Source organism: Roseobacter sp. GAI101, from assembly GCF_000156335.1.
Lineage (GTDB): Bacteria > Pseudomonadota > Alphaproteobacteria > Rhodobacterales > Rhodobacteraceae > Sulfitobacter.
In genome coordinates, this window is record NZ_DS999213.1 from 1,761,762 (window position 1) to 1,862,809 (window position 101,048).

Annotated in this window: 88 protein-coding genes and 4 pseudogenes; 38 read left to right on the forward strand and 54 right to left on the reverse strand. The window is 59.8% G+C overall.

Annotated elements, in window-relative coordinates; genetic code table 11:
* A pseudogene (locus RGAI101_RS22240) lies at nucleotides 1-236 on the forward strand (sensor histidine kinase); the annotation flags it as partial.
* 102 nt (nucleotides 237-338) lie between these two features.
* Here RGAI101_RS22240 and RGAI101_RS08260 read toward each other — a convergent pair.
* Both RGAI101_RS08260 and RGAI101_RS08265 read right to left on the reverse strand, forming a co-directional pair.
* Nucleotides 339-1,160, reverse strand: coding sequence for a hypothetical protein (locus tag RGAI101_RS08260; RefSeq protein WP_008228441.1), 822 nt, complete (start codon nucleotides 1,158-1,160; stop codon nucleotides 339-341).
* A gap of 36 nt (nucleotides 1,161-1,196) precedes the next feature.
* Nucleotides 1,197-3,080, reverse strand: a complete 1,884-nt coding sequence (locus RGAI101_RS08265; protein WP_198133685.1) for an AMP-dependent synthetase/ligase — start codon at nucleotides 3,078-3,080, stop codon at nucleotides 1,197-1,199.
* Nucleotides 3,081-3,363: 283 nt separating this feature from the next.
* On the opposite strand from RGAI101_RS08265, the gene RGAI101_RS08270 reads away from it, so the two are divergent.
* Nucleotides 3,364-3,945 carry a class I SAM-dependent methyltransferase gene (locus RGAI101_RS08270; protein WP_008228532.1) on the forward strand — a complete coding sequence of 194 codons (582 nt, stop codon included), beginning with the start codon at nucleotides 3,364-3,366 and terminating at the stop codon, nucleotides 3,943-3,945.
* A 67-nt stretch (nucleotides 3,946-4,012) separates the two neighbouring features.
* Here RGAI101_RS08270 and RGAI101_RS08275 read toward each other — a convergent pair whose 3' ends face one another.
* The 6 genes from RGAI101_RS08275 to RGAI101_RS08295 all read right to left on the reverse strand — a co-directional run bounded on the left by RGAI101_RS08275 (nucleotide 4,013) and on the right by RGAI101_RS08295 (nucleotide 10,752).
* A complete protein-coding gene (locus RGAI101_RS08275; RefSeq protein ID WP_037227760.1) occupies nucleotides 4,013-5,548 on the reverse strand; it encodes an alkaline phosphatase D family protein in 1,536 nt (511 codons plus the stop codon).
* A gap of 162 nt (nucleotides 5,549-5,710) precedes the next feature.
* Nucleotides 5,711-6,103, reverse strand: a complete 393-nt coding sequence (locus tag RGAI101_RS21245) for an adenylate cyclase Cya3 (RefSeq protein WP_008226926.1) — start codon at nucleotides 6,101-6,103, stop codon at nucleotides 5,711-5,713.
* Between the two features lie 113 nt (nucleotides 6,104-6,216).
* Nucleotides 6,217-7,464 carry an adenylate/guanylate cyclase domain-containing protein gene (locus RGAI101_RS08280; RefSeq protein WP_008227933.1) on the reverse strand — a complete coding sequence of 416 codons (1,248 nt, stop codon included), beginning with the start codon at nucleotides 7,462-7,464 and terminating at the stop codon, nucleotides 6,217-6,219.
* Nucleotides 7,465-7,485: 21 nt separating this feature from the next.
* The gene (locus RGAI101_RS08285) at nucleotides 7,486-8,838 is read right to left on the reverse strand and encodes a pyridoxal phosphate-dependent decarboxylase family protein (RefSeq protein ID WP_198133686.1); all 1,353 of its coding nucleotides are present in this window, start codon (nucleotides 8,836-8,838) and stop codon (nucleotides 7,486-7,488) included.
* A 77-nt stretch (nucleotides 8,839-8,915) separates the two neighbouring features.
* The gene (locus RGAI101_RS08290) at nucleotides 8,916-9,998 is read right to left on the reverse strand and encodes a PLP-dependent cysteine synthase family protein (protein WP_008225789.1); all 1,083 of its coding nucleotides are present in this window, start codon (nucleotides 9,996-9,998) and stop codon (nucleotides 8,916-8,918) included.
* Nucleotides 9,999-10,167: 169 nt separating this feature from the next.
* On the reverse strand, nucleotides 10,168-10,752 hold the full coding sequence (locus RGAI101_RS08295; protein ID WP_157044658.1) for a hypothetical protein: 585 nt from the start codon (nucleotides 10,750-10,752) through the stop codon (nucleotides 10,168-10,170).
* 120 nt (nucleotides 10,753-10,872) lie between these two features.
* Between RGAI101_RS08295 and RGAI101_RS08300 the strand changes: the two genes are divergently transcribed.
* On the forward strand, nucleotides 10,873-12,438 hold the full coding sequence (locus RGAI101_RS08300) for a winged helix-turn-helix domain-containing protein (protein ID WP_008225440.1): 1,566 nt from the start codon (nucleotides 10,873-10,875) through the stop codon (nucleotides 12,436-12,438).
* 333 nt (nucleotides 12,439-12,771) lie between these two features.
* Nucleotides 12,772-14,496, forward strand: coding sequence for a bifunctional DedA family/phosphatase PAP2 family protein (locus RGAI101_RS08305; RefSeq protein ID WP_008227471.1), 1,725 nt, complete (start codon nucleotides 12,772-12,774; stop codon nucleotides 14,494-14,496).
* A gap of 30 nt (nucleotides 14,497-14,526) precedes the next feature.
* Here the strand turns inward: RGAI101_RS08305 and RGAI101_RS08310 are convergent, their stop codons facing one another.
* Genes RGAI101_RS08310 through atpD form a run of 9 tightly spaced genes read right to left on the reverse strand, consistent with a single transcriptional unit; the run spans nucleotide 14,527 to nucleotide 21,073 of the window.
* Nucleotides 14,527-15,423 (reverse strand): F0F1 ATP synthase subunit gamma, encoded by an 897-nt coding sequence (locus RGAI101_RS08310; RefSeq protein ID WP_008227521.1) that lies wholly within the window; start codon nucleotides 15,421-15,423, stop codon nucleotides 14,527-14,529.
* A complete protein-coding gene (locus RGAI101_RS08315) occupies nucleotides 15,407-16,945 on the reverse strand; it encodes a F0F1 ATP synthase subunit alpha (protein WP_008225475.1) in 1,539 nt (512 codons plus the stop codon). The genes RGAI101_RS08310 and RGAI101_RS08315 overlap by 17 nt, the downstream gene beginning before the upstream one ends.
* Complete coding sequence (locus RGAI101_RS08320; protein WP_037227762.1) at nucleotides 16,942-17,706, reverse strand: F0F1 ATP synthase subunit B family protein; 765 nt, start codon at nucleotides 17,704-17,706, stop codon at nucleotides 16,942-16,944. Before RGAI101_RS08320 ends, RGAI101_RS08315 begins: the two co-directional genes overlap by 4 nt.
* A gap of 3 nt (nucleotides 17,707-17,709) precedes the next feature.
* A complete protein-coding gene (locus tag RGAI101_RS08325) occupies nucleotides 17,710-17,997 on the reverse strand; it encodes a F0F1 ATP synthase subunit C (RefSeq protein ID WP_008228765.1) in 288 nt (95 codons plus the stop codon).
* A complete protein-coding gene (locus tag RGAI101_RS08330) occupies nucleotides 17,994-18,692 on the reverse strand; it encodes a F0F1 ATP synthase subunit A (protein WP_008228426.1) in 699 nt (232 codons plus the stop codon). The genes RGAI101_RS08325 and RGAI101_RS08330 overlap by 4 nt, the downstream gene beginning before the upstream one ends.
* Nucleotides 18,689-18,988 (reverse strand): hypothetical protein, encoded by a 300-nt coding sequence (locus RGAI101_RS08335; protein ID WP_037227764.1) that lies wholly within the window; start codon nucleotides 18,986-18,988, stop codon nucleotides 18,689-18,691. Before RGAI101_RS08335 ends, RGAI101_RS08330 begins: the two co-directional genes overlap by 4 nt.
* Complete coding sequence (locus tag RGAI101_RS08340; RefSeq protein ID WP_008228279.1) at nucleotides 18,985-19,272, reverse strand: AtpZ/AtpI family protein; 288 nt, start codon at nucleotides 19,270-19,272, stop codon at nucleotides 18,985-18,987. The genes RGAI101_RS08335 and RGAI101_RS08340 overlap by 4 nt, the downstream gene beginning before the upstream one ends.
* Nucleotides 19,269-19,679, reverse strand: coding sequence for an ATPase (locus RGAI101_RS08345; RefSeq protein WP_037227766.1), 411 nt, complete (start codon nucleotides 19,677-19,679; stop codon nucleotides 19,269-19,271). Before RGAI101_RS08345 ends, RGAI101_RS08340 begins: the two co-directional genes overlap by 4 nt.
* Complete coding sequence (atpD, locus tag RGAI101_RS08350) at nucleotides 19,676-21,073, reverse strand: F0F1 ATP synthase subunit beta (RefSeq protein ID WP_008228719.1); 1,398 nt, start codon at nucleotides 21,071-21,073, stop codon at nucleotides 19,676-19,678. Before atpD ends, RGAI101_RS08345 begins: the two co-directional genes overlap by 4 nt.
* A 601-nt stretch (nucleotides 21,074-21,674) precedes the next feature.
* Between atpD and RGAI101_RS08355 the strand changes: the two genes are divergently transcribed.
* Nucleotides 21,675-23,048, forward strand: coding sequence for an aspartate aminotransferase family protein (locus RGAI101_RS08355; protein WP_008226149.1), 1,374 nt, complete (start codon nucleotides 21,675-21,677; stop codon nucleotides 23,046-23,048).
* Nucleotides 23,049-23,291: 243 nt separating this feature from the next.
* On the opposite strand, the gene RGAI101_RS22560 is transcribed toward RGAI101_RS08355, so the two are convergent.
* On the reverse strand, nucleotides 23,292-26,492 hold the full coding sequence (locus RGAI101_RS22560) for a M10 family metallopeptidase C-terminal domain-containing protein (RefSeq protein ID WP_198133687.1): 3,201 nt from the start codon (nucleotides 26,490-26,492) through the stop codon (nucleotides 23,292-23,294).
* A 190-nt stretch (nucleotides 26,493-26,682) separates the two neighbouring features.
* On the opposite strand from RGAI101_RS22560, the gene RGAI101_RS08365 reads away from it, so the two are divergent.
* Both RGAI101_RS08365 and RGAI101_RS08370 read left to right on the forward strand, forming a co-directional pair.
* Nucleotides 26,683-26,916: a hypothetical protein gene (locus tag RGAI101_RS08365; RefSeq protein ID WP_198133688.1), complete on the forward strand. Its 234-nt coding sequence runs from the start codon at nucleotides 26,683-26,685 to the stop codon at nucleotides 26,914-26,916.
* A 263-nt stretch (nucleotides 26,917-27,179) separates the two neighbouring features.
* Nucleotides 27,180-28,082: a DMT family transporter gene (locus RGAI101_RS08370; protein WP_008228113.1), complete on the forward strand. Its 903-nt coding sequence runs from the start codon at nucleotides 27,180-27,182 to the stop codon at nucleotides 28,080-28,082.
* A gap of 260 nt (nucleotides 28,083-28,342) precedes the next feature.
* On the opposite strand, the gene RGAI101_RS08375 is transcribed toward RGAI101_RS08370, so the two are convergent.
* The 4 genes and pseudogenes from RGAI101_RS08375 to RGAI101_RS22695 form a co-directional block, all read right to left on the reverse strand.
* Complete coding sequence (locus tag RGAI101_RS08375) at nucleotides 28,343-29,419, reverse strand: sensor histidine kinase (RefSeq protein WP_008229090.1); 1,077 nt, start codon at nucleotides 29,417-29,419, stop codon at nucleotides 28,343-28,345.
* Nucleotides 29,420-29,426: 7 nt separating this feature from the next.
* On the reverse strand, nucleotides 29,427-29,876 hold the full coding sequence (locus RGAI101_RS08380) for a response regulator (protein ID WP_008228599.1): 450 nt from the start codon (nucleotides 29,874-29,876) through the stop codon (nucleotides 29,427-29,429).
* Nucleotides 29,869-30,873 (reverse strand): sensor histidine kinase, encoded by a 1,005-nt coding sequence (locus RGAI101_RS08385; RefSeq protein WP_008226967.1) that lies wholly within the window; start codon nucleotides 30,871-30,873, stop codon nucleotides 29,869-29,871. The genes RGAI101_RS08380 and RGAI101_RS08385 overlap by 8 nt, the downstream gene beginning before the upstream one ends.
* A 19-nt stretch (nucleotides 30,874-30,892) precedes the next feature.
* Nucleotides 30,893-31,063 (reverse strand): annotated as a pseudogene (locus tag RGAI101_RS22695) (sensor histidine kinase); the annotation flags it as partial.
* Between the two features lie 461 nt (nucleotides 31,064-31,524).
* On the opposite strand from RGAI101_RS22695, the gene RGAI101_RS08395 reads away from it, so the two are divergent.
* From RGAI101_RS08395 to RGAI101_RS08420, 6 genes and pseudogenes are all read left to right on the forward strand, one after another.
* Complete coding sequence (locus RGAI101_RS08395) at nucleotides 31,525-33,141, forward strand: glucan biosynthesis protein (protein ID WP_008228428.1); 1,617 nt, start codon at nucleotides 31,525-31,527, stop codon at nucleotides 33,139-33,141.
* A complete protein-coding gene (locus RGAI101_RS08400) occupies nucleotides 33,129-33,317 on the forward strand; it encodes a hypothetical protein (protein WP_037227774.1) in 189 nt (62 codons plus the stop codon). The genes RGAI101_RS08395 and RGAI101_RS08400 overlap by 13 nt, the downstream gene beginning before the upstream one ends.
* A gap of 19 nt (nucleotides 33,318-33,336) precedes the next feature.
* Entirely contained in the window at nucleotides 33,337-35,133 is a 1,797-nt protein-coding gene (mdoH, locus tag RGAI101_RS08405) for a glucans biosynthesis glucosyltransferase MdoH (protein WP_037227777.1), read from the forward strand.
* A 73-nt stretch (nucleotides 35,134-35,206) separates the two neighbouring features.
* Nucleotides 35,207-36,196: pseudogene (locus RGAI101_RS08410) on the forward strand (OpgC family protein); the annotation flags it as partial.
* 386 nt (nucleotides 36,197-36,582) lie between these two features.
* Nucleotides 36,583-37,419 carry a glycosyltransferase family 2 protein gene (locus RGAI101_RS08415; RefSeq protein ID WP_008227323.1) on the forward strand — a complete coding sequence of 279 codons (837 nt, stop codon included), beginning with the start codon at nucleotides 36,583-36,585 and terminating at the stop codon, nucleotides 37,417-37,419.
* Nucleotides 37,420-37,438: 19 nt separating this feature from the next.
* Complete coding sequence (locus RGAI101_RS08420; RefSeq protein ID WP_008226654.1) at nucleotides 37,439-38,410, forward strand: UDP-glucuronic acid decarboxylase family protein; 972 nt, start codon at nucleotides 37,439-37,441, stop codon at nucleotides 38,408-38,410.
* 80 nt (nucleotides 38,411-38,490) lie between these two features.
* Here RGAI101_RS08420 and RGAI101_RS08425 read toward each other — a convergent pair whose 3' ends face one another.
* Entirely contained in the window at nucleotides 38,491-38,700 is a 210-nt protein-coding gene (locus tag RGAI101_RS08425; RefSeq protein ID WP_157044661.1) for a hypothetical protein, read from the reverse strand.
* A gap of 443 nt (nucleotides 38,701-39,143) precedes the next feature.
* Between RGAI101_RS08425 and RGAI101_RS08430 the strand changes: the two genes are divergently transcribed.
* Complete coding sequence (locus RGAI101_RS08430; protein ID WP_008227455.1) at nucleotides 39,144-41,537, forward strand: mechanosensitive ion channel domain-containing protein; 2,394 nt, start codon at nucleotides 39,144-39,146, stop codon at nucleotides 41,535-41,537.
* A gap of 74 nt (nucleotides 41,538-41,611) precedes the next feature.
* Here the strand turns inward: RGAI101_RS08430 and RGAI101_RS08435 are convergent, their stop codons facing one another.
* The 4 genes from RGAI101_RS08435 to RGAI101_RS08450 all read right to left on the reverse strand — a co-directional run bounded on the left by RGAI101_RS08435 (nucleotide 41,612) and on the right by RGAI101_RS08450 (nucleotide 47,539).
* Complete coding sequence (locus RGAI101_RS08435) at nucleotides 41,612-43,183, reverse strand: acetolactate synthase large subunit (protein ID WP_157044663.1); 1,572 nt, start codon at nucleotides 43,181-43,183, stop codon at nucleotides 41,612-41,614.
* 16 nt (nucleotides 43,184-43,199) lie between these two features.
* A complete protein-coding gene (locus RGAI101_RS08440) occupies nucleotides 43,200-44,768 on the reverse strand; it encodes a class I adenylate-forming enzyme family protein (protein ID WP_037229303.1) in 1,569 nt (522 codons plus the stop codon).
* A 104-nt stretch (nucleotides 44,769-44,872) separates the two neighbouring features.
* Nucleotides 44,873-46,594 (reverse strand): SulP family inorganic anion transporter, encoded by a 1,722-nt coding sequence (locus tag RGAI101_RS08445; RefSeq protein ID WP_008227421.1) that lies wholly within the window; start codon nucleotides 46,592-46,594, stop codon nucleotides 44,873-44,875.
* Nucleotides 46,595-46,654: 60 nt separating this feature from the next.
* The gene (locus RGAI101_RS08450; RefSeq protein WP_085980072.1) at nucleotides 46,655-47,539 is read right to left on the reverse strand and encodes an MBL fold metallo-hydrolase; all 885 of its coding nucleotides are present in this window, start codon (nucleotides 47,537-47,539) and stop codon (nucleotides 46,655-46,657) included.
* Nucleotides 47,540-47,648: 109 nt separating this feature from the next.
* Between RGAI101_RS08450 and RGAI101_RS08455 the strand changes: the two genes are divergently transcribed.
* Nucleotides 47,649-48,560 carry an MBL fold metallo-hydrolase gene (locus tag RGAI101_RS08455; RefSeq protein WP_008228604.1) on the forward strand — a complete coding sequence of 304 codons (912 nt, stop codon included), beginning with the start codon at nucleotides 47,649-47,651 and terminating at the stop codon, nucleotides 48,558-48,560.
* Nucleotides 48,561-48,563: 3 nt separating this feature from the next.
* Nucleotides 48,564-49,517, forward strand: a complete 954-nt coding sequence (locus RGAI101_RS08460; RefSeq protein WP_008227484.1) for an MBL fold metallo-hydrolase — start codon at nucleotides 48,564-48,566, stop codon at nucleotides 49,515-49,517.
* Between the two features lie 3 nt (nucleotides 49,518-49,520).
* On the opposite strand, the gene RGAI101_RS08465 is transcribed toward RGAI101_RS08460, so the two are convergent.
* The 10 genes from RGAI101_RS08465 to RGAI101_RS08510 all read right to left on the reverse strand — a co-directional run bounded on the left by RGAI101_RS08465 (nucleotide 49,521) and on the right by RGAI101_RS08510 (nucleotide 57,988).
* The gene (locus RGAI101_RS08465; RefSeq protein WP_037227782.1) at nucleotides 49,521-49,958 is read right to left on the reverse strand and encodes a DUF302 domain-containing protein; all 438 of its coding nucleotides are present in this window, start codon (nucleotides 49,956-49,958) and stop codon (nucleotides 49,521-49,523) included.
* 256 nt (nucleotides 49,959-50,214) lie between these two features.
* Complete coding sequence (locus RGAI101_RS08470; RefSeq protein WP_008225845.1) at nucleotides 50,215-51,288, reverse strand: c-type cytochrome; 1,074 nt, start codon at nucleotides 51,286-51,288, stop codon at nucleotides 50,215-50,217.
* Complete coding sequence (gene soxC / locus RGAI101_RS08475; protein ID WP_008229355.1) at nucleotides 51,272-52,543, reverse strand: sulfite dehydrogenase; 1,272 nt, start codon at nucleotides 52,541-52,543, stop codon at nucleotides 51,272-51,274. The genes RGAI101_RS08470 and soxC overlap by 17 nt, the downstream gene beginning before the upstream one ends.
* Before the next feature lie 33 nt (nucleotides 52,544-52,576).
* The gene (soxB, locus tag RGAI101_RS08480; RefSeq protein ID WP_037227785.1) at nucleotides 52,577-54,280 is read right to left on the reverse strand and encodes a thiosulfohydrolase SoxB; all 1,704 of its coding nucleotides are present in this window, start codon (nucleotides 54,278-54,280) and stop codon (nucleotides 52,577-52,579) included.
* 98 nt (nucleotides 54,281-54,378) lie between these two features.
* Complete coding sequence (soxA, locus tag RGAI101_RS08485) at nucleotides 54,379-55,233, reverse strand: sulfur oxidation c-type cytochrome SoxA (protein WP_008225067.1); 855 nt, start codon at nucleotides 55,231-55,233, stop codon at nucleotides 54,379-54,381.
* A gap of 28 nt (nucleotides 55,234-55,261) precedes the next feature.
* On the reverse strand, nucleotides 55,262-55,591 hold the full coding sequence (gene soxZ, locus RGAI101_RS08490; RefSeq protein WP_008228567.1) for a thiosulfate oxidation carrier complex protein SoxZ: 330 nt from the start codon (nucleotides 55,589-55,591) through the stop codon (nucleotides 55,262-55,264).
* A gap of 22 nt (nucleotides 55,592-55,613) precedes the next feature.
* On the reverse strand, nucleotides 55,614-56,033 hold the full coding sequence (gene soxY, locus RGAI101_RS08495) for a thiosulfate oxidation carrier protein SoxY (RefSeq protein WP_008228162.1): 420 nt from the start codon (nucleotides 56,031-56,033) through the stop codon (nucleotides 55,614-55,616).
* A 36-nt stretch (nucleotides 56,034-56,069) separates the two neighbouring features.
* Nucleotides 56,070-56,543, reverse strand: a complete 474-nt coding sequence (soxX, locus tag RGAI101_RS08500; RefSeq protein ID WP_008225264.1) for a sulfur oxidation c-type cytochrome SoxX — start codon at nucleotides 56,541-56,543, stop codon at nucleotides 56,070-56,072.
* Between the two features lie 122 nt (nucleotides 56,544-56,665).
* On the reverse strand, nucleotides 56,666-57,232 hold the full coding sequence (locus tag RGAI101_RS08505; RefSeq protein ID WP_008228494.1) for a SoxW family protein: 567 nt from the start codon (nucleotides 57,230-57,232) through the stop codon (nucleotides 56,666-56,668).
* 15 nt (nucleotides 57,233-57,247) lie between these two features.
* Nucleotides 57,248-57,988, reverse strand: a complete 741-nt coding sequence (locus RGAI101_RS08510; RefSeq protein WP_008228252.1) for a cytochrome c biogenesis CcdA family protein — start codon at nucleotides 57,986-57,988, stop codon at nucleotides 57,248-57,250.
* 68 nt (nucleotides 57,989-58,056) lie between these two features.
* Between RGAI101_RS08510 and RGAI101_RS08515 the strand changes: the two genes are divergently transcribed.
* The 3 genes from RGAI101_RS08515 to RGAI101_RS08525 all read left to right on the forward strand — a co-directional run bounded on the left by RGAI101_RS08515 (nucleotide 58,057) and on the right by RGAI101_RS08525 (nucleotide 59,922).
* Nucleotides 58,057-58,437 (forward strand): hypothetical protein, encoded by a 381-nt coding sequence (locus RGAI101_RS08515; RefSeq protein ID WP_037227788.1) that lies wholly within the window; start codon nucleotides 58,057-58,059, stop codon nucleotides 58,435-58,437.
* 66 nt (nucleotides 58,438-58,503) lie between these two features.
* Nucleotides 58,504-58,839, forward strand: a complete 336-nt coding sequence (locus RGAI101_RS08520; RefSeq protein ID WP_085980058.1) for an ArsR/SmtB family transcription factor — start codon at nucleotides 58,504-58,506, stop codon at nucleotides 58,837-58,839.
* Nucleotides 58,840-58,845: 6 nt separating this feature from the next.
* Entirely contained in the window at nucleotides 58,846-59,922 is a 1,077-nt protein-coding gene (locus tag RGAI101_RS08525) for a YeeE/YedE family protein (protein WP_008226631.1), read from the forward strand.
* Between the two features lie 10 nt (nucleotides 59,923-59,932).
* On the opposite strand, the gene RGAI101_RS08530 is transcribed toward RGAI101_RS08525, so the two are convergent.
* Nucleotides 59,933-61,129: an ROK family transcriptional regulator gene (locus RGAI101_RS08530; RefSeq protein WP_008226611.1), complete on the reverse strand. Its 1,197-nt coding sequence runs from the start codon at nucleotides 61,127-61,129 to the stop codon at nucleotides 59,933-59,935.
* A gap of 174 nt (nucleotides 61,130-61,303) precedes the next feature.
* Between RGAI101_RS08530 and RGAI101_RS08535 the strand changes: the two genes are divergently transcribed.
* The 4 genes from RGAI101_RS08535 to RGAI101_RS08550 all read left to right on the forward strand — a co-directional run bounded on the left by RGAI101_RS08535 (nucleotide 61,304) and on the right by RGAI101_RS08550 (nucleotide 64,885).
* Entirely contained in the window at nucleotides 61,304-62,323 is a 1,020-nt protein-coding gene (locus RGAI101_RS08535; protein WP_008227991.1) for a sugar ABC transporter substrate-binding protein, read from the forward strand.
* 95 nt (nucleotides 62,324-62,418) lie between these two features.
* Complete coding sequence (locus RGAI101_RS08540; RefSeq protein WP_008227054.1) at nucleotides 62,419-63,480, forward strand: ABC transporter permease; 1,062 nt, start codon at nucleotides 62,419-62,421, stop codon at nucleotides 63,478-63,480.
* Nucleotides 63,480-64,256: an ATP-binding cassette domain-containing protein gene (locus tag RGAI101_RS08545; RefSeq protein WP_008226171.1), complete on the forward strand. Its 777-nt coding sequence runs from the start codon at nucleotides 63,480-63,482 to the stop codon at nucleotides 64,254-64,256. Before RGAI101_RS08540 ends, RGAI101_RS08545 begins: the two co-directional genes overlap by 1 nt.
* Nucleotides 64,253-64,885, forward strand: a complete 633-nt coding sequence (locus RGAI101_RS08550) for a nucleoside/nucleotide kinase family protein (protein ID WP_008226622.1) — start codon at nucleotides 64,253-64,255, stop codon at nucleotides 64,883-64,885. Before RGAI101_RS08545 ends, RGAI101_RS08550 begins: the two co-directional genes overlap by 4 nt.
* Here RGAI101_RS08550 and RGAI101_RS08555 read toward each other — a convergent pair.
* From RGAI101_RS08555 to RGAI101_RS08575, 5 genes are all read right to left on the reverse strand, one after another.
* Nucleotides 64,882-65,847 carry a DNA topoisomerase IB gene (locus RGAI101_RS08555; RefSeq protein ID WP_008226801.1) on the reverse strand — a complete coding sequence of 322 codons (966 nt, stop codon included), beginning with the start codon at nucleotides 65,845-65,847 and terminating at the stop codon, nucleotides 64,882-64,884. The genes RGAI101_RS08550 and RGAI101_RS08555 overlap by 4 nt on opposite strands.
* A gap of 3 nt (nucleotides 65,848-65,850) precedes the next feature.
* Nucleotides 65,851-66,066, reverse strand: a complete 216-nt coding sequence (locus tag RGAI101_RS08560; protein ID WP_008225694.1) for a DUF2945 domain-containing protein — start codon at nucleotides 66,064-66,066, stop codon at nucleotides 65,851-65,853.
* Between the two features lie 66 nt (nucleotides 66,067-66,132).
* Nucleotides 66,133-66,927: an ABC transporter permease gene (locus RGAI101_RS08565; RefSeq protein ID WP_008226422.1), complete on the reverse strand. Its 795-nt coding sequence runs from the start codon at nucleotides 66,925-66,927 to the stop codon at nucleotides 66,133-66,135.
* On the reverse strand, nucleotides 66,920-67,687 hold the full coding sequence (locus RGAI101_RS08570) for an ABC transporter ATP-binding protein (protein ID WP_008227148.1): 768 nt from the start codon (nucleotides 67,685-67,687) through the stop codon (nucleotides 66,920-66,922). Before RGAI101_RS08570 ends, RGAI101_RS08565 begins: the two co-directional genes overlap by 8 nt.
* Before the next feature lie 63 nt (nucleotides 67,688-67,750).
* Nucleotides 67,751-68,770 carry an ABC transporter substrate-binding protein gene (locus RGAI101_RS08575; protein ID WP_008226147.1) on the reverse strand — a complete coding sequence of 340 codons (1,020 nt, stop codon included), beginning with the start codon at nucleotides 68,768-68,770 and terminating at the stop codon, nucleotides 67,751-67,753.
* A gap of 125 nt (nucleotides 68,771-68,895) precedes the next feature.
* Here RGAI101_RS08575 and RGAI101_RS08580 point away from each other — a divergent pair, with 125 nt between their 5' ends.
* From RGAI101_RS08580 to rpe, 3 genes are all read left to right on the forward strand, one after another.
* Complete coding sequence (locus RGAI101_RS08580) at nucleotides 68,896-72,099, forward strand: 4Fe-4S dicluster domain-containing protein (RefSeq protein ID WP_008225416.1); 3,204 nt, start codon at nucleotides 68,896-68,898, stop codon at nucleotides 72,097-72,099.
* Nucleotides 72,096-73,097: an NAD-dependent epimerase/dehydratase family protein gene (locus tag RGAI101_RS08585; RefSeq protein ID WP_008225680.1), complete on the forward strand. Its 1,002-nt coding sequence runs from the start codon at nucleotides 72,096-72,098 to the stop codon at nucleotides 73,095-73,097. Before RGAI101_RS08580 ends, RGAI101_RS08585 begins: the two co-directional genes overlap by 4 nt.
* A gap of 108 nt (nucleotides 73,098-73,205) precedes the next feature.
* Nucleotides 73,206-73,895, forward strand: a complete 690-nt coding sequence (rpe, locus tag RGAI101_RS08590) for a ribulose-phosphate 3-epimerase (RefSeq protein ID WP_008228463.1) — start codon at nucleotides 73,206-73,208, stop codon at nucleotides 73,893-73,895.
* Nucleotides 73,896-73,974: 79 nt separating this feature from the next.
* Here the strand turns inward: rpe and RGAI101_RS08595 are convergent, their stop codons facing one another.
* The 8 genes from RGAI101_RS08595 to RGAI101_RS08630 form a co-directional block, all read right to left on the reverse strand.
* On the reverse strand, nucleotides 73,975-75,468 hold the full coding sequence (locus RGAI101_RS08595) for a class I adenylate-forming enzyme family protein (protein ID WP_008225524.1): 1,494 nt from the start codon (nucleotides 75,466-75,468) through the stop codon (nucleotides 73,975-73,977).
* 78 nt (nucleotides 75,469-75,546) lie between these two features.
* The gene (locus RGAI101_RS08600) at nucleotides 75,547-76,320 is read right to left on the reverse strand and encodes an oxepin-CoA hydrolase, alternative type (RefSeq protein ID WP_008227630.1); all 774 of its coding nucleotides are present in this window, start codon (nucleotides 76,318-76,320) and stop codon (nucleotides 75,547-75,549) included.
* Nucleotides 76,317-76,745 (reverse strand): PaaI family thioesterase, encoded by a 429-nt coding sequence (locus RGAI101_RS08605; protein WP_037227793.1) that lies wholly within the window; start codon nucleotides 76,743-76,745, stop codon nucleotides 76,317-76,319. Before RGAI101_RS08605 ends, RGAI101_RS08600 begins: the two co-directional genes overlap by 4 nt.
* Nucleotides 76,726-77,859: an acyl-CoA dehydrogenase family protein gene (locus RGAI101_RS08610; protein ID WP_008228093.1), complete on the reverse strand. Its 1,134-nt coding sequence runs from the start codon at nucleotides 77,857-77,859 to the stop codon at nucleotides 76,726-76,728. Before RGAI101_RS08610 ends, RGAI101_RS08605 begins: the two co-directional genes overlap by 20 nt.
* Complete coding sequence (locus tag RGAI101_RS08615) at nucleotides 77,856-79,061, reverse strand: acyl-CoA dehydrogenase family protein (protein WP_008227268.1); 1,206 nt, start codon at nucleotides 79,059-79,061, stop codon at nucleotides 77,856-77,858. Before RGAI101_RS08615 ends, RGAI101_RS08610 begins: the two co-directional genes overlap by 4 nt.
* A 48-nt stretch (nucleotides 79,062-79,109) precedes the next feature.
* Nucleotides 79,110-81,206 carry an FAD-dependent oxidoreductase gene (locus RGAI101_RS08620; protein ID WP_008226753.1) on the reverse strand — a complete coding sequence of 699 codons (2,097 nt, stop codon included), beginning with the start codon at nucleotides 81,204-81,206 and terminating at the stop codon, nucleotides 79,110-79,112.
* 23 nt (nucleotides 81,207-81,229) lie between these two features.
* The gene (locus RGAI101_RS08625) at nucleotides 81,230-82,006 is read right to left on the reverse strand and encodes an IclR family transcriptional regulator (protein WP_008226954.1); all 777 of its coding nucleotides are present in this window, start codon (nucleotides 82,004-82,006) and stop codon (nucleotides 81,230-81,232) included.
* A gap of 168 nt (nucleotides 82,007-82,174) precedes the next feature.
* On the reverse strand, nucleotides 82,175-82,663 hold the full coding sequence (locus RGAI101_RS08630; RefSeq protein ID WP_008228173.1) for a class I SAM-dependent methyltransferase: 489 nt from the start codon (nucleotides 82,661-82,663) through the stop codon (nucleotides 82,175-82,177).
* A 152-nt stretch (nucleotides 82,664-82,815) separates the two neighbouring features.
* On the opposite strand from RGAI101_RS08630, the gene RGAI101_RS08635 reads away from it, so the two are divergent.
* The 4 genes from RGAI101_RS08635 to RGAI101_RS08650 are packed head-to-tail and all read left to right on the forward strand — an operon-like array spanning nucleotide 82,816 to nucleotide 88,697.
* The gene (locus RGAI101_RS08635; RefSeq protein ID WP_008229296.1) at nucleotides 82,816-84,609 is read left to right on the forward strand and encodes an ABC transporter ATP-binding protein; all 1,794 of its coding nucleotides are present in this window, start codon (nucleotides 82,816-82,818) and stop codon (nucleotides 84,607-84,609) included.
* Entirely contained in the window at nucleotides 84,602-86,521 is a 1,920-nt protein-coding gene (locus RGAI101_RS08640; protein WP_008227743.1) for an ABC transporter substrate-binding protein, read from the forward strand. Before RGAI101_RS08635 ends, RGAI101_RS08640 begins: the two co-directional genes overlap by 8 nt.
* Complete coding sequence (locus RGAI101_RS08645; RefSeq protein ID WP_008225714.1) at nucleotides 86,518-87,543, forward strand: ABC transporter permease; 1,026 nt, start codon at nucleotides 86,518-86,520, stop codon at nucleotides 87,541-87,543. The genes RGAI101_RS08640 and RGAI101_RS08645 overlap by 4 nt, the downstream gene beginning before the upstream one ends.
* A complete protein-coding gene (locus RGAI101_RS08650; RefSeq protein WP_008225101.1) occupies nucleotides 87,543-88,697 on the forward strand; it encodes an ABC transporter permease in 1,155 nt (384 codons plus the stop codon). The genes RGAI101_RS08645 and RGAI101_RS08650 overlap by 1 nt, the downstream gene beginning before the upstream one ends.
* Before the next feature lie 103 nt (nucleotides 88,698-88,800).
* Here RGAI101_RS08650 and RGAI101_RS08655 read toward each other — a convergent pair whose 3' ends face one another.
* Both RGAI101_RS08655 and RGAI101_RS08660 read right to left on the reverse strand, forming a co-directional pair.
* Nucleotides 88,801-89,571: an MBL fold metallo-hydrolase gene (locus RGAI101_RS08655; protein WP_037227796.1), complete on the reverse strand. Its 771-nt coding sequence runs from the start codon at nucleotides 89,569-89,571 to the stop codon at nucleotides 88,801-88,803.
* Nucleotides 89,572-89,645: 74 nt separating this feature from the next.
* Entirely contained in the window at nucleotides 89,646-92,063 is a 2,418-nt protein-coding gene (locus RGAI101_RS08660) for a mechanosensitive ion channel family protein (protein WP_008225362.1), read from the reverse strand.
* A 195-nt stretch (nucleotides 92,064-92,258) separates the two neighbouring features.
* Here RGAI101_RS08660 and RGAI101_RS08665 point away from each other — a divergent pair, with 195 nt between their 5' ends.
* The 7 genes from RGAI101_RS08665 to RGAI101_RS08695 are packed head-to-tail and all read left to right on the forward strand — an operon-like array spanning nucleotide 92,259 to nucleotide 99,561.
* Nucleotides 92,259-93,539, forward strand: a complete 1,281-nt coding sequence (locus RGAI101_RS08665; RefSeq protein WP_037229313.1) for a nucleotide sugar dehydrogenase — start codon at nucleotides 92,259-92,261, stop codon at nucleotides 93,537-93,539.
* Between the two features lie 27 nt (nucleotides 93,540-93,566).
* Nucleotides 93,567-94,772, forward strand: coding sequence for a glycosyltransferase family protein (locus RGAI101_RS08670; protein WP_008225713.1), 1,206 nt, complete (start codon nucleotides 93,567-93,569; stop codon nucleotides 94,770-94,772).
* Entirely contained in the window at nucleotides 94,769-96,010 is a 1,242-nt protein-coding gene (locus RGAI101_RS08675) for a glycosyltransferase family 4 protein (protein ID WP_008225240.1), read from the forward strand. The genes RGAI101_RS08670 and RGAI101_RS08675 overlap by 4 nt, the downstream gene beginning before the upstream one ends.
* The gene (locus tag RGAI101_RS08680; protein ID WP_008225961.1) at nucleotides 96,010-97,086 is read left to right on the forward strand and encodes a glycosyltransferase family 4 protein; all 1,077 of its coding nucleotides are present in this window, start codon (nucleotides 96,010-96,012) and stop codon (nucleotides 97,084-97,086) included. Before RGAI101_RS08675 ends, RGAI101_RS08680 begins: the two co-directional genes overlap by 1 nt.
* Nucleotides 97,083-97,664 carry a histidine phosphatase family protein gene (locus tag RGAI101_RS08685; RefSeq protein ID WP_008225631.1) on the forward strand — a complete coding sequence of 194 codons (582 nt, stop codon included), beginning with the start codon at nucleotides 97,083-97,085 and terminating at the stop codon, nucleotides 97,662-97,664. The genes RGAI101_RS08680 and RGAI101_RS08685 overlap by 4 nt, the downstream gene beginning before the upstream one ends.
* On the forward strand, nucleotides 97,661-98,815 hold the full coding sequence (locus RGAI101_RS08690) for a glycosyltransferase family protein (protein WP_008229287.1): 1,155 nt from the start codon (nucleotides 97,661-97,663) through the stop codon (nucleotides 98,813-98,815). Before RGAI101_RS08685 ends, RGAI101_RS08690 begins: the two co-directional genes overlap by 4 nt.
* On the forward strand, nucleotides 98,812-99,561 hold the full coding sequence (locus RGAI101_RS08695; protein ID WP_037227798.1) for a polysaccharide deacetylase family protein: 750 nt from the start codon (nucleotides 98,812-98,814) through the stop codon (nucleotides 99,559-99,561). Before RGAI101_RS08690 ends, RGAI101_RS08695 begins: the two co-directional genes overlap by 4 nt.
* Here the strand turns inward: RGAI101_RS08695 and RGAI101_RS08700 are convergent.
* Nucleotides 99,558-100,055 (reverse strand): alkylphosphonate utilization protein, encoded by a 498-nt coding sequence (locus tag RGAI101_RS08700; RefSeq protein WP_037227801.1) that lies wholly within the window; start codon nucleotides 100,053-100,055, stop codon nucleotides 99,558-99,560. The genes RGAI101_RS08695 and RGAI101_RS08700 overlap by 4 nt on opposite strands.
* 342 nt (nucleotides 100,056-100,397) lie before the next feature.
* Here RGAI101_RS08700 and RGAI101_RS08705 point away from each other — a divergent pair.
* Nucleotides 100,398-101,048, forward strand: a pseudogene (locus RGAI101_RS08705) (DNA-directed RNA polymerase subunit beta); the annotation flags it as partial.

Here is a 101,048-nt window from a genome sequence, read left to right on the forward strand (position 1 = left end):
AATATGGGGCATTTTCAGTCGAAGGCGGAAGCGTCAGTATCTGCTGGTCGCGTGCGGAAGACGGACAATTCACGCTTGATTGGCAGGAACGTGATGGGCCGCTGGTCACGCCCCCATCCGAACGGGGCTTTGGCTCCCAACTTCTATCGCGGGTCGGGCCCGGCTATTTTAATGGCACAGGCCGCACCGATTACCAGCCAGAGGGCGTGTCTTATCGCCTTCTCGGCGTCGTATAGACCAGCAGGGCAAACAGGTATTGTAGCTCTGCCTTACGCACGCACGGCCTTGCGTCTGCCGCCGTTATGGAAAGCCGTCGTTCGGCCATTAAGCAACGCACTCTACGGCTGGTTAAGGTGGCGGACCCGAAGCGGACGGCCCAAAGCGCTGAGAACCCGTTCGGTCAGCCGTGAAACGAGGGCGGTGATCAGGTTTCCGGCGGTCATCGGTACGACGACGACCAGTCCATGCCCCTTGGTGTAGCCGGGATTGCGCGCCTTGAAGAACTGAACGTCGGCCCGCCCGTTCAGCGTCCTTTCCTGCGGTGTCTCGATGGTCACCCAGCCCACATCACGCACGAAGGGATCGGAGGCAGACACAGGCGGGTCGGGAAAGCTGTTGATGAGTTCGCTGGCGATATCCCTTATGCGAGCGGGCGTTTCGTGGACGGGATGTGGAAATATCCGCGTGAAATATTTGCAAAAAAGGTGATAGCTTGATGGATGGACAAGCGTTCCGAGGTAGTAGATCGGCGTGAACGGATGCCGTATCTTTTCGACAGCCGCGCAGATCATCCCAAAGCCGTATGCGGCTCTGCGTCCGCGGTATTCGGGCAGAAGCCCGGCCTCGGCCCGCAGCACGATCACGTCACGTCCCTGCGCCTTGCGCCTGAAGCAGTGGCACGCACAATAGCCTACGATCCGACCGTCACCAGCAAGGTAAAGCTGGATGCGCGTCATCTCAGCAGGTGAATCCACAACATGGCGGCGGAATTCCTCTGGGGAAACACCCGAAAATATTTGTTGATGAACATCGTACATCTGACGCGACAGGTCAGAACGTCCGGACACGGACAGTCGTCCCGGAATGACGATCCGTCGGCCGGCCACCTTGGGCGCATCGTGCAGTTTATCGGACGTTTCCTTCATCGGATCGACTTTCATCTTGCGGCGTTCTGCCAGGTGCTCTTTTCGGGGCGTTCAACTATTGGTTTGGCGGTGCCGCGCTTGGCGCGCGTAAAGCTGTTCAATCACTGTCTGATAGCGGTGTTCGATGACCTGTCGCCTGACTTTCAGCGTTGGTGTCAGGCTGCCGTCCTCAACCGTCCAGGGCAGCAACACGGCATGAACGGCGCGTATCTGGGCAAAGGGCGGCGGGTCGCGCATTGCCTCTGTGACCCGGGTCAGCAACGCCGCTGCTGCCGTCGGCATATTGGGGTCCGCCGGGTCCAGATGGTGCTGTTTTGCAAAAACCTCCCACCGATCTTGGCAAAGAACGACAATGGCGACGATGCAGGACCGGTTGTCACCAATGACACAGCACTGTTCAAAGAGTGGATCGGCCACAACCGCCGCTTCGACAGTGGCAGAGACGACTTTCTTGCCGGTCGACAGCACGATCAAGTCCTTCAGGCGTCCGGTTATGAAAAGGCGACCCGCATGAAATTCAGCGATGTCACCCGTGTGTAGCCAGCCATCCTGATCAATAGCGGCAGCGCTGCGTTCGGGATCATGCCAGTAGCCCGACATCAGCGACGGGGACTTAACCAATAACTCCCCGTCGCTGCCAAGCCGGATTTCGATCCCCCGCAACGGCCGCCCCGCAGAGCCGGGGTTGCAGTCCTTCAATGTGGTCGCCGTGACGACCGGTGCCGCTTCGGTCAACCCGTAGCCTTCGACAAGAGGCAGCCCCAGACCGATCAGAAAATGGCTCGCTTCCAGCGACAAAGGCGCGCCACCGCTGACTGCGACCCGCACGTTGCCTCCGAAGGCCCGCAAGACAGGTCGGGCCACCAGCCGTTCAAGCATTGGCCACACCAGCAAGCGTGTGATCGCTCCGGGTGGCTTTGCCCTGCCCTGGCGTGCCTCGAAATGCTGCCAGCCGATTGTGGCCGCCTGCCCAAGCAGCCTACGCGTGATCGGGCTATGCGCGGCCTTGCTTTGGACGGCCTCGCAGATCCGCTCGTACAGCCGTGGCACTGCAACGAGGATCGTCGGCCGCACCTCAAGGAGGTCCTGCCGCAAGGTGTCGATCGACCGTGCGAAAACCACCCGAGAGCCGCCCATCATGGCCATGTGATATGTCGCCGTGCGCTCGAATGAATGAGCAAGCGGGAGGAGCGAAAGAAAAATATCGCTGGTCAGCGGCGGGATGAATTCCGTGACCGCTTCGGCATTCCAAAGCAGCGCATGATGCGACAGCATCGCGCCTTTCGGCTGACCGGTGGTGCCCGAGGTATGGATCACCGTCGCGATATCCTGCGCCGCACAGCGCAACGGCCCCGGATCGCCTTCGGCAACGCTCAGGACATCGGACAGACAGCGAATGTCGGTTCCATGCACGTTTCGCGGTGCCTGGTCGCCGCTGCGCGTCCAGACCTCTCGCAAGGAAACGTCGCGCTCAAGATCGGCGGCCAGCGTATTCCAGCGCCCCGCGTTATCGACAAGGCACAGTCGAGCACCCGAATGTGCCAGAATGAACCGGATGTTGGCCGCGCTGTCGTGCGGATAAAGTGGCACGGTTATCAGGCCGTTTGCCATTGCTGCAATATCGAACGCGATCCAGTCGATGCAATTGGCCAGCAAGACGGCAACCCGGTCACCGCGGACCAACCCTGCAAACTGCAGCGCGGTGCGATAACGGGCGACGATCTGCGCCATCTCTTGCCAGGTGACGGCGCGCCATGCGCCACCGTGGAATTCCGAATATGCCACGGCATTCGGCGAACGTCCGACCCGATGCAACATCAACCCGGGGATCGTCCCGGCGACGTTGCAACCGATGATGTCAATATCAGGTGACGCTGAGAGGACCATGACTTTACTGGTGACACTCCCGCGCTCGGGGACGTTGATCTTTGTCAATTTCCCCCAGGCGGCGCGGGTTCGTTCAAAGCGTTTCTTCGTTCCGTAGGGATCCAGGCGATCGGATGGCATAATGCTTCAAAGGACCCGTTATTCACCCCCTGAAACCGACCGGCCACTCGCACGCCCTGCCCTGCAGTTCGCCCGTGCTTGGTTTCGGCTTTTGAATTCTGGGGCTGTGGTCGCTGGCGGAAAGCAGCTAAAGACTGATGGACATGGACATTGGAGCGTTTATGGCGACGAAAGTGAGCGGAGTTTGAAGAAAGTTCCCCCGGAATTACGCGTGGATTTTGTAAACGGAGCCGTGGCGCACCGGCTGCGGTTTGGTGGCGGACGCGGGCAAGACATCGCCAAGGCCATGGGTCTGCGTGGGGGAAAAACACCGAACATCATTGATGCGACAGCGGGCTTGGGCCGGGATTCATTCCTTTTGGCGTCGCTGGGCGCGCAGGTCACAATGATTGAACGGTCCGAGAAAATGCATGCGCTGTTGGTTCAGGGCATGGAACGCGCCGCGGCAGAGGGAGGCGAGTTGCGCGAGATTATCGGTCGCATGACGCTTTTGAAGGGAGACGCCAAGGACCTGCTGCCTGAAGTGTCGGGCGAGGCAATATTGATCGATCCGATGCATCCCCCCCGCAAAAGTTCCGCGCTGGTGAAGCTGGAATTGCGCCAAGTCCGCGAGATCGTCGGAAATGACGATGACGCGGCTGATCTGGTGCGTCTGGCGCTTAGGCACGCGCTGAACCGTGTGGTTCTAAAGTGGCCTGCCAAGGCTGATCCGATACAGGGGATCAGGCCATGCACGCATCAAATCCTTGGAAAAACAACGCGGTATGATGTTTTCATGACTGGACAAGGATAGCGCTGAAAACCCACTTTCGACACGAATGAAAGGGCGGCCCGAAAAGACCGCCCTGCCATGTGATCGTTCAGACGGCTTTGGGTTCCAGATCCACCGACCAAAGCTCCACATCTGCACTATCCATCAACCTGACGGTCATAACGCCGGTATCTGCTGCGATATCGACCTTGCCGAAAAACTGCATACCGTCGCTGGGGGGCAGGTTCGCCTGCCCCTCTTCGGGATGCTTTGCAAAGCGCACTTCGGGCCCGAAAGTGTTGTCGTAAGCAGACGGACCGAAGGTGCCGGCATGCAGCGGACCGGACACGAATTCCCAAAACGGATCAAACTCCTGAAAGACAGCGCGATCCGGCGAATAATGATGCGCTGCGGTATAGTGCACGTCCGCCGTCAGCCAGACCGTGTTCGCGATTTCGGCCGCTTTGATGAAGGACAAGACTGCCGCGATGTCCTGCTCGCGCCCAAGAACCGGACCGTCCCCATTCGCTCCGTTTTCCATGTTGGTCTCGCCGTCACGCACCATCATCCCGATGGGCATGTCCGATGCGATCACCTTCCATGTTGCGGTGGAATTCACCATCTCGCGCTTTAGCCAGGCCAGCTGGTCTGCGCCAAGGAATGGCGTGCCCTCTGCTTCGGTGTTGGCGGTGTTGTCGCCACGGTAGGTGCGCATGTCGATCACGAAGATATCCAGAAGCGGACCATAGGAAACCTTGCGGTACACCCGCATCGGTTCAGCCAGATTTTGCCGCGTTGGCATCATCTCGTGAAAGGCGTGGGCCGCGCGCGCCGAAAGCACCTGCATCGACTTGACCGCATACCGGTCGTCACTGGCAAGCATCTCGTTGGGGTACCAGTTGTTCGTCACCTCGTGGTCGTCCCATTGCGCAATGATCGGCACCGCTGCGTTGAACGCCTGAACATTCCGGTCCATGTAGTTGTACAGATGCTGCCCCCGGAATTCGTCGAGGGTTTCGGCAACCTTGCTTTTGGCGGGCGTGACGATGTTCTTCCAGATTGTCCCGTCGTCCAGCGCGACCTCTTCCTTGAGCGGGCCGTCGGCATAGACTGTATCGCCTGAATGCAGGAAAAAGTCGGGCGTATGGCCCAGCATGGTGGCATAGGTGGTCATGCCGCCGCGATCTTCGTCGATCCCCCAACCTTGTCCTGCGGTGTCACCAGACCAGACAAAGCTGACATCGCGGCGGCCCATCGGGGCGGTGCGAAACTTGCCGACTGTCGGCTCGGACGTGGTGCCATCCGCCAGATCGGTCATCGTCACCCGATAAAAGATGTCCTGATCGCTGGGAAGCCCGGTCAAAGCCATCTTGCCAGTGTAATCCGTCGGGGTGCCGACGGCCAGGGCAGGCACGGCCTGCGCGTTCGACATGCTCTCGGACGTCGCCCATTCCACCATCATCTTGGCCTCGCGGTCGGCGCGGCTCCAGATCATCGCGCCGTCGTGCGCGACATCGCCGGACATCACGCCATGTGTAATGAGAGGACGCGACCCCGCACGTGAAAGTGACGGCATGGCCAATGAAGCGCCAAGAGCCGCTGAGCCCAACAGAGCCTGACGGCGGGTAAAGGAAATACGTGGCATAATCACTGCCTCCTGAATGTTTTCTACAGGCCGGACCATCCATGCTTAGAGTTTCACTAGGTCGACAGTTTTATGACTCTTTGATGAAACCTGATGGCCCCACCAGACGGTCCGGTGGGGCGCGCCAAAGGCAGCGTCGGCTTCGCCGCCTTGCGCCGCATGTCATTCTTCGGGAATTCCCAGCTTGCGCAGGTAAACCGAAAACCCCTCCAACGCCTGTGGCGAGAATACCATCGCTTCTTTGTAGCGTCTGATGGTCATATCCGGATAGGCCTTCAGCAACGCAGCTTTCGATACCTCTGCCTCGTCAATCCGGCCCGCCGCCAACAGTGCCGGGGCAAGATTGCGGTGGATCCAAAAAGCGCTTGGGCGTTCCATCAGGGCCCGCAGAAACAAATCGGCAGAGGCACCGTATCCGCCGGAAATCTGATGGGCGGAGGCCATGCCCACAAGGTTGTTGAAATTCATCGGGTCAAGCGGGCTCAGACGCATCGCATGTTCGAAATGGCCGAACGCCTCGGCAGGACGGTCAGCGTAGACCTCGAGCCAACCCAACCTGCTAAGCGCCCAAGCCGAATTTGGGTCGAGGGTAATGGCCCGCTCCAGCAGGATGCGTGCGGTACCATAGTTGCGTGCAAACGTATGTACGACCCCCAGAACCGACAGGATCAGCGGGTCATCCCCCGAAAGCCCCGCGGCTTTTCTGCCATCTGCAGGGCGCGGGCCTTGACCGCCACGATATCATCGGACCAGTTGTAGACGGAATGCTGCGACCAGCACCAAGCCGAAAGCGCCAGTGCAAGAGGATATTCAGGGTCGATCTGGAGGGCCTTTTCCAGCAACACCAACGCCTTGGCGGATTCCTCTTTTTCTTGCATCCAGACATGTCGCATCGCCCGCATGGCGTAGTCATACGCCCCCATGTCATGCGGGCGCTTTCGTGTGGAACGGTCGATTTCCGCTTTCTGGATCGACGGCTGCAACGCGCCGGCGACCTGCTCCGTGATGCGGTCTTGCAGATCGAACAGCTCGCTATCCGCGCCATCATATTTTTCGGCCCATAAATGGGCACCTGTCGTCGTCTCGACCAGCTGGACAGTGATCCGCAGCTTGCCGCCCGCGCGCTGGACCGATCCCTCGAGCGCATAGCCGACCCCCAGCTCACGGCCAATGTCGATCACGTTCAAGTGCCTGCCCTTGTAGGCAAAGGCAGAATTACGGGCGATGACAAAGAACGATCCGATCCGCGAAAGCGCTGCGGTCAGTCCTTCGACGACGCCATCGGCAAAATACTCCTGATCGGGGTCGCTGGACATATTGTCGAACGGCAGCACCGCGATGGAAGGCTTGTCCGGCAAGGCCAGCCTTTGCGGCGCGTCGCGGGCTTGGGTATCGGGCCACCGGAAGACACGGACCTTGCGCGCAATGTTTTTCAACACCCGTTCACCGACATCGGCGAATTCGGCATCGACCTTCCCGGTCACGTGCTCAAAGGCTGTCGCGCTTAGCGCCACGCCGCCGGGGGTACACACCTCCTGGATGCGGGCGGCGACGTTGACGCCGTCGCCGAAGATATCCGTCCCCTCAAGGATCACATCCCCAAGATTGATGCCGATGCGTAGTGCCACTGTTTTTTCCGGCGGAATCTCTTCATTGAAATGGTGCATTTCCTGCTGGATCGCGATGGCAGCTGCCACGGCATCGACGACGCTGGCAAAAATGATGATCGCACCATCCCCCATCAACTTGGCGATGCGCCCCCGGTGCCGGACGATCTGAGGCGAAACGATGGTCTTTAGCAGACGCTTGAGCATGGCCAGGGTGCCGTCTTCATCTGCCCCCATCAGCCGGGAAAACCCCACGACGTCAACCGAGATGATTGCCGCGAGTTGCCGTTGGGTGCGCCGAGCGGACATCAGATTTATCCTTGTTCCTGATCATCCAGCGGCATCATCGCGCTGGATTGCGGAGACATGTGACCAAGCAGATCGAATGGCGTTTGTCGTGATATAGGCATCCTCGGTGGAAATCGGCCCCGATATCACCGATATCCGCATAACCCACTCGCCGCGCCAAGCGCCGCCTGCAACAAAAATATGTCCGTCCTCAATGACCCTGTCAATGACCGCTTCAGCCAGCACCTTGCGCCACTCGGCACCATCGCTTTGCTTTCCGAAGCGTAGAATGACCTGATTGAGCACCACGTCATTCATCACCAGAATGCCGGGCACCTGCGCCAGTTCTGCGGCGATCTGACGGGCAAGGCGACAGTGCCGACTGACCATTTCAATCACGCCGCTGCGCCCCAAAGACTTGAGCGCCGCCCAGGTCGGCACGCCGCGCCCGCGTCGCGACAATTCGGGGACAAGCTGGGATGGGGACCTGTGGTTCGCCTTCTTGGCAGGCAGATAGCTGGCGGTAATGGCCATGCTTCGCTCAAGCGCTTCGGGATCGCGGACAATTGCATAGCCCGTGTCGAACGGCACCTGCAGCCATTTGTGCCCGTCGACGACCCAGGAATCCGCCAGCTCGATCCCTTTGGTCAGAGGGTGCAAATCCGGGGCGACGCGCGCCCAAAGGCCAAAGGCCGCATCGACGTGAAGCCACGCATCATTTGCCCGTGCAACCTGCGCCACTTGGTCAAAGGGGTCAAATGCGCCGGTGTTGATCTGGCCGGCCTGCGCGATGATCAGCTTTGGGCCGTCGCAAGCGGCACATCGGCGCGCCAGATCATCCGCCGACATGCGCCCTTGGTCATCGGTGTCCACGCGGATCACGCGGCGTTCGCCAAACCCCAGATACCGAAGTGCCGAAAGGACGGATGCATGCACATCATCGCTGACGAAGACATGTACCTGCGGCGCACCGAAAAGCCCGTCAGCCTCGCAGTCCCATCCGACGCGCCGCAGAAGGGAACCACGGGCGGCAGAAAGCGCCACAAAGCTCCCCAAGGTTGCGCCGGTGACAAACCCGACGGCAGCCTCCCGCGGCAGATCGAAAATCTCGAGCAACCAGCGGGCAGCGGTTTCCTCCACCGCGGCGGCTGTTGGCGAGGCCGAATGCATCGCAGCATTTTGGCCCCACGCGGCCACCATCCAGTCGGCAGCCACGCTGACCGGTGCGGAGGCCCCCATCACCCACCCGAAGAACCGGGGGTGCGTGACGGGCATCAGCCCCGCTTCGCCAAGATCGGCGAGTTCGTCGATCACGTCGCAATCCGGCATGCCTGCTTCGGGCAGCGGCACACCGAAACGCGCCAGCATCTGAAGATAGTCAAGCTGTGGCTTCACCGGTTTTCCGGCAACTTCGGACCTGTATGCCGATGCTCTGCGACACGCAGTTTCAAAAACATCCATGATAGCCGGGCTCACCCCATTTGCGCGTCTGGTGTGGACTGGGATATGGCAATCTCGTCCGCATCCATATCTTCGGCGATGTTCTCGAACATTGGCGTGCTCATGTAGCGTTCGCCGGTATCGGGCAGCATGCACAGAATGACAGACCCTTTGGGCGCTTTTTCGGCAACGGCCAAAGCGACGGCAAAGGTCGCCCCGCCAGAGATGCCCGTAAAAATACCCTCTTTCCGGGCAAGGTCCTGGGCGCATTTGATCCCGTCAGGCCCTGCGATCGGGATCAGCTCGTCGTAATACCCGCCCTCGACCGCTTCTTCCAGCACAGCGGGGATAAAGTCGGGTGTCCAGCCCTGGATGGGGTGCGGTTCAAACGCCGGATGGCTGACCGCCGGGGCACCGTTTGCCTCGCGTTCCTGTGCATGTTTGCTGCCCAGAAGCTGCGCATTGGCAGGCTCCGTCAGGATGATCCTGGTATCGGGGCGCTTTTGGCGCAGCACCCTTCCGATCCCGGAAACCGTACCGCCCGAGCCATAGCCGGTGACGAAATAGTCCAGTTTCGACCCGTCGAAATCCGCCAGAATCTCTTGCGCCGTGGTGGCTTCGTGAATGTCGGCATTTGCCTTGGTCTCGAACTGGGCGGCCAGAAACCAGCCGTGTTTCTCGGCCAGGGCTGCGGCCTTTTTGTACATGCCCATGCCCTTTGCCGCGCGCGGCGTCAGAACAACCTTCGCCCCCAGCATCCGCATGAGGCGGCGACGCTCGATCGAGAAGCTATCGGCCATTGTGACGACTAACGGATAGCCCTTTTGCGCGCACACCATTGCAAGCCCGATACCGGTATTGCCGCTGGTGGCTTCAACGACCGTCTGACCGGGCTTCAGGGCCCCGGAACGCTCCGCCGCTTCGATGATGTTGACCGCGAGCCGGTCCTTGACCGATCCGCCGGGATTGAAGGCTTCGGCCTTTACATAGATCGTGGACCCGTGGGTCGGGATGTTGTTGACCCGGATCACCGGCGTATCGCCGATGGTGTCCAGGACAGTGTCATACAAGCGGCCACGGCCCTTGGTGGTTCTGATGGATGCATTGACAGGCATTTGACGTTCCTTTTTGAAAGTGGATCTTACCCGATCGTTGCGACTGGCGCAGTATCCGGGTGTCAGGCGGGCCCCGCATGCACCTGATCGCGCTGGCATCTTTGGACCGCGCGATCAGATGGCTGTAAGTTAAAGGTTAACAGATTTCGGCCCTTCTGTCGCCAAATGGCTACTTGGGGGCCTGCTTGGCTTCCATGGGCAACATGACATGCGCCAAGGGGGTTTCGCCCCACATAACATAGGGCCCACCGGCAAAAGGCGTGCGCGGCAGATCGGCGACAACCTTCAAATCCGGAAACAGGATCATGACATGCGGTCCTTCCTGAACCCATACGCCGCCATCGCCCGGATCGGTGGCCATGGGGTTGTCGTTGTTGACCAACGCATCACCGGCAAGCATGTAGGACACGCCGACGACATCCGTGGAAAACGCAGACCCCGATGCGGCGGCTGCCATCCATTTCATCCAGACGGCATCATTGCACATCGGATGCTGGTCGCCGGGGATAAGGCCGATACCGGGCAAGCAGACCCAGCCATTGCTACCGGCACGCAGGACGGTGCCGTCGACGTCCATGATCGTGGCATCATCCGTGATGTCCGAAGGGGCAGCGGTCAGGGACCGCTTGATCTTGTCCTCGACTGTTTCGGCCGGGGATGCGGTGGCCAGACAGGCAATGACCAAAGACCCGGCGGTAAGAGCAAGGAGAGCGGGGATGGAACGGCCATTCTTGTGGCTTGAAGTGTTCAACATTTTCGTTTGTCCTTTGCGAGATTGCAGAATGATCAACGTCTGCCAGATCGCGCGGAGCGCCGCTTGAGGGGAACTTGAGTTTTTCGTGGCGTTTTTCATGGTTGCGGCTAATGATTGAACATGCGCTACCGATTTGACCACTTCACGCTGGACATCGACCGCGGCATCTTGCTCGAGGGTGGACGCGATGCGCCAATCGAACCGCGGGCCTTCAAGTTACTGGCGCTGCTGGTCACGCACCATGACCGGATCGTGACAAAAGACGAGATTGTCGAAAATGTCTGGGATGGCCGGATCGTATCCGATGCGGCCATTGCCACGGTGATCAAAACAACGCGCAAGGTTTTAAGCGACGATGGCGTGGGGCAAAAATACCTTCGCACGATACGGGGGCGCGGCGTGCGGTTTGTGGGGACACTTATGCCAAGTCTGGCTGCCGAAGCGCGCAAACCCGAAACAGATCAAGCGCAGCCAGCGCCAGTCCAAACCGCGTCCCGCCCCACCATCGCCATCCTGCCTTTCCAGATGGTCGGATATTCGGAAACCTTCAGCGCCATCGCCGATGCAATCCCCGCCGAATTGATTTCTTGCCTGTCGCGCTTGCGCTGGCTTGCAGTGGTGTCGCGCGGGTCCACGTTTCGGTTCCGCGAAACCGAACCCGATCTGGCGACGATCCACGCGGCGCTTGGGGCCAAATACTGCCTGACGGGGCTGGTCGAAATCTTCGGATCTGTCATTGCGGTATCGGTCGAACTGTCAGACACCCGCAGCCAGGATGTCGTCTGGAGCGAACGGTTTTCAGGCACCATCAGCGACATCAACGAAACCAGAAATGACATTGTGACCCATGTTATTTCGGCGCTGGAACTTCATGTGCCGCTGAACGAGGCCAAGCGCGCGCGCCTGCGTCCGCCTGAAAATCTGGACGCCTGGAGCATCTACCATCTGGGCCTGCAGCACATGTACCGGTTCAACAAGACGGATAATCTGATCGCGGCCAGCCATTTCGAAAAGGCCACGATCCTGGATCCGGAGTTTGCCCGTGCCCATGCCGCAAGGTCCTTTACCAGCTTTCAAAGCGCTTTTCTCAAATACAGCACCGATGCGGCGGAAGAGGCCTCCAACACACGCCGGTTCGCTGAAAAAGCTGTAGAACTGGACCCGATAGACCCTTTCGCAAACTTTACGCTTGGCCGGGCGCACTGGCTTATCAGCGATCCCGAGGCGGGGATGCCCTGGATTGATCGTGCGATAGAACTCAGTCCGAATTTTGCACAAGGTTTCTATGCGCATGGCTGGGGCGATGTGATGGCCGGCCGTGGCGTCGAAGCCTTGCAGCAGTTGCAAACTGCCATTTCCCTTAGCCCGCTTGACCCATTCCTTTACGCAATGCAAAGCGCCTGCGGATTGGCCTATCTGCAAATGGAAGACTATGAAAATGCTGTGCTATGGGCCGAAAAAGGGGCCCGCGCGCCGGGGTCGCATTTTCTGATTGGTGCCATTGCTGCGATGATCTGCAAGATCAGCGGCGATGAAGAAAAAGCCAGACGTTGGGCAAAGACGACGAAAGACCGGCGGCCGGACGCCTCTGTTGAAATGTTCTTTGCAGCCTTTCCCTTTGAAAATCAGGAAATACGGGCGCTGATTGGCTCGGCACTGATCTCCATCGGGTTTCAAGCCCGCTGAACGTATTTTCCGGCCGCGACCTGTTATGCTGCCCCAAGAACAGGCGGCACCCTCCCTTCTGATCAAAGCCTATCAATCCACGGAACCCATGCGATCAACAAAGATCCAGCCGCGTTCCTGCATCAAACCCCGACAGCTCTGATCTGATAATTCGCGAGACAGGTTTGGAAAGCTGCCCGCCGTGAGTTTCCAGTCGGCGCAAAGCGCTGTCACAGCCCAGGGGGCATCCTTTCAGCCAAAGCCACATAAAGTTTACCCATGCGGGCGGGGCCGTCTTAGACTGGCACGGCGTGACCTGACCGCAGTTTTTCAGCAATAAGGGAGGACATGCCAATGGCGTTCGACCAGATCCTGCCATCGCTGGAGTCTCTCGGCTTGTGGTCCTACTGGATCATCGGCCTCGCGGCGATGCTGGAGGCATTCTTTGTCACTGGCGTCTTCGTCCCCGGCACCCTGTTCGTAGACGCGGGTGGCATCTTGGTGCAGCAAGGTGCGATCGACTATTTTGATCTGGTCTGGTTCGTCGCGATCGGATCGATACTCGGCGGTGAGGCGGGCTACTGGACCGGGCGGATTGCGCGCCGCGGCCTCTCGACGCGCTGGCATTTGGAGCGATCGGAGTACTTCCAGAGGGCCGTTCGCCTGTTCGAGCGTCACGGGGGCTTTGCACTGGTCATCGGTCGGTTCCTCGGCCCCGTGTCGGGGTTGGTTCCACTTGCAGCCTCGGTTGCCGGCATGGATCGGCGCAAGTTCGTGCTTTGGAACATCCTCAGCGGGTTTCCCTACGCGCTCGGCCATATTGCCTTCGGCTACTTCCTCGGAGAGGCTGCGTCCAGTCTTGGACCGCTGATCACCCGTCTGGGTCTGCTTGCCATAGCAGTGCTTGTCTTGCTGGCTGCCCTTTGGTGGGGCGTCGCCCGTGTCATCCGCCTCATGCCGCTCGCAATATCCATCCTCGCCTCGATGGGGCGAGCTGTCATCAATCATCCCGATGTTCAGGGCTGGATTCAAAAATACCCTCGAACGTCGGCCTTCATCACCCGCAGGTTCGAGCGCACCAGCTTCTGGGGCCTGACCGCCACGCTCCTGCTCGGGGCGGCGCTTTATATCTTTGTGATTTGGATCGGCACGATCTTCGACTTCCTCATGCTGGACCCCATCGTGCTGGCCGATACGCACATAGCGCAGCTTGTCGACGCGTTCTGGACACGGGGTCTTTTGAAGGTATCTGCCCATATCACCAGCTTGGGAGACTGGAGAGTCGTGCTCCCCCTCGCCATCGCCGCAACCGCAGGATTGCTGGCGTGGCGGCGTTATGACCTTTTGCTCGGGCTTGGCGTTGCTCTGGTTGGCCAACTTGCGTCGGTCACGTTGCTCAAGCAGATATTCCACCGTCCACGGCCCGATCTTGGCTATTTCCTCGAGACGTCGGGCAGCTTTCCGTCCGATCATGCCGCCGTTTCGATAGCCTTCTACGGCTTTATCTTCTTCATCCTATGGCGCGTGAAAATCCTCAAGTCGCTGCCTGCTACCACCGCGACCGTGACGCTGGGATTTCTGGTTGGTCTCAGTCAGATCTACCTGATCGAACATTACCTGACCGACGTCATAAATGGCTGGCTGGTTGGGGCGCTGTGGCTGGTTATCGGGATCGCCGTTGCGCAATGGCGACAAGAATATCGCATGGCCAGACATCCGGACGCTGCCCCGCGACCGGCCCGGATGGCGGCAGTCGCGCTCATGGTACTGTTGGTTCTGGGTGCCATCTGGCAGATCATCACCTACGATCATGCCAGAAACGTCACCAGTCCGTCTGCCGCACGGTCCGTCTGGACCAACCAGCCCGCCGATTCCGGGACCGTCACCGGCTCGATCCCCCTGCGGCGATCAAGATCGGGACCGGGTCAAACGTTGGCAAGCGCCCCTTGGTCCTCTGATGGGAGGGCGCGGATTTTCGCTTTTCACGAAGCAGGGCACGGATCGAAAGCCCCTCCCGCGCCGATCCGAACGATCAGGCCCGCTTCTGGCCAGACCATTCCCTTTCCGACTAGGAAATGACGACGTCGCAGCCTGCATCTTTGGGCGGCTTCAGGGCAGTTTCACCTTACCTTCCTTCAATGCCTCGAAGCCGATGATCACATCCAGAAGCTCGGTTGTGATTTCGTCTTGGCGCACTCTGCGCGTTTCCGACATTAGGTCTTCCAATCGCGCGTCAACCGACTTTTCAGCCTGCTGCATCAACGCCAGACGGGCAGCATTCTCGGTCATCAGGGCCTCGGCAATGGCGCGGAACAGGGTGGCGAACAGGTGGCTTCGGACCAACGCCATGAAAAGAGCGTTGGCGGGCATCGAAAAGGACGGCCGGCTTCGCGACACCCAGGGCTTTGTCTGAAGGTCCGACAGCAACACGTCGTCAATCGGAAGAAGCGATGTGACGGCAGGGCTTTGCTTTTGCCGACCGTCTTGCGTGACATAGGCCAATGACACGGCAATTTCACGCGCCTGAGCCGTATTTCGAAGATGCTCAAGACGGCGTGTAAGAAGGTTTGCAAGCCGTCCTATCCCGTCGACAGATGCTGCGGGGAACAAGGTCTGGTCGACTGTGATGCGTTGATCGGCCAATGCGTCCGCCATCTGCGCCCCGACACACAAGACTCGTGGATGCGTCGCAGGGGTGCCGTTGATCTGATCCGAAACATGCCGGGCCAGCGCCTCGTTATAGTTACCGCACAACCCGTGATCCGATCCAAAAACAATCAGAATCTGCGGCGCCTTGCTTGGCGGCCTTTCCGGTATCGGGCCGAACGACGTCAGGAACGCGTGCAAGCCCTCCAGCACGGTTTCATGATACAGCTCGATTGCCCGGGCCGCGCGTTCATAGGGGGCCGCGTTGATGACCGACAAGGTTTTCATCGTGTGAACGACGCTGCGTATCCCGCGCATGCTGCCGGTCTGGCGGGCCAGCTTTTCAAGGGTTTGCGTCATCCGCCCCTCCGATGGTTTCGCGGGCTTTCTTGCCAAGGGCCACCATCCTGGCGCGATCCTCCTCCGCAAGGGGCGCATTTGCTGCAATCTGCTTGGCGATGTCACCCAGATCGCGGGCAGCGGCCTGTCGAAGCCGGGCCATCACTGACACGGTATCGCTGTCGTCCAACCCGTCGAATTGTCCTTCCATCGCAGCCACCAGAACGGCAAGCTGTTCCACAGCCGGGATGGGGTCGCGTTCCGGTTGCCGCAAGGACGCCCGCACCGCCGCCCCGCGTTTCAGGCGCGCGCGCGTGGCATCGTCAAGCCGCGTGCCAAAGCGGGCGAAATCCTCAAGCTCTTCGAATTGCGCCAAGGTTACGCGCAAGTTGCCCGACACGGCGCGGAATGCCTCGCTTTGCGCCTTGCCCCCGACACGGGACACCGAAACGCCAAGGTCGACCGCAGGGAACTGGTTCTTGCGCACAAGGCGTGGCGACAGATAGATTTGCCCGTCGGTGATCGAGATCAGATTGGTCGGAATGTACGCCGACAGGTTTTCAGCCTGCGTCTCGACAACCGGCAGAACCGTTATCGACCCGCCGCCCGCAGCATGGGTAAACTGCCCTGCCCGCTCCAGCAGCCTTGCGTGGATGTAGAAGATGTCTCCGGGAAACGCCTCGCGTCCGGGGGGGCGGCGCAGCAGCAACGACAGCTCGCGATAGGAGCGCGCATGATGGGTCAGATCGTCCAGCACGATCAGAACGTCCCTGGCCTGTGCCGCAAAGTATTCGGCCATGGTCATCGCCGCATAGGGGGCAACATAGGCCAGACCGGCCGCGTCTTCGTCCCCTGCGGACATGATGATGCTGCGTGCCATCATGCCACCGTCGCGAATGGCCCCGATCACCTTGGCCACCGCATCGCCACGTTGCCCGATGGCACAGTAGATGCAGATCACCTGGGTCGACTTCTGGTTCAGGATCGCATCCACGGCGATAGACGTCTTGCCGGTCTGACGATCGCCGATGATCAGCTCCCGCTGGCCCAGTCCCACTGGCACTGCCGCATCAACCACCTTGATCCCGGTGGCGAGTGGACGGGAAATTGCCCGTCTGTCGAGGATTTTCGGCGCTTCCGCCTCAACCGGGCGCAGAAAATCGGTCTGGATCACGCCTGCGCCATCTCGTGCATTTCCCAAGGCATCCACGACACGGCCCAGAAGGGCCGGCCCGACCTTGGCGCTGACGACCCTGTGGGTTCGGGTGACACTTTCGCCGACAGTCACTGCATCAGAAGCGCCCAGCAGCACAACGCCCAACCTGCCCGGTTCCAGGTCAAGGACAATGCCCTGCACACCGCTGGTGAAGTGCAGCAACTCGTCCGACAGTGCACGCTCCAGCCCTGAAACGACGACGATGCCGTCCGCCACTTCGACCACCTTGCCGATTTCGCTCAGGCGTGGTGCCGGGGATGGGGCAGCCAAGAGAGCGTCAATCAATGCCTTGGGGTGTGCGGTCGGATGAGGCGCTGCATCGGTCATTGGGCCGCCTCCTTCACATCAGCCTCTGCGGTCAGTTGCGCCGCCATCAGATCGGCCAGACTGTCGATGTACGCGTCCACGGTCCAATCAAGCTGTGCGCCGCCGACGCGCAGAATGATGCCGGGGGGTTGTTCGGCGTTCGTTTCGAACCGGACGACGACATCCGGAAACACCGCCTGCACGACGGTGGACAGATCATCCCTGGCAGGTTGTGGCAGCGCGTCGCGACTGGTGATCACAGCCGCCTTGCCGTCACCGGCAGCACTGCGCAGTTCATTGGTCATCGGTTCGATCCGCTTGGTAAGGTGATGCGCGATACGGCTTTCCAGCGTCTCGTCCGCCAGATCGGTCAACGCCTTGCGGGTCAGGGATAACAAGGCCTTGCCGCCCGCGCTTTGCAGTTTCGCGGTGTATTTCCGCGTCTCTTCGTCAAGATGCGCGTGCCAGGTCTCCCGCTCCTGCGCCATCCGTTTATGGGCCTCGACCAAAAGCGCGTCGCGCTGTTTCTCGGCCTCAAGGCGAACGGCATCCGCCATGTCCGATTGCCTGGTCTTCAACGTCTTGAGCTGTTCGCGGAATTCATTCTCGACCGCTTCCGCCTTCTCCTTCGCACGCCCGGCTTCTTGCATTCTCTGGGTGATCTCTGCTTCGCGCGCGTCGATCCCGTCCAGAATGGGACGGTACAAAAACCGCCGCAAAAGCCAGACAAGCACCAGGAAATTGGCGATCTGGGCCGCAACAGTGATCCAGTCGATCGACATGCGTCAGCTTCCTGTCGCCTTTGCGGCAGCGATGGCCGCGTTCCAGAACGGATTGGCAAACAGCAGGATCATCGCAACGACAAAGCAATAGATCGCCGTGGATTCGATCATGGCAAGGCTGACGAACAGGGTCCTTGAAATGCTGGACGCCGCGTCAGGCTGCTGTGCAATCGCGGTCAGCGCGGCAGAGGCTGTGCGCCCTTCCCCAAGGGCAGGCCCGATTGCCCCGAAACAGACCGTCAATCCGGCGGTAAGGATCGAGATGGCCGCGATAATGGCAAGGTCCGTCATGATATGTCCTCTTGAGGTTCGAGTTGGGGAGAAGGCGGTGCCGTCGCGCTGGAAATGTAGACAGTCGCCAAAACCGCAAAGATATAGGCCTGGATCATCCCGGTCAGCAGGCCCAGCACATCCATCACCACCGGAAAGAAAAATGGCGCGACACTCAGCAGGATTGCGGCGATCACCGCCCCGCTCATGATGTTGCCGTAAAGGCGGATCGCCAGGGAAATGCCGCGCGAAAACTCAGAGATGATGTTGAACGGCAGCATGATGAAAGATGGCTCGAGGTAGGTCTTGAGGTAGCCGCCGATCCCACGACTTGTTATCCCGAAAATCGGCACGGCGATCAGTACCGACAGCGCGAGCGCCGTGGTCGTGGAGAGCGACGCCGTCGGCGGCTGGAATCCCGGGACGACCAGCAGCAGGTTCGACATCGCGACAAAAAGGAACAGCGTGCCGGCGTAATACAGAAGATACCGGGACGGACCTTGCGCGATTTCTTCAATCTGGCCCTGTATGCGCTGCACGATGACCTCGAGCATGGTCCGCCAACGGTTTGGGGGCACATCCGGGCGCAGATTGCGGGTGATCAGGAAAGACGCCAAACCGAGTATGCCCATGACGATCCAAGTAAAGAACACGGTCGCATTTATCGCGATGCCCCACGCCGCGAAGATAATCGTCTGATCGGGTGAAAGGTTCATGGCTTTGGCCCTTCAACAGCGCCGGGTCGGGCAAATGTCGTGGCGATCGTTCGCGCAGAGAAAAAGGCAAGGGCAAAGCCTGCCAGCGCGAAGGGCCCACCGACCGCCACGGTGCCCCACCCAACCCCAAGCAGGGCGGCGATCCGCACCAAAGCGCTTAGCATCAGGACCCTGACCGGTCGGTCTGTCAGCAGGGCAAACCGCATACCTAGGGCAAGGCCCATGAAAAACACGGTGCTGGCGACGGTCCCGACGCAGAACCCCAGCAGACCTGCACTCCAATCCACACCCGTCATTTGTCATCCCCTTCCTTCTTGATCCACGACGCCGCGATAAAGGCCCCAAGCACGACGCCCACCAACATCAGGGCGATCGTCCAGGAAAAGCTTTGCGGGGCCACCCGGTCGAGCCAGAGCCCCAAAAACGCGCCGCCCACGGTCGGGACGGCAATCGACCAGCCGATCATGCCAAAGGTACCAATGCCCCGCAGCGGACTGGGCCCCGGATTGTCGCGTGCGGATTTCTTGCGCTGCGCATGGCGTGCGATGTCTTCCGCCGATTTGTCGGATTTGCGCGTCATGGGTGTGGCTTTCGCAATTCGGCAAACCGTCGGACCACGTCCGCCTCAAGCCGGGAAAAAGCCGAACGGGCCTGACGTTCGTCTTCGTCCATCTCGACGAATTTGGTCCGGACGGCGTCGTGCAATGTGCCAAGGTCGTCCCCCCGCACACCGCGCATGACCGCCGCGACCACCCGGTGGCCCTTCTTTACCAGCAGACCTTCGTCGATCCCGAAGATCGCCTCGGACCCGTCAGCCATCTGCAGCGTCATCACGGACGGCACCAGCGCGGTGACAAAATCAATGTGGTTCGGCAGAATGCCGATGGCTCCGTCCTGGGCCACGGCCGTCATGCGGGTCGCACGGCCTTCGAACAACGCACCCGTGGGAAGCCGTAGCGCAACGCTCATATCCAAGGCCATGCTCATGGTGCTGCCTCCTTGAGGTCGTCCAGCGCCCCGATCATGTAATAGGCGCTTTCGGGCAAATCGAACCGCGTTTGACCCAGGATCGCCTCGCAACCCGCCAGCGTGTCGGCAATCGGCACCAGTTTGCCAGACATTCCCGAGAAAGATTCTGTCGTGAAGAAAGGCTGTGTCAGGAACCTTTCCAGCCGTCGCGCGCGGGCCACGGTGGCCCGGTCCGCAGACGACAATTCCTCCAACCCCAACATCGCGATGATGTCGCGCAGTTCCTCGTATTCCGACAAGGTGCGGCGCACCGCACGCGCGATGTCATAGTGCCGCTGCCCCACAACGGCGGGCGTCAGCATCACTGACGCCGATGCCAGCGGATCGACCGACGGGTATAGCCCTTCGCTGGCGCGTTTTCGGGACAGGACAACCGACGCTGACAGGTGCGAGAAAATATGCGCCGCTGCCGGATCGGTGAAATCATCCGCCGGCACATAGACCGCCTGGATCGATGTGATGGCAGCCTGACTGGTCGAGGTGATCCGCTCCTCCAAGGCTGCCAGTTCCGTGGCCAGCGTAGGCTGATACCCGACGCGCGAAGGCATCCGGCCCATCAGGCCAGACACCTCGGACCCGGCTTGCACGAACCGAAAGATGTTGTCGATCAACAGCAACACGTCCTGCCCCAAATCGTCGCGAAAATACTCGGCCATCGTCAGGGCTGTATTACCGACAAGAAAGCGGACGCCCGGTGCTTCGTTCATCTGGCCGAACAGCATGACTGTCTTGTCGCGCACGCCAGCGTCACCGATTTCGCGGTACAGTTCTTCTGCCTCGCGCGAGCGTTCGCCTATCCCGCAAAACAGGCTGACACCTTTGTAGTGCTGGACCGTGTTGTTGATCAGTTCGGTGATCAGCACGGTTTTCCCGACCCCTGCCCCGCCGAAAAGCCCGGTCTTGCCGCCGCGTTCGATAGGCGACAAAAGATCGATTGCCTTAATCCCGGTTTCAAGGATTTGCGCGTGCAGCACCCGGTCGCTCAGCTGGGGCGGCGCTTGATGAATGGACCGCCGTTCGACGGCCTGCGGTGACGGTCGCCCGTCCATGGGCGCGCCGAACACATCCAGCATCCGGCCCAGAACGGCCTCTCCGACCGGGACCATGATCGGGCTGCCCGTCGCCCTGACCGCCATGCCAAGCCCGAGACCGCGCACCGGGGCCATCGCAATGGCCCGCACAAGACCTTCTCCGACGAGAGCGGCAACTTCGAGTGCGACGGTCCCCGCGAACAAAAGGTCGTGGATCTGCGGCACCGGTCCGTCGAAGGCAACATCGACCACGCCGCCGCGAATGGCCGCGATACGCCCGTCGGTCTTCGGCTTTGCGACAGCGATGGCATCCGCGGTCATGTCGCACCTGTTGCGCTGTTGGAGACGCATGCGCCATCGCCGAGACAATCCCCCAGACCGTAAGCGGCACCTTGCCGAACTCTGCCGGTTTCACGCTGAACCCCCAACATGTCGACTTGTCCCATGTCTTCCGATCCCTTGATGACGGGCTGCGTTACGGGGCACCGATCGCAAACAAACTGGCCACGAGGCCCCTCTGACGTTCGTCGTCTTGCGGCCCACATGGTCCTTTCGCGAAGGAGGACCTGCACCCAAGTGAGTACTGACAGGATATCCAATCGCCGGGTTGACCTGCGTCAATCGCCTCATGTGCCACGAGGGATGTAGGCTATTCCGGCAGCGCAGGGCATGCAGACGCCCTGCCTCGGGACCAATGATATTTAGATCGGGATCGCAAATCGGGATGGAAAAATTCAGTTGGTTTTAGCGGCCAATCATGCTTAAACCCCAGCATTACCTTGGCAATAAAGGCATTGCGCGCTGCTGCTTGGGTGAGCGGAGCCAATCTGCTCACAGGTCGGGTCTTGTTTGACCCAAAGCGTGCAACTGGCTCCATTCATATGTCATCAGGCGGCGCGCCGCCAAATCCGAAGGGTAAGCCATGCTACACAATGATAAACTTGAACAATGGGACCGCGAGAACTTCTTTCACCCCTCAACCCATCTTGCCGAATTCGCGCGGGGCAATATCCCGCAGCGGGTGATCAAGACCGCCTCGGGCGTCCACATCGAAGACCGTGACGGCAACCGGATGCTGGATGCTTTCGCCGGGCTGTATTGCGTGAACGTCGGCTATGGCCGCACCGAGATTGCAGAAGCCATCGCCGATCAGGCCAAGGAACTGGCCTATTACCATTCCTACGTCGGCCATGGCACCGAAGCGTCGATCACGCTTGCAAAGATGGTTCTGGACCGTGCGCCCGACCATATGTCCAAGGTGTATTTCGGTCTTTCAGGATCGGATGCAAACGAAACCAACATCAAGCTGATCTGGTACTACAACAACATCTTGGGCCGTCCCCAGAAGAAAAAGATCATCTCGCGCTGGCGGGGGTATCACGGGTCCGGCCTGATGACAGGATCGCTGACCGGGCTGGATCTTTTCCACAAGAAATTCGACCTGCCCTTGGCACAGGTCATCCACACCGAAGCGCCGTTCTATTTCCAGCGTAAAAATCTGGATCAAAGCGAAAGCGAATTCGTCGCCCATTGTGTGGCCGAGCTTGAGGCGATGATTCACGCCGAAGGGGCCGACACCATTGCCGCCTTTATCGGTGAACCCGTGCTGGGCACCGGTGGCATCGTGCCGCCGCCCGCAGGCTATTGGCCCGCCATCCAAGAGGTTCTGGACCGCCATGACATCCTCCTGGTCGCAGACGAGGTCGTAACCGGGTTTGGCCGCCTGGGCACGATGTTCGGATCTGATCACTATGGGATGCGCCCCGATCTGATCACCATCGCGAAGGGTTTGACATCGGCTTACGCGCCGCTTTCCGGGTCCATCGTATCCGAAAAAATGTGGGCGGTCCTGGAAAAGGGCACCGATGAAAACGGGCCAATCGGCCACGGTTGGACATATTCCGCGCACCCCATCGGTGCGGCTGCGGGCGTGGCAAATCTGGAATTGATCGACAAACTGGGGCTGGTGGAAAATGCGGGGACCGTTGGCGGCTATCTGAACACCCAGATGCGCGCAGCCCTTGCCGACCACCCTCATGTGGGCGACGTCCGTGGCGAAGGCATGCTTTGCGCGGTCGAATTCGTGGCAGATAAGGACAGCCGGACGTTCTATGACGCAAGCGACAAGATCGGACCGCAGGTTGCCGCCAAACTGCTTGAGCAAAACAACGTTATTGCGCGTGCCATGCCTCAAGGTGATATTCTGGGGTTCGCACCGCCGTTCTGCCTGTCCAAGCAAGAGGCCGACGAAGTTGTCGCCGCAACCCATCAGGCCGTGACGTCCGTTCTGGGCTGAATTCGATAGACCAAAGGCGATGGCCACGCAGCGCTGTATCTGAAATTTCGGACGATGCAGCGCCGCGTGGCTAAGCCGACATAAAGCTAGAATCTATCAGGAAGGCGGCCGGAGACAGGCCGTCTTTTGCCCCTCCGACTGTCGGGTTCAGAAAGTGTTGACCGCTCCGTTTTCGGATGAGCGGCACTGATGCCCTTCTCCTCTCCCCCCGGTTATGTGCCTTCTCCGTCGGCCCTCAATCACTCAGATCAACCACGCTTCTGTCAGTTCTGTCGTCGCCGCGATGCCTTGCAGATAGGCCAGTTCGACAGGGTCATTCGCACCCAGCCCGTCTGTATCGAACATCAGCCAGGAATCCCGGCTCGTGATCGCCTCAAGTCCCACAATGCCCTGCGCAATCGCCGCTGACACGCTAAAGCCGAAATCATCCAACATGTTCGACACCTCGATCATATCGCCCTGACGCAGCTTCATATCGCTAATGGTGTCGCCCGCATCATCCAGCGTATTGAAGACGAATACATCCGCACCGGACCCACCCAGCAGCATGTCCGCGCCCATCCCGCCAATCAGCCGGTCATTACCCGACCCAGCATTGAGAATGTCATCGCCCGCACCGCCATCAAGCAGGTCATCGCCGCTGTCGCCGTAAACCCTGTCATTCCCGGCATCGCCGGAAAGTACGTCATCACCGGTGGCCCCGCTGATATAGTCGTCTCCGTCGCCGCCAGTCACCGTGTCGTGCCCGGTTTCGGCATAAATCCTGTCAGTGCCGGCCCCGCCATCAATCTGATCTTCGCCCGCGCCGCCTTTGATGTAATCAGCCCCGTCGCCGCCGCTGACCGTATCATTTCCGCTGTCGGCGTAGATCCTGTCGGTGCCAGCCCCGCCATCGACCAGATCGTCACCCGAGCCCCCTGCGATGTAATCGTCGCCCTCGCCCCCCGCGACCGTATCGTTCCCGCTTTCCGCATAAATCTTGTCATTGTCGGCCCCGCCATCAATCTGATCGTCGCCAGCATCCCCTTTCAGGTAGTCATTGCCGCTGCCGCCCAGGATCGTGTCATCGCCGCTGTCGCCATAGATATTGTCGTTGCCCGCGTCCCCGCTGACCAGATCATTGTCCCTGCCCGCCTGGATATAGTCGTTGCCGTTCCCCCCCGAGATCACATCATTGCCAGCGTCGCCAAATATCTTGTCGTTGCCATCGCCGCCAAGGATACCGTCAGCGCCGCCATCACCGTCCAGATAATCATCGCCAGTGCCGCCGTCGATCATGTCATTGCCGTCACCCGCGCCGACGCGGTCGTTCCCGTCACCGCCGGAAATGATATCGCTGCCGCTGCGGGTCGTAATCTTGTCATTACCGCTGCCCCCGTCGACCGTGTTATCACCGTCGCCGCCATCCAGGATGTCATCGTCAGCCCCGCCATCAAGACTATCATTCCCCTCGCGGCCAAATAGCCGGTCCCGGCCATCGTTCCCGCGCAGGTCATCATCGCCAAGGTCGCCATAGACGATGTCATTGCCGTCACCGCCCGCAATCGTGTCATCGCCGTCCTGACCATATAGCGTATCGTTGCGGGCACCACCGTCCATCTGGTCATCACCGGCTTCACCACGCATCTGGTCGTTGCCGGCACCGCCCGCCAGCGTGTCATTGCCGGTACCACCGTACAGGCGGTCATTACCGTCATCGCCTTGGAGGATGTCGTCGCCATCGCCCCCATACAGCATGTCGATCCCGGTGCCGCCGATCAGCGCATCATTCCCCGCCATGCCATACAGGCGATCATTGCCGCCCATCCCGTAGATCAGATTATCCGACCCGTTGCCGGTGCCACGGTCGTTCTTGCTGCCAAGGATCAGGTTTTCGATGATTGTCCCGGCATCAATGATCAGCTTGTTGCTGCCGATACGCCCGGTCACGCCGCTGTTCAGATCTATGGTCGCTGCGTAGGTGACCAAGCTGAGATCCAGCACATCCGTGCCGCCATCGGTGTCGATGATGAACCCACCATCCCGGCTCCAGGTGGTCATCGTGGTGTTCGAAATCGTATAATTCGTGTCGACCGATCCGTTGGGGATCGGGCCGGTGCCTGGGCCCGTCGGCGCACCGCTGGCGTCGATGATGTCATAGACCGAACTTGTCGCCGCAACGCCGGAAAGAAAGGCAACCTGCACCGCCGACCCCGACCCGGCCCCATCGCTGTCAACCGACAGATAGGACCCGCCAGAAGTCGCCACCAGTGCCACGATCCCGTCGGCCACCGCATCCGTGCCCGTGTACCCGATAGAGGTCAGCAGATCGCGCAAATCAATCCGATCGCTTTGCGCCAATGAGAAATCGGTGACGGTATCGCCAGCCTCGTCCAGGGCGGCATAGACGAAACGGTCCGCCCCCACGCCGCCGGACAATATATCGCTGCCCTGACCGCCTATCAGGACATCATCCCCGCCATTGCCAAGAATGGTATCGTTGCCAGCGCCGCTTGAAATCCGGTTACCCGCGTCATTGCCGAAGATATAATCGTGGCCGCTGCCCGTCGTTGCGTTCTCGATCACGGTATTGCGCCCGATCGACAGGTTTCCGGTTCGGCCGTTGATGTTCGAATAGGTTTCGGCGCGCAGATCGAGCATCTGGTTGTGGGTGCGCGAGGTCAGGTTGATGACATCGGTGCCGCCATTATCGACGATTGCCACCGACCAGTTTGTTCCCAACTCCATGCCCCATTGGCCAGTGTTCGCGCTGTCGCCATAAATGCTGTCACCGGTCGCAACAGAGGTGGGTGCCCCGTAAAGCTTTTGGATCGCCGCAATATCGCCCAATTGCGCCGAGGCCAGAAACAACCTTGTGGCATTGGTGTTCGGATTTTCGTTCTGGTCAAAATAGGACATCACCGTGGTCTGCCAACTGTCATTGGCAAAATGGGCGTCGCTCGCAAAACTGGCGCTGCCATTATACATCCCGGAATGCCCCAAACCCAACGCATGGCCGATCTCGTGAATGAAGGTTTGCAGGTAATAGTCACCATAGCCCTGCCAACTGTCCGAGATATTGACCCGCGACTCGATGATCCTGGTCCCCATCGTGGTGGAACTGTTATAGGCACCTGAATTTGCAGAACTGAAAACGATGTCGGCGCTGCTGCCTTGCACGAACTTCAGACCGCTGACCGCAGTCCAGGCGTCCAGCGCGCGCAGCGCCGTCGTCTCGGCCACGGTACCCAGCGCGCGCAGATCAACCGTCAACGTATCGCCGGTCTGCACGTCAAAAGACCGCTGCGACATGTTGTTATCCTGCCAGAAACCGACCGTCAGATAATCCGCAATCTGATCAATGGAGTAAACCGGCAGCGTGGCATTGATCTGCGTCGTGGTTCCGGACGTGACGCTGGCCATCGTATCCAGACTGCGGATCCCATGGGTGTCATATGTTGTCAAATTCGGCTTCAGGGTTTGGCACATCATACACATAATCAGGTCACTTTTATTAAATTCGGGTCATGCTGACCGTTGAAATCACTGCAGCCATGCAGCGTCGCCGTGCGACTGCTTCACGGGAATGGGGATAAGGTGCGCCGCACAGGATGGATCATGCGCCCGAAATATGGCGCATGTTTCGGGGCCGGGAATGGACCTTGGCATTGCAGTTGTGATCGCATCCACCAGATCGCGAAATTTGTCATTCGACATCAAAGTCAAACAACACCAAGCCAAGGAGGGGGATTTGAAAACCATCAGAACACCAGCAATCGAGTTTCCGGATTTTCCGGTTCAAGACGCAGGTCATTCTGACGCGATCCCCATGCAATCTCCGATCATCAAGGAATTAGCTTGGCCAAAATGTGTCAAATTAAAGACCTGATTTCCGGAGGGCCCGGCCATGGGCAATTGATCAAGCACCCCAGCTTTTCGTTCAAAATGGCTTTGCATTGCCAGCGATGATCGGCAAATATGTGACAAGCCCGCAGAACTGCTGCGGCATGTGCATGTCTTTTTGGCCGGCCCTTCCGAAATAACCCCCACCCCTCGGAGAGAAGGTGCCGATATCTTGATCATAAACAGCCGGTTAGCGTTGCTTTCCTTCCAGCATTCAGATCACAGGAATGCACGCTTGGGGTTTGCCGCATGACCCAGCAAAGCCGTGCAATCCTACTGATGTTGGGCGCGATTTTCTGCTTTTCAATCATGGACGCCACCGTCAAGGCCGTGGCCCCCAGCGTTGGCGTTCTTCCGGCACTTTGGGCCCGCTATGCAGGACAGATGCTTTTGGTCTTCATCCTTGTGCTCCCGCGTCTGAAACACGTGGTCCGCACACGGTATCCGGGGCTGCAGTTTCTGCGCTCCATCCTGTTGATGAGCGCGACCGCCTTCTTTTTCACGGGGTTAACCCTGATCCCGCTGACCGATGCTGCGGCACTGATGTCCACCAACCCCGTTCTGATCACCCTGGGTGCCGCGCTCTTTCTTGGCGAAGCCCTTGGCGTACGGCGCGTTACGGGCATTGCTGTGGCGCTGGTTGGCGCGATGATCGTGATACGTCCCGGCAGTGACGTGTTCAGCCTGTCCGCGCTGCTGCCACTGGCTGCGGCCGCCTGTTATTCCGGCTACGCGTTGCTGACCCGCCATGTCGGTGCCGACGAAGACATCTGGACGTCGCTTTTCTATACCGGATTGGTTGGGACCGTAATTTTGAGTCTGGCGGTTCCCTTCAGGTGGCAATCACCGGACATGGCCAGCGTTGGCCTGATGATCGTCATCGCGCTGGCGGGAACCCTTGGGCAGCTCGCCTTGATCAGGGCATTTTCACAAGGCGAGGCCGCGATATTGGCCCCCTATTCTTATGCCGGGCTGGCTTTCGCAGCATTTTGGGGGCTGGTATTCTTTGGCGAAACACCGGATTTCTGGACTGTCTTCGGCAGCCTCGTGATCGCGGGGGCCGGTCTTTATGTCTGGCACCGTGAAACCTACGCCAAGCGCGCGTATTCCCCTTCGTCATCAAAGGTTGAAATGCCGACCTTCAAACGATGACTTTTTGCCGCCACCAAGCCGCGTCACTTTCGGTAGTGGACGTTGCGATCTCCCAAATCGGTACCACGCGGCTTCTTCTGTTCTTTCGTTCGTTGTGATCCATTTAACCGAACTTTCTTGTCGGAAAATTCAGCAGTTCAGTGTCGATGTTTCTCAGGTTTTTCCGGTCAGGTTCCTCGCCTGCTTGCCGATTGGTGGGCTTTCAATGCGCCGCCGTCCAGGGCACCTCGGCGATCTGCAGGCAAGCGCAAGCAAACCCTCTATTTACTCGGGAACTCCAAGATGAATGTTGTTCCTTCATTGAACTTGGACTGACACCATATTTTGCCGCCATGGCGATCCATGATCTTCTTGCAAGTTGCCAACCCCAAGCCCGTGCCGTTGAACTCTTCATCGCGGTGCAAGCGTCTGAAAGGCTCAAAAATTCGTTTCAGGTATTTTTCTTCAATCCCGATACCGTTGTCTTCGATGCGTATCTGACGACTACTCCCCGCTGTCACAGAGGTGATCCTAACCCGCGGAAGGTCAGATCGATTGTATTTGATTCCATTTCCCACAATGTTTTGAAGTATCTGCATCATCTGCGGCGGACTTCCGTGTATTACTGGCAATGACCCGTCACTGAATATCTGCGCGCCGGCAGCCCTTAAATCGGAGGACAAATTCAGCCGGGCCGCATCAAGTTGCACGTTAAGGTCAACCGCCTCGAATACCGGGTGCGCGCTACTTTGCTCTGTATATGACTTGAGTGACATGATCAGCCGATCCATCCGGTCCGCACCCTGCGCAATGAAACTGAGCACCCTGTGATGCTCGATCGCTACTTTCGGTGGCAGATCTTCCTTCAGCATCTCAATCGCGTTGGTGACAGATTGAAGCGGAGCACGCAGATCATGGACAAGGACATTTGCAAATATCGTCAACTCATCTTGTTGTTCCTGAATCTTTTTTCGCATCGAAGCGCGCTCAGTCGCGTTCGTTATGGCGCGTTGCAGGCTATCGGGATTGATCTTTTCTTTGGGCAGATATTCCTGCGCCCCTATTTTCATCGCTTCAACGGCAATGTGTTCATCGCCATTTCCGGTAACCATAACCACCGCAATCATAGGCTCGATTTCGAGTATCTCTCTCAATACCGCCAGTCCATCGGCACCCGGCAATGAATAATCCAGGGTCACACAGTCGATCTGTTGGCCGCTCGCAATATGTGCGATGCATGATTTCCCGTCCACAGCTTCTAGAAATGGAAGAGCAAATCCATCCATAGCATTAAGGTTTCGGGTAATCACTTCCCGGTCATCCGGGTTATCATCTACGACCAGGATATGTTTTTTCATTTCAAAATCACTTCGGCAAAACTGCGATCTGGAACCAGTAATCATGAAGCCGTAATATGGCCTCTACAAAATCGTTCCAGTAAATTGGTTTGTGAACATAAGTGTTTGCACCTGCACGATAACTCGCGTCGATGTCTTCTTGGGCCGTTGATGTCGTCATGACCACCACGGGGATTTTGCAAAGCGCATCGTCTTGCTTGATCCGTTTAAGAACCTGTCGCCCATCAAGCCCGGGCATGTTGAGATCGAGCAAGATCAAGCTGGGGGGGCCGTGTTCATCCCGCGACGCATACTGGCCGTCCCGGTTCAAATAATCCAATGCATCCTGCCCATCGCGACACCGGACAATAGGATTTGAAAGGTTCTTTTTTCTAAATAGTGCACGTTCGGTTGCTTCGAAATCATCGTCATTATCTTCGACGATCAGAATGGTTTGGCTCATGTTCAGATCAAGCATTCTGTGCGCGCCCCAGTGCAAGGTCAGAAGAGGTTTCATGTACCTCTTCAGGTTTGGAAAATGAAAAATAGAAAGTGGTTCCATGCCCGGGTGTCGATGACAGTTTGATCGCCCCCCCATTGCTTTCGATCACCTTCTTCACAAAGGCGAGCCCGGCCCCGGAGCCGCCCTTATATGCTTCTGGCTGGTTCAGGCGTTTGAACATCCTGAAGACGTCATCATGAAATTCGGCGTCAATGCCTATCCCGTTGTCGCGAACATAAAACACATTCTGCAGTCTCACCAAATCTACGGTTTTTTCATCCATGTAGCCGACCCAGACCCTTTTATCGGTCGCTTCATTATAGGTCAGTCCGTTGACGATCAGATTCTGGAAAACAGTCTGTAAATCGGATGGATCAGCAGAAATCTCGGGCAAAGCCGTCTCAACGGTAACATCCGCGTTCTGCTCGGCAATGAACTCCTTCAAGGTTGAAACGATCGTGTTGACCATCTCGGCGGGATCTACGTTCTTATGCGCCTCCGACCTTCCGATCCTCGAATACTTCAGCAACGTCGTAATCAGCATTTCCAGGTGACCGCACAAATCCTGCATCCGGTTCAACCGGCGGCGCGCGTCAGGTTCAATCGCGTCCCCGTGGTCCTCGATCAGAAATCTGGCCTGATTGGCAATGCCGCGCAGCGGGGCCTTGAGGTCATGCGACGCGATGAAGGCAAATTCACTTAACTTGTCCCTCGCCTCCTTTGCCTCTCTGGCTTTTTCCTGCTCGATTGCGACCTGAGCGACCTTGCTGGCCAGATCATTGCGACTTGGCATGGTCAGATACACGGGAAGCAGCCGCGCAAGCTGCACTGCCGTATAAATCGACACAGCCGCCGTCGCCATTTTGATGACGCCCTGTACCCCATAGGCAGGCACCCAAAGCGTGACCAATCCGCTCAAGTGGCTCAGGGCACAGGGCACAGGCAGTGATGAATGCTGCGAAAAGCCGGGCAACCCCCGGGTCCATCAGGTCAGGCCTGCGTTTCACCGCCTTGATGATGATAACAGGGATCGTGAAATACGAAGCCGAGATCAACAGATCCGACACACCGTGCATGATCAGAAGGTCGGGACGCCACAAAAGGCACACAGCATGTGGCACGAATTGTGCGGCCCCGAACAAGTCGAGAATATAATCGAGCATGAAAAACTTACTCCGCCCTCAAAATTCACTCTAGCAATCCCGCAAAGCTAGGCTCCTTTAGTAAAGCGACGATTAACTTTCGCTTCCTCCGTTTGCTCGCGCCCATGTTAATTTTGAATTCGTAGCTATTTGGCAGAGATCTCGACAACCTCCCCCTCTGCAAGGCTTAATCAATATCCACTCTTGGGCGGCCCGTGAAAACATCTGCGCGCGCGATTGCATCCACCTATCTTGATGGAATCAGGCCAAAATCACCTGACACGCTCCCCCTTTTTGGGAACTGTATTTGTGAAAAAAATGATGTCACAGACTAACTTGGCGAATTTTAAGCAACGCACCGCCGATTTGCCCCCTAACAGGCAGAAAAATGCGTCAGGTTTTACGACCTTTCTATTGAACTTTCTGCACCGCAGCGCAAAAAAGCGTTTAAAGTGACACGTCAATCAGTCGGAGAGATTCCGTTGCCCCATCCAAATAACCTTACCAGCCTGCCGGTTACGCGCCGCCATGCGCTTGTGGGCCTCTTGTCCTCCGTTGCGGTGACGGCTTTGACATTCCCAAAGGCGATATCCGCCCAGCAAACGGACGAGACGCCTGAAAATTCAGGCTCCGATCAGACGCCATTCAGCTTCGATGTCCTGACCGAAAAAATGCGCGCTGCAGCGCTTGAGGCACCGAAACCCGCAGAAGAAGTTGATGGGTTTCTGGCTGAATTTGACTATGACGACTATCAGCGCGTGCGCTTCAACCGCGACCGGAACCGCTGGGCCGATACCGAAAACGCCCGTTTCCAATTGAACGCCTTTCACCTCGGCTGGCTTTTCAATGAGCCGGTTCATCTTAATTCGGTCGTCGACGGTGTTGCGACGCCAATGGCGTTTTCGACGGCAGATTTCGACTATTCCGATGTGCAGGTCGCCATCCCCCCTAATTTCGAGATGCCCGGCGTTGCGGGTTTCCGGATTATGACTCCGCTCAACCGGGCGGATCATCAGGATGAACTGGCGGCTTTTCTGGGGGCCAGCTATTTCCGCGCCCTTGGGCGTGGCAACCGCTATGGGCTGTCCGCCCGTGGCCTTGCGATCAATACCGGCACATCCGACGGCGAGGAATTCCCACGCTTCAACGACTACTGGATCGAACCCCCTTCAGCCAATTCCGAGAAGGTGACGCTTTATGCGGCACTGCAATCCGCTTCCGTCACGGGGGCCTATCGTTTTGACATCACCCCTGGAGAAACCACGGTGATGGAGGTCACTGCACGGCTGTTCATGCGCAAGGACGTGCAGCAGATCGGCATCGCCCCGCTGACCTCAATGTATCTGTTCGGCGGCGCAGACCCCGGCACGTACAATGATTTTCGCCCGGCCGTGCATGACAGCGATCACCTTGTTCTGAACGCCCGGAACGGCGACACCTTTGTGCGCCCGCTGACCAACCACACGCGGCTTGGGAATTCCTATCTGGCCGCGCAAAACCCCGCGTCTTTCGGGCTGATCCAGCGCATGCGCGACTTTGACGGCTATCTGGATGCGCAGGCACATTACGAATTGCGGCCCTCGTTGATGGTGGAACCGGTCGGGGACTGGGGCCAGGGCACTGTCCGGTTGATGGAAATTCCGTCAGATCTGGAGAGCAACGACAACATCGTGGCATATTGGGTTCCCGATGTGGCCCCCGCTAAAGGTGAAAGCCTCGAGGTCTCGTACCGTCTGCACTGGGGGCTGTCGCCACGCGGTGACAGATCCGTCGACCGCGCCCGGATCGTGCGCACACGTATTGGCAAGGGTGGCTTTGCAGGCGTCGACGAAAAGACGGACCGGATCAAGTTTGTCGTCGATTTCGAAGGCGGGCTGCTGTCGGGCCTCTCTGCCGACGCGGCCATCACGGCGCGGGTGTCCGTCACGCGCGGGGAACTCGCGCAGACGACATTGTCACCGATTGAGGGAACACCTATGTGGCGATTGGTGATCGAAGCCGTACCGGACAAGCCGGAGGCGGCGATGGAATTACAAGCCGTACTGAACGGCTATGGACAAGATTTGAGCGAGATATGGCTGTACCAATGGGAAGTCTGAATGTCGAAATGAAGGACCGGGGCGAAACCGGTTCTGGGCTGCTTTGCGATGATCCCGCGACTTGGGGACCACCCGAGGCACCGCTTGATATGCCCTACCAACAGCTAGAGCGCAGTCCGCGCCGCTTCGATATCCTGATGCAGCTTCGACTTCTGTTCACGGGTCAGCGCATCTGACCCCAAAGTGAGATTTGATGTGACGGCGAAACCCGACCTTTCACCTGACACCGCCACAGTTCAGATACGGACTGTGGCGGTCGTCTTTGCCTGCGCCTGCGCTGTCGGGGCCTGTATTCTGGTGGCTGACGCCGATCTGCAGGATGGGTTTCAGGTCTGGGACATCTTCCGCGCCGTCTTGATCCTGCTCACAACGGGGTGGCTGGCATGGGGTGCCGCACTGGGGCTGACAGGGCTATGGCCCAAGCGCCGATCCGTGCCCCCGCACGCGGCCAGTTCAACCGCATCCACGGTTGTGCTTGTGCCGATCTGCAACGAAGACCCGGTTGCCACATTCGCACGGATCGCCGCGATGGACCGTTCCATCCACGAGGCAGCATTACACCTTGATATCGTCATCCTGTCCGACACGCGGTCTGCTGAAAACCAAGCCGCCGAACAGGCTGCATTCCGGATGCTGATCACCGAGACAAACGGCGCAGGTCACATCTTTTACCGAAATCGGCTGGAAAATCATGGCCGCAAGGCCGGCAATGTCGAGGATTTCATCCGCAAGTCCGGCGGTGCCTATGACTATGCGGTAACGCTGGATGCCGACAGCCTGATGTCGGGTGCAGCGCTTGGTGAGATGATCCGCCAGATGGACGCAGACCCGAAACTCGGGCTGCTTCAGACCTTGCCGCAGATCACCGGTGCCCAAAGCTTCTTTGGCCGCGCCATGCAATTCGCCGCGTCCTTTCACGGCCCGATCTTCACCCGGGGGCTGGAAAGAATGCAGGGGTCCGTCGGCCCTTATTGGGGCCATAATGCTATCATCCGCATCCCTGCGTTTGCGCAATCGTGCAAGCTGCCTGAACTGTCCGGCAAGCCGCCGTTCGGGGGCCATATCCTGTCGCATGATTACGTCGAAGCGGCGCTTCTTGCGCGCAACGGCTGGCGTGTCATTGCCGACAGCAGCATCGACGGTTCTTTCGAGGAAGGCCCGGAAAACGTCCTGTCCTATGCCAAGCGGGATCGCCGCTGGTGTCAGGGGAACCTCCAGCATATGCGCCTACTGCTGGCACCGGGCCTTGCGGGTTGGAGCAGGTTTGTCTTTGTTCAGGGTATTTTCGCCTATCTCGTGTCGGTCTTCTGGGCGGTCTTTCTGATCAGCACCGTCAGCGGTGCCATTCTGGCCCCCGAACCCGACTATTTCCCGAACGCCTATCAGCTGTTCCCGGTTTTCCCGTCCGACCGCAGCCGGGAAATTCTGGCACTGGCACTTGGCATCATCGGGCTGCTGATCTTGCCGAAATTCGCGATCCTCTTGAATGCCGCCATCTCGGGGCGGGCGTGCGGGTTTGGCGGGGTCTACCGATCGCTAGTCTCCGTCGTGTCCGAAATCCTGCTGACCTCGGCGCTTGCGCCAATCATGCTTGCCTATCAGACGCGCGCCGTGTTGCAGGTTCTGTCCCGTCAGGACGGCGGCTGGCCCGCGAACGCGCGCGGCGAAGGGACGCTGACGTTTGCCGACGCTGCGCGTTCCTCGTTCTGGATCGTGATGATCGGGATGCTCGCCCTTGTGGCAACCTGGCTTCTTGCGCCGGCTCTGCTGATCTGGCTGCTGCCCGTAACGCTGCCGATGATCGCGGCCCCTTTGCTGATCTCGTGGTCGTCGAAACCGCTTGGGCCGCACCCCTTCATCACACCGACCGAAATCGACGTGCCGCCGGTCGTCGGCGCATTTCGTGAGATTCATGCGCGGTGGCGCAGCGATCTTGGCGCGGCCGAAATCCACACTGCACGACCGACCGAGTTGACCCATGTCCCAACCTGATCCCCGCCAGCCCACGCACCTGCGACGCCCACGTGACCCCCGCATCGACCTGTTCCGTGGATTGCTGTTGGTGATGATCTTTATCGATCATGTACCGGGCAACTGGTATGAAACCCTGACCCTGCGCAATTGGGGGTTCTCGGATGCCGCCGAAAGTTTCTTTGTCATGTCGGGCATGGCCGCGGGATTGGCCTACACCGGCGGCGTGGCACGCTGGCGCGAAATCGGACTATGGTCCGGCATTGCCCCGATCTGGAAGCGGGCCTGGGTCCTCTACCTGACACATGTTTTTCTGACCGTCGGCGGCATCGCGATCTTTGCCATAGGTGCAGAAGCGTTCGGCCTGACCGAGCTTTTGACCAAGAACAACTTGCGGCAGGTGTTTCAAAACACTGGCCCCGCGCTGATCGGCATCGTGACGCTGGGGCACCAGATCGGATATGTGAACATCCTGCCCGCCTATTCCGTGCTGCTGCTCGCCGCTCCTTTCGCGCTGCTTTTGGGCCAGCGCGCGCCTTATGGGCTGCTTGCCGTGTCGATCGTTCTTTGGTTCGCCACCGGTCTGTTCCGCCTTAACCTGCCGGCCTACCCCAATCCGGGGGGCTGGTTCTTTAACCCGTTCGCGTGGCAGCTGATCTTTGTCATCGGCTTGCTGACCGGGATCGCCTTGCGCGGCGGCAAGCGCTTCGTCCCGAAACATCCGGTGTTGTTGGCGTTTGCAGTGGGGTGGATCGTTTTCGTCTTGTCGTGGATCTACATTCCCGGCTTTGGGCCGGTGATGGACGGCTTGATGGCGCGGCTTCAGGCAGTCGGCGTGCCGTTTCACATCACGTCGCAGGACAAGACGTTCCTGCCCGTGCTGCGGCTGCTGCACGTTCTGGCCGTGGTCTATGTGATCTCCTGCCTGCCTATCATCGCGCGGCTCAGCGCCCATGCCTATGGCGAGCCGCTGCGCGTCATGGGCCGCCAAGGGCTGCTTGTGTTTTCGGCGGGTGCGCTGCTGTCGCTCGCGGGTCAAGCGGTGCTTGTCTACTTTGATGGTGTGGCTATCGTGCCGTGGCTTTTCATCCCCGTTGGAATGGTTGCTCTTTGGGGTGTCGCGTGGGTTGCGGACTGGAAACGCCGGGCGGGGCGGCCCCTGCGGCACACGCTTGTCCAGACCGAAGATCGCGTGATGCCTGTCGCCGCCGAATGACGGAAAGGTTGTAGGCCTAAATGCCACTTTCGGGACTGTCGATAGATCAACAGACCTTGATGCATCTAAGACAGTCGAAAACTTTTCGGGTGGATATGAGCCGAGCCAAACGGTATGGCGGTGGGGAACATTTAACCAGGCTCTCGTCAACTTTTTCTGAACACCCGGCGACTTAACCTTTGCCGTTCCATCGCCTTGAGCTCACGGTGACCCGCTGATGCCCCCCTTACACTCGTCGAAATAGGCTACTCTTTGTGACTGAAAAACTACCCGTGACCATCGCGATCCCCGTCAAGAACGAAGCGGCCAACCTCGCGCAGTGCCTTGATCGATTGGAACAATTCGCTGAAATCGTCGTGATTGACAGCGGGTCCGAGGATAAGACATGCGAGATCGCGGAATCTTACGGCGCGCGGGTGTCGCATTTCCGGTGGGACGGAAAGTACCCGAAGAAACGCAACTGGTTCTTGATGAACGAACCGCCCACCCAGCCTTGGGTACTGTTTCTGGATGCGGATGAATTCATCGATCCGGCCTTCTGCGACGCGCTGAAAGAGGCGCTGTTGGATGAAACCAAGGACGCCTACTGGCTATCCTACACCAACCATTTTCTGGGCAAGCCGCTGCGCTTTGGGGTGGCGCAGCGCAAGCTGGCGTTGTTTCGCACAGGCAAGGCGCTTTACGAAAAGATCGACGAAGACGGGTGGAGCACGCTCGACATGGAAATCCATGAGCATCCCATCGTCGATGGCGACGTCGGAGAGATCACGGCCCCGATAGACCACCGCGATTACAAGGGCTTGGGCAAGTTCATCGAGAAACACCGCGACTATGCCCTGTGGGAAGCCCGCCGCTATGCCAAGCTGGTCGAGAACCCGTCGGCCTGGACGCATTTCACCAATCGTCAGCGGTTCAAATACCGGCATTTGGCGGAATGGTGGTACCCTTGGTTCTATTTCGGCTTCACCTATGTCGTGAAGTTGGGGATGCTGGACGGGGGGGCCGGTTTCCACTATGCGGCGTACAAGTCCTGGTATTTTCAGACGATCCGGCTGCTGATCCGGGAACAGTCTGCGCTGAAAGACCACTGAATTCAAAGAGGAGACTGCCATGGCGCGTCTTTACGACAGTCGGAAACGTATCTTGATCACCGGGGGGGCCGGCTTTCTGGGCTCGCATCTGACCGACCGGCTGCTTGAACAGGGTCACGAGGTGCTATGTGCGGACAACCTGTTCACCGGGACGAAGCGCAATATCGAACATCTGCACGCAAATCCGCGGTTTGAATTCATCCGCCACGACGTGACCTTTCCGCTGTATGTCGAGGTTGACGAGATCTACAACCTCGCCTGCCCCGCCTCGCCCGTGCATTACAAGCATGATCCGGTGCAGACGACCAAGACGTCGGTCCACGGTGCGATCAACATGCTCGGACTTGCCAAGCGCTTGAATTGCAAGATCTTTCAGGCTTCGACCAGCGAAGTCTATGGCGACCCCTTCATCCACCCCCAGACCGAAGACTATTGGGGCAACGTCAACCCGATCGGCCCGCGGTCCTGTTACGACGAAGGCAAACGTTGCGCGGAAACATTGTTTTTCGATTACCACCGCCAGCATGATCTGAACATCAAGGTCGCGCGCATCTTCAACACCTACGGCCCACGGATGCACCATGCGGACGGGCGGGTCGTGTCGAATTTCATCGTGCAGGCCCTGGCCGGAAAGTCGATCACGATCTACGGTGACGGCAGTCAAACGCGATCCTTCTGCTATGTCGACGACCTGGTCGAAGGCTTCATCCGCCTGATGGCAACGGATGATGACGTGACCGGCCCCGTCAATCTGGGCAACCCCGGCGAATTCACGATCAAGGAGCTTGCCGAAAAGGTCATCGAAATGACCGGGTCAAAGTCCAGGCTGATCTTCGAAGACCTGCCCACCGACGACCCCAAACAACGCCAGCCCGACATCAGCCTGGCCCGCAGCACCCTGGACTGGGAACCAACCGTGCGGCTTGAGGAAGGGTTGCAGAAAACAATCGCCTACTTCGAAACCGTCATGCCTCAACTCGAGGTCGGGTGAGCGACACCCCATCCGCCGAGCCACGAAAAAACTTTATCCAGACCCCATGTTCTAACCGAACATGGGGTCTTTTTTCATGTCTACCAAAACGGGCCGGGCACCGCCTTCAACAACGGGCAGAAACAAACCCATCGACGTGCCACGCTTTTCAGACAGCCCGTCGACAGGAAAATCGAAACACCAGCGAGCCCGATTGAGGCTAGTCTGATGCCCGGCTCGAACGGTGCACCAAACTCCAGTTCCCGCAGCTGTTCTACTTCCGGGGCATCATTGACAGCATCGATTTTCATGATCGAACGCTGAGGGGTGCTGCCAAAAGGCCAAGTCAGGTCCACAAAAAAGTAATGCAAATCGCTAATGGCCCGGCACTCTTCTTGAAAAAACGCTCTTAAATTGGTTATTTACCGACAAACTCTGCATCATCGTCCCAGCATTATGCCAAGGCGGATGACACCTTCCCGTTGAGGGGTGCCCAGCAAGACGCCGTCAGGCATTCGGCGCAAAGGTTACCGCCCAGAAACACTTCGAACGGGCGGGCTGATGATGTTACGGTGGGAATTGCCGCCTGGGCCACCTGCTTTTCTTTGTGGCCAAGGTGCACCATAAGGCCTGAAAAATGTGGAAACCCTAGATTTACACCTAGCTTGTAAAAAACTGATTGTTGCGAAAGAGAGCCTCCATGCCAAAGTTACCCCTGCCCCACACAAGCCGTCCAGGTTGGTTTGCTTTTGCGATGGCAAGTTTGGTCATGCTGGTTCTTGCGCTGATGCCGATGGCTGCGCAGTCTCAATCCTTGTTTACCGGCGGAAGCGCGCAATCGGACGAGGCCACGACCGATGGCGCGACCGACGCCGGGGCCGACGCCACCAACGAGGCAACACCGCTTTCGACGTTGCTGGACGTCCTGAAAGACGATGCCGCACGGGCCGCCCTGATCGCCGATCTTGAAAAGACCGTCGCACCGCAAGCCGCGACCGAAGACGCCCCCGCTCTTGAACAAACCCCACAAGAGACCGAGGCCGAAAGCATGTCGATCGGCCGCAAGATCGCGCTGCAAACCCAGCAGGTCGGGGAAGAGACCATCGCAACCTTGCAGTCATTCTGGTCCTCGCTGCAGGGCGGTGGCGGGGTATTCTCCGGCCTAAGCGGTGCCGAAATTTCGGTTTTGATCCAGGCCATTCCCGGTCTGTTGACCGTGATCGCCATCACGATCGTTCTGTTCGTTCTTCTGCGCCGTTTCGCACGGGGGCTTTATGCCCGCATGGGCCGCCGCGCCGAAAACGTCGGCATCATCCCCTCTATCGGTCTGTTTATCGGATCGAACGTTCTCGACGCCTTCATCGTCTTGCTGGCATGGGCCGCGGGCTATCTGATCACGATCCTTGCCGTTGGCGATTTTGGCCAGATCGGCATCCGCCAATCCCTGTATCTGAACGCATTTCTGCTGGTCGAAATGACCAAAGTCATCATCCGTTCCTTCCTGTCGCCCGTTACTTCCGGCCTGCGGATTGTGCCCGTCAGTGACAGCGCCGCGCGCGCAATGACACGGTATCTAAGTATCGTGGTCAGCGTCTTGGGCTACGGCCAGTTGTTGATTGTACCTATCGTCAATCAAAGCGCGAACATGGCGGCAGGCGCGGGCGTTTCGGCGCTCTTGTCCGTGTTTGTCCTGCTTTATTTCGTCTATATCGTCCTGCGTCGCCGCAAGGACGTGACCCGCTGGTTGAAAAAGGAAACCGATCCGGCGGTGGCCGAAGATGCGGTCGGCGTTGACCCGGTGGCCATCGAAAAGGCACGCCGCAGCTTTGTGGTCCGCACCATGCACGGGCTGGCGCAGATCTGGCATTGGTTTGCGTTGATCTACATTGCAGTGATGTTCATCGTCGTGATGACCCAGCCTGCGGATGTGACATTGAACGCGCTTGTCGCGTCAGGCAAGGTCCTTGCGGCTCTGATCATCGCCGCCTTGATATCGGGGTGGCTGGCGCGGACGGTGCAAAACGGAATCCCCCTGCCCGACGATATCAACGCCAAACTGCCGCTGCTTGAACGGCGCATCAACACCTTCGTGCCACGTGCCTTCAGCCTGCTGCGTCTTGCCCTGCTGGTCGGTGTCCTGGTCTTTACGTTGGACGTGATCGGCATGATCGACGTCAGAAGCTGGCTAGAAAGCCAGGTGGGTCTCGCCTTTACCGCTGCGATCATTTCTGTCGGGCTGATCCTGACCGTAGCGTTTGGTCTGTGGCTCGCGCTGACTTCGTTCGTCGATTACAAACTGAACCCCGAATTCGGCGGCATCCCGTCATCGCGCGAAACGACGTTGCTGACGCTGTTGCGCAACGCGGTGACGATTGCCCTGGTGATCCTGACGCTGATGTTCGTGCTTAGCGAAATTGGGCTGGACATCGGGCCGCTGCTGGCCTCGGCCGGGGTTCTGGGTCTGGCGATTGGTTTCGGTGCGCAAAAGATGGTGCAGGACATCATTACCGGTGTCTTTATCCAGTTCGAAAACGTCATCAATGTCGGTGATGTGATCACCGTGGGCGGCACCACCGGCACGGTCGAAAAGCTGTCTGTGCGTTCGGTTTCCCTGCGCGATGTTCAGGGCGTGTTCCACATGATCCCGTTTTCCACCGTCGATATGGTCAGCAACTACATGCGCGGTTTTGCCTATACCGTGACCGATATGGGCATCGCTTACCGCGAGAATATCGAAGAGGCCAAGCAGGCCATGTTCGACGCGTTTGACCGCATGGTGGCCAATGAACCCGACATCGCCGCCAGCATCATTGGAGAGCTGGAATGGTTCGGCGTGCAATCGCTGGGCGACAGCGCCGTGGTGCTGCGCACGCGGATCAAGACGGATCCGGGCAAGCAGTGGGGCATCGGCCGCATGTTCAACGGCTACCTGAAGGTCGTGTTCGACGAACGCGGCATCGAAATCCCGTTCCCGCAACAGACCATCTGGCTGGGCGAAAACAAGGACGGCACGACGCAGCCGTTCAAGATCGAGGGGCCCGAAACGAAGACATCGAAGCCTGCGAAAAAGGCACCCACCAAGCAGATCAAAGCCGATGATGTGCCAGACAGCGACGAAGCTGATGGCGACGTCGGGGCGGACCGCTAGCCATATCACCAGCCAAACAAAAGGCCCCCGGTCAGACGATGACCGGGGGCCTTTTTACTTTGCTGTTTCAGAGGTTACAGCACAGCTTCGATCAGATACGGTCCCTTGGTCGCCAGGCCGGTTTCAATCGCCAGCTCAAGGGCGGCACAATCGCTGACCTGCGTTGCCTCGACGCCCATCGATTGCGCCATTTCGACGAATTTCAGCGTCGGCTGATCAAGGGACAGCATGTCCATCGCCTTGGGGCCTGCGTTGCTGACGCCGACATTGGTCAACTCTCCGCGCAGGATCTTGTAGACGCGGTTGGCGAAGATCACGATCGTCACATCCAGCCCTTCGCGGGCCATCGTCCACAGGGCCTGAACCGTGTACATCGCGCTGCCATCCCCAACCAGGGCCAGCACCTTGCGGTCCGGACACGCCACCGCAGCACCGATGGCCACAGGCATCCCATACCCGATCGAGCCGCCACAATTGTTGAGCCAAGTGTGTTTCGGCGCGCCTGCCGTCACGGGGAAAAAGTTCCGCCCCGTGGTGATTGCTTCGTCCACGACGATTGCGTTCTCAGGGATCGTACGGCCCAGAACATCCGCAATGCCGCCGGGATCCAGCGGGCCTGACGGCTTGTCCGGCGTCACAATTTGCGCGACATGCGTGGGAGCCGTATCCGCGGCACCGACCCCGTCACAGATCGCATCCAGCGCGCCGGCGATATCCTGGGATGTCTTGCACAGTTCAATGATCTGCGTACCATCAGCGGTCAGGATCGCAGGCTTGCCCGGATAGGCGAAAAACCCGATCGGCGCACGCGCCCCGACAAGGACGATGCGCTTATATGGCTTGAGCGCCTCAAGCGCCTGGTCAATCGGATAAGGCACGCGGTTGATGGCCACCCGCCCCGCCCCGCGTTCCAGCTTGGCATTGGCCCACTCGCTCAGCAACTCGCACCCTGTCTTGGCCGCGATGCGCCCGGCGATTTCAAGCATATCCTCGCCAAGGGCCGCCCCGCCAAGCAAGAGCAGACTGTCGGGACCGGACAATGCCGCGACGGCGTCTTCCAGTGCGGCCTGATCAAACGCTGGCCGTGTCGCGGGGGCGACAGGGGCCGCCACCACGCCGCCTTCGTTCCACGCCGTGTCGCTGGGCAACATCAATGTCGCCACCTGACCGGGCGCTATGTTGGCCGCATGGACAGCCGTCGCCGCATCTGCGCCCACATCCGTGGAAGACAGCGACGTATGCACCCAATGCGACACAGGGCGCGCGATCCCTTCGATGTCCGACGTCAGCGGCGCGTTCAGTTCGATGTGGCTGACCGCGTGTTCACCGACGATATTCACCACGCCCGACCCCGCCTTTTTCGCGTTGTGCAGGTTCGACAAACCGTTCGCCAGACCGGGCCCAAGGTGCAGCAGGGTACAGGCCGGTTTCTGGGCCATACGGAAATACCCGTCGGCGGCACCGGTCGCCACGCCTTCCTGCAACACAAGGATCGACCGCATGCCGGGGACGTGGTCAAGGGCGGCAACGAAATGCATCTCGGAGGTGCCGGGATTGGTGAAACAAGTGTCCAGCCCGCTGTCGAGCAGGGATTTCACAAGGCTTTCGGCCCCGTTCATCGGGGGGGTATCGGTTGGGTTGCTCATGACGTTTTCCTTTGGATTAGGGGGCTACATCCGCCCAATAGGGGATGCGCAATTCTTTCTTGAGGATTTTTCCGATGGAACTGCGCGGCAGCACATCGCGGGCCTCAACCGCGGACAAGCGTTGGCTTTTGCCCAGCTTTTCGTTGGCATCGGCACAAATCTGATCTGCGGTGCGGGTGGCACCATCGCGCAGCACGACCAGCCCCAATGGGGTCTCTCCCCAGGCGTCGGACGGCACGCCGATCACGGCGGCGTCGGTCACGTCCGGGTCGGACAGCAACACCAGTTCCAGATCATCGGCATAGATGTTCAACCCGCCCGAGATGATCATATCCTTCTTGCGGTCCGAAAGGATCAGGAAATCGTCTTCGTCAAAGCGGCCCATGTCGCCGGAGCGAAAGAATACCCGGCCCTCGCCATCGCGCCAGATATAGTCCTGCGTCAGGTCATCACGCCCGAAATACCCCGCCATCATGGTGGGACCGCGGCCGCAGATCTCTCCGACCTTGCCCTTTGGCACCTCATTCCCGGCCTCGTCGATCAAACGGATTTCGTTGCCCGGTGCCACCTGCCCCACGGTGTGCAGCTTGTCAGGGTGTTCAGAGGAATTCAGCACCGTCACGCCACCGCCTTCGGTCAGGCCGTAATATTCAAGCAGGCTGCCGGGGAAACGCGCCAGCACATCCGCCTTCACATCAGCGCGCAAAGGGGCAGAGGTCGAAAATTTGACCCGCATCGACGACAGGTCAAACTGGTCGAAATCGGGCACATCCATGATGCGCTTATACTGTACCGGGACCAGCATGGTGTGCGTGATCTTCTCGCGCTGCACGATCTCGAGATATGCACGCGCATCGAATTTCGGCATCAGATAGACCGTCGATCCCCCGAACAGCGTCGGCAGGAACGACACGATCGTGGTGTTGGAATATAGCGGCGTCGACAACAGCGTGCGCGCGTTATCGTCATATCCGTTCGGCGACACACGCTCCATCTGGGCGGCGCGCATCCAGTGATTGTGCAAGATCCCCTTGGGCGTGCCCGTGGTGCCGGAGGAATAGATAAGGTTGAAGGCGTCGGACATGTCGATTGCAATGGCGGGGTCCGTGGCATCCGCATCCTCCACCGCTGCCTCGAACGGGGTAAAGGCATCGTGGTCGAAATCAATCGCAAAGCGGGCGATATCCAGATCGGCAATAAACCCGTCCACCAGCGCAAGATATTGTTCTGCAACAAAGATCGCCTTGGCTCCGCAGTCGGTCAGCATCTTTTGCAGGGCATCCGGCGACGCCATGGTCGACAGCGGTGTCACACAGGCCCCTGCCCGCAATATGCCCATGAACAGTTCGGCATAGGGGATCGAGTTTGGCGAGATGATCGCGATATTATCGCCCTTGGTCACGCCCAGGGACAGCAACAGATTGGCGATCTTGTTGATCCGCTGATCGAAAGCCCCCCACGTCACCCTGCGCCCGTCACACACCAGAGCCAGCTTTTCGGGGTCAACCTTCGCGTTGGCGCGAATGACGTCGACGATTGTCTGGGTGGGCGGCGTTGCCGGAATAGGCGGATTGATCGTTAGCATTTCACGGTCCTGATCTGTGTTTGCAAGGCCCACGCAAGAATGTTGCGCAGGCCCCTTCGGAAACAGTTGTAGCGATCAGAATTAAATGTGCAAATGGATGTAACTTAATCGGCAGCCTTTTTTAGCTCGGTATAGGCCGCGTGTTGGGACAAAAACACCTTGCCCGTCAGGTCGGTGATGAAATGCTGTTTTTGCAGACGGTCCATCACCGGGCCTTTGACCTCGGACAGGTGCAGCTTGATCCCCATGTCTCTCAGGCGCGCGTTGATCGCCTCAAGGGATTCCAGCGCGCTGAAGTCGATTTCGTTTACGGCAGAGCACATCAGCACTACGTTCCTGATCGGCGCGTCCCCGGCCAGACGGTCATAGATATAATCTTCGAGGAAACGAGCGTTGGCGAAATAGAGGCTTTCGTCAATGCGCAGGGTCAGCAACGTCGGGTCGGTTTCAACCTTATGGCGGTGGATATTGCGGAAATGTTCGGTGCCCGGCACCAGCCCGACTTCGGCGATATGGGGTTTGGTGGTCTTGTACAGATGCAGCATGATCGACAGCACGACACCGCAGGTCACACCCAGTTCGACGCCACTGCCCAATGTCACCAGCATGGTTGCCAGAACAGCGGCAAAATCAGCCTTGGAATAGGCCCATGCTTTCTTAAGAATGCTGAAATCGACCAACGTCAGCACGGCGACGATGATCGTGGCGGCCAGTGTCGCTTGGGGCAGGAAAAACACCAGCGGCGTCAGGGCAAGCGCCGCAATTCCCAGGCCGACGGCGGTAAAAGCCCCGGCCGCGGGCGTTTCAGCGCCTGCGTCAAAGTTCACGACAGAGCGCGAGAACCCACCCGTCACCGGAAAGCCACCGGTAAACGCCGCCCCAAGGTTGGCGGTTCCCAGCCCGATCAGTTCCTGGTCCGGATTGATGCGTTGGCGTTTTTTCGCGGCCAAAGTCTGCGCGACCGAAATTGATTCAACAAAGCCGATCACGGAAATCAGGATCGCCGGCAGCAGCAGCGTCCCCATCAGATCAAAGGAAAAATCAGGCATCGTCAGCGGCGGCAGGCTTTGCGGGACGGCACCGACGACGCGCACGCCGTAATCGGAAAGCCCGAACAGCCAGACAACCAGCGTGGTCAAAACCACGGCGGCAACGGGCCCCGCCTTGGTCGCCACGTCCGCAGCACCCGGACTGACCCCTTTGGATTTCAGCATCGGCTTCATGCCCTTGCGCACCCAGAACAGAAAAGCCGTGGCAGACACGCCGATGATCATGGTGATCCAGTTGGTGTCGCCCAGATGGGTAAAGATGGAATGCAGCAGTTCGATCAGGTTCTCGCCCGAGGCGCTGATGCCAAGGATGTGTTTGATCTGGCTGGCGGCGATAATGACGCCCGAGGCAGTGATAAAGCCCGCAATCACCGGGTGCGACAGGAAGTTCGCCAGAAAACCCAGCTTGAAAATGCCCATCGCCAACAGGATCGCGCCGGACAGGAACGCCAAGGTCAACGCCGCAACGGCATAACCCATCGTGCCCTGATCAGCGATATTACTAAGCGCCGCAGCCGTCATCAGAGACACCACTGCCACCGGCCCCACGGCCAGCGCGCGACTGGTACCGAACACGGCATATAGCAGGATCGGCACGATCGACGCATAAAGCCCCGCTTCGGGCGGCAACCCTGCCAGCAGCGCATAAGCCAGAGATTGCGGGATCAGCATGATCGTCACGATCAGCGCGGCAATCAGGTCGTTGGAGAGGGTCGCCTTGGTATAGCTGCGGCCCCAGTCAAGGATCGGCAGGTATTTCTGGAGGTTCTTTGGCATTTTGCGCCGACTTTCAAAATAGGGGGCGGCAAGGGCAGTACCCTTGCCGCATGGGCCGTTCTACAGACCGTTGACCGGCACCTTGAGCATCACGTTACCATCCTTGTCTGTCGGCATGTGACCCGCGCGCATGTTCACCTGCAAAGACGGAATAATCAGTTTGGGCATGCCAAGCTCGGCGTCGCGGGCTGTGCGGAAACTGATGAACTCTTCGCGGGTTTTGCCCCCACCGACATGGATGTTATGGGCCTTTTCATCGCCAACGGTGGTTTCCCATGCGATATCGCGGCCATTGGGGCCATAGTCGTGGCACATGAACAGGCGCATGTCATCAGGCAGGCTCAATACTTTCTGGATGCTGTCGAACAGCACGCCGGCGTCCCCGCCGGGGAAATCCGCGCGCGCAGACCCGCCATCGGGCATGAACAACGTGTCGCCGGTAAAGGCCGCGTCGCCCATCACATGCACCATGCAGGCAGGCGTGTGGCCGGGCGTGTACATCGCAAAGCAGGTCATTCCGCCGATCTGATAGGTGTCGCCATCCTTGAACAGCGCGTCGAATTGCGACCCGTCGCGCTGGAATTCGGTGCCCTCGTTGAAAATCTTGCCGAACGTCTCTTGGACCACAAGGATCTTTTCACCGACACCGATTTTGCCGCCCAGTTTCTGCTGGATATAGGGTGCGGCGGACAGGTGATCGGCGTGGACATGTGTTTCAATGATCCACTCAAGCTTGAGGCCCTTGCCTTCGACCTCGGCAATCAGGGTGTCGGCGTGTTCAAAGGTGATGCGCCCCGCCGCGTAATCCATATCCATGACGGAATCGACAATCGCGCAGGATGTCGAATTGGGATCGCGCACGATGTAGCTGATCGTATTTGTCGCGGGGTCGAAATACCCCGTGACTTCTGGGGTCACATTCATATTCACGGGATAGTCAGTCAACGCCATATCCTCCGGTAAGGGACCGCCGCCGCGCCGTCAACAAAGCTTGCGCAGATGCATTTCTTCATACATATTCATACTATGGAATTTTTAATTTGGGAAGTGGGTTATGCTGACAAATAGACGCGACTTCATGCTGCAAGGTGTCGCAGCCGGCGCATTGATGGGCCTGCCTAATTTTCTGCATGCGCAGATGGCGATCGGTGAAATGACGTTGGATGTTGTCTATGACGGGCATCTGACGCTTCCTGGCAGCTTTATATTCGAAACCATGCCCAAGGACGAACTGCTGCCGATCCTGGAACGCCTTGGACAGGATTATGACCAGCTGACGCCGCCGTGCAACCTTAGCCTGCTGCGTGGCGACGGACGTGTGGTTCTGTTCGACGCGGGGTCCGGAGCGGAATTCATGCCGACCGCCGGCAAGATGCTGGATGCGCTGGAGGCCCTTGACGTGACCCCCGAGGACATCACCGACCTTGTGTTCACCCACGGCCACCCCGACCACCTTTGGGGCGTGCTGGATGATTTCGGGGATGCCATGTTCACCAACGCGACCCACCATATCGGACAGGCCGAATGGGACTATTGGACCGATCCCAACACCGTCAACACCATCGACAGCGGCCGTCAGGCCTTTGCGGTGGGCGCGGAACGGCGCTTGCAGGTCGTGGCCGACCGGATGCAGTTTTTCAATGATGGCGACGAAGTCTTGCCGGGTGTGGGCGCACGCCTGACCCCCGGCCACACCCCCGGCCACATGGCCTTTGAGGTGCGCGCAGGCAACACCGCGGCGATGATCGTGGGGGACAGCATCGGCAACGATCACATCGCATTGGCGCGGCCCGCCTGGGAATCCGGATCGGATCAGGACCCGACACTGGGGGCCGTGACGCGCGCAGGGCTGATCAATGATCTGGTCACTGCCCAAATGCCCATTGTCGGGTTTCACCTGGGCCAGGGCGGTCTGGGCAGGATCGAAAAATTCGCCGACGGCTTTGTCTTTGTGGGGCAGGTGTAGGATATGAAAACCCTCGGCCTGATCCTTGCACTGACCGCCCTGCCCGTTCTTCCGGCCTTTGCCAGCGAAGACATCCCGGATCAATATCCCGCGTCAATGTTGTATTCCAAACCCGTTGAATTCATTCCGGGCGTGTATTCCGCCATCGGGGCCACAGCGCCGCCGACCTATGAAAACGCAGGGCACAACAACAACCTGAGCTTTATCGTGACCGGTGACGGTGTCGTGGTGATCAACAGCGGCGGGTCCTACCAGTTGGCAAAAGCCCTGCATGACGAAATCAAACAGGTCACGGACCAGCCGGTCAAACTGGTACTGAATGAAAACGGTCAAGGCCACGCGATGCTGGGCAACACCTATTGGGCCGAACACGGCGTCAAGATCGTAGCGCAGACAGAGGGTGCCGAAGCCTTTGCCGAAGAAGGTCTGGCGTCCCTGCGCGCGGCCGAATCAAGGCTGAAGGACCGCGCAGATGGCACGGATCTGACCCCTCCGACCGAAACCTTCGAAGACGAATATGTCGTGGATATGGGGGATTTCCACATCGAGGCGCTGCACCTCGGTCCGTCGCACAGCCCCGGCGATATTGTCGTCTGGCTGCCCGAACAAAGCCTTGTGATCGCGGGTGATATGGCGTTTCACGAAAGGATGTTGCCGATTTTCCCCGACACGCTGACCGATGAATGGCTGGAAACATGGGACGGCCCGTTCGAGGCGCTTGGCGCGACCTACGTCATCCCCGGCCACGGTCACCCGACGAACATGGCGCAGGTCCGGCGTTACACCAAAGGCTATCTGGAATATCTGCGTGGCAAAATCAGGGATCATCTGGACGCTGGCGGGTCGCTGGCCGACGCGTATTACGTCGACCAGTCCCCCTATGCCCATCTGGATACGTTCGAAGAGCTGGCCACCAAGAATGCAGGCCGTCTGTTTGAACAGATGGAGTTTGAATAGGGCCTAGGACCCGTCCGCTGCGCTTTTGACGATTTCATCCAGGAAGGCCTGAACCTCTTGCATCGGCCCTTCGGGGTAGGTGCGATAGCCGATGGCCACCTCGCCCTTCGTGTCCGTGACGAAGATACCATAGGGGCAATGGGCGATGTTCGCCGGGTCTGCCTCCATCACCTTGCGGGACAACACGGCAGAGCAGAACAGGAAAATATCGGCGGCTTTGAAGATTTCGACGTCGCTGCCGACATCGGCAGCCGTACGGTTCAGCATCTCGCCCGTGTGGCTGACGTAATCAATGACCAGACCTTTGCCGATAATCGCGTTTTCGACCGCGAATGTCGCGTCTTCGAAACTGCCGTCATAGGCATAGGAGACCATATGATCCTGCGCCGCCAAAGGGGCCGCAAGCAGTGAAAGTAAAAGGGCACCAAGGGGAAGTTTCATCTTATGCATCCTTTCGGGTTTGGGGGGATGGCAGGGCCGGAATGGTCCAGCCTGTCCCTTTAATTCAGCTTATCAGCGTTACCGTCTGATTACCAACCACCTGAATGGGCATAGGTGGCGGGGCGCGGGGCGCTTTCCGGCCAGATTGCGAAATGAACAAGCCCGTCCATTGCATCTGTTCGCACCGTAGATAGTTCCGACCGCCACGGCGTTTCAAACCCGTGGCGGCCGGCATGTCTGTCGCAGGCAGGCGCGCCTACTTATCCGAAAAGGTCGACAGGTAGGCGATAACGGCGGCGATATCGTCCTCCTTCTTCAACCCGGCAAAACCCATCTTGGTCCCTTTGATGTACTTCTTCGGACCGGCAAGAAATTCGGCGATGGTTTCTGCGTTCCAGACCAGACCTTCTTCGGCTTTTTCCATCAGGGATTTAGAGTATTTGAACCCGTCGATATGGCCTGCTGACGCCCCCATTACACCGTTAAGGATCGGACCGGACCGGTTCTTGGCACCGTCACCGACCTGATGGCAGGCCTTGCACTTGCGAAACACCTTTTCGCCATCGGCAATCAGGGCCGGATCAATGGCAGCGACTTCTGGCGCGGGCACGGCCTCTTCCTGGGCAGCGACCTCTGCCGTCTCCGTCGTGACGGCGGTTTCTTCGGTAGCAGCTTCTTCGGTGCTGGCGTCCGTGGTGGTTTCTTCCGGTGTGACGTCCAGCACGAGCGCGCGCATCGTCACTTCGACGTTTTCCTTGCAATTGGTCATGCAGGGTTCGCCAGACCAGATAGCAAGCTCGGTTTCTTCACGGTCGTCCAGGATGAACCCGTCCGCATTGGGCATTTCAACATCCAGGAATGTCTCCTTGGACAGAACGAAATCATCCTCGATCAAATCGTTGGAGTACAGAATGTAGGCCACGATCGCATAAGTTTCGTCAGCCGTCAGCGTGCCCGCATTCCCGTAGGGCATCGACCGGCGGATATAGTCAAAGCTGGTCGACAGGTAGGGCCAGTAGGACCCGACAGTTTTCAGAGGGTCCTTGTGGTCAAGTGTGCCCATGCCACCCGCCAGTTTCGGCCAGTTGCCAATACCTTCGGCAAAGTCTCCATGGCAGGCGGCACATTTGGTGGCAAAGATTTCCTCGCCGATGATCGCATCGCCCTGCCCTTCTGGAAGGCCCGTCCCATCGGGGTGGATATCCAAGTTCCAGGCAGCGATTTCTTCGGGAAGTGCCGGACGGCCAAGGCCATATGTCTGCGCGACCGCTGGCACCGCCAGCACGGCGGCAACAGCCCCGATCGTGAGTGATTTAAGAAACTTCGACATTTTCGGCCTCCCCGTTCGGGCGTACCCACCAGGTTTGAATACAGTTGTTGTGATAGATCGAATTCAATCCGCGGACCTCGCGCAGTTGCGCCTTGGTCGGCTGGACATATCCGGTTTCATCCATCGCGCGGCTTTGCAGCAGCATTTCTTCGCCGTCCCATTCCACATCAAGGTAGAAGCGGGTCAGCGCCATCTTCTCGCCGGGTTTGGCCAGACGCGCGGTTTCCCATGTCTTGCCCCCGTCCTTGGACACATCCACGCGGGTGATGGCCCCCCGTCCCGACCATGCCAGACCGGAAATGACCAGCGGCCCCTTGCCGTGGGTGATCGGCGATTGCGGGCTGGGCGACGTGACGACAGATTTCGCGTCCATCGCCCATGTCCATTTGCGGCTGATGCCGTTCGCAAGCGTATCAGTGTATTTGGAGGTTTCTTCGCGGCTCTCGACCGGCGCATCGGTCACTTCGATCCGGCGGATCCACTTGACCCACATGTTGCCTTCCCAGCCCGGCACGACAAGGCGCACGGGATAGCCGTGTTCCTTGCGCAGCGCCTCGCCGTTGGCCTTGAACGCGACCAGAACGTCATCCAGCGCCTTCTCCATCGGGATGGAACGCCCGTTCGATGACGCATCGGCACCTTCGACGAATACCCATTTGCCCGCAGTGTCATAGCCCGCTTCTTCCAGCAGGGTCCGCAGGGGGACGCCGGTGTATTCCATGTTGTGGATCATGCCGTGGGTGAATTGCGCACCATTCAACTGTGCGCCCGCCCATTCCATGCCGGTGTTTGCCGCGCATTCCAGGAAATACGTGTGGTTTTCACGCGGAAACCGTTCAAGATCGGCGTAGGTGAACACAAGCGGGCGGTCGACCAACCCGTTGATCATCAGACGGTAATCTTCCTTCTTCAGTTCGATCGCGCCCGAATGGTGCCGCTCGAATGCGCAGCCCTGGGGGGTGATCGTGCCATCCAGCGCATGGATCGGCGTAAAGTTGATCGAACTGACAGTGTCGGCGGTCAGCCATTCCACGTTGCGGCGGATCACATCGTCTTCGAACTTGATCGGCAGACCGTAGGGCGTGGCATCGACGCCATCGCCAAAGGTCTGCGCCCATTCCTGCGTCTCGGTGATCAGCGGATCAGGCGTTTGGGCGCGCGCAGTACCGGCGGCCAATGCGCCGACCCCTGCCGTTGCGGCCCCGCGCAAGAACGCACGGCGGTTTGGTTTCTTGGTTTCAAAGGTGTCTGACATGTAGAACCCCTTCCCTTTGGTTGAACGGAGGCGTTAGACGCCGTCGACGGTTACACTGGTGTTTTCGGCAAGGGTCACTGTGCCCAACTTGCGGATGTGATTTTCAACCACGTCCCAGATCGGAGGACCTTCGGTGCCTTGATTGACGCTGGCCCAACCCGCGATCTGGTAGGTCTTGGCCGGATCAATCAATTCCCCTGTCTTGAGCAGGGTCATTTCAGTAATGCGGCTGCCTTGCGGCTTGGTCACGTCGATGCGGTAGCCAAGGCCACCGGTGCGCACCATGTCCCCGCCCTGCTGATAATACGGGTCGGGGTTGAACAGGTTATCGGCCACGTCTTCCAGCACGACATGCAGGAATTCGCCTGTCATTTCAGTGCGGTATGCTTCTGGGTAGGTCATCGAGGTGACGTTCCAGATGTCTTCGCGGGTGATGTCCTGACCGGGCAGGATGGACGGCCCCCAACGGACGCCGGGGCTTAGCGCGATGTCGGCTTCGCGCTCGGACAGCAGCGCATCGCAGATCAGATCATCCCACGAGCCGTTGAAATTGCCCCGACGATACAGCAGCGTGTCCTCGGCGGTTTTGCCGATTACCTCGCTCAGTTGATCCGCATAGGGTGCACGCTGTTCGTCGATCAAGGCGGTGATCGCCTTATCGGGCTCGATCACATCCGAAAAGATCGGGATCAGCTTGTGGCGGAAGCCCATCATGCGGCCATTCTGCACGTCCAGATCAACGCGGCTGACGAATTTCCCGTTCGAGCCTGACGCGACGATGATCGTATCCCCGACCAGCACAGGTTCGGGCAATGCGTCATGGGTGTGACCCGACAGGATCACGTCGATACCGGTGACGATGCCCGCCATCTGCTTGTCGACGTCGAACCCGTTGTGGCTTAGGCACACGACCAGTTCAGCCCCCTTGGCGCGGACTTCGTCGACCATTTCCTGCATCCGTTCGTCGCGGATACCAAAGGTGTATTCGGGGAACATCCAACCGGGGTTGGCGATCGGCATGTAGGGAAAGGCCTGCCCGATAACCGCGACCTTGACGCCGCCAGTCTCGAAGAACTTGTAGGGCGGGAAAAGCTCTGTCGGCTCGTCCCATTCGGCGTCAAAGATGTTCTGGCCAAGCGCCGCAAAGGGCAACCCTTCAACGATTTCATTGACGCGGTCGGACCCCAGCGTGAATTCCCAGTGAAACGTCATCGCGTCTGGTTTCAGCGCGTTCATCACGTTGACCATGTCCTGACCTTGGGTCTGGTAACAGGTATAGCTGCCGTGCCAGGTGTCGCCACCATCCAGCAACAGCGCGTCGGGGCGGTCTGCGCGGATTTGGTTGATCACGGTCGAAACCCGATCCAGTCCGCCCATCTTGCCATAGGCTTGGGCCAGCGACGAAAAGTCATTGTAGGTCAGCGCATATGCCGACCGGCTGCCGTCCTCGATGCCGTAAAGCTTTCGAAAATCAGCACCCGTGACATGCGGCACCGCCCCTTTGTTCGAGCCCACGCCGATGTTGACCGACGGTTCGCGGAAATAGATCGGTTTCAGCTGCGCATGAATGTCGGTGATGTGGATCAGACTGACGTTGCCGAATGTGTCAAATTCCAGCAGCTTGTCCTGGGTCAGCGCCTGCTGCGCGGCCAGTTTGCCCCAGTTGCCAAAGGAAGATGCCCCGTAAAGGGCCGTTGCAGCCATGCTGGCTTGAAGAAAGTCGCGGCGAGAAATCATGCGGGTGGCCTTCTGTTGCGCCTATACATGCGCATGTTTGAATGAGTTATATCTGCAAAACCCCGCCTCGCAAAAAAGCAAGGCGGGGCCTGAATTGTTTAGTTGCGGACGGACGGACCTTCGACAGACAGGCCGTTGCCGCGTGAACCGACATACAGCTCCAGCGCCACGAACTCGGGGCTGCCCGGCGCGAATGTTTCGGCGCGGGTGTCACGGACACAGCCCTTAAAGCGGTCCTGAACGGCGTTCAGTTTGGTGTTTTTCAGACGGTAGGCGGGGAAACCGTTGATCTGGCCCTGGCTCAGGTGGTCTGCGCGGATCATGTTGCCGTAGTTGTCTTCGTGGCAATTTGCGCAGGACAGTTCAAGCTGACCAAAACGGGTGTAATAGATTTCCTTGCCCTGCTCCCATGTGGATTGCGCAGGACCGTCAATCGCGACGTTCACGGGCATGCCACGGGATACGGATGCCATCAGCGCCGTCATGTTGACCATGTCGCCGCCGGTGTATTTCCACTTTTCCGCGCCCATACGGTTTTCACGGCAATCGTTGATCGCCATTTCCATCGTACGCACCTCGCCCGCGGCTTCGACATATTTCGGATAGACCGGACGCACGCCCGCCATTTCCGAAGATGCGCCGTGACAATCGGCACAGGACTTGCCTTCGGACCCGTCGGCGGTGTTCCACACGTCCTCTGCCTGTTCGACAAAGATCATACCGGGGTTGTCGAAGTCATCGGATTCCATGGCGCGGGTTTCCGTGCCACGGAACAGCCAGCCAGACATCACCTCGTCCATCACGTCGGACAAATGGGCGGGGGCCGCCGTGCGTGTCACGATTTCGATGTCACCGTTGATGACCAGATTATCGTCTGCAGGTTCGGCCATTGCACCCGATGCCACGATGATCGCGGTCATGCAGGCACCCAGACCTTTAGTGAATTTATTCATTCTTCTTCCCTCCCAAGGATGCAGACGCTTATCCGATACTGATGTCTTTGCTGTCCTCGTAGACAGAGCCGTCATCGTCATACCATGTGAATTTGAACGTGCCGGCCTCTGGGACGGTGGCGTCAAATTCAAGGTATGGGTTCGTCGAAATTGCGGGCTGCAATTCGATATCGACAACATTCTGATCGTTGAAATCACAGGTAAAGCGATTGATGATCGAACGCGGGATGGCGTTTCCATCCTTGTCCTTGCGCTGACCGGATTCCATCTTGTGGCTGATCAGCGTCTTGATGGTGATCGTTTCACCTGCTGCTGCCGATTTTGGTACTTTGACGCGGGGTTTTACACCAGATGCCATTTCATTAATTCCTTATAAAGCCTTAGCCGCCGCAGCCGCCGATTGTCACTTTTACCGTGCTGGATGCCTTGGCGAACGAGCCGTCAGCCATCTTCGCAATGGCCACCACGTCTTGGGTTCCAGCCAGACGGATCCGTGTGGATGCGTGCTGCGAACCCGCGAGGGGACCAAATTTGAATGTCGCGACACCGGGCGTGGGGTTACCCAATGCCAGCACCATGATCTCTGTCGCGCCGGGGGCGTCGACTTCGATTGGCACGGTGTTGCCGTTTTCGGCAATTTCCGGCGCGGTCAGGGTCAGCCCTGTGTCCGCCATTTCCGCACCACCGGTGAAGGCGGCGATCGCGTCATCGCCAGCAGCCGCAAAGGCCAGCTTTGGCAAGGCGAGGGCCGCGAAAGCGCTTGCGCCCATGACGATTGCATTACGTCTTGTGAATTCCATTGTCATACTCCTGAACAAACCCTGTCTAAAGGGTTTTTAATCTTTCAGCGTGGCAAGATAGGCCACGACATCTTCTACCTGCTGCGCCGTCAAAAGCGGCCCCAGCGTGTCATCGGCGGCTTTGCCGGTATAGGCCTTGCCCGGACGGATATAGCCGGTGTCCTTGTAGAACGATGGCATCATCGTGCCCTCGAACATCATCTTTGCATTTGCAACGATGCCGCGCAGATCAGCCTCGCTCCAGCGGCTGCCAGCGCCGTCCAGCGCGGGACCAATCATGCCCTGGAACGCGATATCAGGCAAAGCGCTGACTTCGTGGCAGGCCACACAGTTGCCCAACTGTTTACTGCCGACGACCTTGGCCCCCTCTTCGGGGTTGCCAGCGGTACCGGTCAAGGATGCTTCAACGGCACCATCAACATATGTGACGGCGGTTGGTGCGATATCGGCTGCATTTGCGTTTGCCGCAAGTCCAACGGACGCCACCAAGGCGAGTATAGAAATTTTCATGCGTCCTCCCAAAGACTCTTATTTGTATACGAGCGTAGACGGTGTGGCATAACCACGCAACTATAAATTCGCTTTTGTGAATTTTTAACGACAGCTTTTGATGTATCGCCGCCCGCCGACTACTACTTATCCCGCTCTGCCAGCTTGCGCGCATGGTACTTCTGAAAGCTTTCGTCGCCTTCATACTCCTTGTCGACCACCCAGTTAAGCATATTGAAGATCGTGCCTGCCTCGAATGCGCCCGGAACCGTGGCCACTGCCGCCTCTGCCGCCGTTTGCCCTTCAGGCACCTCTTGCGGCAGGAAAACAAGCGTCGGCGTGAACAACATGCCCCATTTGCGCACCATGTCTTTTTCCGACAGCGATTCGCCGTCGAAATCCGTTACCTCGACATCACCGAACATGTTGATCTGCACGACGAAGAAATGCTCCTTAAGGTAGGCGTCGATTTGAGGCAGCGGAAACACCTCCTTGTGCATCTTGGCGCAATAGATGCAGCCGCGCTGTTCGATGATCAGCATGAGGCGCTTGCCCTCGGCATTGGCTTCGGCAAGGTCGTCTGACAGGTCCTTGAAGGTGTCGCGCATCCATTCGGTCTTGTGCAGCCCGTCATCACCCAGTTCGGCGGAAAAGGCAGAACCGGCAAGGCAAAGCGACAGGGCAGTCAGGCAAATTTTCAGCAGTTTCATGGTACGATCCCTTTATCAGCCGATGGCGCTGAAGACCGGAAAGGTCTCAAGCAACCATTGCGCGATGTAGTTAACAGAATTTGTGGCAATCAGCAGCCCGAAGATCACCAGCAAGGCACCCATGACTTTTTCGACTGTGCCCAGATGCCGGCGAAACCGCGCCATAAAACGCATGAACGGGCCAATGAACAGGGCAGCCAGGACAAAGGGCGCTGTCATGCCGACGCCGTAGGTGAACAGCAAAAGCGCCCCGCTGGTTGCCGTATCGGTCCCGGCGGCCGTGAAAAGGATCGCGGCCAGAACGGGACCGACGCACGGGGTCCACCCGAAGGCAAAGGCCAGCCCGATGACATAGGCCCCCAGCAGGCTTGTCGCCTTGGTATCGCCTGCGTCGGCGCGGAATTGACGGTACAGAAAGCCGATGCGGATGACCCCCAGAAAATGCAGGCCCATGGCGATGATGATGGCCGCTGCGATCCAGCGCAGGATGTCGAAATAGTCGCGCACCACCTGGCCAAAACTGCTTGCCGCAGCCCCCAGCCCCATAAAGATGGTGATCACCCCCGCAGCAAAGAACAGGGCGGCGACCACCGCGCGGCCGCGCACGCCGCTCTGGATGGGGCCATCAACAGTGATCTGGTTCATCCCGACCCCGGCCAGATAACTCAGGTAAAAGGGCACGATCGGCAGAATGCAGGGGGACAGAAAGGACAATAATCCGGCAATTGCGGCACCGTAAAAGGTTATTTCAAGCATTCATGCTGCCTTTAACTTGTTTCATGCACATATTCACATTATGTTATGCGAAATCAATCGGTATTTCCATGACACAACTGCGCCTTTTTCTTCTTTCTCTCCTCACCTCGACCCTGTTGGCTGGTGCGGCTTTTGCCGACGCCACCCTTGTCATGATCGAGGAAAAAGGCTGCGTCTGGTGCGCCCGCTGGAATGAACAGATCGCCCCGATCTACCCCAAGACCGACGCGGGCAAAAACGCCCCGCTGCGCCGGGTCGACATCGCCGATGAACGCCCGTCGGACCTGACATTTGCGCGTGGCCTGCACTTTACGCCGACCTTCGTGCTGATGAAGGACGGAGAGGAAATATCCCGGATCGAAGGATACCCCGGCGAAGATTTCTTCTGGGGCGTATTGGAAAAAATGATGATGGATGCAAAACTGCTCCCGTCGCCAAAAGGAAGCTAAGACATATGTGTTGCCCGATTTCGCGGGCGGCCTGACCGTTGATCTGAAAGCTAAGGAAACGAAACCGTGGGTCTACCCGTTTTTGACAAGAATATGTGCGCCGAAGACCTTGATAAGATGGCGAACAACGCCGTGCGCGCGTCCAACTTTCTGAAGGCGATCAGTCATGAGGGTCGTTTGATGATCCTGTGCCATCTTGCATCAGGTGAAAAGTCCGTGACCGAGTTGGAAGAATTGCTCTCCGCGCGCCAGGCCGCCGTATCGCAGCAACTGTCGCGCTTGCGGCTTGAGGGGCTGGTGATTCCGCGCCGCGATGGCAAGACGATTTACTACCGGTTGTCCGACGACCGCCCCAAGCAGATCATGGAAGTCGTCTATGATCTTTTCTGCCGCGCTGACTAACTTGTCGTGGGACAGCTTGGCACATTCCTACTGGAGCGATTTTCCGAACCCACATTGATGGCTCTCGCGGGCCTTTTCGGCGGTGTCTTGCTGGGGCTGGCCGCGCGGCTTGGCCGCTTCTGCACCCTCGGGGCCATCGAAGACCTGTATTACGGAGCCAGCTCGGTCCGGTTTGCGATGTGGGGCATTGCCCTTGGCGTGGCGATCATCGGGACGTTCGGGTTGTCCGCGGCAGGCGCGCTGGCGCTGACCGACACGCTGTATCTGGGCATCGCCTGGAACCCGTGGGCCAGCATCGTGGGCGGGTTGATTTTCGGCTACGGCATGGCGTTGGCGGGCAACTGCGGTTACGGCGCGCTGGCGCGGATGGGCTGCGGTGACTTGCGGTCGTTCATGATCGTCATCGTAATGGGCGTGTCGTCCTATGTGGCCTTGGGCGGCCCCCTGTCCGCGGCGCGGCTGGCCATCTTTCCCGTCAACGATGCGGGGCCAAACCCAGCAAGCCTCGCCCATCTGGCATCCAGCTTTCTGCCCTTTGACCTGCATGTGACGGGCATCACCATCGGTGTCCTGATAATCCTGCTGACGCTATTCCACGCCGGACTGCGCAACAGCCCCAAGTCAATCCTGTGGGGCGCGGTCGTCGGGGTCGCGATCATTTCGGGCTGGGGGTTCACGCAGTGGATCACGGCGCATGGGTTTGACCGCAGCATCATCGTCTCGCACACCTTTACCGCGCCCGTCGGGGAAACGCTTCTTTACGTCATGACATCTTCGGGCAATTCAATCAGCTTTGGTACGGGATCGGTCTGCGGAGTTGTACTTGGCGCGTTGCTGGGCTGTTTGATCAAAGGCCATCTGCGATGGGAGGCGTGCGAGGACCCCCGCGAATTGCGCCGCCAGATCGGTGGGGCCGTGCTGATGGGCATCGGTGCCGTGATCGCAGTGGGCTGTAGCGTCGGCCAAGGGCTGTCGGCGTTTTCCGTCCTGGCGTACAGCGGACCGGTGACTTTGGCTTGCATCGTTGCGGGTGCCGCGATCGGCCTGCGTCAGTTGATCGTCGGGTTCAGCCGGATCGCATAGCGTCTGGTCTCTAGGGCATGCCCCCCGTGTTCGTATTCAACAGGAACTGCTGGAATATCGGGCCCGAGGCTGCCCCGATGGCGCGGGCATTTTCGCCGATGGTGCCCTCTTCGATGCGCGGGACTTTCAGACCGCGGGTATCCTGAAGCTCCACCTCAGCCCGGATTTGCTCGACCAGTTTGGTCCGTACGTCCGGGGGCACCGCACCGTCGATCACGATCGCTTCAAAGTCGATTACGGCACAGGTCGACAGGCTGGCCTTGGCCAATTCACGGGCAGTTTGCGCAATCCAGGGATCGACCATCTCGGTAAAAGCGCTCCAGTCTTGCGGTTGTACCCAAAGGTCGGCGGCCGGTTGGCCTGCCTTGGTCAGCATGGTTTCCAGAAGATGGATCGATGCCGTGTCAATCAGCTGCAAGCTTTCGCCATCCGGCCCGATGGACCGCAATGACCCCAAAGCACCGGCATTGCCCTGTTGCCCCTCGTAGACCGAATTGTTCAACACGATGCCGCCCCCCACGAAGGCCCCCACGAAGAAATAGGCGTAGTCGCGGAATTCCTTGCCGCGGCCGTAGACATGTTCGGCCCAGCAGCCGGCCGTGGCATCATTGACCAAGGACACCGGCAAATCCGTGCATTTGGCCACCTCGGCGACGATGTCGATATTGCTCCAGCGTTGGAATTCTTCGGCGGGAGCACCGACCAGTTCAGCCCAGTGCCAGATTTCGAACGGGGCTGCGACGCCGATGCCGCACAGGCGTTCAAACAACGAAGGTGCCATCTGTTCGCGGAACTGCGCAATCCCGTCGGCAAGGAACTGAAATACCGTCCGGGGCAAGGGATAGGCGTAGGTAATCTGCGCCTGCTGCCAGATCGTCCCGTGGAAATCGATCAGCAGCAGATCAGCACTGCGCCGCCCGACCTTGAGACCCAGCGACATGACGCCATCCGCCGCAAGCCCCATCGGCACGGACGGTTTGCCGACCTTGCCGCGCACGGGGGTGCCGCGTTCCAGCAGCCCGTCGTTTTCCAGTTTGCGCAGGATGACCGACACGGTTTGCGGCGACAACCCGGCAAGGCGCGCCAGATCCATTCCCGGCAAGCGCCCATGACGCTGAAGGATCGTCAAAAGCAGGCGCTCGTTGTGATTGCGCACCCCGCTTTGATTGACGCCCGCACTCAGCGCCCTGACAACTGATTGATCCATAGCTGCAACGCCCTCCCAAGCATCTGCCTCATTTATCGCCAGCCGGATTAATAAATCAAGTTTATTTATTAATTGACAGCGCAGCCAGAATCACGTTGTAGTTGGAATATTGGGTGCCTTGCCGTACCCTAAACTTGGCGCGAAAGTCGCCGCACCGATTTCTGGGAGGGGATCATGAAAACATTACTCGCAAGCACCGCAATCGCATTTGCCGCCATGTCCGGCAGCGCAATGGCCGATGCGCATAGCGTTACCGCCTGTCTGATCACGAAAACGGACACCAACCCGTTTTTCGTGAAGATGAAGGAAGGTGCCGAAGCCAAGGCAGCCGAGCTTGGCATGACCTTGAAATCCTTTGCCGGCAAGATTGACGGCGATCACGAAACACAGGTGGCCGCGATTGAAACCTGCATCGCAGACGGTGCCAAGGGTATCCTGCTGACCGCCTCCGACACCTCTTCGATCGTGACTGCCGTGCAGCAGGCGCGCGACGCGGGCATTGTCGTGATCGCTCTGGACACCCCCCTGGACCCTGCCGATGCGGCTGATGCGACGTTCGCGACAGACAACTTCCTTGCAGGCAAGCTGATCGGCCAATGGGCCGCTGCCAAGCTGGGTGATGACGCGGCGAATGCGAAAATCGCCATGCTCGATCTGGCCGTCAGCCAGCCGACCGTCGGCGTATTGCGCGACCAGGGCTTTCTGGAAGGCTTCGGCATTGATCTGGGCGACCCGAACAAATGGGGCGATGAAACAGACCCGCGCATCGTCGGCAACGACGTGACGGCAGGCAACGAAGAAGGCGGCCGCAAGGCGATGGAGAACCTTCTGGCCAAGGACCCGATGATCAACGTGGTCTACACGATCAACGAACCCGCGGCAGCCGGTGCTTACGAAGCGCTGAAATCCATCGGCCGTGAAAACGATGTGCTGATCGTGTCTGTCGATGGCGGGTGCCCCGGCGTGTCCAACATTGCCGACGGCATCATCGGTGCCACCTCGCAGCAGTACCCTTTGCTGATGGCCTCCAAAGGCGTCGAAGCAATCGCGCAGTTTGCAAAAGACGGCACCAAGCCCGCGCCAACCGAAGGCAAGGATTTCTTTGACACGGGCGTTTCCCTTGTCACGGACCAGCCTGTTGACGGTGTTGAATCGATCTCTGTTCAGGAAGGCACAGATCGCTGCTGGGGCTAAGCCTTTACCATAAAGACGCAAGTCCAGGGGCAGGTCACGTGCCTGCCCCGAAACCATCCTGATACTCTGAAATTTCATAACTGCAGGGGCGCACCATGTCTGACCCTACGAATTACGAATCCGCCGCCAAGGGAAGCCCCGAGGCCGTTGCCGAATTCGCCGACACCGGAAAATCATTGATCAACAAGCTGCAGCATGCGCTGCATGTGACGCCATCGCTGGTGCCGCTGATCGTTCTGGTCCTGTCCTTGATCGTGTTCGGCATCCTGCTGGGGTCAAAGTTCTTCTCGCCTTTCGCGCTGACGCTGATCCTGCAACAGGTGGCCATCGTGGGCATCGTAGGGGCGGCGCAATCGCTTGTTATCCTGACCGCTGGCATTGACTTGTCGGTTGGTGCGATCATGGTGCTAAGTTCGGTCGTAATGGGCCAGTTTTCATTCCGCTACGGGCTGCCCCCGGAAATCGCCGTGGTCTGCGGGCTTTTGTGCGGCACGGCCTGCGGCTTCGTCAACGGCTGGCTGGTCGCCTACATGAAGCTGCCGCCGTTCATCGTGACCCTTGGCATGTGGCAGATCATTCTGGCGTCGAATTTCCTGTATTCCGCCAATGAAACCATCCGCAGCCAAGACATCAGCGCCAATGCCCCCTTGCTTCAGCTCTTTGGCGAAAAGATCAATATCGGCGGGGCGATCTTTACTTACGGAGTGATCTTCCTTGTGGTGCTGGTGTTGTTTCTGGCCTATGTCCTGCGCCACACGGCCTGGGGCCGCCACGTCTATGCCGTAGGCGACGACCCTGACGCGGCTGAACTGTCCGGTGTGAATGTCAAACGCGTGCTTGTGTCGGTCTATATGCTGGCGGGGCTGATCTGCGCCTTTGCGGGCTGGGCCCTGATCGGACGGATCGGGTCGGTGTCGCCCACTTCCGGGCAGCTGGCCAATATCGAAAGCATCACCGCAGTCGTGATTGGCGGCATCAGCCTTTTCGGCGGGCGTGGCTCCGTGCTGGGAATGCTGTTCGGCGCGCTGATCGTCGGTGTCTTTACCCTTGGGCTGCGGCTGATGGGGGCGGATGCACAATGGACCTATCTGCTGATCGGTGCGCTGATCATTGCAGCTGTGGCCGTGGATCAATGGATTAGAAAGGTATCGGTCTGATGGTTGAACCCATTCTCAAAGGGCGCGGTCTGGTCAAGCGATATGGCCGCGTCACCGCATTGGATCATTGCGACTTCGATCTGATGCCCGGTGAAATTCTGGCGGTGATCGGCGACAACGGTGCCGGCAAGTCATCCCTGATCAAGGCGGTTTCCGGCGCGGTGATCCCCGATGCGGGCGATGTGTTTCTCGAGGGCAAGAAGGTAAAGTTCACCTCGCCCATCGATGCGCGCAATGTGGGCATTGAAACGGTCTATCAAACGCTTGCCATGTCCCCGGCCCTGTCGATTGCCGACAACATGTTCATGGGCCGCGAGTTGCGCAAACCGGGGTTTCGCGGCAAGTTCCTGCGCCAGCTTGACCGCAAGCGCATGGAAGACACGGCCCGCGCAAAGCTGAACGAACTGGGGCTGATGACGATCCAGAACATCAATCAGGCGGTCGAGACGTTGTCCGGTGGCCAGCGCCAAGGCGTGGCGGTAGCCCGCGCGGCAGCCTTCGGATCAAAGGTCATCATCCTTGATGAACCAACGGCCGCCCTTGGGGTCAAGGAATCGCGCCGGGTGTTGGAACTGATCCAGGATGTGCGGTCGCGTGGCATTCCGATCATTCTGATCAGCCACAACATGCCTCATGTGTTCGAAGTCGCAGACCGTATTCACGTTCACCGACTGGGCCGGCGTCTGTGCGTGATCAAGCCCGGCGAACATACCATGTCGGACGCGGTTGCCTTCATGACCGGTGCGGCAGAACCGCCCGTGATGGCCCCCGCGTGACACTGGCCCCGGACCTTAAGACGATCTGCACCACCATCGCCGCCGCCCCGTTTTCGGGCCGGCGGCGTCTGGTTGCGGTTGCAGGCGCACCGGCGAGCGGCAAATCAACCCTCGCGGATGATATCGTGGGCCAGTTGAATGCAGACGGACACCGGGCGCAGGTCGTGCCGATGGACGGCTTCCATCTGGACAACGCGTTGCTGGACCAGATGGGACTGCGGTCCCGCAAAGGTGCGCCCGAAACATTCGACGTCGGGGGCCTGACCCGGCTGATCAGTGCACTGTCGCAAGACGAACAGGTCTACATCCCGCGTTTCGACCGCAGCCGTGATATTGCCATCGCTGCTGCGGCGACCGTGGCACCGAATGTCGAAACGGTTATCGTCGAAGGAAATTACCTGCTGTTTGATGATACAGCATGGAGTGCACTTGTCCTGTCATGGGATTTAAGCGTCTTTTTGACTGTGCCCGAAGACGTCTTGCGCGCACGCCTTGTTGATCGCTGGTTGACCCATGACCACACGCAGGCCGAGGCCGAAGCGCGTGCCGATGGCAATGACATGGCCAATGCACGTCGCATTTATGCCAAACGCCTGCCCTGCGATATCGACGTTACCTTCGTGTCCTAGTCGTCTTCCAAGAACGCCAGCAGGCGCGCTTCGGCGGCAAAAAGGCCCGATGTTCGGCCAACGTCAATTTCCAGCGGGTCGGCACCCGCCAGGTCGATCACCGCGGGATGGATATAGCTGTTGCGCGCGACCGTGGCCGTGTTGCTAAGCTGTTGCGCGGCCGCCCGCGCCATGTCCTTGATGGTAGCCGCACCCTTTTCGCCCACCTCGAACGCGGCGACAGTGCCCGCCCATGTGCGAAATGTCTTGGCGGTAAAGCCATCGTCGCCTGCCGCTTGCGCGATGTAGTTGTTCAGCGCGGTCGAATTCAGCTGATGCACGTCGCCATCGGCGTCGATCCAAGACAAAAGTTCTGCCCCCGGCAAGTCGTTGATCTTGCCAAGGGTCTTGGCAAGTGTCCGGTCGTTGATCTGGCGGCGCACTTTCTTGCCCCCTTTGGCAGTATAGCGCAGGCTGATCTTGTTGCCGTCCAGCTTTACATGACGGTTCTGCAAGGTCACCGTGCCATAGCTGCCATTTTCGCGGCTGTAATCGGCATTGCCGACGCGCAGCGAAGCGCGGTCGATCAGCGTCACGGCGCTTGCCAGCGCAAAGACGCGTTCGCCCGCGTCTTCCTCCAGATCGCGTTTGACCAGACGGCGCAGTTTCGGCAGCGCGTGTCCAAATGCCACCAGACCGTTGAATTTGGTTTCGGCCTGCGCGGCCGCCCATTTCTCGTGATAGCGATATTGCTTGCGTGCCCGCGCGTCGCGGCCCGTGGCCAGCAGATGACCATTCGCCAGCGGCGACATCCAGACATCTTCATAGGCCGGCGGCACGGCCATTGCATCCAGCCGCGCCCTTTCGGTCTTGCGGTCGATCGTCGTGCCATCGGCGGCTCTGTAGGTAAAGTGATCGCCATTGCGCAGCCGCGCGATGCCGGGCCGGTCGTCACCGTAGTAAATCAGGTCAGATGACGCCATTCCTCAACACGCCTCGACTTCGGTGCTCAGCTTCAACACCTCGTCCCCATCCTCTTGTTCGATCAGGTAGGCAGGCGTGTCGTCCGATCCGTCGCGGGTCACTTCGTTGCCCTTGAGGGTGCGCGTGACGCTTTCGGTGAATACCTCTTTGACCTTGCCGCTGGCAGTCCCCTGCCCCCAGTTCCATTCAACCTTTGTGCCTTTGGAAATCTGTGCCATGCCGCGTTGCTCCTGAATTGCGTCAGAAGGCAAACGACGGGCGGGTACCATAGGTTCCGGTCTGAATTACACCCGCCAGCGCAAAACCCGCGCCTCGATTGCGCCAATGACGGTGCTGACACCCACCCCAAGGACCGACAGGATCACCACACCGGCAAACAGGCGTTCCAGATCATACAGGCTGCCCGCTTCGAGGATATAGGCCCCGATGCCGTATTCCGCCCCCAGCATTTCTGCGGCGACCAGCAGGATGATCGCGATCGCCAGCGAAATCCGCAACCCCGACAGGATACCCGGCATCGCACCGGGCAACACGATCTTGCGCACGATGGACCACCACGTCAGACCAAAGCTTTGGCCCATGCGGATCAGGCTGCGGTCCACGTTATCGACGGCCGCATAGGTTGCGACGACGGTGGGGGTGAAGGTACCAAAGGCGATCAGCGCGAATTTGCTGGCCTCGTCGATGCCGAACCAGATCACGAACAGCGGCAGCAACGCGATCTTGGGGATCGGAAACAGTGCTGCGACCAGCGGCACAAGCCCTGCACGCACATAGCTGAAAAGGCCGATCATCACGCCCACGGCGATTCCGATACTGGCCCCGATGGTCGCCCCGACGGCCAGGCGGCTTAGCGAGGGGATCAGGTGCTTGAACAGCAATCCGCTGTCCCACAATTCGACAAAGGTCAGCACGACATCGGACGGGCGCGGCAGCGTCAGGTTCGAGATGAAGCCCGTCCGCGTGCCCCATTCCGCCAGCAAAATCAGCAAGACAAAGACCAAAAGCCCCATGCCGCGCCTGCGTTTGGGGGCAAAGCCGCCGCCGCGAAAATCAACCGGTTTGGTAAGCTCAGACATGGATCAACTCCGCATCTGCGGCAGCCGCTTCTTCGCGCATCAGCCCCCACAGATGTTGTTGCTGGACCTCAAGGTCGGCGTCGCCATAGGCGCGGTCGGCCAGTGGCGTTGTCAGATCGACGATCTCGCGGATCTGGCCGGGGCGGCGCGACAGCACGACGATCTTGTGACCAAGGCGCACGGCCTCGGCCAGATTATGGGTCACGTAGACAGCGGTAAAGGGCTGGCGGGTCCACAGGTTGATCAGATCGTCCATCAGCAATTCGCGCGTCTGGCTGTCAAGCGCGCTCAGCGGTTCGTCCATCAGCATCACGGCGGGGTTCACCGCCAGGGCGCGTGCAATCGCCACCCGTTGCTTCATGCCGCCGGACAGTTGCCGTGGCAGCGCATCGGCGAATTCGGTCAGCTTGGTCCGCGCCAGCACGTCGTCGATGATGCGGTCCCTTCGGGCAGCGTCCAGCCCGTGATCCTCAAGCACCAGCGCCACGTTGCCGCGCGCCGACCGCCATGGCAGCAGCGCGAAATCCTGAAAGATATAGGTCAGCGGGTTCAGACACCCCTCGGGTGGGGACCCCAACTGCAAGACATCGCCCTTGGTCGGCTTTTCCAGCCCGCCCAGCATCCGCAGCAACGTGGATTTGCCGCAGCCCGACGGCCCCACGATGCACACGATCTGGCCTGACGGGATATCCAGCGTGATGTCGTGCAGCACTTCGGTTTCGCCGTAGTAATGGCTTACGCCTGCCAACCTTAGGTCCATGAACTATCCTTAAAATGCAAAGGGCCGAACAGCATCTGCCCGGCCCCTTTCGTTTCCGGTCGCTTACGCGCCGATGGTTTCGACAAAGGACGTGTCGATCAACGCGTCCAACGCGATGTCGCTGTCGACCAACCCTTCGGACTGGAACCACTCAAGCTGGTCACGCACCGAGCCCACGTTCATCGCGGCCCCTTCGTTCAGGCGCATCGTCCCGTTGACGATGCCGGGTGTGGCGTCTTCAAGCGACTTGTCAGTGTAGACATAATTGTGGATCAGCTTGACCATCTCGGCCATGCCGTCGTCGCTGCCGGATTTGGCGATCATGGCTGCGTTGTAATCCGCAACACCCTTGGAATAGGCGGCCAGATAATCCTGCGTCTGCTGCTTTTCTTCCGTGGCGTTCTTGGTTGATGTGAACACGGTCGTAACCTGGTAGTCGGGCAGATAATCGGACACGTTGCCGATGATATGCACAGCGCCCGACCCTGCCAATGGTTTGGCGATATGGGGCACGATGGACCACGCGTCGATCTGGCCAGTCTTCAGCGCGCCAATGATCGCGCCTACTTTTTGCAGCGGCTTGAAGGACATCGAGATGCCTTCGGCCTGCGCCATCTTGGACCCCATGTAATGGAACGACGACCCCGCCGTGGTCATGCCAAAGCTTTTGCCATCCAGCATCCCCGGTGCCGTCACGCCCGCCTGGAACGCCGCATCCGATGCCAGGAACTTCTGCCCGTCGATGCCCGGCTCTTCGGACAGCGCGCCGCCGATCACCTTGATCGCACCTTTATCGGCCAGCGATACCAGACCGCCCGAAATCGCCGTTACGGCATAATCGACATCCCCGCTGGCGATGGCGACGGCCATGGGCTGTGCGGCCTGAAAGAACTTCAGTTCGACATCCAGCCCGGCCTGCTTGAAATACTCGCGTTGCACCGCGACGAATGTCCCGGAATGGCTGGTAAAGCGCAGCGCGCCCAAGGTGATCTTTTTGCCCTGAGCGATGGCTGGGGCAGCAAGGCCCACGGCTGTGGCGGCCCCCAAAGTGGCCAGTGCCTGACGGCGATTGAAAACTGTCATCCTATCCTCCCATGAATATGGGCGGACAATGGGTCGCATCACACGCGCGTGTCAAGATGGCCGCCCCGTCACGGCGCGTGCAACGGCACTGGTATTTTGCACAAAGGAATGCGAGCGTTTGCAGCATGAAGCTTTTTTCAGGCAAATCGCGCCCCGTCCATCTTGGCCCCTATCCGCTTGAGCGTTTACGCAGGTCGGAACCCTCAACGCCCCCGCTGCCTGACCTGCCATTCCCGCCGCTGTCCTTTGACGCGACCGATCGCCCGCAGAGCATCATCAACGCCATGGGCCCGTTTCAGGCCATGATGGACGCCGTGCGCGCCGGGCAGCCGAACACGCAGGCGGTTGATATCCCCAAGGACCCGATTGAAAGAGCGCAGCACCTCAAGGCGTTCGGCTATTACAATGACGCGTCCATGGTTGGCATCTGCGCGCTGCCCCCCAAAGCGTTCCTGAGCGAACCGCGCGCGAACCCGGACACCGCCGCCTTGGGCGAGGATCTGAAAAACCGCCAGACCAAGACCTTGGCTTCGGGTGTGGACGCGATCATGGCCAATCTGCGGGACACCGCCGGGGCTGACAGCGCGCCCATCCGTCATCACACCCATGCCATCGTCATGCTTGTCGCCTATCCCCGCGATCCTGCAGCGACCGAGCCGGGCAGCGACTGGATCATCGGTGCGCAGGCCCACCGCGCCGCCATCCGCGCGACCGAGAACGCGACCGTGCTGGCCGAATACCTGCGCATCCTCGGGTTTGACGCCCGCGCCCACAGTGCCACCACCAGCGACGTGCATCTGCCGCAGTTGTCGCTGGCCGCCGGGTTGACCGTCTTGGAGAATGGCGAGGCCAACGCCCCCTGGCTCGGCACCCGTTTTGGTCTGGCCGCTGTCACGACCGATATGGCGCTGGCTGCCGATCAGCCGTTGCGCCCGCTCAATCAACAGCCGGCATCGGTTTTACGCGGCCATGTCTGGCAGCTTGGCACCCATGGCGGGGCGAGCGCGCGCAGCCACGACCCCTATGCCAAACGCAATTTTGTTGATGGCCCGCACCCGTTCGAAACCCTGAAACGCGTCGAACAGCCCACGACCTATATCGATGCCCCCAACGTGCCGCGCGTGCCCAAACGCACCGACATGTTCGCACGCGGCCAGTTCGGCGACATGGGCCCAAAGGTGCAGGATGCCATGAAAGGCGGCCAGCATATCGTCAAATCCGCCCCCGCTGCCGCGCAGCGCCGTTTGCTGGGGGCGATGATCCTCTTGCAGGACGGGGCGATTGCCGACGCCCCACAAGGCGACACCCCCGACCGAAACGCCGCCAACATCAAGGCTGCTGCCTATTTTCTGGGTGTCGATGCGGCGGGCCTGTCGGCGTGTCCCGATTGGACATGGTACAGCCACGACGCCACCGGCACCCCTGTCACGCCGCCCCATGATCACGCGCTCAGCACGGTGATCGATCAGGGGTTCGACACGATGGAGGGTGCTTCGGGTGATGACTGGATCAGCACGGCTCAATCCATGCGGGCCTATTTGCGGTTTGCCGTTCTGGGCGGCATTCTGGCGCAACATTTGCGCAATCTCGGTTTCAAGGCCAAGGCGCATACGGTGATGGATGGCGACGTGTTGCAACCGCCCCTGCTGTTGCTTGCGGGTCTGGGCGAAGTCAGCCGCATTGGAGAGGTCATCCTGAACCCGTTCCTTGGGCCACGTCTGAAATCCGGCGTCGTCACCCACACCATGCCCGTGACCCATGACAGGCCCATAGATTTCGGCCTGCAAAAATTCTGCGACGCCTGCAATAAATGTGCCCGTGAATGCCCCAGCGGGGCGATCACCGCAGGGCCGAAAAAGATGTTTAATGGCTATGAGATCTGGAAATCCGACAGCCAGAAATGCGCCACCTACCGGATTACCAACAAGGGCGGGTCGATGTGCGGGCGCTGCATGAAAACCTGCCCGTGGAACCTCGAAGGGCTGTTCGCCGAAGCCCCGTTTCGCTGGGCCGCCAGCACCATCCCCGCCGCCGCCCCCCTGCTGGCAAAGCTGGACGATGCTCTGGGGCGTGGCGGGCTGAACCCGGTCAAGAAATGGTGGTGGGACATCGAACAGCAGCGCAGCGGCGATGTCACAAAGCCGTCCCATCCGGTCAACGCCCGTGGCTTGCAGCGTGATCTGGATCTGCGCGCGAAGGATCAGACCATGGCCGTCTACCCTGCCCCGCTTGCGCCCCATCCGTGGCCCTACCCCGACCCGATGAACCGCGAGGCCGGGATCAAAGCGCATGCCGCATTGCTGTCGGCAGACGAACACCGCGCGCGCAGTGCCATGGGTCAAACGGATCATTTACACCTTTACGATGCGGGGGCTGAATCACCTGTGCTGGACCTGCGCATCACAGCGGTTCAGCAGCTGAACGACAGCGTGACGCTCTACGACTTGGCCCATCCAGACGGTGCCGATCTGCCCCTCTGGACGGCGGGCGCGCATCTTGATCTGGTCGTGGCTCCCGAATATCTGCGCCCCTATTCCCTGCTGGGCGATCCAGCCGAACGCAGCCGCTTTCGCATCGCTGTCCTGCGCGAGGACGCGGGTCGTGGCGGATCGGCCCTGCTGCACCGGATCTTTTCCAAAGGGCGGCGGGTCTTTGTGTCTGCCCCCGTTAACCACTTTGAACTGGTGCAGGACGCGCTGCATAGCTTGCTGTTCGGCGGCGGGATCGGCGTCACGCCGATGATCGCCTTTGCCCACCGCTTGCACGCACTTGGACGCCCCTTTGAACTGCATTATTCGGCACCGACCCAAACGGCCGCCGCTTTCGCGCCCCTGCTGGCCGATGTCGCGTGGGCTGACCGCGTTCACCTTCATATCAGCGCCGATGGCACGCGCGCAGATATGGATACACTGATGGCAAGTGCGCCCAACGGCACCCACGCCTATACCTGCGGCCCTGACGCCTACATGCAAGCGGTGATGTCGGCGGGAAAGGCACGGGGCCTTCCCGACGATGCCCTGCATCTGGAATATTTCGCCCCGCCCGCACAGCCCGAATACACCAACCATCCCTTCACCTTGCGGTTGCCAGACGGCCGCGACATCCCCGTCAGCGCGGATCAATCCGCCAGCGACGCCCTGATCGCTGCGGATATCAAACTGGACATCAAATGCGCAGATGGCATATGCGGTGTCTGTAAATGCACGCTGCTGTCCGGGCAGGCAGAGCACCGCGATTTCGTCCTCTCCGCCAAACAGCGCGAGTCGACATTGATCCTGTGCCAGTCCCGCGCGGCTTCCCCCGGTGGCGTATTGGAGATTGAGCTATGACCCGCACCGCCCTCGTCACAGGATCATCCGGATTCATCGGATATTTCACCTCTATCGCTTTGCTGGACGCAGGCTGGAAGGTCATCGGGCTGGATTGCCTGTCAGATTACTACGACGTCGCCCTCAAGGAACGCCGCCAGGCGATGCTGAACCAGCATGCCGGCTTCAGCGTGATCAAAGACCGGCTGGAAACCCCCGGCACGCTGATGGAGATTTTCGAAAAGCACCGCCCCGACGCAGTGGTTCATCTGGCAGCCCAAGCTGGCGTGCGCCACTCCATCGAAGCGCCCCGCGACTACGTCGAGGCAAACCTGATCGGGACATTCGAACTGCTCGAAGCCGCCCGTGCCTACCCCCCCGCGCACATGCTGCTGGCCTCGACCTCCTCGGTCTACGGCTCGAACACCGACATGCCCTATGCGGAAACACATAAGGTCGACACGCAGATGTCGTTCTACGCCGCCACCAAAAAGGCGACCGAGAACATGTCGCACAGCTATGCGCATCTTTATCATCTGCCGATCACCATGTTCCGGTTCTTTACCGTCTATGGCCCATGGGGTCGCCCCGATATGGCGCATTTCAAATTCACCAAAGCGATCCTGAACGGCGACCCGATCGACATCTACAACCACGGCGACATGAAACGCGACTTTACCTATATCGACGATCTGACCGCCTCGATCCTTGCGCTGATCGACACCGTGCCGGGTGACACGCCCGTTGAAAACGACAGCCTGTCCAACGTCGCGCCCTTCCGCGTCGTCAACATCGGTAACGACAGCCCCGTGCCGTTGATGGATTTCATTGCCGCCATCGAAAAGGCCTGCGGTCGCGCGGCGATCAAGACCTACCACGACATGCAACCCGGCGATGTGCCCGCCACCTGGGCGGATGCAAGCTTGCTGCAAAACCTGACAGGCCAGCGCCCCGTCACCCCCATCGAAACCGGTTTGCAAAACTTCGTCGACTGGTACCGCGATTATTACAAGATCTGACGCCCTGTATTCCAAATGGTCTAAAATCCTCGCCGAAGGCTCCGCCGATTGCCACCGGCACTGCCAATGCTTATATCGCGCCCAACCCTCCCAATAAGGCCCAGACACATGACATTCGATCGCTCCATCAAAATAGCCCCCTCGATCCTTGCCGCCGATTTTGCCAATTTCGGGGCCGAATGCGCCGCCGTCGAGGCGCAAGGGGCCGATTGGGTCCATGTCGATGTGATGGATGGCCATTTCGTGCCCAACATCAGTTTTGGCCCCACCACATGCGCCGCAATCCGGCCCCATATCAAGGGCATCATGGACGTGCATCTGATGATCGCCCCCGTTGATCCCTACATTGATGCCTTCGCGCAGGCGGGTGCCGATTTCATCACCGCCCATGTCGAGGCAGGCCCCCATATCCACCGCACGCTTCAGGCGATCCGTGGCGCGGGGGCCAAGGCAGGCGTGGCGCTGAACCCTGGCACACCGGCGTCGGCGGTTGAACATCTGCTCGATATCACCGATCTGGTCTGCGTGATGACCGTGAACCCCGGCTTTGGCGGTCAGAAATTCATCGACATGACGGACAAGATCAAAACCCTGCGCGCCATGATCGGCGACCGTCCGGTGCATATCGAAATCGACGGCGGCGTGGATGTGAATACCGCACCGACCGTAGCAAAAGCCGGTGCCGATGTTCTGGTCGCAGGTTCAGCCGTGTTCCGCGGTGGTTCGGTCACCAACCCCGGTCCTTACGGCGATAACATCCGCGCCATCCGCGAAGCGGCCTCCGGCGTTTACGTCTGAATTTCGCCCAAACGCAGCACTGCGCATGAAAAGGCCGGCCCTCTATCGCGAGGGCCGGCCTTTTTTTGTTTCAGCAGGGTCAGTCAAGCTGGTCTTTAAACGTCGCGATCAGCTTGTGTTTCAGGATCTTACCCGTTGGCGCTGCCGGCAAGGCGGTGCCGATGATAATGTGTTTCGGGCGCTTGTAGCCAGTCAGCCGCTCTTTCACGAACGCCCGAAGATCATCGGCAGTCAGGCTGTCGCCCTCGGCGATCTGGACAAATGCCAGCACCTCCTCGTCACCATCCTTGCTGCGCCCGATCACGGCAGACTGGATCACCTGCGGGTGGTCGTTGATCGCGGCTTCTACCTCGGGGGGGTACACGTTGAACCCGCCGTGAATGATCAGTTCCTTTGACCGGCCCAGGATATGCAGCAGCCCATTTTCGTCAAGCTTGCCCAAATCACCCGTGCGCAGCCACCCGTCTGCATCGACCACTTTCGCAGTCTCGGTCGGGTTCTTGTAATAGCCCTTCATGATGTGCGGACCACGGGTCAGCACTTCGCCGGTGCCCGCGCTGCCGCCCTCGACGGTGTCGTCAATCTTGACCTCGATCCCGGCCAGTGGCGGGCCGACGGATACATCAGGCGATCCGATCGGGTTGGACGTTGCCGATGTGCCGGCAGTGGTTTCGGTCATGCCATAGCCGTTCTGGATCGCCACGCCGTAAAATCCTTCGGCCTTGCGCTTCCAGGCAGGGTCAAGCGGCGCTGCCCCCGACGACACATAGCGCAGGGTTTCCGAATTAAGCTGGGTCAGCCCCTTTTCCTTGGTGTATTGCATCAGCAATGCGTGCATCTGCGGCACTGCAGACAGAAAATTCACGCCCGACGTCAACGCATTATACAGCTTTTCAGCCGAAAAACGCGCCTCAAGCCGGACTTCGGCCCCGATATAGCAGGATGCGGTCAGCACCGAACACAGACCGAACACATGGGTCAGCGGCAACACGCCATAGACCACATCACCCGGTGTCATGCCGCGCAGGTTGGCCGATGTCATCCCGCCAAAGCGCACGTTTGCATGGGTCAGCATCACACCCTTCGGGTCGCCCGTGGTGCCCGTTGTGTACAGCAACACAGCAACGTCGCTTAGGTCGGCATCGGGATTGCTGGCGATGGGCTTGGCCATATGCAGCGCACCGAATGCACCCGTGATTTCCTGTGCGCCCATGCCTTCGGCGTGCTTACCCGCGTCCGGCGATGCGCCGGTGGTCATAAGAACGGCTGCCGGTGTGGCATGGTCCAGAATCCGTTTGACCTCGCCCTCGGTCTGTCTGGCGTTGACCGGAATGATTACCGCGCCCGCCTTCCAGGTGCCAAAGATGGTGGCCACAGCCGCCGCGCAGTTTTCCGACAACAGCAGGACGCGGTCATTTGGCTGCACGCCGGATGCCTTTAGCGTTTCGGCCACGTCATCCGATGCCTTGTCGAGATCGCGGAAGGTCCAGCGGGCCCCCACGCTGTCACTCAGGGCCTGTGCATCGCCCCGTGTCGTGATCTGATGTGCAAGATAATCCTCTACACGCGCCATAATTGCTCTGCCTCCTCGCAGGTTATGGACGCCTTCCGCCCGAACGGACTGAAAGCGCGTATTCAGTTTGGCAACATTTCAGCCGCCGTAATTCGGTTTGCGCTTTTCCAGGAACGCGGCGATGCCTTCGGCGGCCTCCTCGGCACCGGCGGCATGGGCCATGGCGTTGCGTTCGGCATCCAGTTGCGCGGCTTCGGTCACGTCGTACCCTTGGGCGACAAGGCCCCGAATGACAGACTGCGCCTGACGCGGGCCCTGGGCCAGACGGTCGGCATAGGCCATGGCACCGTCCATCGCCGCCCCGGGTTCGGCCAGCGCATTCACAACGCCAAGGTCATGCATCCGGTCGACCGTGACCGGCAACGCCAGTAAACACATTTCCATCGCCAACTGGCGCGGCAAGGCGCGGGCAAGCGACGCGGTCAGGCCGCCATCGGGGACCAGGCCTGCCTTGACGTAGGCTGCCGTGAATTTGGCACCTTTCGCGGCGACAATCAGATCGCAGGCCAGCGCAAAGGACAGGCCCGCACCGGCAGCTCCACCTTCGACGGCGGCGATCACAGGCACCGGGCTGTTCCGGATCGCGCGCACCACGTCATGCAATTCGTCAATCTTGCTGCGGCGCACATCCTCGGGCAGCTCGCGGCGTGCGATCAACACGTTCAAATCGCCCCCCGCGCAGAAAAAATCGCCTTCGGAGGTCAGGATGACCGCGCGGATACGGGGGGCTGCGGCCAGTTCAATCGCCTCTTTGATGCAGGCATAAAGTTCCGGCGACAGGGCACCGCGTTTGTGCGCATTCCCGTTCCAGACGATGATCCGGTCGCCCTTGTCTTCAATCCGTGCGCTCATGTCAATTTCTCCTGTGGGACGCGTTTGAACACGCCCGTCGATGTGGCAATCACGGTGCCATCTTCGTGGACCAGCTCGGCGTCGATATAAAGCAGGCTGCGCCCGCCCCCCTTGATGCGCCCCGTGGCAGTGACCCGCCCGGGTTTTCCCGCCGCCAGAAATTGCGTGGTCAGCGAAATCGTCAAGAACGGGTTCAGACCCTTGGGATCAACGCTGAGCGATCCGGTCATGCCACATGCGTTGTCCAGCAAAGTGGCCGCGATACCGCCATGAAGAACTCCATGGCGGTTGAGGTGTTGCGGACCCAGATCAAGGTAGCAGCGCCCGTGGGGCGGATCGGATATGTCAACGACATACCCGACCAGCGTTTGGGTGCCGGTCTCGTCCCGGATCAGCAAGCTTTCATCAGGCTGCTGCGATGGCAATGTAGCGCTCCAGATGGTGGTCAGTGTCGCCAAAGCGGTGGTCGGCCATGATGATACGCTTGGCGATATGGGCCAGTTCGTATTCCTGCGTCATGGCAATCCCGCCGTGCATCTGGATGCTGTCCTCGGCAACCAGACGTCCGGCGCGGCCCAACAGGTTCTTGGCGGCGGACACATGGCTTTCGCGGGCCTTGTGGGGATGCTCAAGATGGCCCGCAGCGACGATCACGGCAGAGCGTGCCTGCTCCATCTCGATCAGCAGGTCGGACATGCGGTGCGCAAGCGCCTGGAACGTGCCGATCGGTTTGCCGAACTGTTTGCGCGTCATCAGATAGTCGCGCGTCAGGCGGCACGCTGTTTCCATCGCACCCAGCGTTTCAGCACAGATCGCAACGTTTGCGGCTGCGATGCGGGCCTCGATCGCGGGGTATGCCTTGCCAGCGTCACCCAGACGGGCAGAGGCAGGCACAGTCACATCATCCAGCGTGATTTCCGCAGCACGGCCACCGGCCAGCAGTGCGTAGCCTTGCAGCGTGATACCCTTGGCGTCCGCGGGCACCAGGAACAACGAGATGCCATCTTCGTCCGCCACGTCACCGCTTTCGCGCGCAGACACAACCAGCATGTCGGCGTTTTCAGCGTTCACGACGACAGCCTTGCGGCCGTTCAACACGACGTTGTCGCCATCGGCCTTGGCCGTGGTGCTGACGCGGTTCATGTCATAGCGGCTGGTAGGTTCGCCGTGGGCAAACGCCAGTTGCAGCGCGCCGCCGATGATTTCCTCGACATGGGCCTTTTGGTCGTCATTGCCCAGCTCGGCAATCAGACCGCCGCCCAGAACGGCGGTATCAAGGAACGGTTCGACCACGCCTGCGCGGCCCAGCTCTTCGAACACCACCGCGATGTCGAAACCAGCACCGCCAAAGCCGCCCTGATCTTCGGTGAAGAGCGCGCCGATGACGCCCAGTTCGGCAAGGCCGTTCCAGATGTCGGCGGAAAACCCGGTGTTACTTTCAAGGATCTTGTTGCGTGTCGCGGTATCGTATTTGTCGCGCAGGAAACGACGCAGGCTGTCTTGCAGCATTTGGCGTTCTTCTGTCAGGTCGAAGTTCATGCTCCACCTCCCATCGTTGTTTTGGCAATGATCTGGCGCTGGATTTCGTTCGAGCCGCCAAAGATCGACAGTTTACGGTTGTTGAAATACTGCGCGGCCACGGGGCCGGCATTCAACGGATCAGGCAGGGCAAGGTTGGACCCTTCGATCGCTTCGGATGCGAAGGGCATCGCGTAAGCACCTGCGGCACGCCGCGCCAGATCGTTGATTTCCTGACGGATGATCGTGCCTTTGACCTTGAGCATGGACGATTCGACACCCGGTGCCGCGCCCGCTGCCGCCTTTGAGACGATGCGCAGGTTGGTCGTGCTCATCGCCATCAGGTCGATTTCAACCCGTGCAACTCGTGCCGCAAAGTGGGGGTTTTCCATCAACGGCTTGCCGCCGGACATTTCGGCCCGTGCGATCCGCTTAACCGCTGTCAGACCGGCCTGAGAGAACCCGACGCCCGCGATGTTCGTGCGTTCGTGGGTCAGCAGGTACTTGGCATAGGTCCAGCCTTTGTTTTCTTCGCCAACCAGGTTTTCGACAGGGACCTTGCAGTCGGTGAACCAGACTTCGTTCACCTCGTGAGTGCCATCCAGCAGGATAATCGGGCGCACTTCGACGCCGGGGGTGTCCATGTCGATCAACAGGAACGAGATACCTTCCTGCTGCTTTACCGTCTTGTCGGTGCGTACGAGACAGAAGATCATGTTGGCGTGCTGGCCAAGGGTCGTCCAGGTCTTCTGACCGTTGACGATGTAATGCGTGCCCTCTTCGTTCAACACGGCCTCGGTCTTGAGAGAGGCAAGGTCGGACCCGGCACCCGGCTCGGAATAGCCCTGACACCACCAGTCTTCGCCCGAAAGAATACGGGGCAGCCAGTAATCGTTCTGTTCTTGGGAGCCAAATTTCTGCAGCACAGGTGCCAGCATCGACAGACCGAACGGCACGATGCGCGGCGCGTAATGTGCGGCGGCCTCTTCCTCGAAGATGTGGCGCTGAACCGCGTTCCATTCGGCACCGCCGAACTTCTTGGGCCAGTTCGGGGCCAGCCAGCCCTGTGCGTTCAGGATGGCATGCCATTCTTCCTGACCCGCTTTGCCCAGTTCTTCCCCCTTGCGGATTTTATCGCTCATTTCCTTGGGAAGCTTTTCCTCAAGGAAGGCGCGCACTTCGGCGCGGAAGGCCTTTTCTTCGTCGCTGTAGCTCAGATCCATTAATCTTTCCTCCGGTTGATGTCGTTCGGGCATTGCGCCCTTGTTACTTTATTTAGCGGCGTCTTTGTTCAGGTCATCAAAGGTGCGACCCTCTGCCACCAGTTGTTTCAGCAGCGGCGCGGGTTCCCAGAACCATGCGTCGTCCTTGGCGTAGGTTTCGATATCGGCCAGCAGTTCAGGCAGGCCTTGCAGGTCGGCCCATTTCATCGGGCCACCCCAATAGCGCGGGAAGCCGTAGCCAAACAGCAGCACCATATCGATGTCGAGGGGACGTTTCGCGATGCCTTCGCCCAGCAGTCTTGCGGCTTCGTTCACCATCGCGGCCATGTAGCGGCGCACGATCTCGGCATCTGTGAAATCACGCGGGGTGATGCCCAGTTCCTTGCGCTCTGCCTCGATCAAAACGGGGACTTCAGGGTTCGGGACACCGCCACGGCTACCGGCCTCGTAGACATAGTAGCCCTTGCCGGTCTTCTGGCCAAAGTTGCCGCCTTCGCAGATTTTGTCAGGGTATGTCGGCACACGTTCCGCCGGATGACGTGTCGCCGCCTTGCGTTTGCGCGTGGCCCAGCCGATGTCCAGCCCCGCCAGATCGCCCACGGCAAACGGCCCCATGGCAAAGCCGAAATCGACCAACGCCTTGTCGATCTGATAGGGCGACGCGCCGTCCAGCACCATGTGATCGGCGGCGGTACGATAGGTCGCCAGAATGCGGTTGCCGATAAACCCGTCGCACACCCCTGCCCGGACAGAGATCTTGCCGAGTGCCTTGCCAAGGGCAAAGCCCGTGGCCACCACATCCGGCGCAGTCTTGTCAGCCACAACCACTTCGAGCAGTTTCATGATGTGCGCGGGCGAAAAGAAGTGCAGCCCGATAACGTCCGCGGGGCGCGACGTACTGGCCGCGATCTCGTTGATGTCCAGATAGGATGTATTCGACGCCAAAATTGCGCCGGGCCTGCACACGGCATCCAACTTGCCGAACACGTCCTTCTTGACGTCCATGTCCTCGAACACGGCCTCGATCACCAGATCCACCAAGGCGAGGCTCTCGTAGTTGACCGACACTTCAAGTGCGACGGTGGTCATGGCGTCGAATTTCATCTGTGTGATCTTGCCACGCTTGAGCGCGCCGGACAGGTTGCCCGCGATACGGGCCCTTGCGGCTTCCGCGGCCTCTGGCTTCATCTCGATCAGGACAACGTTGAAACCGGCCAGCAGCGCCGCCGTCGCGATCCCTGCCCCCATGGTCCCGCCGCCGATGATCCCGATGGATTGCAACGCACGGGGTTGCACGCCCTTCAGCTCTGGCAGGTTACCAACGGCACGTTCGGAGAAGAACGCGTGGATCATGCCCTCACGTTGGTCGGTTTCCATCAAATCGGTGAAAATCTTGCGTTCGGCGGCCATGCCTTGGTCAAAGGGCAATTCCGAAGCCGCTTGCACGGCGCGCACGGCATGTGCAGGCGAAATCTGGCCCCGGCCCTTTTTCAGCGTCCCGTCATAGGCCGCATCCCAATCGATGGCGGCGGGGGCGGCCATTTCGCTGACCGCGCGGCGGGGGGCAGCGGCATCCAGCAGCTCTTGGGCATAGGCAAGGCCGACCTCTTGCGGATCACCTTCGGCCACCTTGTCGATGATGCCCAGCGTCAACGCCTCGGGGGCCTTGACCTGACGGCCAGAGGTGATCAGGTCAAGCGCGGCATCCACGCCGATCAGGCGCGGCAGGCGCTGCGTCGCACCGGCACCGGGGATCAGGCCCAGATGCACTTCGGGCAGGCCGACGATGGCTGAAGGCTGTGCAACGCGGTAATGTGCCGACAGCGCGATTTCCAGACCACCGCCCAGGCTGACGCCATGCATCGACGCGACGACCAGCAGGGGCGATGCCTCGATCCGCTTGCACACATCAGGCAGGTAGGGTTCCAGCGGCGTCTTGCCGAATTCAGTGATGTCGGCACCGGCGATAAAGGAGCGGCCTTCGCCCACGATCAGAACCGCCTTCACGCCCGTGTCAGCCTCGGCGCGTTCGATCCCGGCGACCAGACCCAGCCGGACGGCATGGGACAGCGCGTTGACCGGTGGGTTCTGCAAGCGCAACACGGCAATGTCACCGCTGCGGGTATAGGCAATCTTGTCAGTCATCTAAATACTTCCTGTCACTTTGATTAGTCCCGACGGCTTAGCGCGGGTTTGCGGCCTGTCCGTGTTTCAAGCGCGCGCACGAGGTCGCGCAAGGCCGGACCGACCTCGTTTTGGATGCGGGCATCGGGCAGGTCACCCGGCGTGGCCCCCATGGAAAAGGCGACCGGTTCGCCGAACTCTTCCGCGAAATACGGCACGCTGACCGCGTGCACGCCGTTGGCATAGCGCGAGTCCCCCAGCGATGAAGCGAAACCTTGAGCAACCAATTGTTTGAATCCTTCCGCCCGGAACTGTCGCATATCCGGATCGGCCGTCAACTGCTCAAAGCGCTCTTCGCTAAGTGACGCCACGACGGCCATGCCGGAGGACGAGCCAAGGATCGGAATCCGGTGCCCCGGCTCAAGCCAGATCGTCGATGCGTTCTGCGGCCGCCACGTGCGCACCAGCATCATGCGGGCGTCATCGCGGACCGCGACCAGCCCCAGCGTACCGGTATCATCGGCCAGTTGCTGCATGGCATCAGATGCCAGATCAAGGAAATTCACGGCCACCGATGCCACCGACCCCAAGGCAATCGCCGACGGCCCCAGCCGGAAGCGGTCATTGCGCCCCCCGTGGCTAAGGTACCCCAAGGAACACAATGTATAGGTCAGGCGCGATACGGTGGGTTTCGGCAGTCCGGTCCGGTCGGCGATCTGCGCATGGGTCAATCCACTGTCGCTGGCGCGAAATGCCCGCAGCACAGCCATGCCACGGGCCAGTGTATTGGCGAATTTGCGATCAACGGGGACCGAATTCATGTCTCCACCTCGGTTTGTTTTACTATGTAAAACACAATTTTACTCTGCATTGCGGATACGTACCTGCCAGCTGTTTTGATTGCAACAAGGACGTGGGGACAAAAATCTGCCTTGGCTCCTGACTGGTGCCAAAAGCCTTAAGGTAACCGCATCTTCTGGATGCAAAGCCTAGCTGCGTTGATAGATAAAACAGCGCCCGGGCACCGCATCTGCAGGCAGCGGGATTTCGGTCAGTCCGTCGAAATACATCCGGTCGCTGGACACCATCAGGCCACCGCTGGCCAACAGCGGTTCGACCAGCGGTGAAATCGCACGGGCAAAGGCGTCGTTCTTGGCCAGATTATGCCCCCCCAGATCTGCGTGGATCAGCCGCGCCGCGGGCCCGAAACGCTCCAACGCGGCGGGCAAGGTGTCGTGCACATCTCCCAGCAGCAGCATATCGTCCGGAGGGGTGCTGTCGGGGTTTGACGCCACCGCACGCTCAAAGACGAAAATCTCGCGCTCGGGCATGATCTCGCACATGTGGTGGTAGGTGCGTCCGTTGCCCAAACCCAATTCAAAGACCGGACCCGGCTGGCCCTTGGTCAGGGCGACGGCGTGGTTCAGGCAGGCGCGCTGTGACACCATCCGGTTGATAAAAATGTCAAGACGGCTCATTTTGCGGCTCCCTTTGTGCAATACGTGGTACATGGGGGCGAACCCGCCCGAATTTTAGGGGACGCTGCGCAATTCATGACACCCCTAGACGCTAAGGCTTTTATCGGCTTCACTTTGCGGGATAGTTTTCGCTTTGACGTGTTTGGATCCAAATGACCGCCCTATTAGACGTACGCGACCTGACAATCGGCTTTGGCACCTCTGAACCGGTCGTGGATCGGGTCAACTTTTCCGTGAATGCAGGCGAGACGTTGGCGCTGGTGGGGGAAAGCGGGTCGGGCAAGACATTGACCTGCAGGTCAGTGCTGCGGATCCTGCCCGATGCCGCACGGATACGCGGCGGGTCCATTCACTATTCCGGCCAGTGCGGCGACCAGTTCAACGACGCATCGGGACCGGTCGATCTGATGGACCTGCCCGAAAAAGCGATGCGCGCCATCCGTGGCAACCGTATTTCGATGATCTTTCAGGAACCGATGCGGTCCCTGTCGCCGTTGCACCGGCTGGGCGATCAAGTTGCCGAAGTCCTGCGCCTGCATCGCAAAATGGGCCGCGCCGAGGCCAAGCGCGCCGTGTTGGAAAAATTCGACAAGGTCGGCTTTGCCGACGCCGAGCGTGCCTGGCGCAGTTATCCTTTCGAGATGTCGGGCGGCATGCGCCAGCGCGCGATGATTGCAATGGCGATGGTCGCCAAGCCGGAGCTGCTGATCGCGGATGAACCGACCACGGCGCTGGATGTCACCACACAGGCACAGGTGTTGGGGCTGATCCGCACCTTGCAAAAGGAAACCGGCATGGCCGTCATTCTGGTCACCCATGATCTGGGCGTGGTGGCCAATATGGCGCAGCAGGTGGTGGTGTTGAACAAGGGCCGCGTAATGGAGAGCGGACAGGCAGGCCATGTGCTTGGCGCGCCCGCGCATCCCTATACGGCCAAGCTTTTTGCCGCCGCACCGATGATCCCGCTGGTGGCCAAGCCCGCCCGCGCGCCCAGCCACGATGACGTGATCCTGGATCTGCGCGCTGTATCCAAAACCTATACGATGCGCGCTGGCGGCTGGCGCAAGCCGGTGACCGTTTCGGCCTGCGAAAACGTGAACCTGCAATTGGAACGCGGCAAGACACTGGCGATCGTCGGTGAATCCGGTTCAGGCAAGACCACCTGCGCGCGGATCGCCATGGGCGCCGAAACCCCTGATCCGGGTGGCGAGGTTCTGTTTCGCCCCAGCCCGACCGGGGACGCGACCCCTGTGCATTCAATGACCAGCACAGAGCGCACTGCCTTTCAGCGTCAGGCGCAAATGGTGTTCCAGGATCCCTATTCATCGCTGAGCCCGCGCATGCGCGTTCAGGAAGCCATGACAGAACCGATGGAGATTCACGGTATCGGAACAGCCGCTGACCGGCGCGACAAGGCGGCCGAGATGCTGCAATGGGTCGGGCTGGACCCCGACATGCTGCGCCGCTTTCCCCATGCGTTTTCGGGCGGTCAGCGGCAACGCCTGTCGATTGCCCGCGCGCTGACGCTGGACCCGAAACTGCTGATCTGTGACGAACCGACATCGGCTTTGGATGTGTCGGTACAAGACCAGATCCTGACCCTGCTCGAGGATATCCGCGAACGCGCCAACCTGAGCTATCTGTTCATCAGCCATGATCTGGCCGTCGTGGCACGGATCGCCGACGAGGTCGCCGTGATGCGCGCAGGCGTGATCGTCGAACAGGCCGCGCCGGACACGCTGTTCTACAACCCGCAGCATCCCTATACCCGCGCACTGATCGCCGCCCAGCCCGAACCCGACATCAACCGCCCCATCGATCTGGATCTGGTGGCGAAGGGCGCGGGATCGCCCACGCTTTGGCCCGAAAACTACCGCTTCGAAGGCACGCAGGCCCCCGCCTTGCGCGAATTGGAACCCGGTCATATGGTACGGTGCCATGCGTAAGCTTGTTGTTCTTCTTTGTGCCCTCGTCACACCCCTTTGGGCGCAAACCCCGACGCCGGTGCTTCAGGAAAGCGGCTATTGGGCCCAGGAGGTCACCAATGGCGACCTGCCGCCGGTCATCCAACGCGTGCCCTCCGACCCGCTGATTGTCGATCTGGCCGCCAAAGGCCGCAGCTTTGGCATCCAGGGCGGCACATTGCGCACGCTGATATCGCGGTCCAAGGACGTGCGGCAAATGGTGGTCTATGGCTATGCGCGGCTGGTGGGGTATCAGGCCGACTACACCTTGGCCCCCGACATCCTCAGCGCCGTGGATGTGGTTGAGAACCGCAAGTACACCTTACATCTGCGCCCGGGCCACCGCTGGTCAGACGGGGCCCCCTTTACATCGGCTGACTTCGAATACTGGTGGAAACACGTCGTTAACGACCCGGAAATCACCCCCAGCGGTCCGCCAGACTTCATGATGGTCGAAGGGAAATGGGGCAGCGTCACCTTTCCCGACCCCCAGACTGTGGTGTTCGAGTGGGAAGACGCAAATCCCAGTTTTCTGCCCCTGCTGGCACAAGCCAGCCCGCCATTCATCTACCGGCCCGCACATTACCTCAAGCAATTTCACGTCGCATTCGCGGAGCCCGAACAACTGGCCAATGAGGTCAACACCGCCCGCGTAAAAAGCTGGGCCGCGCTGCACAACAAGCGCGACAACATGTACAAGTACGACAACCCCGAAGAGCCGACACTGCAGCCGTGGGTCAATACCTCGGACAGCGACAGCTCGCGACAGGTGTTCGTGCGCAACCCTTATTTCCATCGCGTCGACAGCCACGGCGTGCAGCTGCCCTATATCGACACCGTCGACATGACTGTGGTCGGCGGCGGGCTGATCGCGGCCAAGGCCAATGCCGGCGAAGTTGACCTGCAAGCGCGTGGCCTTGATTTTACCGACATCTCGATCCTGAAAAAGGGCGAGGCGGACGGCGGCACATACCGCACTTTCTTGTGGGCCAATGGTGCTGCCAGCCAGATCGCCATCTATCCCAACCTGAACTTTGCCGACCCGGTCTGGCGCGAGGTGATGCGCGATGTCCGGTTCCGCCGCGCGCTGAGCCTTGGCATCGACCGGCGTATGATCAACCGCGCGCTGTACTTCGGGCTGGCCCAGGAAGGCGGGATGACCGCCCTGCCGCAAAGCCCCCTGTTCAGCCCCGATGCGCTGCATGCGTGGTCCAAGATGGACATCGACCGCGCCAATGCCCTGCTCGATGACATGGGCCTCACCGACCGCACGCCGTCTGGGTTGCGCAAACTGCCCGATGGCCGCCCGATGGAATTCGTGATCGAAACCGCCGGCGAACGCAGCGAAGAAGAAAGCGCGCTTGCCATCATCACCGACACCTGGCGCGATCTGGGCATCCGGCTGATCATGCGCCCGCTGGATCGCGATATCCTGCGCAACCGGATCTATGCCGGCACCACGATGGCCTCGGTCTGGTTTGGCTGGGACAACGGCATTCCCAGTGCCGGGACATCGCCCGGCTATCTTGCCCCGACCAATCAGGAGTTCTTTTCCTGGCCGATGTGGGGGCAGTATTACCAGACCCTCGGTCAATCCGGAGAGGCCCCCGACATGCAGCCCGCGCAGCAACTGATGCTGCTGGCCAATGACTGGAGCCATACCGAAAGCCAGACCAAACGGACCGAGATCTGGAAGAAGATGCTGGAGATCCATGCCGACCAGCAATTCGCCATCGGCATCCTTTCTGAGGCCCCGCAGCCCGTCGTCGTATCGAACCGTCTGAAGAACGTTCCCGAACAGGGCATCTGGGCCTTTGACCCCGGTGCGCATTTCGGCATCCACCGGATTGATGAATTCTATTTCGAAGACCCCCTCGTGCAGGTAAGCCAATGATCTTTCTCAGATACGCAGTATGGCGCTTTATCACCATGCTGCTGACCCTTTGGGTCGTGTCCATGCTGGTGTTCGTGATCATCAACCTGCCGCCGGGCGATTACCTGTCCAACCAGATCGCCGAATTGCGCGCCACGGGTCAGGCCGAAGGCGTCGCCAAGGCCGAATTCCTGCGCCGTGAATATTCGCTCGATCAGCCTGTGTGGAAGCAATACATGATCTGGGCGGGTATCGCACAGGGCCCGCAGGGGTTTTCGGGGCTGATACAGGGCAATTTCGGCTGGTCCTTCGAATTCGACCGCCCTGTCGGCGAAATCGTCGGTGACGCGCTGTGGATGACGGTGCTTGTTAATCTGGCGGCGGTGCTTTTTGTCTATCTGATCGCCCTGCCCCTTGGCGTGCTGGCCGCTGCCAAGTCTGAAACCTGGGTGGATTACACCGCAGGGTTCATCGGTTATCTGGGCCTTGCGACGCCGAACTTTCTGCTGGCACTGATCCTGTTCTACTACGGCCACAAATATTTCGACCTGCCGATTGGCGGGCTTATGGCCCCCGAGCTTGAGGGCGAGCCGATGTCATGGACGAAGGTACAGTCGATATTGCTGCATCTGATCGTCCCCACCTTTGTAATCGGGACCGCAGGGGCGGCTGCGATGATGCAACGCCTGCGCGCCAACATGCTGGACGAACTCAGCAAACCTTATGTGGACACCGCCAAGGCCAAGGGCCTCGCACCTGCGCGACTGCTGGCGAAATACCCGCTGCGCATGGCGTTCAACCCCTTTGTCGCCGATATTGGCAACCTGCTGCCGGCGATGATCTCGGGGTCGGTGCTGGTGTCGGTGGTGCTGGGCCTTCAGACGATCGGGCCGTCGCTGCTGATCGCGCTGAAATCCCAGGATCAGTTCCTGGCCGCCTTCATCCTGATGTTCGTGGCCCTCCTGACGCTGATCGGCACCATGATCTCTGACATGCTGCTGGTCCTGCTGGATCCGCGCATTCGCTTCGGGGCGCGCGGCTGATGAGCATTCAACCCGATAACCGATTTGTCGATACGACCCCCTGGACCGATGCGACAGATCTGTCTGCGCCCGAACGGTCGGACATGGACGCCTCCGTCGGCCTGCTGATGTGGCGCAAGTTCCGCCGTCACAAGCTGGCGTTGGTGTCGGGCCTGTTTCTCGCGTTTTGCTATCTGATCCTGCCCGTCGCAGGGTTTGTCGCGCCCTATACCCCGAACGAACGGAATGCAGAGCATCTCTACGCTCCGCCCCAAAGCATCAACCTGTGGCATGACGGCAAGTTCATCGGCCCCTATGTCTACGAAACCACCGGAGAAGCGGACCTGATCAATTTCCGCTGGGTCTATGACACGGATGAAACCGCCCCTCGCAAGCTGGAGTTCTTCTGCGAGGGCGAAACCTACAACATCTTTGCGCTGATCCCGTCGGACACACACCTGTTCTGCGCGCCTGATGGGGCTACCGTCTTCCTGTGGGGCTCTGACCGTCTGGGCCGCGATGTGTTCAGCCGCATCCTTTATGGCGCACAACTGTCGCTCACGGTGGGCCTGATCGGCATCACCGTGTCGTTCATCCTCGGCATTTTCTTCGGCTCCCTCGCAGGCTACTTCGGGGGCAAGACTGACTGGTTCGTGAACCGCATGATCGAAATCCTGCGCTCGCTTCCGGAACTGCCACTTTGGCTGGCGCTCTCGGCGGCAGTACCCTCCAACTGGGGGCCGGTGTCGGTCTTTTTCATGATATCAATCATTCTTGGCATCCTCGACTGGCCCGGACTTGCCCGCGCCGTGCGCTCGAAATTCCTTAGCCTGCGCGAAGAGGAATACGTCAAGGCAGCCGAAATGATGGGCGCAAAGCCCTCGCGGATCATCCGCAAACACCTGCTGCCGAACTTCATGTCACACCTGATCGCCAGCGCGACCCTGTCAATTCCGGCGATGATCCTGGGGGAAACGGCGCTCAGCTTTCTGGGCCTCGGCCTGCGCGCGCCAGCGGTCAGCTGGGGCGTGATGCTTAATGATGCACAAAACTTGGCCAGCATCGAAATCTACTGGTGGACTGCCATCCCGATGCTACCGATCATCGTCGTCGTTCTGGCTTTCAACTTTTTGGGCGACGGCCTGCGCGCCTGTCTGGACCCCTACAAAAGCTGATCCCCCCTTCTTCTCTGGCTCGAAAAGATCCCGGGGGGTGCGGGGGGCTGGCCACCCCGCCTTGCAACCGGTTGCTCCCCGCATGGGCAACCGGAAACCAATATCAATACCAGTCGGCGATCTTCACTTCGGTCCCTGTCGCCACCATCTTGGCGAATTCTGCCGGATCCTGCGTGCCACCATCGCGGCCACGGAAGTGGTAGGGGTAGACGTAAGATGGCTTGAACTCGGACACAGCCGCAGCGGCGGCTTCGGCGTCCATCGTGAAGGGCAGGTTCATACAAACGAACGCCAGATCGATATTCTTGAGGGCGCGCATCTCGGGCGTGCCTTCGGTATCACCCGAGATATAGACGCGGAAGTCAGGCAGGTTCACCACATAGCCATTGTCGCGACCCTGCGGGTGAAAGTTCAACCGCTCTTCTGTCGTATTATAGGCTGGGATCGCTTCGATGGTAAGCTCGCGGAACATCGCCGTTTCACCGTTCGCGATCATGCTCGCCTTGGCTTTCAGCGCCTCTGGCAGCATCTCGTAGACTGCGGGGTTGGTGATGATCTGCGTGTTCTCCCCCACCACAGCCGTCAGCGTATCCACGTTATAGTGATCGCCATGCTCGTGGGTGATCAGCACCAGATCGGGGGTGGCGAAATCAGCGTAATTCGCGGGCTCGCCAACTGGGTCGTTATAGATCACGCCAGCAGGCGTCTCCATCACAAAGGACGCGTGATCGACAGGATGAACCTTGATCTCTCCGCTTGGGGTGGGGAACATATCGGCACCGTGGGCCGCCGCATGGGCAGCGTAAGGCAGCATCGTGACGACACCCGCAGCGGCGGCGGATGTCATTAGGAACTGTCGTCTTGAGTGTGTCATAGGGAACCTCCTGTTGATGTTGGAACAGAATTAGCGCGCCCAGGGCCCCTTTCAATCACGCCCGCCCAAATTTTTCAGCGGTCGTCGCCGCCTGCCTCCGGGCCATCCTGCATCTCTTCCTCGATCGACGCCTGCGCCGCAGCGGTGACTGCTTTGCGCTCCTCCTCGCTCAGGTCCTTGACCTTGCCGTCCGCCAACCGCACCGTGACCTCGCGGTGGGCAAAGCGCACGCCTTCCCGTTCAAACAGGGCGCGGATCTCTTCATAGACTTTCTTGCGGACCAGCCACTGATCCCCCGGCTTGGTCATGAACTTGACCCGGATGATCATCGCGGAATCCTGCATCTCGATCACGCCCTGGGATTTCAGCGGCTGGATAAAGTTCTCTCCGATCACCGGGTCATCCAGCAGGGCAATGCCCAGCTTCTTGATCATCTTGCGGACCTTTTCGACATCCGTGTCGTAGGTGACGCGCAGGGGCAGCTTCATGATCACCCAATCACGGCTGTAGTTGGTCATGACCTGCAATTCACCGAAAGGAATGGTGTGCAGCGCCCCCAGATGATGGCGCAGCTGGAACGACCGGACCGAGATTTTCTCGACCGTGCCTTTGACACCGCCCACGTCAAGATATTCGCCCTTGCGAAAGGCATCGTCGAACAGGAAGAACGCGCCGGCAAAGATGTCCCGCACCAGCGCCTGCGACCCGAAACCAACGGCGACACCGACGATGCCCGCACCGGCAAACAAGGGGCCGACATTGATGCCGAATTCCATCAGAACGATCAGCACGATGGTGACGACCACGACGATCAGGATGAAGTTGCGAAACAGCGGCAGCAGCGTGGCAAGGCGGCTGGCCGATGACGCGCCGCTTCCTTCATCGCCCAATTCGGCCTCAGGCTGGTCGCCGACTTCGGCTTCGATCTTGGTGTCGATCCAGATGCGAAAGGCGTGGTAGACGACATAGCCGATGAAGATGATGACCATGATATCAAGCAGCCGGTCCGCAAGGGTTTCGACCATCCGCGCGCCTTCATTGTCCCAGATGAAAAAGAACGCATAGGTCCCGGCCACAAAGGCCAGAATGCCGGCGACCCTTTGGGCCAATGCCTCGAAGGTGTTCATCGTCCGGCGGGGGATCATGTCTGCGCGGGCTCTTTCCTCGGCCAGTGCCAGACGCTCTGCGGCGTCACTCTGTCCGGTCTGGTCCATTTCGTCATTGCTGTCGTTCAACGCTATTTTCGCGTCGCGGATGGCGTTCAGCCGACGAATGCTGCGGGCGCGGGCAAAGCCCCGTTCGATCCCGTAGTTGATCACGCCATACACCACGATGATCGAGATCAGGATGCCGTACGCACCCGCAATCAGGGGGATCGAACTGGGTCTTTCCAGCACCAGATCATAGGTCAGCTCCACCCAGGCAAACAGCACATAGACCACCACGGCCGGTGCCCAGGCCTTGGACAGGACGCGGGTCACCAAACTGCTTTGCGCAATGGGTTTGCCGTGGCGCAGCGCATTCGAAATCGCGCGGCGGTTGACCAGCACCATCAGGATATTCATCAGCACGATCACCGCCGACATCAACGACGAGATGAAGGCATAAAAGTCGTAGTTCAGGCCCAGTTCGCCGATCCACATGCCGAACAGGATCGCGCAGGTATCAAGGCTCGCCAAAATCCAGAGCCACGTATAGAGACGTTTGGCATCCTTGTCGCTGAAAACGGGGATACGGTATTGGGTCAGAAAGGGCGACAGGACCATCCGCCAAAGCGTCGCGAAAAAGCGGCACACGAAATAGCCGATGTTGATCAACACCACCGTGAATTGCATCGCGGTGTCCTCGAGCGTGCCGAAAATGGCCAGACCCAGCAGATAGGCCACCGCCATCGACACCAGTATCCCGAGCAGCCCCATGAAGAACCGGAACACCAGAAACGGCATCTTTTCAGCATAGCCGACGGGGTTCTCCAGCACACGGGCTGTTACGAACCCGCGTGCGATGCGTTTGCCGAAGACCTCTCGTTCGACCACGACCCCGATGCCGAACAACGCGAGCGAGATCAGCAAGGTTGATCCGAACGCCCACAGCGTCCCGTCAGGGCTGGCGGCGCGCAGGATGTACAGCACCTCGTTCACCGCGATGGGCAGTTCCTTCAGCCGCTGGATCAGGGCCGCGCGAAACTTGTTGGTGCGTTCCTGCGCCTTCATCAGGGGCGAATGTTCCGAAGGGGTGTCCTGAGCGTCGGATGCCGCCATCTGGCCTGCGGGCGCGGCCGATTGGGTCAACAACTGCCCGTTGCTGTCGATCACCACAACGCCGACGCCATTTTGCGCGGCCTGTTTCATGATGCCCTCGATCCGGGCGGCTTCAGGATCAGTTGCGGCCTTTGCAGTGGGGAACAAGGTTTGCAACCCCTGCGCCTGACTGTCAGAGCCGATCACAACCAACAAAAGAGAGAACAGCAGGGTGAATAAAACGTGTCGCATACTGCCCGCACCTGTCTGGAAAACCTTCCAGATACGCTAAGCGACGCTGCCCCCCATTGCAATCGTTTGGCACCGGCACCACCTTAAGCATCCATTCACGAAACCCGATCGGTTTTGCACAAAATTTAATTCTATGCGATGTTCACCCTAACAGTGGTTTGTATGGCATCGCACCATGCGCTTGAGGATCCCAAGATGACGAATATTTCAGCCGCCGAGCGTATTGCTGTTTTGGGTCTTGGCTATGTCGGCCTGCCGTTGACCGTGGCGCTGGCGCGCGCTGGATTTGACGTCGTGGGACTTGATACCCACGCGCCCACCATCGCCGCGCTGCAAGGCGGCACCGACCCCAATGGCGAGGTGTCGGATGCGTCGATCAGCGCGACCACTGCGCGCTTTACCAATGACGCCGCCGATCTGGCAGGCTGTACCGCTTTCATCATTGCCGTGCCGACACCGATCACCGATGCCAAAGCCCCCGATCTGGGGCCGGTTCTGGGGGCCTGCGCAACAATCGCGCCCCATCTGATGCCCGGCAGCGTCGTGATTTTGGAAAGCACCGTCTACCCCGGCGTGACCGAAGACGTCTGCGGCCCCGCGTTGGCGGCAGGCAGCGGGCTGACACCGGGCACACAGATCAAGCTGGCCTATAGCCCCGAGCGCGTGAACCCGGGCGATGCCGAGCATTCGATGGAAAACGTGATCAAGATCATCGCGGCGCAGGACGGCGAAACCCTTGACCGGGTGGAGGCGATTTACAAACCCGTCGTCAAGGCAGGCCTGCACCGGGCCTCCTCCATCGCCACGGCAGAAGCCGCCAAGGTCATCGAAAATACGCAACGCGACCTGAATATCGCTCTGGTCAATGAATTCTCGCTGATCTTTTCGCGGCTTAACCTTGATACGCTCGAGGTTCTCGAGGCTGCGGGGACGAAGTGGAATTTCCTGCCCTTCCGCCCCGGTCTGGTGGGCGGGCATTGCATCGGCGTCGACCCCTATTACCTGACATACCGCGCCGAACAGTTGGGCTATCACCCCGAAGTGATCCTTGCCGGGCGGCGTATCAACGACCAGATGGGCGTGCATGTAGCGCAGACCCTGATCAAGAAACTGCTGTCCAAGGACATGGGCGTGCGCGGAGCCAAAGTGTTGATCATGGGCTATACCTTCAAGGAGAACTGCGCCGACACCCGCAACACCCGCGTCAGCGACATCGTCGCGGAACTGGCCAGCTATTCAGTCGAGCCTACCGTGCATGATCCATGGGTCGGCGCGGACCGTTTGCGCCGTGAGCATGGCCAGACCGCAACCGATACGTTGGAGGATGGCACCTATGATGCGATCGTTCTGGCGGTCGGGCACCGCGAATTCGTCGACATGGGTGCCGAAAAAATACGCGCCTTGGGCAAACCCGGTGCGGTAATCTTTGACATCAAGGGACTTTTTGGCAAAACAGAAAGTGACCTGCGGCTTTAGGCATCAAGACCAAGTTAGGACCGGCTTATGAGCCAGACAGCCCCCGAAGACCTGCGCAATGCGGACCCCAAGCGCAGGATCATCTTCTACAGCCATGATACCTTCGGTCTGGGCCACCTGCGCCGTTCGCGCGCTTTGGCGGCAGCCTTGACCGAAGGTGACGATCACGCATCGGCGATCATCCTGACCGGGTCGCCCGTGGCCGGGCGCTTTACCTTTCCCAAGGGCGTTGACCACATTCGCCTGCCCGGCGTGACCAAGCTGGCCGATGGCAGTTATGTGTCGCAGACCCTGGGGCTGGACATCGACGAGATCACCGCCCTGCGTGCCGGTCTGATCAAGACCGCGATCGAGAAATACGAACCCGACCTGCTGATCGTCGACAAGGAACCGTCGGGCTTTCGCGGTGAACTGCTGCCCAGCCTTGAATGGCTGCGCGATCACGGCAACACCAAGACCGTGCTGGGCCTGCGCGATGTGCTGGACGAACCCGAAGTGCTGGCCGCCGAATGGGCGCGCAAGGGGGCCGTCGCGGCGACCGAGGCCTTTTATGACGAAATCTGGGTTTACGGCATGCACGACGTCTATGACCCGACCAAGGGCCTGCCCCTGTCGGACGCAGCGCGCGACCGGATGCATTGGACAGGCTACCTGCGCCGCGAAACCACGGACGAGGTCGACCTGCCGCAACACCCCTACGTGCTGATCACCCCCGGCGGCGGTGGCGATGGCGCGGCAATGGTGTCACTGGTGCTTGAGGCCTATGAAAAGGACCCAGACCTGTCGCCAAACGCGGTGCTGATCTATGGCCCGTTCCTGTCGGGCGACGTGCGCGATGCCTTTGATGCACGGGTCGAGAAACTGAACGGGCGCGTGACGGCCGTCGGCTTTGACAGCCGGATCGAGGCGCTGTTCGTCGGGGCCGAAGGTGTCGTCTGCATGGGGGGGTACAATACCTTTTGCGAGGTGCTGTCCTTTGACAAGCGGGCCGTGATCGTGCCGCGCACCGTGCCCCGTCTTGAACAATGGATCCGCGCCAGCCGCGCAGAGGAACTGGGCCTTGTGCGCATGCTTGATGAAACCCGCGACGGCATGACCGCCGACGCGATGATCGCGGCAATCCGCAACCTGCCGCATCAGAACAAACCCTCCGAAGCAGGGGCGGACGGTCTGCTTGACGGGCTTGATGTGGTGATCAAACGGGGCCGTGCATTGATGGATGGCACTGCATGAACCATCCGAAACTGGCGGTCGTCGTCAAAGGCTGGCCGCGCCTGTCCGAAACGTTCATCGCCCAGGAACTGGTGGCCCTCGAAGAGGCCGGGCTGCGCTTTGACATCTGGTCGCTGCGGCACCCGACCGACGTCAAGACCCATCCGCTGCATGACAAGTTGCAGGCGCGCGTGCGCTATTTGCCGGAATATCTGCGCGATGATCCTGACCGTGTCGCCACCGCCCGTGCAGCGGCCCAGGCCATGCCGGGCTATGCCGATGCGTTCGAGACGTTCCAGCGCGATCTGGCCCGCGACGACACCCCAAACCGGCGACGCCGCTTTGGACAGGCCTGTGTTATGGCCCACGAACTGCCCGAAAGCACCCGCGGGATTTATGCGCATTTTCTGCATACGCCCTCTTCGGTCGCGCGCTATGCCGCGATCCTGCGCGGCATCCCCTGGAGCTTTTCCGCCCACGCCAAGGACATCTGGACATCCCCCGACTGGGAACTGCGCGAAAAGCTGGACCCGGCCCGGTTCGGCGCGGCATTCGGGGCGACCTGCACGGGTTTCGGGGCGAAACACCTGCGCGCAATGGCGGGCGATCCAGACCGCATTGATCTGGTGTATCACGGGCTTGATCTGTCGCGGTTTCCCGCCCCTCCCGAACGAACGCCGCGAAGCCTGAGCGATCCGTTCCAGATGATGTCCGTGGGCCGCATGGTCGAGAAAAAGGGCTTTGACAACCTGATCGACGCGCTGGCCTTGCTGCCCGAGACGCTGGACTGGCGCTGGACCCATATTGGCGGCGGCAGTCTGTCGGACACGATGCAGGACCGTGCCACGGCTTTGGGCATCAATGACCGCATCACATGGCGCGGGGCCTGCGACCAGCCCGAGGTGATCGCGGCCATGCGTGCTGCCGATCTGTTCGTCCTGCCCTCGCGGATCGCACAGGACGGTGACCGCGACGGCCTGCCCAATGTCCTGATGGAGGCGGCCGGTCAAAAGCTGCCAATCCTCAGCACGCCGGTATCAGCGATCCCCGAATTTATAGATACAGGCACCAGCGGTATCCTGAGCGACGACGCGCCGGCTGCATTGGCCAGCGCGATCCAGGGTTTTGCCGATGATCCGGCGCTTGGGCCGCGACTTGCCGAAGCGGCCCATGCCAGATTGCACAGCGACTTTACGATGGCACCGGGCATCCGACAGCTGCACAAACGGCTGAATGCACTGCTGGTGCAGGCGGACTGATGAATCTTGCTTTTTATGCACCGCTCAAGGCTGCGGACCATGCTGTGCCATCAGGCGATCGTGCAATGGCGCGGGCCCTGATCGCAGCGCTGGAATTCGGCGGGGCGCAGGTGACCCTTGCCAGTGATTTGCGCAGTCGCGACGGTGCAGGCGATGCAGCAGTGCAACAGCGCTTGTTTGATGCTGCCAAGGCCGAGGTGGCGCGCCTGATCCCTCAGGGGCACCGTGAAAAATGGGCGGCCTGGATCACCTATCACAACTACTACAAGGCCCCTGACCTGATCGGTCCCGCCGTCGCCAAAGCGCTGAAGATCCCCTATCTGCTGATCGAATCCACCCGCGCGCGCAAGCGACTGACCGGACCGTGGGCGCCCTTTGCCAAAGCCGCCGAAGCTGCCAGCGACGCGGCGGATGTGATCTTTTACCTGACGCAGCGCGATGCCCAGACCCTTGAACGCGACAAGACCCAAGGCCAGACCCTGCTGCATCTGCGTCCTTTCCTTGCTCGCCAGACCTTGCCCGCGATGTCCTTGGGAAATGGACCAATGCTGTCGGTGGGCATGCTGCGCAGTGGCGACAAATTGGCGTCCTATCGCATCATCGCAGAGACGTTACACCATCTGCCCTCAGGCGCATGGGCCCTGGACATCGCTGGCGACGGCCCTGCCCGCCCGCAGGTCGAGGCGTTGATGGCCCCCTTCGGGAAGGCCGTGCGGTTCCTGGGACAACTGGATGCCACCGCAATGGAAAGCGTCTATGCCCGCGCATCCCTGCTGTTCTGGCCCGGCGTGAACGAGGCCTTCGGCCTGGCCTACCTTGAGGCGCAGGCAGCAGGTTTGCCCATCGTCGCCCAAAACCGACCCGGCGTGTGCGACGTGCTGGCCCCCGGTGATTACGCAGACCCCGAGGACGGGATCGCCCCGATGTCGACAAGGCTTCAGGCGCTGTTGGCCGTGCCATCCCTGCGCATGGCCTTGGGCGAACGCGCACGCTGCCATGTGGCGGGCCACCATTTGCTGCCCGCTGCGGCCGACACGCTGCGGCGCGGGCTGGCCCGGGCCGGGGTATCCCTATGATCCAGCTTGCCATTCTGCGCCACGGTCACACCGATTGGAACCGCGCCGGACGCATTCAGGGCCGGACGGACATTGCGCTGGACGCAGAGGCGCGCACCCAACTGGCCGCGCTGCGCCTGCCCGCGCCATGGGGCGATGCCGATCTGGTAGCCAGCCCGCTATCCCGCGCCGTCGAGACGGCCCATCTGGTCGCAGACCGTGCGCCCGCGACGACCCACGCCTTGATGGAGATGGACTGGGGCCAGTGGGAAGGCAAACGCGGCATCGACCTGAAAGCCGACCCGGCAAGCGGGTTTCGCGATATCGAAGACTGGGGCTGGGACTATAGGCCACCGGGCGGCGAAAGCCCCGCAGCATTGCGCACGCGGCTGATCCCCTGGGCCGAAAGCCTGCGCTGTGATACGGTGGCCGTATGTCATATCGGCGTGATGCGGGTGTTGCTGGCCCATGCGACGGGCTGGGATTTTGACGGCCCTGCCCCGTTTCAGGTCAAACGCAACCGGCTCTATGTCCTCCGGATTGCGCCCGAGGGATGGCAGGCCGTGTCCGGTCCGATCCGATTGGAGAACCGCGCATGAACGTCTTGATTGTCGTGACACATTTGCTCGGGACCGGCCATCTGGCCCGCGCCTTGAACCTCGCCCGCGCCTATGGCGCTGCAGGCCATGATGCGACGGTCATATCGGGCGGGATGCAGGCCCCGCAATTGAACAGCGACGGTGTGACGGTGCTGCAACTGCCGCCGCTGCGATCAGACGGGATCGATTTCGCGCGGCTTCTCGACCAGGATGGTGCGTTGGCGGGCCCAGAGGTTTACGACGCGAGGCGCGCCATGCTGATGGACTATCTGCAGGACCTGCAACCTGACGTGCTGATTACCGAACTGTTTCCCTTTGGCCGTCGCACCCTGAAAGCCGAATTCACCGCCTTGCTGGAGGCGGCGCATGATTTGCCCCAACGCCCGCTGATCTGCGCATCGGTCCGCGACATTCTGGCCCCGCCGTCAAAGCCCGCCAAGGCCGCGCTGGCCGATGATCTGATCGCACGGTTCTATGACGCCGTGCTGGTCCATTCAGACGCCGACATAACGCCCCTGTCGCTAAGCTGGCCGGTGTCTGACGCAGTGCAAGCCAAGCTGCGCTACACCGGTTTCGTCGCCCCGCCCCCCGCTGGCCCGCACCCGCACGGGCTGGGGGATGGTGAAATCATCGTCAGCGCAGGGGGCGGCGATGTTGGCGCGCATGTCTTCGACACCTGCCGCGCCGCCGCCGCGCGGGACCCGGACAGGCGCTGGCGGTTGTTGCTTGGCGGACAGAACGCCGCCGCGCCCTGTGATGCCCTGATGCTAACCGCGCCTGCAAATGTGGTGATAGAACCCGCCCGCCCCGAGTTTCGCCAGATGCTGTACCATGCCGCCGCTTCGGTTTCGCTTTGTGGATACAACACGGCGCTGGACGTGTTGCAAAGCGGGGTCCGCGCGGTTTTCGTGCCGTTTGATGCGGGCAATGAGGTTGAACAGGGATTGCGCGCAGATGCTTTGGCGCAGATGCCGGGGATCGGCGTGCTGCGCAACGCTGATCTGACACCGGACAGCTTGCTTGCCACGTTAAAGACCGTGCTTGCCAGTCCTGATCGCGCAGCGCGCAGTGCCGGGTTGGACGGCGCGGCCATGACGGTGACCTTGACCGATGAAATGCGGTCTGAATTGCTGCGCGGTACCAAAGCATGAAAATCGACTGGACCCCGTTGACCACAGAGCTGGCCCTGTGGCGCGCCAGCGGGCTGGCTCTGCCGCTGTGGTGGCGCGATGATGATGCCATCGCCGCAACACCCGATCTTGAGGTTCTGACCGCCTTGGCCGAGGATTTGCACCTGCCCGTCCATCTCGCCGTGATCCCGAAACTCGCGCAGCCTTCCCTCCCCCAGTTTGTGGCAGGCCATGATGCCGTCATCCCGGTCGTCCACGGCTGGCAGCACCATAACCACGCCCCCGCCGGGGCCAAGAAGGCCGAATTCGGCCATCCGCGGCCCGATGCGTTGACCGATGCCAGGCAAGCATTGGCGCGGATGCAGGCGCTGTTCGGTGCAAGACTGCTGCCGATCTTCGTGCCGCCCTGGAACCGCCTTGATCCGGGTCTGCTGCCGGGGCTGGCGCAGGCAGGTTACTGCGGTGTCTCGACCTATTTGCCGCGGACGTCCCGTTTGGCAGTACCCGGAATGGTCCGGATCAACACCCATATCGACCCGATATTCTGGCGCGGCGGGCGCGGACTGGTGCCGCCCGAGGAACAAATCGCGGGGATCGTATCGCTTTTGCAGGACCGCCGCATGGGGCTTTCCGATACGACCGAGCCGCTCGGGTTCCTCACCCATCATCTGGTGCATACCCACGAGATATGGGAGTTTACCCGCGCATGCCTTGGCCGGATGCTGGATGGTGGCGCAGCCCCCGCCGACCTGCGCACGCTGCCCTAACGCTTTTTGACAAACTCGGTCAGGATGACGATCCGCTGACCTTCGACGCGCCCTTCGATATGGGCGGGATTATCGGCCACCAAGGAAATGCGATGCACGGCTGTGCCGCGCTTGGCCGTGAAACCGCCGCCTTTTACAGGTAAATCCTTGATCAACACCACAGTGTCACCGCTGGCAAGCGGCACGCCGTTGCTGTCTTTGTGATCTGTCGGGGCCGCCACGTTATCGGCCCAGCTTTGGGTTTCGTCATCAAGATACAGCTGTTCCAGCAAATCGCGCGCCCAGTCGGTGTCGAGCCGTTTCAGTGTCCGCGCGGCATAGACCTGAAGCGCCGCATCCTCGGACCACATCGTCGACGCGATAGGTCGGAAGTGATCTGCAGGTGTTTCAGGATCAGCGCAAAGGGCGCAAACGTCAACGCTCGCGTCCGCAGGGCCGCCTGCGACGGGAACGGAAACGAGCGGGGCATCTGTTGTGCAAAGGGGGCATGTCATGGGGTGTGGTTTAGGTCGGCGCTGCGCGGGGCGCAATGGGTTGTTAACCAGAATCGCGCAGCCTTGAAGTATGAGCAAATACCGCCGCATGTATGTACCCGGTGGTACCTATTTTTCGCCGTCTGCCTGGCTGAGCGAGGGTCTGACCTGCTGCTGCGCGAGGTGTCCGCGCGACACCGGGCCGTGCGGATCACGATGGCCGAACGCCCCTTTCAGATCGACGCCTTTGTAGTGTTGCCGAACCATCTGCACACGGTATGGACGCTGTCGCCCGGTGACGCGGATTTCTCGGTCCGGTGGCGTGCCATCAAATCGCGATTCACCCGCGAGGTGCGTAGGGTGGCGGTCAAGGACATCAAGGAACAAGACGTATTCATGGGCGACATGCCTTTGATGACCCCGAACGGCACATTTGTCGTGAACGGGACCGAACGCGTGATCGTCAGCCAGATGCACCGGTCTCCCGGTGTGTTCTTTGACCACGACAAGGGCAAGACACACTCTTCGGGCAAGCTTTTGTTTGCCTGCCGCATCATTCCTTACCGCGGTTCCTGGCTGGATTTCGAATTCGATGCCAAAGACATCGTCTTTGCCCGGATTGACCGTCGTCGTAAATTGCCTGTCACGACATTGCTCTACGCGCTTGGTCTTGACCAGGAAGCGATCATGGACGCGTATTATGACACCGTCACCTATACGCTGAAAGCTGGCGAAGGCTGGGTCGCACCATTCTATCCGGACCGTGTCCGTGGCACCCGCCCGACCTACGATTTGATCGATGCCGCAACCGGCGAAGTCTTGTTCGAAAAGGGCAAGAAAGTAACGCCACGCGCCGTCAAGCAGCTGGTCGATGAGGGCAAGGTGAGCGAACTGGTTCTACCATTCGAGCACATTGTCGGCAAATTTGCGGCACGCGACATCATCAACGAAGAAACCGGTGCGATCTATGTCGAACCCGGCGACGAGATGACGTTGGAATACGACAAGGACGGC

Bases quoted from the DNA above. Each gene is read 5' to 3' on its own strand.
- RGAI101_RS08435 (WP_157044663.1), bottom strand. From the start codon at position 43,183: ATGAGCAACCCAACCGATACCCCCCCGATGAACGGGGCCGAAAGCCTT.
- RGAI101_RS08425 (WP_157044661.1), bottom strand. From the start codon at position 38,700: ATGAAAATCGATGCTGTCAATGATGCCCCGGAAGTAGAACAGCTGCGG.
- RGAI101_RS08535 (WP_008227991.1), top strand. From the start codon at position 61,304: ATGAAAACATTACTCGCAAGCACCGCAATCGCATTTGCCGCCATGTCC.
- RGAI101_RS08260 (WP_008228441.1), bottom strand. From the start codon at position 1,160: ATGAAAGTCGATCCGATGAAGGAAACGTCCGATAAACTGCACGATGCG.
- RGAI101_RS08295 (WP_157044658.1), bottom strand. From the start codon at position 10,752: ATGTTGAACACTTCAAGCCACAAGAATGGCCGTTCCATCCCCGCTCTC.
- RGAI101_RS08580 (WP_008225416.1), top strand. From the start codon at position 68,896: ATGAAGCTTTTTTCAGGCAAATCGCGCCCCGTCCATCTTGGCCCCTAT.
- RGAI101_RS08630 (WP_008228173.1), bottom strand. From the start codon at position 82,663: ATGAGCCGTCTTGACATTTTTATCAACCGGATGGTGTCACAGCGCGCC.
- RGAI101_RS08600 (WP_008227630.1), bottom strand. From the start codon at position 76,320: ATGAGCGCACGGATTGAAGACAAGGGCGACCGGATCATCGTCTGGAAC.
- RGAI101_RS08300 (WP_008225440.1), top strand. From the start codon at position 10,873: ATGCGCTACCGATTTGACCACTTCACGCTGGACATCGACCGCGGCATC.
- RGAI101_RS08290 (WP_008225789.1), bottom strand. From the start codon at position 9,998: ATGCCTGTCAATGCATCCATCAGAACCACCAAGGGCCGTGGCCGCTTG.
- soxY (WP_008228162.1), bottom strand. From the start codon at position 56,033: ATGGAATTCACAAGACGTAATGCAATCGTCATGGGCGCAAGCGCTTTC.
- RGAI101_RS08635 (WP_008229296.1), top strand. From the start codon at position 82,816: ATGACCGCCCTATTAGACGTACGCGACCTGACAATCGGCTTTGGCACC.
- RGAI101_RS08675 (WP_008225240.1), top strand. From the start codon at position 94,769: ATGAACCATCCGAAACTGGCGGTCGTCGTCAAAGGCTGGCCGCGCCTG.
- RGAI101_RS08645 (WP_008225714.1), top strand. From the start codon at position 86,518: ATGATCTTTCTCAGATACGCAGTATGGCGCTTTATCACCATGCTGCTG.
- RGAI101_RS08680 (WP_008225961.1), top strand. From the start codon at position 96,010: ATGAATCTTGCTTTTTATGCACCGCTCAAGGCTGCGGACCATGCTGTG.
- RGAI101_RS08540 (WP_008227054.1), top strand. From the start codon at position 62,419: ATGTCTGACCCTACGAATTACGAATCCGCCGCCAAGGGAAGCCCCGAG.
- soxB (WP_037227785.1), bottom strand. From the start codon at position 54,280: ATGATTTCTCGCCGCGACTTTCTTCAAGCCAGCATGGCTGCAACGGCC.
- RGAI101_RS08325 (WP_008228765.1), bottom strand. From the start codon at position 17,997: ATGACGGACCTTGCCATTATCGCGGCCATCTCGATCCTTACCGCCGGA.
- RGAI101_RS08440 (WP_037229303.1), bottom strand. From the start codon at position 44,768: ATGCTAACGATCAATCCGCCTATTCCGGCAACGCCGCCCACCCAGACA.
- RGAI101_RS08365 (WP_198133688.1), top strand. From the start codon at position 26,683: ATGGACCTTGGCATTGCAGTTGTGATCGCATCCACCAGATCGCGAAAT.
- RGAI101_RS08685 (WP_008225631.1), top strand. From the start codon at position 97,083: ATGATCCAGCTTGCCATTCTGCGCCACGGTCACACCGATTGGAACCGC.
- RGAI101_RS08560 (WP_008225694.1), bottom strand. From the start codon at position 66,066: ATGGCACAGATTTCCAAAGGCACAAAGGTTGAATGGAACTGGGGGCAG.
- RGAI101_RS08465 (WP_037227782.1), bottom strand. From the start codon at position 49,958: ATGAAACTTCCCCTTGGTGCCCTTTTACTTTCACTGCTTGCGGCCCCT.
- RGAI101_RS08400 (WP_037227774.1), top strand. From the start codon at position 33,129: ATGGGAAGTCTGAATGTCGAAATGAAGGACCGGGGCGAAACCGGTTCT.
- RGAI101_RS08345 (WP_037227766.1), bottom strand. From the start codon at position 19,679: ATGAGCATGGCCTTGGATATGAGCGTTGCGCTACGGCTTCCCACGGGT.
- RGAI101_RS08370 (WP_008228113.1), top strand. From the start codon at position 27,180: ATGACCCAGCAAAGCCGTGCAATCCTACTGATGTTGGGCGCGATTTTC.
- RGAI101_RS08615 (WP_008227268.1), bottom strand. From the start codon at position 79,061: ATGGATCTGAGCTACAGCGACGAAGAAAAGGCCTTCCGCGCCGAAGTG.
- RGAI101_RS08340 (WP_008228279.1), bottom strand. From the start codon at position 19,272: ATGACGCGCAAATCCGACAAATCGGCGGAAGACATCGCACGCCATGCG.
- RGAI101_RS08655 (WP_037227796.1), bottom strand. From the start codon at position 89,571: ATGACACACTCAAGACGACAGTTCCTAATGACATCCGCCGCCGCTGCG.
- RGAI101_RS08660 (WP_008225362.1), bottom strand. From the start codon at position 92,063: ATGCGACACGTTTTATTCACCCTGCTGTTCTCTCTTTTGTTGGTTGTG.
- RGAI101_RS08570 (WP_008227148.1), bottom strand. From the start codon at position 67,687: ATGGACCTAAGGTTGGCAGGCGTAAGCCATTACTACGGCGAAACCGAA.
- RGAI101_RS08320 (WP_037227762.1), bottom strand. From the start codon at position 17,706: ATGTCGATCGACTGGATCACTGTTGCGGCCCAGATCGCCAATTTCCTG.
- RGAI101_RS08665 (WP_037229313.1), top strand. From the start codon at position 92,259: ATGACGAATATTTCAGCCGCCGAGCGTATTGCTGTTTTGGGTCTTGGC.
- RGAI101_RS08310 (WP_008227521.1), bottom strand. From the start codon at position 15,423: ATGACGCAAACCCTTGAAAAGCTGGCCCGCCAGACCGGCAGCATGCGC.
- RGAI101_RS08430 (WP_008227455.1), top strand. From the start codon at position 39,144: ATGGCAAGTTTGGTCATGCTGGTTCTTGCGCTGATGCCGATGGCTGCG.
- RGAI101_RS08670 (WP_008225713.1), top strand. From the start codon at position 93,567: ATGAGCCAGACAGCCCCCGAAGACCTGCGCAATGCGGACCCCAAGCGC.
- RGAI101_RS08585 (WP_008225680.1), top strand. From the start codon at position 72,096: ATGACCCGCACCGCCCTCGTCACAGGATCATCCGGATTCATCGGATAT.
- RGAI101_RS08595 (WP_008225524.1), bottom strand. From the start codon at position 75,468: ATGGCGCGTGTAGAGGATTATCTTGCACATCAGATCACGACACGGGGC.
- atpD (WP_008228719.1), bottom strand. From the start codon at position 21,073: ATGACCGCGGATGCCATCGCTGTCGCAAAGCCGAAGACCGACGGGCGT.
- RGAI101_RS08515 (WP_037227788.1), top strand. From the start codon at position 58,057: ATGACACAACTGCGCCTTTTTCTTCTTTCTCTCCTCACCTCGACCCTG.
- RGAI101_RS08545 (WP_008226171.1), top strand. From the start codon at position 63,480: ATGGTTGAACCCATTCTCAAAGGGCGCGGTCTGGTCAAGCGATATGGC.
- RGAI101_RS08455 (WP_008228604.1), top strand. From the start codon at position 47,649: ATGCTGACAAATAGACGCGACTTCATGCTGCAAGGTGTCGCAGCCGGC.
- RGAI101_RS08650 (WP_008225101.1), top strand. From the start codon at position 87,543: ATGAGCATTCAACCCGATAACCGATTTGTCGATACGACCCCCTGGACC.
- RGAI101_RS08335 (WP_037227764.1), bottom strand. From the start codon at position 18,988: ATGACGGGTGTGGATTGGAGTGCAGGTCTGCTGGGGTTCTGCGTCGGG.
- RGAI101_RS08625 (WP_008226954.1), bottom strand. From the start codon at position 82,006: ATGAATTCGGTCCCCGTTGATCGCAAATTCGCCAATACACTGGCCCGT.
- RGAI101_RS08640 (WP_008227743.1), top strand. From the start codon at position 84,602: ATGCGTAAGCTTGTTGTTCTTCTTTGTGCCCTCGTCACACCCCTTTGG.
- RGAI101_RS08315 (WP_008225475.1), bottom strand. From the start codon at position 16,945: ATGACCGATGCAGCGCCTCATCCGACCGCACACCCCAAGGCATTGATT.
- RGAI101_RS08275 (WP_037227760.1), bottom strand. From the start codon at position 5,548: ATGCCACGTATTTCCTTTACCCGCCGTCAGGCTCTGTTGGGCTCAGCG.
- soxX (WP_008225264.1), bottom strand. From the start codon at position 56,543: ATGAAAATTTCTATACTCGCCTTGGTGGCGTCCGTTGGACTTGCGGCA.
- soxZ (WP_008228567.1), bottom strand. From the start codon at position 55,591: ATGGCATCTGGTGTAAAACCCCGCGTCAAAGTACCAAAATCGGCAGCA.
- RGAI101_RS08695 (WP_037227798.1), top strand. From the start codon at position 98,812: ATGAAAATCGACTGGACCCCGTTGACCACAGAGCTGGCCCTGTGGCGC.
- RGAI101_RS08565 (WP_008226422.1), bottom strand. From the start codon at position 66,927: ATGTCTGAGCTTACCAAACCGGTTGATTTTCGCGGCGGCGGCTTTGCC.
- rpe (WP_008228463.1), top strand. From the start codon at position 73,206: ATGACATTCGATCGCTCCATCAAAATAGCCCCCTCGATCCTTGCCGCC.
- RGAI101_RS08575 (WP_008226147.1), bottom strand. From the start codon at position 68,770: ATGACAGTTTTCAATCGCCGTCAGGCACTGGCCACTTTGGGGGCCGCC.
- RGAI101_RS08445 (WP_008227421.1), bottom strand. From the start codon at position 46,594: ATGCCAAAGAACCTCCAGAAATACCTGCCGATCCTTGACTGGGGCCGC.
- RGAI101_RS08510 (WP_008228252.1), bottom strand. From the start codon at position 57,988: ATGCTTGAAATAACCTTTTACGGTGCCGCAATTGCCGGATTATTGTCC.
- RGAI101_RS08380 (WP_008228599.1), bottom strand. From the start codon at position 29,876: ATGCTTGATCTGAACATGAGCCAAACCATTCTGATCGTCGAAGATAAT.
- RGAI101_RS08280 (WP_008227933.1), bottom strand. From the start codon at position 7,464: ATGTCCGCTCGGCGCACCCAACGGCAACTCGCGGCAATCATCTCGGTT.
- soxA (WP_008225067.1), bottom strand. From the start codon at position 55,233: ATGAATAAATTCACTAAAGGTCTGGGTGCCTGCATGACCGCGATCATC.
- RGAI101_RS08700 (WP_037227801.1), bottom strand. From the start codon at position 100,055: ATGACATGCCCCCTTTGCACAACAGATGCCCCGCTCGTTTCCGTTCCC.
- RGAI101_RS08375 (WP_008229090.1), bottom strand. From the start codon at position 29,419: ATGAAAAAACATATCCTGGTCGTAGATGATAACCCGGATGACCGGGAA.
- RGAI101_RS08470 (WP_008225845.1), bottom strand. From the start codon at position 51,288: ATGTCGAAGTTTCTTAAATCACTCACGATCGGGGCTGTTGCCGCCGTG.
- RGAI101_RS08420 (WP_008226654.1), top strand. From the start codon at position 37,439: ATGGCGCGTCTTTACGACAGTCGGAAACGTATCTTGATCACCGGGGGG.
- RGAI101_RS08690 (WP_008229287.1), top strand. From the start codon at position 97,661: ATGAACGTCTTGATTGTCGTGACACATTTGCTCGGGACCGGCCATCTG.
- RGAI101_RS08355 (WP_008226149.1), top strand. From the start codon at position 21,675: ATGCTACACAATGATAAACTTGAACAATGGGACCGCGAGAACTTCTTT.
- RGAI101_RS08330 (WP_008228426.1), bottom strand. From the start codon at position 18,692: ATGAACCTTTCACCCGATCAGACGATTATCTTCGCGGCGTGGGGCATC.
- RGAI101_RS08530 (WP_008226611.1), bottom strand. From the start codon at position 61,129: ATGGATCAATCAGTTGTCAGGGCGCTGAGTGCGGGCGTCAATCAAAGC.
- RGAI101_RS08555 (WP_008226801.1), bottom strand. From the start codon at position 65,847: ATGGCGTCATCTGACCTGATTTACTACGGTGACGACCGGCCCGGCATC.
- RGAI101_RS08620 (WP_008226753.1), bottom strand. From the start codon at position 81,206: ATGACTGACAAGATTGCCTATACCCGCAGCGGTGACATTGCCGTGTTG.
- RGAI101_RS08305 (WP_008227471.1), top strand. From the start codon at position 12,772: ATGGCGTTCGACCAGATCCTGCCATCGCTGGAGTCTCTCGGCTTGTGG.
- RGAI101_RS08505 (WP_008228494.1), bottom strand. From the start codon at position 57,232: ATGAAACTGCTGAAAATTTGCCTGACTGCCCTGTCGCTTTGCCTTGCC.
- RGAI101_RS08610 (WP_008228093.1), bottom strand. From the start codon at position 77,859: ATGAACTTCGACCTGACAGAAGAACGCCAAATGCTGCAAGACAGCCTG.
- soxC (WP_008229355.1), bottom strand. From the start codon at position 52,543: ATGTCAGACACCTTTGAAACCAAGAAACCAAACCGCCGTGCGTTCTTG.
- RGAI101_RS08460 (WP_008227484.1), top strand. From the start codon at position 48,564: ATGAAAACCCTCGGCCTGATCCTTGCACTGACCGCCCTGCCCGTTCTT.